This is a genomic window from Vibrio aerogenes (genome assembly GCF_024346755.1).
GTDB classification, from domain to species: Bacteria; Pseudomonadota; Gammaproteobacteria; order Enterobacterales; family Vibrionaceae; genus Vibrio; species Vibrio aerogenes.
On sequence record NZ_AP024861.1, the window covers coordinates 2,133,845 to 2,249,187 of the forward strand.

Here is a 115,343-nt window from a genome sequence, read left to right on the forward strand (position 1 = left end):
ACAGGGAAAAGAAGTGAAGGTCTCTCTCGCAGCCCCTGACACTCAAAATGGATTCACACTGATTAGCCAGTCAGCTTCATCGCCGGGATACGGCGTCTCTTATCTGGAATCAGAAAAAGGCCGGCGGGCAGAATGGTCCATCCGGCATGCCAGTGGTCCGCAGACGATCTACTACAAAACGCAATTTCTGGTTGACCCAAATGCGCAGGCTGACCCTAAGCCTCCCCAGTATTCACCCGCTCCCCCCCGGTTTACCAAGCCTGAAGAAGCCGCAGCCACCGCTCTGATTCATCATGCGACACAGCTTTCATCGGATGACACCACCTTTGCCAGAGAGCTGATTAAAGCATTAAATGATACCGAGAGTCAGAATGCCCAATTACTTTTAAATCAGCTGGCAAAATTTAAAGTCACTCAGGCGCTTCTGTCATATTCCGGAATTCCCAATAAAATTGTCGGTGTGCTCCAGTTAAAAGATGGCAGACGTCGTCAGAATATCGAACCCATGAACCAAATATGGGACGGAGAACGCTGGGTCGTTCTTAACCCTAAAACAGGTAAACAGGAAAAGCACCCGAATTTACTGGTTTGGGATGAATCCAATGTTTCATTACTGGATGTCAGTGGAGGCAAAAACAGTCAGGTCCAGTTCAGTATGATTGCTCAGGATATCTCCGCTCAGGAAGCAACGAATAATAAAGTGAATGCTGATGGTTTACTGAATCTTTCTATTCACAGCTTACCACTCGAAGAACAGGCCATGTTCAAAACAATCATGCTGATCCCAATTGGTGCGCTGATTGTCGTTTTCCTCCGGGTTATCATCGGATTGAAAACATCGGGAACATTCATGCCGGTATTGATCGCAGTCGCTTTTGTTCAAACCCAGCTTCTTCCCGGTATTGCCGGATTTCTTCTGATTGTCGGAACAGGGCTCATTATCCGGAGCTATTTGTCCCGGCTCAATTTATTACTGGTTTCACGCATTTCAGCCGTCATTATTGCTGTGATCCTGATGATAGCATTATTTACCGTCTTATCTTTCCGGCTGGGAATTTCTGAAGGGCTGACGATCACATTCTTCCCGATGATTATTTTATCCTGGACCATCGAGCGGATGTCGATTTTGTGGGAAGAAGATGGTGCAAAAGAAGTCGTTTTACAGGGTGGCGGCTCATTATTTACTGCGATTCTGGTTTATCTGGGAATGACCAACACCTATATTCAGCATCTGACCTTCAACTTCATTGGCATTCAGTTCATCATTCTGGCTGTGATTCTCCTGTTGGGGACATATACCGGTTATCGTCTGACGGAGCTGAAACGATTTAAACCAATGGCGGAAGAAATATGATACTGAGCAGGCTAGCCTCCCCTTTTCAGCTAAAAAGTAAAGGGATTCTTGGCATGAATCAACGGAATCACAGCTATATCGGACGGTATAATGATCGGTCCCGGTATCCTTTGGTTGATGACAAATTAAAGACTAAAATAATCGCTGAGGAAGCCGGATGTACCGTTCCGGAGTTAATCGGTGTGATTCGCAGCCAGCATGAAGTCAAAAAGATTCATCAGCTTGTCAGACAGTGGCCCGCCTTTGTGATTAAACCGGCATGCGGGAGTGGTGGAAAAGGAATTCTGGTGATCGCTTCTCATCAGGGCACAACCTATACAAAACCATCCGGAGCTACCATTTCCGAAGAAGACTTAGAGCGTCACATCAGTAATGCACTGGCCGGGTTATTTTCTCTCGGAGGCAAGAATGATGTGGTGATTATCGAAAATATGATTCAGTTTGATTCATGCTTCCATGGTTTCAGTTATGAAGGTGTGCCTGACGTCCGGGTTATTGTCTTTCAGGGTTACCCGGTCATGGCAATGATGCGCCTTTCAACCAAAGCTTCTGACGGAAAAGCAAATCTTCATCAGGGTGCTGTTGGCGTCGGCATTGATGTTGCCAGTGGTCAGGCCGTCCGCGCAGTTCAGTTTGGCCGGCCTTTGACTCACCATCCTGATACAAACCGCGCTTTATCAGAGCTCAAAGTACCTCACTGGGAGCGTTTATTAGTTCTGGCAGCCAGTGCCTGGGAAATGACCGGGCTTGGCTACATTGGAACAGATATGGTGCTCGATAAAGAACAGGGGCCAATGGTACTGGAGCTGAATGCCCGTCCAGGTCTGGCAATTCAGATAGCCAATGGTGCCGGACTGTTACCCCGTCTGAAACATATCGAGAATATCAAACCATCTTTTGCTCCGCCTTCTCCCCTTCAGCGGGTCAGATATTCACAACACACGTTTGGTCAGGATCAGCCAGCAGAAATTTCAATCCATGAGACAGTTTCGACTGTCTGAATGAGACTGCTCAAGCCATCCCTTTTCGTTGATAAGAAAGGCGCTTAAACAAGGGCATCCATGCCCTAATGCCCTTGTTTGCTCCACTAGACACATACAGATGATCAGTTTATGTTTCAGATTAATGGAATAATCATCTCATTTTTATTTCTGATAAAAATGTTGACATACGTCACAAAAAATAGATAATTGTGATCGAAGTCAAACAAAACAGCAGGAGTTAATTATGAGTTCAATCATCGAATCAGAAATGAGAGTCAGCGAAGAAAGACAGAACACACATCAGGCTGATAAATTAACCTTACGTGATATCGCTACTTTATTTTCTATGTTTGCTGTCACAGCAACAATTTCATTACTGACAACCTTATCGTGGGTTGCATAAAAACATAAGCCTTGCATCAATATAATTTATCTGCTGCAAGGATTATGTTTTTATTCTGCCGGAAACATTACACACCGGTAAGTAGTACACTCAATAAACTCTGTTTTATCTTAATATTTCATCTCCCGTTACAGCATATACTGGCATACATGCCGTTAACATGCTGAACAGCATCAATATATCATTCATATCAGGTATAATTCCGGAAGAAACTTACCGGAGCTATATCATATGGATATTCTATTTCTTGGTACATCCGCTGGTGTTCCGACCCGCAAAAGAAATGTCACGGCCATTGCTGTCAGTGAAAATCAAAGTCGTAACTGGTGTCTGGTCGACTGTGGGGAAGGCACACAACAGCAACTATTACGAACCCACTTATCATTACATAATCTTCAAGCTATTTTCATTACCCATATCCATGGTGATCACTGCTATGGGCTGATCGGATTACTCGCCAGTGCAGGAATGAGCGGCCGGAAAACACCACTCAGAATTGTTGCACCTCAGGGTATCCGGGAATGGATTGAAGCGACGAAACGACATACACAACTTTTTATTCCTTATGAATTGCACTTTACCGAAGTTGAATCCCTGACCGCCATAAATGTCGGCCCCTTTGAAGTTCATACGACTGAACTCTCTCACCGGGTACCATCTTATGCCTACCGTTTTACCGAAAAAATCATCAGGACAAGTCTCGATACTGACAAGCTGAAGTTACAGGGAATCCAGCCGGGTCCGGTATGGGGAAAACTCCGGCAAGGTCAGGACATCACCCATGAAGGACAACAGCTACTGTCTCAGGACTTTGTACAACAGGAAGTTCAGGTCAGAAAAATTGTTGTCTGTGGTGATAATGACCACCCTCAGTTACTTCAGTCACTTTGTCAGGATTGTGATGTACTGGTTCATGAAGCAACGTATACACAAGATATTGCAGCCAAAGCAAGCGATGCAGGGCACAGCTATGCAGGATTAATCGCAACATTTGCAGAATCCATGCAGTTACCCAACCTGATTCTGACTCACTTCAGTCCCCGTTATCAATCAGATCCTGAAGCCCCCTGCTCTGTTGAACATATCCGCCGGGAAGCATATGCCCTTTATTCAGGAAACTTGTATCTTGCAGAAGACTTTGATCACTATCAGCTGATGCAACATGGTGAAATAAAGAAAAACTAACTCATAAAAAAAGCCACCAGCTCATCTCTGGTGGCTTCATTTTAAAATATTATGTTTCTGACAATATCAAGTTTCTGGCAAGATTGAGCTTCGCCGGTCATGGTTCAGCTTCATGTTGTTTCCAAAGGAAGATCTTCAACTTCTCTGTGATCTGATTCCGCAGAAGCGAATCCCCGTAAGCCGACAACATGGACATGTTCATGATCTTTGAATACTTTCCGGACCAGCTTATAAGTTGTTCCTTTTTCCGGGCTGATATTTTCCGGCGCTGCAATCAGCAGCTGCATATCCAGCCGGTCACAAAGCTCAAATAAGGTAGAGATAGACTTCGCATCCAGCCGGGCTGCCTCATCCAGAAACAGTAACCGGCAAGGAATAATCTCTTTACTCCGTAAACGCCGTGACTCTTCTTCCCAGCTTTGTACCACCATCAACAAAATGGACTGACCGGTTCCGATTGCTTCCCCCGTCGATAATGCACCTGATTCCGCCTGTAACCAGCCATCTGCACCCCGGTTGACTTCAACATTCAGTTCAAGATAATTACGATAATCCAGCAACTCTTCGCCCAGAACCTGAGGTGATCGCTGTCCCATATCCACATGTGGATTGACACGCTGGAAGAGCTTCGCCATTGATTCAGAGAAAGTCAGCCGCGAGCTGCTGAAAAGATCCTGATGCTGGTCCTGCTGCTCCGCCAAACCCGAAAGCAACATTTCATGACTTTCCCGCACCTTCACATTCAGCCTGACACCATTGACCTGGCCAAAGTTTATATTCGACAATCCCTGATTCAGCATCCGGATACGATTCTGTTCACGCTGAATCGTTTTGCGGATAATACTGGCAACCGATTCTGAGCTGATTGCCAGATTCGCTTCCCGCTGAGTCAGTTCATCAGTCAAACGTGCCAGCTCAACCTCCATCTCTTCAATCGCTTCAACCGGATCATCCGTACGGATAATATCCTGACGAATTCTTTCTCTGAGATGCTGATAAACATCAATATAGAACAGAACTTTACGCTCCGGCTTCGCGTTATCTTCCGACAACCGCAATGAGTCTCTCAACGTATCATTATCCGCAACAGCCAGACGTAATGCGCCCAATGCTTTATCAGACATGGAGCGTAATTCACTGCCGGACAGATAAGCCAGCTCGCGCTTATGCAAACGTCGTTCAACATCATGCTTGCGGGCTAAACGAAGTACAGAACACCAGCCAGCTTTCGCATTGACGATAAATTTCCTCAGCTCCGCATAATCTTTCGTGACTTTTTTCAGCTGTTTTGTCAATGTACTCATTTCCAGTTCAGTCGATGTGACCGTTCTTTCCAGTTCATGCTGACGCTGACGTGAAACATGCAATTTTTCATACAGCTCATTTTTACGAAACTCAGCCCGTTCAAGTGCGGTTTCATCAGTATTCACACCGAATGATTGTAGTTCCTGCTCAAACTCTTGCACCGTTTCAAGCTTGGATTGATGAGCACTTTTTAAGGAAGCCATCACCTGCTGATACTGGACAGCCTGACTTTGTGCCTGTTTATAAGCGCTGCGGGCTTCTGTGCGCTGAATTTCCGCCTGTGCCAGTTTCGCTTTCAGCTGTTCACTAAACGCATCGCCCTGATTCACCAGATCAATTGCATCAGCATAATTCAGATGATGACGACGCTCAGCCAGATCAGATAACGCAAATATTTTCGCTTTCACATCCTGTAGCGCCTGATCAGCCTGTTGATAATCAGCTTCCAGCACATCAAACTGTTCAGGATCACTCTCAAGTGAACTGATACAGGATTTCAGTAACTCAACATGTTTACCATGGCGGGCTAAGAATTGTTTCGCTTCATCCAACGAGCTCAGAGACTGTTCAATCTCTTCACTTCTTTCGGCAAGCGAATCATCATCAAGCAAGTGAACATGAGGTTCAATTTTATCTATCAGCGACAATCCATCTCTGGACTGTTGGATACGACTCCTGAACTGATGTTCTTTGGTATCCATTTCACTCATTGAACGTGAAATCTGATTATTTTTATCCCGGATCTGCTGTAAGGCCTGTTCAGGGTTATCCTGAAAAGCGTTCGTCATATGTGTGGTGACAAACGCCTGATAAGCCTGATACAAACGTTGAGATTTTTGCGTATCAAACGACACTTTTGCATAAGCTTCAACAATATCATCACGCCCGGCACGTAACTGTTCCAGACGCATTTCTCTTGCCGCTCGTCCAAACAGAGGAATCTCAGGAAAACGTGAGTAACGGAGCTGATTGTCGTTCAAGCGGACACAAACAGCGCCTTCTGACTCTTCTGCATCAAATGCACTGTCATCAAACGCATCAACGTCTCCTTCGAGAATATACAAATCTTCCGGACAATCATCGAGCTCAGACAAGCGCTCTTTAACACCTGATAAGTCAGAAACGACAATGGCATGACGCGCCGGACCGTACATCGCGCTGAAATAAGGTGCATCGTCGATCGTGATGTCATCATAAATTTCTGACAGCAGAACACCACCTAAAACATCCGCGATACCTTTAATCCGGGCATCATTTGCGCCACCGGGAGACGCCAGCAGCTCGATATCTTTTTCAATATCCCGACGCTTTTGAGCCAGCTGTTCTTTTTCTGCGGACTGTACTTTTTCCTGTTCAAGTATTTGCTGCATCTGCAGCAAAACTGACTGCTGATCGGCCAGAGACTCACCACTCTGTTCTCTGAGCGCTTCCAAAGCATTATGTGAGATGATCCACTGAGGCGCCAGCTGTTCTAAACGACGAATATCATCCTGACAATTTTGTTGCTCACTGCGCAAAGCCGTCCGGTTGTCCCGGATGACTGCAACTTCTTCCTCAAGTGAATCAAGCAAATGTAAATGCTTTTCACGTTCTTCGCTCAGATCCAGCGAATCCAGGGACAGCTGAAACTGAGTACAATAAGACTCCGCAAAATCACGTGCCTGTTTTTGCTGCGTCAACTGACGTCTTATGTCAGCTTGCTGGCTCGTCAGGTGATGCTGCTGTTCAACCTGTCGTTTGGCTTGCTCTGCTTTTGCCACAACTTCTGTTGCACAATGAAATGCTGACTGCCGGTCAACATCAGTGACAATGGACTGAATCAGCGTGAATGCCTGCTCAAATTGTGAAGCTGCAGCCGAAGCCAGATCCAAACGATGTTTCATTTGTAACAGACGGGTTGTCATCTCAGATTGCGCCTGATTCAGTTCCTGAATTTTTTCAGATGCATTCTCAGCAGACAACGTCTGGTCGCCAGTAAGCGTCTGCGCCTTTTCCAGTGCATTCAATGCCTGTTGATATTGAAGTGCCCGTGTTTGCTGAATATCAAGTGCTTGCTGATAATCAGCCAGCTGGGACTTCAGGCTATCCACCTCATCTTCATAAATCGTGGCTTGTTCTTCAGTCAGGGCAACCTGTTCCTGAGATTCTTCAACCACCATCAGCTGTTCTTCAAGCCGCTCTTTTAACGCTTCCAGATCTTCCCTGTATCTTTCGATTTTCTCTCGCTGACGCAGAGCATTCTGCACCAGCTGCAAATAATCTGAGGCACTCTGGTAATCCTGTTCAAGGGCAGACTCCTGTCCTGATAATTCTTCCAGTTCTGCTGAAACCTGATTGAGCAATTCACGATGACGGCACAACGTCTGCTGTGCACCAAACAAAGTCTGCCGATGGGACAATGCCTGCTCTACCTTACTTCTCCGCTCATTGGCATGACGCATATAATCTGCTGCCACATAATTGGTCGACTCAGTAATCAGATGCTTAAATAAATCGCGATCATTTTGGGTCGTTTTAATCGCTTCCAGTGTCATCCGGTTTTCACGGAGCGCCGCTTCCATATCCTGAAATGCTTTTTTTACCCCACCGTTTTGCGGCAAAAGATAATCACGTAGTGACCGGGTAATCGCACTGGAAATCCCGCCATAGAGTGATGCTTCAATCAGCCGGTAGAATTTGGAACGATCCGCACCTGAACGCATTTTTTTAGGCACAACCCCAAACTCAAACATTTGTGCATGGTAGTCAACGACCGATTGAAATGCTTTAAACTGAACCCCTTCATGAGCCAGTGCGCACTCTTTGACTTCATTGAGCTGACGCACCCGGGCCTGCTGTTCAGAGACACCTTCGATCAAAATATCCGTTGGCCGGACATGGCTTGGCAAGCCCTGAATTAAGAAAGGTTTGATATCAACTTTTTTATCCCGGCCCGCAACCTGTTGTAGCTTGACGGCAAACAAAAGGCGCTGATGACGGGAGTTCACCACATCAAGTGCCGCATAACATACACCGGGTTGAAGTTTCCCGTGTAAACCTTTATCTCTGGATGACTGGGAACTTCCCGCTTCCGTGGTATTTCTGAAATGAAGCAAACTCTGATCCGGGATCAACGCCGTAATAAATGCGGCCATAGTGGTTGATTTACCGGCACCATTTCCGCCGGAGAGCGTCGTCACCAACCCATCGATATCAAAGGTCCGTGCGAAGAAACCATTCCAGTTGATCATAGTCAGTGATTGATATTTACCTCTTTCAATCATGCTTCACCTTCAAATTCTGTTAATTCTGTTGCTATTTGTTGTTCTGATGTTTGTTTTTCATCGAAAGACGGGACCGGCACCACCGCTTCTCCATCCCTGATTAAGCGTAACTGAGCTTCCCGCATGTCATCACCAAGACGTACATCAGCACCAAAGCGAAACACAGCTTCCGTAATCACAAACTTACCTGAATCACCAATCACCACAATCATCCCCATGCGGCGAAGTCTGCGTAGCGATGTTCTGACTTTTTCAAATAGTTTTTCACGGTCCAGATCAGAACCACTGGCCCGGTGTGTAACCAGCCGCATCAGCTTTTTCTCATCAGCCAGAGATAACAGCTCGTCATATAATTCCTGACTGGTAAATATACCTTCATGTGCCAATCGCTCGGGACTGAGATACAAGAAACACAACACTTTGCCGACCAGCATATCCAGCTCAGATAAAACACTTCTGTTAATCAAAGAAGTTGAGCGGGGTCTGAGATAAAAGAAACCTTCCGGCGCTCTGACCAGCTCTGTATTATAGCGCTGATAAAACATCGCCAGTTCCGGTTCAAAATCAGAGAGAAAGGCATGATTGTCCAAATCTTCACCGGATATATGCCGCCCTGCCCGCAGCAAGCTATCAAGCGCAGGAAAAAGAGGGTTAGAAATTGCTTTGACCAGTTTTTCTGGCATGTATTCATTCATATTGGTCGATGACATTCGCTTGTACCTTTGCACCAAATTCGTTAATTGCCTGCCACTTGGGCTGAATTGCCTGATAATCTGCACCTGAGTAACCAAGACGAACGGCTTGATCGACAACAATACGTGCTAAATCAAAATGATGGGCTCTGGGGTGAGAAGCCAGATAATCTTTCAGAACCAGAGTCAAATCAATGGGTTCTCCTTTCTCTTTGTGGGCAGTCAACATATGGCCGATCCGTTCAGAAAGTTCATCCGTGACCTGTTCATACGCTTCATATTCTACTTCTTCAGGCACATGACCGGTCACTTCATCATTTCTGAGAACAAGCGCCTCATCGCGCAGATCAGTAAAACGCTCAGCATCTGCAAACGTCAGATACCAAGGTAGCTCAAAGTACTCATTGACAGACTGGCGAAGTCTTTGACTAAAGGCCCGGAACTGATCCATATCAATCGCAGTCCGGATAAATTTATGGACATGCCGATCATAGCCAATCCAGAGATCAATGGCCTGTTGCCCCCAGCTGATAATCCGATCCAGTTTCATTTGCAGCTGAAATAAGATCTCCTCGACAAACCCCAGTTCAGTATGGCCATAAATGCATTCCTGAATATCCAGAATCTGAGTCTGAAGCTCATCACCGGCAGCCTGCAGGGTGTCTTGCAACTCTTTTAGTGTAGAGGAAGTTTCAGATAATAATGACTCACAATTCTGAATCGCATCGCGCCAGTCTTTATTCAGTAACTGGGCAATCTGGTCTTTAACTTCCTGCTGCTGTTCATCCATCACCCGCTGGTTTAAATCTATCTGATCGAATATTTCACCAACGGAATATCTCAGAACGCCATAGACATGCTTTTGCCAGTATCCCGGCGTACCACCTTTTTCTGCAGCCTCTTTTGCCTTTTCCATTTCGTCAGCCACAATGGAAAGCTGAATGGACAATTTCAGTTTAGAAAATTCACGGTGCCGGACATAATAGTCAGTAATGCCAATGGCTAACGGTGACAGGCGGTAAATACTTGCGCCATCGGTAATTTCACTGGTGAAACGCTGAATCAGCCGTTGTTGCACCAGATCATTCACTGCATTATTCGCACGAAATGCAGAAGCATCGCCGGTATCTTCAAACAACCGGGTCACAATGGCAAAAGCATCATGTAACTCACCTTCACCTAACTCGTCATCAAACCGCTCATGGCTTAACACAGCAAGAGAGATTAAAAAAGCAAGTTTTTCAGAACTCAGACTGAGTGAAAAATCATGTTGCCTCACCCAGCCAACCAGCTCATCTATTGATTGTTCACTTTTTTCCGGAATCAACTCATCCATCATAAATTTGTTATTCCTTACTCACTTTTCTGGCCAAAACATGAATGTATCGTCCCATCGATAAGTAAGGCTCCTGACGGCATAGCTGTTGCTCAAGCGCCAGCACATCCTCATAAGTATACTCTCCCATATTCTTTCGATTCCCTATGTAATCATGAAAACAACGAATACCGGATTTACATTCAATCTCAAACCCTGACATTTCAATCCACCGATAAACCTCTTCAGGCAGAAGTCCTTTTTGGGGTTGTAGCTTAAAACGCTTCCGGAAAGGCATTCCTTCCAGAACATGAGGTATATTTCCACATATAACATTTTTAAAAACTAAACCATGGTGATTGTAGAACATCACAGAAGCTACGCCACCAGGCCTGACCTTACCGAGCAGGTGTTTTAATGCCTCTTCTGGTTCAGCCAGCCACTCCATCACTGCATGAAACATAAGAAAATCGACCTGATTTTTAATATGTTTATCAATTTCCTGTACGGGTGAATGAACAAAATCATACTGTGCCTGCAATCCTTTGCGTTCGATCTCTGCCTGAGCCAGTTTTAACATCTCAACTGATAAATCACATAATGTTACATGATGTCCCGCTTCAGCTAACTTCTGAGACATCTGTGCCAGCCCGCCGCCGGCATCTAATATGTTTAAAGGTGCATGAGATGATGGAAATTTTCCCAGAATTTGCATAATATCTTCCCAAACAATTGTTTGGCGGATCAGACCTTTGTCAGAGCCGTATATATTTTTTGCGAATTTGTGGGCAATATCGTCGAAATTGCGGTCTTCAGTCACAATAGCATGAGTTATTATAATCAATCGTGCTGCTATTCTGTCACAGGAATGGCAGGAATAAAGAGGGATTAATCGTTTTTATTCTCAATTGCTGATTTTTCGGACTATTTTTATATGTTTGCACTAAAAAAAATCGTTTCTGCATTTCTGATGCCTCTTCCCTCGTTGCTATTAATTGGCTTTATCGGGTTGATGTTGATCATGTTTACAACGAAAAGAAAGACTGGTTGTCTGATCGTTCTGTTCTCTTATGTATGCCTTTTTATGGCATCATTTCAGCCTGTTTCAAGTCGTCTGCTGGCTCCTCTGGAACGTCAGTATTCTGCTTTTCTGCCCATTGAGGGGACGGTTAACTATGTGATGGTTCTCGGTGGTGGACATGTTGTTGACAGCCAAATCCCTCCAACATCGCAAATCAGCAGAACAGCCCTGATGCGACTGACAGAAGGTATCCGGATCATGCGTATGTATCCGGGCGCAAAGCTGATTCTCTCAGGATATGCAGCACAAACAAGGTTAAGTCACGCCCGTATGCTGGCAAAAGTAGCGCTGTCACTTGGTGTGGCAAAGTCTGACATTATTCTGTTAGAGAACGCACGGGATACGTGGGAAGAAGCGCAACAAGCGGCAAATTTCATTGGTAATCAAAAGCTGGTGCTTGTTACTTCAGCGAGCCATATGAAACGGGCACTGCACGAATTCAGGTCTGCAGGATTAGATCCGGTTCCGGCACCAACCAACTATCTGTCATTGAAAGATATTGCGCAGCCATGGGAAAAATATGCACCAAAATCCTTATATCTGGAACAAACAGAAAAATACTGGCACGAAACATTAGGACAACTCTGGCAACAGTTAAAGAAATGGGTTTCAAGTCAGGAAGCAGCCGTCTCAGGCTCACCGGATGATAATACATAATTCACAAAACAATCTGCCTGAGTGAAGTTATGATATAAATTCGGGGTTTTGGATTGCTATTCCCGGAGCTGAGCTTTAAAATTTCACGTTTTCAAATAATTGATGCCGCAGAAGTTGTTATTTTCATCAATGACATTACAGACCTTCAGCGAAAGAGTATATACCTATGGCTACAATAAAAGATGTTGCCCGCCTTGCGGGTGTATCAACGACAACTGTTTCGCACGTGATTAATAAAACACGTTTTGTTGCTGAGGCAACTCAGGAAAAAGTACTGGAAGCAGTAAAATCATTAAACTATGCACCCAGTGCTGTGGCTCGAAGTCTGAAATGCAATTCAACCCGGACGATAGGCATGTTAGTTACTCAGTCGACTAACCCTTTTTTCTCAGAGGTGATCGACGGTGTGGAAAGTTATTGTTATCGCCAGGGATACACGCTCATCTTATGTAATACCGGCGGGCTATATGAAAAACAACGTGATTATATTCGTATGCTTGCTGAAAAAAGAGTAGATGGCATCCTCGTCATTTGTTCTGATCTGACCGAAGTCTTGCTGGATATGCTCGATGGCTATCAGGATATTCCTAAAGTTGTTATGGACTGGGGGCCGGAAAGTTCTCAGGCAGATAAAATCATTGATAACTCCGAAGAAGGCGGTTATCTGGCAACGAAGTATCTGATTGATCATGGCCATAAAAAAATTGCCTGTTTAAGCGGACAACTCTCCAAGGCTATTTGTAAAGAACGTATTCTGGGATACCGCAGGGCAATGTCTGAAGCAAATTTACCGACCAATGATGACTGGATTTTGGAAGGTAACTTTGAATGTGATACGGCTGTTTTGGCTGCAGATAAAATTATTGCTATGGATGAAAAGCCAACCGCTATTTTCTGTTTTAATGACACCATGGCTTTAGGACTCATGAGCCGGCTTCAGCAACGGGGGATAAAAATTCCCGATGATATGTCAGTCATTGGCTATGACAACATTGAGATTTCTGAATATTTCTCCCCTCCGTTGACAACAATTCATCAACCCAAAAGACGTGTAGGCAAAAACGCTTTCGAAATTTTGCTTGAGCGTATCAAAAACAAAGAACATGAGCGTCGAATATTTGAAATGCATCCCGAAATCGTTGCTCGTGATACTGTCAAAAAATTAAATAATCGGTCATAATTGTCCGCCATATTATGTATATGAACACGCATGAATTAAAAAAAATGTTTAGTTCATACGCTATTAGTTGATCTACCGCATAATTTGGACTAAAATCACATTTGCGAATAGATGCTAGCATCTATTTATCGTTTTTCAATTGTTAATTAAACATTAGAAAAAAGTGTCACGCACAGGGCAAACCATCTGAAAAGGTGGGACGCAAAGCCTCCGGCCTAAACCAGAGAGTGGTAGGTAGCGGGGTTACCGATGGCAAAAATGCATTTCATAGTTCGTCATTTACTGACGTCTTACTAACATATTTTCTGCATTATTTTGCTAAATTCTCGGACCTGATTTTGGTGGCGTATTCATTTAAAAATACACCGAGACGAAAAGCATGGATAAACCAACCCTTAAAAATTCAATGCAGCTATTTGAGCAGCTGGGACGTGTTAAATCTCGCTCAATGTTTGGCGGATTTGGTATTTTTGTTGAAGATATCATGTTTGCACTTGTCGTTAAGGACAAGTTACATATACGAGCAGATTCCAACTCACTAGAGACATTCAAGGAGCAAGAGTTTGAGCCTTATGTCTATGCAAAGCGCGGGTTCCCCGTTGTCACTAAGTATTACGCACTTCCTGCGGAATACTGGAAGGACAAATCAAAGATACTCACTATTGCAACGCAGGCTTTTAAAACGGCTAAACTTGAAAAAGAATCACAAGAGGTCACAAAACCACAACGATTGAAAGATCTTCCTAATCTACGTTTGGCAACAGAACGCATGCTGAGAAAAGCAGGTATTAATTCTGTCGCTGATCTTCATGAGAAAGGAGCGATTCAGGCTTATAAGGCAATTCAGGAAACTCATCCAACAACTCAGCCATCTCTTGAGTTGTTGTGGGCACCTGAAGGCGCCATAGAAGGTAAACACTGGTCGGTTATTCCGAAATCACGTCGTGAGGAACTGGCTAATTTGTTATAATTGGCATATATAATTATTGGCCAAGTCTTAGTAAAAGCACCTGTTTTCAGGTGCTTTTTTTATTCAGAAAATTTACCTTGCGGATGACGTCATCAGCGCTGTCCGGTACATCCGGACATACTCTTTCGCTGAATCCTTCCAGCTAAAATCGAGCTGCATGGCTCTTTGCTGAATTTTAAGCATCTCTTCAGGTTGTTGCAGATAAAATAGTAAAGCACGTTGCATACAAACCAGCAGCGCCTTTCCATCCGGCTCTGAAAAGCTAAAACCAGTCGCTTTATCAGGATATTTATGGCAATCGAAAACGGTGTCCTTCAGTCCCCCGACTTCTCTGACAATAGGTAACGTGCCATAAGCCATACTATATATCTGGTTTAAGCCACAGGCCTCAAACTCAGAAGGCATCAAAAAGAAATCGGCACCCGCTTCAACCATATGAGCAAAGTGATTACTGTATGCATCAACAAAGGCAAATTTATCAGGTGAAGACAAAGCAACCTGATGTAATTGATTGGCAATCTCCGGCTCACCCGTCCCAACAATAACCAGCTGAACATCATTCAGAAGAAAAAGCTCCAGTATTGGTAATAAATAATGAAATCCTTTTTGCTGGGTGAGGCGGCAAACCATACCAAATACAGGCACGTCTCTCACAGGCAACTGTAATTCTTCCTGTAAAAGCCTTTTACAAGTCTGTTTTCCTTCCCGTAACGAATCCGTTTCTGAAGAGTAATTCCGGGGAATATAAGTATCAGTCTGTGGATTCCATTCGGAGTAATCACATCCGTTAATAATCCCGTACAAATCTTTTGCTTTATGGACAAAATCATCGACGAGTCCGTGGGATCCTAAAGGTGTGAGTAGCTCAGCTGCATAATTTGGACTAACTGCATTAATTTTATCAGCAAACGCAATCCCGGCCCTGAGTGTACTTACATACCCTTGACCATATTGTAAAAACTCCATTCCATTGAGATGCAGTTCCGGAATCACCTCAAGTTCATCATAGGAGAAAATTCCTTTAAACAAAGCATTATGAATTGTTAGTACACTTCTGATCGACTGATAAAATTCATCGTTTGCGTATCGGGTCTTAAGAAGAAAGGGAATCAACCCGGTGTGCCAGTCATTGGTATGTATGATATCAGGACGAATATCCAGTTTTGGTAAGATATCAAGTACTGCCGCAGAGAAAAAGCCAAATCGTTCTCCATTGTCAGCATAAGCTCGGTTATATTCAGAATAAAGCCCCGTCCGGTCAAAATAGGTGTCACAATCGATATAATAAATATTGATACTATCAAGTGATGATAGCCGGACTTTATAAGGTGTATACGGCCAGTGAGTCAGAGCAGTCTCATAAATTATTTTCATGTTATTTTTGTCTGGAACTGCATGATAACCTGGCATGACAACATTAATTTGATGACCCAGCTCCTGAAGTGCCACTGGCAATGCTTTTGCAACATCAGCCAACCCTCCACTTTTTACAATGCCCTGAACCTCCGATACAGCAAACCATATATTTATTTTTTCCATCCTAGAATCCAACTTTTGTTCCTTTTGCGATAACAACAATACCATTATCAGAAACATGAAAATGTTTTCTGTCCAGCTCAAGGTCTTCACCAATAATGGTCCCTGGAGCAATTTCTACATGTTTATCGATGATAGCGCGCTTAATCGTACAACCAGCACCGATTTTTGCATCACCAAGAATGACAGACTCACTGATGTGAGAGCCTGCAGCAATATTTGTCCGGAATCCCAGAATCGATTTAAATATAGTCGCTCCCTGGATGTAGCTTCCCCCGGAAACAAGAGAGTCTGTAATTTTCACTTTTTTGTCATCAACGTCTACAAATGTTGCTGGTGGTAATGGCGGGTAGTAGGTATGAAGTGACCAGCTGCGGTTGTACAGTGAAAATTGAGGCTCCCTGTCTAATAAATCCATATTGGCAGCCCAGTAAGAATCGATAGTTCCCACATCACGCCAATATGTATCATGGGCCTCTCCTTTGATTTTATTTGTAGAGAAGTCATAAACATAAACATTTCCCTTCGGAAACAGATCAGGAATAATGTCTTTACCAAAATCGTGACTTGATTCTGTATTTAATGCATCTTCTTTCAACTCATCACATAAGACATTAGCGTCGAAAATATAGTTTCCCATAGACACTAACGCCCAACCGGGCTCTCCGGGGATACATTTAGGATTGACAGGCTTCTCTTCAAAACCAATCATTTTCCCGGTTTTATCAACTTCAATCACACCAAACTGACAGGCTTCATTCAAAGGCATGCGTAACGCAGAAACTGTCAGGTGAGCCTCGGTCTGTTTATGAAAATCCAACATCTGCCTGACGTCCATTTTGTAGATATGATCTGAACCAAAAATACAAACATAATCCGGATTCGCAAATTCTATAAACCGGATATTCTGATAGATGGCATCAGCGGTCCCCTCATACCATCGTTTCCCATCACGCATTTGGGCCGGGATAACATCAATAAACCGATCGGTGATCCCGGATATATTCCAGCCTTTTTTTAGATGCATATATAACGACTGGGACTTAAATTGAGTCAGGACATAAATCCTCATCAAGTCTGCATTCACAAAATTATTTAAAGCGAAATCTATCAATCGATATGTTCCGCCAAAAGGGACTGCAGGCTTACTTCTGGATACGGTCAAAGGCCTCAATCTGGATCCTTCACCGCCTGCCAAAATCATACTTAATACACCAGCCATGATTGAAACTCCATCTGTTTAGTTGTAATTATCCGACTCTTCAGTCAATTTTAGCGCTATTGCTAAATTTATATGTAACTAAGCGAGTAACCATATAATTACATTATATAAATTACCGGATAATACAAAGTTAGAAGCTAAAACTAGTGAAGTGAATATCGCACGTTGTATTCAACACACAATCCAGTTCACAGAATATAAAAAATATACACAACGAGCTGAATATCGTGCTACCACACCACAATTAAACGCAAACGATATAACTATATAAAGTGCAGTGTGGTAAACAGACATAAAAAAAGGCAGCCTTCAGCTGCCTCTCATCGTTATTTCGATTTTTTTCTTTTATCTGTTACTTCCCAGTGACCGTCGACATATAAAGCTGTCCAGCCGGTCGGTTTACTGTTTTCCTCAGTCCTGACGTAGTGCTCTTTAGACTTACGGCTGAATCTCACAACAGTTTGTTTGCCATCAGGGTCCTCAACCGGTGCAGTCGCCAGATACTTAAATTTATCAGGTAGTCTGTCTTCAAATCTGACCAGCTCATGTACAAACGGAGCCCGCGTTTCCCTTGATTTGGGGAAATTACTGGCTGCCATAAATAACCCGGAAGCCCCATCACGTAAGACAAAGTAAGCATCGGATTTTTCACAGGGAATTTCAGGTAAATGTACCGGCTCTTCTTTTGGCGGAGCAACTTCTCCGTTTTTCAGAATTTTTCGGGTATTTTTACAGGATTCATTTGTACATCCCATATATTTTCCGAACCGACCATTTTTCAGTACCATGTCCGAGCCACATTTATCGCACTCAACCACAGGCCCGTCGTAACCTTTTACTTTAAACTCACCATGTTCAACGAGGTAGCCGTCACAATTCGGGTTATTACCACATACATGTAACTTTCTCTTATCATCAATCAGATAAGCATCCATTGCAGTTTCACAAATCGGGCAACGCTTCTTAGCCCGCAGAGCAGCTGTTTCAACATCCTCTTCAAGAACATTAATAACACCTTCTTCATCACCCAAATTAATTGTCGTTTTACAACGTTCTTTCGGCGGTAATGAATAACCCGAACAGCCAAGAAAAACACCTGTTGATGCTGTTCTTATACCCATAGGACGCGAGCAGGTCGGACATTCTATATCTGTCAAAACGATATGATTTGGCTTCATCCCACCAGAGTCTTCATCCTGCTCTGCAGTCTCGAGATGCACTGAAAAATCATCGAAAAAGTGGTCCAACACACCTTTCCAGCTTGTATGACCGTCAGCAATCTGATCCAGCTTTTGCTCCATACGGGCCGTAAAATCATAATTCATCAAATCATTGAAGCTGTCATCCAGGCGATCAGTGACAATTTCGCCCATTTTTTCAGCATAAAACCTGCGTTGCTCGATTTTTGCGTAGCCACGATCCTGAATGGTCGAAATAATTGAAGCATAAGTAGAAGGACGACCGATACCTTTTTTCTCTAACTCTTTGACAAGAGCCGCTTCAGTAAAGCGGGCAGGCGGTTTGGTAAAGTGCTGCTTTGGATCTAATTTGACAAGCGACAAAGTATCACCAACCTGAACGCCTGGCAGTATCTGATCTTCATTCTTACCTGAAGGTCTCTGGACACGGGTCCAGCCGTCAAACTTCAGAATTCTGCCTTTGGCCTTCAGGGTATAAGATGAAGCTTTCACACTAATAGTTGTTGAATCATAACGTGCCGGGGTCATCTGACAGGCAACAAACTGATTCCAGATCAATGCATATAACTTATGCGCATCCTTTTCCATCCCCTCAAGCGCATCAGCTAAAACATGAACATTTGAAGGACGAATCGCTTCGTGAGCTTCCTGCGCACCGGCTTTGCTGCCATATACATTCGCACTATCCGGTAAATAACTCTCACCAAACTCCGACTGAATAAATTCCCGGACTGAATCAACGGCCTCAGCACTCAGGTTTGTCGAGTCGGTTCTCATATATGTAATATAACCAGCCTCATACAAACGCTGTGCCAGCATCATTGTTTTCTTAACCCCGTACCCTAACCGGGTACTTGCTGCCTGCTGCAGGGTTGAAGTAATGTAAGGTGCCGATGGTTTGCTTGATGTTGGCCTGTCTTCACGTTTACAGACTTCATATTGTGCAGACTCAAGTTCTGATAATGCATCTTTCGCTTCACGTTCATTGACAGGCTTAAAAGCTGCGCCATCTTTCTGCGCCACAAGCAAGCGGAAATCACTGTCAGACCGGGTCTTTGTATCTGCATGAATATCCCAAAACTCTTCAGGAACAAAGGCTTTAATTTCCCGCTCTTTTTCGACCAGCAATTTAACCGCCACAGACTGAACTCTTCCGGCCGATAAACCTCTGGCAACTTTTTTCCACAGCAATGGAGAAACCATGAATCCAACCACACGATCCATAAAGCGACGTGCCTGTTGTGCATTCACACCGTCCATATTCAGTTCACCAGGCTCTTTGAAGGCCTGCTGGATCGCATTTTTGGTAATTTCATTAAAAACAACACGTTTGTAGCGTTCTTTATCGCCACCAATGATTTCCTGCAAATGCCACGCAATCGCCTCTCCCTCTCTATCCAAATCGGTTGCGAGATAGATAGAATCAGCGTCTTTAGCCAGCTTTTGCAGTTCAGAAACAACCTTCTCCTTCCCGGGGAGTACCTGATAATTTGCTTCCCAGTCATTGAACGGGTCGATACCCATCTTCTTTATCAGTGCATTACGCTCTTTTTCTTTTTTCAGACGCGCTTTCTCTTCAGGAGAAAGATTTTTCGTTGAAACCGGAGCCGCTTTTTTAGCTGAATTAGATTGACCAGAGGTTGGAAGATCCCGGACATGACCGACACTAGACTTCACAATATAGTCCCGGCCAAGATATTTATTAATCGTTTTCGCCTTGGCAGGAGACTCCACTATGACCAGTGATTTACCCATAATTGATTAACATATCCTTCATCATGGTGCGAACAAATTTCGCACTACATTCAAAAATTCTCTTTTTTTACTATTGAGCGAGATAACCAGAAGATCAACCAGTTTTTTCAAATTGATAATTAACTGGTCGACAATTGTTCTAATCATACGCTAACCCAGCGAAAAGCCCGGTCATACTAAATGGAGTGTATGAACACCGCTGAAAAAAACAACTGATTTAAGGGGTATATCACAAAATCTTCGCATGCAAAACAGAAGAAACCCATTTTTTATTGATCAGAAAATGTTGATTCATACAATGCTTTGTCAGAAATATAGAATAAAAAAGGAGTCACAGTGAACGATAAGAAAAAAATTTCATCAACTGATTTATTAATGATTGCGAATCAGCTGATACAGGAGCATGACCAGTATATAAATGGTATGCGGGCTGAGTCCGTAGAAGAAAAAGATGGCGTACTTATCTTTAAAGGAAATTACTTCCTGAATGAAAGCGGGCTGCCTACGGAAAAAACCACATCAGTATTCAATGTTTTTAAATATCTGGCACATCACCTTTCCAAAGAATTCACGCTTGATAATTAAAAAAAGCCCTTCATTCATCATAAAGGGCTTTGATCAGAGTAAATATTGACTTTCAAATCACCGGTTAACTGCTCAGCTTCTTCAGGCGCTCAAAGTAATCAGGGAAGGTTTTTGATGTACAACCCGGATCATTAATCGTCACGGGAGTATCACTCAGCGCAACTAAAGAAAAGCACATTGCCATCCGGTGATCGTTATAAGTATCAATCGCTGCATGAGTCATTTTTTCAGGAGGAGTAATGGTAATATAGTCTTCTCCTTCTTCCACAGTCGCTCCGACTTTTCTGAGTTCTGTCGCCATTGCTGCTAACCGGTCAGTCTCTTTTACCCGCCAGTTATAAACATTACGTATTGTAGTTTGACCTTTGGCAAATAAAGCAGTGGTAGCGATTGTCATTGCGGCGTCAGGAATGTGGTTGAAGTCCATATCAACAGCCTGAAGTCTGTTTCGTTTGGCACAAATAAAGTCATCACCCCAGTCTATTTCAGCCCCCATAGCTTCAAGTGCATGAGCGAACTGAACATCTCCCTGAATACTGTTTTTACCAATTCCGGATACTTTGACTTGTCCTCCTTTGATAGCGGCAGCGGCAAGGAAATAAGAAGCTGACGACGCATCGCCTTCAACTAAGAACGTTCCCGGAGATGTATATGACTGTCCACCCTGAATGATAAATTCGCGATAATCATGATTCACCACACGAATACCAAACTGTTCCATAATATGTAAGGTAATATCGATATAAGGCTTTGAAACCAACTCACCAATAATCCGAATGTGAGTATCGCCGGAAGCAAGTGGGGCGGACATCAGAAATGCTGTTAAAAACTGACTTGAAATAGAACCATCAATCGAAACCGTTCCACCTGTCAGCCCTTTTCCCTGGATTCTCAGCGGAGGAAAATTCTCATTTTCCATATACTCAATTTCTGCGCCAGCCTGACGTAAAGCATCGACCAAATGCCCTATCGGACGTTCTTTCATCCGTGGCTCACCGGTTAATACAAAATCCCCATGGCCAAGGCATAAAGCCGCTGCAAGGGGACGCATTGCTGTCCCTGCATTTCCCAGAAACAACTCAAGTGAAGCATTTGCATTAAACACGCCACCCAAACCATCGACCTCACAAACAGTATTATCATGAGAAAGACGGTATTCAACGCCAAGTGCCTTCAATGCATTCAACATATGGCGAATATCATCACTATCAAGCAAATTAGTTAAGCGGGTTGTCCCTGATGCCAATGCTGCCAGCAGCAATGCGCGGTTCGATACACTCTTTGAACCCGGCAAATTGACTTCACCCTGAATCATATTTATTGGTTGTAATGTGAGACTTTCCATCTGGATATTTTTCCCTGTATCACCCGGCTCTTCATTATTCACAGGCGATAAATATTCTTCGTAGTCTGAGACTAACGAAATTTATCCGGGAACTCCACCCCGGATTTCTGAATCCCGGCAAAAACTCCGTTTATCCATAGGATGTGTTGATCTTTCATGGCCTCCAGCAGGGACGGCGATGAATGATCAACCCCCCCTGGTCAATCAGTATTCTTTATCAACCCGGACACCATTGCTAAAGAACAGGATTCGCACTTTGTCTCCTTTACTGAACAGCATATGCGGATCAACATCCTGAATAATATCGATCAGTTTCTCTCCCTTTTTATCTGGTGCAATTAACAGTTCAACCAATGGATCATCACGATGATAAGATCTGGTATCATCATGGTTCCCTGCGATTTCAGCGCCTGCTATTGCACCGATAATCGTCGCCCAGGTATTCCCGTGACCACTGCCAAACTGATGCCCGATGACACCACCGGCAACTGCTCCGGCAAATGTTTCCCAGCCATGCTGCTTTGCATGAATCACCTGTCGTTCAGAGAAGTAACGAACAGATTCAACTTTACCAAAAACGATTTTATCAACGGGCCGGGCCACATTTCTTTCGTACGCGGCATTGGCAAGCCAGGGTAAAACACATAAGATCAACATGAAAAATCGCATAGAACATCTCCAACAGAAAGTACTGATATGACAATATATATTCCGGAACTGATAAAGGGAGAATACGACTTCCCCTCCCCTGAGCAAGCACTTGATGAACCGAATGGCTTGCTGGCCTTTGGTGGTGACCTTCATACTTCCCGGCTCATCAAAGCCTATCAGGAAGGCATTTTCCCCTGGTACGGGCCCGGTGAACCTATTTTATGGTGGAGCCCTTCTCCCAGAGCAATATTTAACCCTTTCAGCTTTAAACCTGCAAAAAGTCTTCGTAAATTTCAGAAAAAGGTCGCATATCAGTTAAGTATCAATCAAAGTACACCTCAAGTCATTGACTTATGCTCAACAACACGCTCCCCTGAGCAGACCTGGCTTAATGAAGAAATGCGAACAGCTTATAAGAATTTAGCACAAGCAGGCCACTGCCACTCTGTTGAAGTCTGGGACAATGAAACATTAGTCGGCGGCTTGTACGGTATTGCGGTTGGGCAATTGTTTTGTGGAGAGTCAATGTTCAGTCTCAGTACCAACGCTTCAAAAGTCGCATTATGGGCTTTTTGTCAGCACTTCTCACAGGCCGGAGGTCAGTTAATTGACTGCCAGATTATGAATCCTCATCTGGCATCAATGGGAGCATCTGAATTAGAAAGAGAATCATTTATTTCCCAGCTGAAAGTTCTGCGGCAACGTCAGGTTGATAGCACATGTTATCAACCCCAATGGATTTCACTCATCACTAATAATTAACGGTTTTTATGCATAAAAATATACGTATTGGTCTTACTCATTATCACGATTGCAGCTATTTACCTGAACGTCAGGAGCGGGTTGCTATCGTGATGGATGAAAAACTCCATTGCCCGGAACAATACGAGATGCTCCTGTCAAATGGCTTTCGCCGGAGTGGCTCTACAATTTATAGACCCTATTGCGGACTGTGTCAGGCTTGTCAGGCCGTGCGTATTCCCGTCAATGATTTTCAGCCATCCCGGAGTCAGAAAAGACTCAAAAATAAAGCTTCACAATTAACCTGGGAAATGAAGCCGGCACTGGATAAACAATGGTACCCGCTCTATGAACGATATATTGAGCAGCGTCATCAAAATGGTTCCATGTATCCGCCAAATCAAACAGAATTCGAAACATTTTCTTCTTGTAGCTGGCTGACAACATCATATATCCATATCTATGATAGAGGTCGCCTGGTGGCAGTCGCTGTTACGGATATGCTGCCTGACAGCGGGAGCGCTTTTTATACATTTTATGATCCTGATTCACACTTGTCTTTGGGTACTTATGCAGTTTTGTTGCAGATAAAAATTTGTCAGACAATGAATAAACAATGGCTTTATCTTGGATACCAGATTGATGAATGTCCTGCGATGAATTATAAAACTCGATTTCATCCGCATCAAAGGCTAGTAAATCAGCGTTGGCACAGGTAGAATACGCGCAACTTTTTTATTTTAAAGATGACGGCGATACATGTCCGTGATTTTTTGCCACATTTCTAAAGAGGATTAAATGGCTAAAGAAGACGTAATTGAGATGCAAGGTACGGTTCTCGACACGTTACCAAATACGATGTTCCGTGTTGAGCTTGAAAATGGCCACGTAGTCACAGCGCATATCTCAGGGAAAATGCGTAAAAATTACATTCGAATTCTGACTGGTGATAAAGTCACGGTCGAATTAACACCTTATGATTTATCTAAAGGCCGTATTGTCTTCCGTGCCCGTTAATCTGAATCTCATAAAAAAACGGAGCTTATTCAGCTCCGTTTTTTTATGTCGGTCAATCAGGGAAGAAGCTAGTGAACAGCTTCTTCCTTGGTTCCGATAAATACAAACGACAGTGAGTCTTTCTTAAGCTCCACCCTCACCGTACCGCCTTCCACAAGTGACCCAAACAACAACTCATTTGCCAACGGCTTCTTCAGTTGCTCCTGAATCACACGACTCATCGGACGGGCTCCCATTTCTTTATCGTATCCTTTCTTAGCCAGCCAGGATCTGACATCTTCTGATACTTCAAGAGAGACGCCTCTGGAGTCAAGCTGAGCCTGAAGTTCAACAATAAACTTGTCAACAACCTGATGAATGACATGCTGATCTAATGTATTGAACCAGATGATATTATCAAGACGGTTTCTGAATTCAGGACTAAACACTTTCTTAATCTCAGACAGAGCATCATGAGAATGATCCTGCTCAATCAGACCAATTGATTTCTTCACAGTTTCAGCAACACCCGCATTCGTCGTCATCACCAAAATAACATTGCGGAAATCAGCTTTACGGCCATTGTTATCTGTGAGTGTCCCGTTATCCATCACTTGCAGCAACAGGTTAAAAATATCCGGGTGTGCTTTTTCAATTTCATCAAGTAACACAACAGCATGCGGATGTTTAATCACTGCATCGGTCAGCAAGCCCCCCTGATCATATCCGACATATCCAGGAGGCGCACCGATTAAGCGGCTGACAGAGTGACGCTCACCATACTCAGACATATCAAACCGAAGCAATTCAATACCCAATAGTTTAGCCAGCTGTAAGGTCACTTCTGTCTTACCAACCCCCGTTGGTCCTGCAAATAAGAACGAACCAACAGGCCGGTTTTCAGCCCCCAAACCTGCACGGGAGAGTTTAATCGCCTCACTTAACGCTTCTATAGCCGTATCCTGTCCAAAAACCATCATCTTCATTTTGCGATCTAATGACTGGAGAACATCTTTGTCTGACGACGACAAAGATTTTTCAGGAATACGAGCCATTTTGGCAACCATCGCCTCAATGTCAGAAACACCGACGGTTTTCTTTCTGCGGCTGACAGGCATCAGACGTATGCGGGCACCGGCTTCATCAATGACATCAATCGCTTTATCCGGCAAATGTCTTTCATTGATATATTTCGCGGACAACTCAACAGCAGCCCGCAGCGCTTTGTTGGTGTAACGCACTTCATGGTGAGCCTCATACTTCGATTTCAGACCCATTAAGATTTTGGTGGTATCATCCAGAGAAGGCTCAACAATATCAATTTTCTGGAAGCGACGGGATAATGCCCGCTCTTTCTCAAAAATATTGCTGTATTCCTGATAAGTTGTCGAACCAATACAGCGCAACTTACCACTACTTAGCAATGGCTTGATGAGGTTCGCCGCATCAACCTGACCACCGGATGCAGCGCCTGCACCAATGATCGTATGAATTTCATCGATAAAAAGAATGGTGTTCTTCTCACCTTCAAGCTGTTTGAGAATGTTCTTAAAACGTTTCTCAAAATCGCCCCGATATTTCGTTCCCGCAAGCAAAGAACCAATATCAAGAGAATAAATCACGCTATCCTGAATCACTTCCGGCACTTGTCCTTCAACAATACGCCAGGCGAGTCCCTCTGCGATAGCGGTTTTCCCGACGCCGGCTTCTCCAACGAGCAACGGATTATTTTTACGCCGACGACACAAGACCTGAATGGTTCTTTCCAGTTCAGGATCCCGCCCAATCAGTGGATCAATATTTCCCTGCTTGGCAAGATTATTTAAATTCGTGGCAAAATTTTCCAGGCGTTCTTCTGAAGGCACTTCATCTGAACCCTCACTACCAAACGATTCTGATGAGTCCTCTGAGGGTCCGGTGGTCCGGGTAATACCATGTGAAATGTAATTAACAATATCAAGGCGACTGATATCATATTTTTTCAGCAAATATGCCGCCTGTGATTCCTGTTCACTGAAAATAGCGACCAGAACATTTGCACCAGTAACTTCATTTCTTCCGGAAGACTGGACATGAAATACAGCCCGCTGCAACACCCGCTGAAAACTCAACGTGGGCTGGGTTTCTCTGGTTTCATCACTTTCGGGGATTAATGGGGTCGTCTTGTCAATGAAAGCATCAAGTTCTGAACGTAATGCAGTGAGATCTGCTTTACAGGCAACTAAAGCTTCTTTCGCTGCACCATTTTCCAGCAATGCAAGTAAAAGGTGCTCGACAGTCATATACTCATGCCTTTTATCCCGGGCCCGGGCAAAAGCATTATTCAGACTCAACTCTAATTCTTTGTTAAGCATCGGGGCCTCCTTAAGGAACAACATCTCGGTTGTTCTGGCAAGTACTAAGCTCGCTCCATGATACAAAGCAATGGGTGCTCGTGTTCCCTCGAATAAACAGTAACCTGTGCTACCTTCATCTCAGCAACTTCAGCAGTAAATGTTCCACATACGGCTTTACCTTCGTAGTGGACTTTCAGCATGACTTGTGTCGCTTGATCTGCATCCATGGTAAAAAAACGTTCAAGGATCTCAATGACAAAGTCCATCGGTGTATAATCATCATTCATCAGAATAACATTGTACATAGATGGTGGCTGAACTGCTGTTTTTTCTTTCTCCAGTAATTCTGAGTCTGGAGCCACCCATTCAAAATTTTTACTCATAACGATAACGGCTGAATCTGAGAGTTTTCCAGTTAGATTAATATTTGTGAACCTCTGGCAACAAAAATGGTTTTTATAGCCAACTGATATGACATTCTTAGTCGCTGAAGCGAAAAACATCTCATACTTAGAGACTAATCTACCAATTGTATCGCTGCAAATAAAAGATTGCTATCGACTTAACAACTTTAATGCTGCTGGATAGCCAATCACAGAAATATTTCACTGATAGTTATAGAAATGTAAACACTAACGCAATTTGTTGCAAAGATATCGATGTTTATTCACTTTCATCATTGACTGTGGAAGCTGATTGACTAAATTTGCTTAAGTAGTGGCGCGTTAATTTGGCAGCAGCGCTAAATTAAAGTTCACAAACCAGCATGAAAATATTCCTGTTTTTACGGGAATTATTTTTGTCGACAACATCAGTAATAAAATGCATGAGGGATGTAAAGCATGGCTACCGGTAAAGTAAAATGGTTTAACAATGCCAAAGGATTTGGTTTTATCTGTGCAGACGGAGAAGACGGCGATATTTTCGCTCACTACTCAACGATTCAGATGGAGGGATACCGTACTTTGAAAGCAGGCCAACAAGTGTCATATGAAGTTGAACAGGGACCTAAAGGCTTCCACGCCAGCAGTGTTATTCCTATTGAAGTTCAACAAGCAAAATAATAAAACGCTGCCAAACCCATAACATAGTTTGTTTTATATGTTAAGTAACCCGCCTGAAGGCGGGTTGTTTTGTAATAAAGACCGGATGGCTCAGTCAATGATACGATTCAATGTCTGACTCGGGCGCATCAGAGCAGAAACCTGACTGACATCAGGTAAATAATACCCTCCCAGGTCTCCCTGAACACCCTGAGCATTATTCAGCTCTTCCAGAATCTGAGCTTCATTATCGGCCAGTTGCTGCGCAACAGGTGCAAATTCTTCAGCTAATTCGGCATCAGAGGTCTGTCCGGCCAACATTTCTGCCCAGTATCTGGCCAGATAATAGTGGCTTCCCCGGTTATCCAGCTCACCGACTTTTCTTGAAGGTGACTTGTTATTATCAAGGAATTTACCGGTCGCCTGATCCAATGCATCAGCCAACACTTGCGCTTTCTTATTCCCGGTCACCACACTTAAATGTTCTAAAGAAGCAGCAAGCGCTAAAAACTCACCAAGAGAATCCCAGCGTAAATGATTCTCTTTCTGAACTTGCTGAACATGTTTTGGGGCAGAACCACCCGCACCGGTTTCAAACAAACCACCGCCATTCATCAATGGTACAATTGATAACATTTTCGCAGATGTACCCAGTTCCAGAATCGGGAACAAATCAGTCAGATAATCACGTAAAACATTTCCTGTGACAGAAATGACATCCTGACCGGCTTTAATTAGTTTCAATGAATATTTTGTGGCCTCAACCGGTGACATGATCTGAATATCCAGCCCGGACGTATCATGCTCTGGTAAATATGCTCTGACTTTCTGAATCAGTTCGGCATCATGCGCACGGCTTTCATCCAGCCAGAACACAGCGGGTGTATCACTCAGACGCGCTCTGGTGACGGCCAGTTTAACCCAGTCACGAACGGGCGCATCTTTCACCTGACACATCCGGAAAATATCACCTGCCTGTACAGGCTGTTCAAGCAGTACCGTGCCGGCATCATCAACGACCTGCACTACCCCATCAGCATCAATAACAAAAGTCTTGTCATGGGAACCATATTCTTCAGCTTTTTGAGCCATTAACCCGACATTAGGCACACTGCCCATCGTTGACGGGTCAAATGCACCATTCTCTTTACAAAACTCGATCACAGCCTGATAGACCCCTGAATAACAGCGATCGGGAATCATTGCTTTGGTATCTTTCTGTTTCCCGTCCGGTCCCCACATCTGACCTGACGAGCGAATCATAGCTGGCATCGACGCATCAACAATCACATCACTGGGAACATGAAGATTTGTAATGCCGCGATCTGAGTCCACCATTGCCAGTGCCGGCTGATAAGAATAAACCTGCTCGATTGCAGCTTTAATCTCAGCTTGCTGTGCGTCACTCAGTGACTGAATTTTGGTATAGACATCACCAATGCCGTTATTGACGTCGACACCGAGCTGTTCGAATATATCACCATATTTTTCGAATATTTCTTTATAATATACTTTTACAGCGTGACCAAAAATAACCGGATCAGAGACTTTCATCATCGTCGCTTTCATATGAAGTGAGAGCAATACATCTTTCTGTTTGGCATCTGCAATTTCTTCTTCAAAGAAAGCACACAATGCATTTTTGTTCATCACTGCTGTATCAATAATTTCTTTTTCCTGCAGGGCAAAAGACGATTTAAGTTCTTTCTTCTGACCATCCTGACCAACAAATACAATTGAAACATGCGTTGCACTCTGCAGGGTGAGCGATTTTTCTGTACCGAAAAAGTCTTTATCACTCATGGTTGACACGTGAGACTGACTTGTCGCAGACCACGCTCCCATAGAATGTGGATTCTTACGGGCATAATTTTTTACGGACAATGGCGCACGGCGGTCTGAATTACCTTCACGTAAGACTGGATTTACGGCACTGCCTTTAATTTTATCGTAGGTCGCTTTGATTTTTTTCTCTTCATCTGTCGCCGGTTCTTCAGGATAATCCGGAAGCGCATATCCTCTGTACTGAAGTTCGGAGATTGCCGCTTTCAGCTGAGGAACCGAAGCTGAGATATTTGGCAGTTTTATAATATTTGCAGCAGGATCCTGAGTCAGTTTTCCAAGTTCAGCTAAAGCATCATCAATACGTTGTTCCGGCGTCAAAGCATCAGGAAAGCTTGCGATAATCCGGCCAGCTAATGAGATATCACGAGTTTCAATATTGATCCCTGACGAAGCTGTAAAAGATTGAATAACCGGAAGCAAAGAATACGTTGCCAGTGCAGGTGCTTCATCGGTAATTGTATATATTATTGTAGGTTTTCTTGTAGGCATGTAATTTCCCTATAGTTATAACAACCCGTACATAAAGCCTACGGTGTTGTGTGAATGACAGAGACGAATTCATCAGATCCGCCCGTCTGTTACTGATACATCTTTTGTATCTCACATGAAACCGGCGATGAAATCAACCTGAAAAATTCGGTTGACAGCCGTATGCATATGTCCATTATCAGAAAACAGACAATCGAACATAATTTTGCGAAACGACAATAACGCTATATAATTTTCGCTTTGTTGTCTTTTAGGGCGAGCAAATCATAGCTCAAACAAAGCAATGAGAAAATATTGAAATACATTTCATTTACATTTTTGCAAGGAAGTTAACATGTCTTTCTCATCCCGCAACAATTCTTCTTCAAATCAGCGCAGGAAAGACAATTCAGTCCAAAAGCAAAGTCGTAAAGGAAGTCAGAAGGGATACCATCATCGCACTCATTCAAAATATCGCAGCCGGGCCAGATCTCTTCCCCCTGAAAACAGGAAAGTTATTTTATTTAATAAACCTTATGACACATTAAGCCAGTTTACCGATGATGACCAACGCCGGACGCTCGCCGATTTTATACCGGTTAAAGATGTGTATGCTGCCGGAAGGCTGGATCGGGATAGTGAAGGATTGATGGTATTAACCAATGACGGTATCCTTCAGGCACGCCTGACTCAACCCCGTTCAAAATCCCCTAAAACATATTGGGTTCAGGTTGAAGGTGTCCCAGAGGAAAAGGATCTGGATAAACTACGTCAGGGCGTGATTCTGAAAGATGGTCCGACCCTGCCCGCACAGGTTGATATGATCCCGGAACCAGCCATTTGGGAGCGTCACCCGCCAGTCCGGTACCGGGCAGCCATACCAACCACATGGCTTGCTGTGACGATTATTGAGGGCCGGAACCGACAGGTTCGCCGGATGACAGCCCATATCGGCTTTCCGACGCTCAGGCTTATCCGGTTTTCAATGGGGACAATGTCACTTGACGGGTTACAGCCAGGAGAGTGGAAAGAAATCAGCCTCTGATGAGGCTGATTGAATCAAACGGTTAAAACAAGAGTCTTATTGATGTCGTTCTTTTAACTTATCAATCACATGACTCATTGATAGTTCCTGATCCTGAAGCAAGACCAGCAAATGATAGATCAAATCAGCAGATTCACAAATTAACTCCGCCTTGTCACCCGACGTCGCCGCAAGCGCGACTTCAACCCCTTCTTCACCCACTTTCTGCGAAATACGTTTGGTGCCGCGGGCATATAAACTGGCTGTATAGGAGGATTGAGGGTCTGCACTTTTTCTGCCTGCCAAAAGCTGTTCAAGTTGATGAAGCCAGACCATCTGGCTCTCTTCCTGCTGCTCTGAATCCCAACAGGTTGTAGTACCGGTATGGCAGGTTGGGCCAACCGGGTTCACTTTGACCAGTAATGTATCCTGATCACAGTCGAGAGAGACATTCTTCAGTTGCAGCACATTGCCGGAGGTTTCTCCTTTTGTCCACAATCGCTGTTTACTTCTCGAATAGAAAGTCACCTGCCCGGTTGAAAATGTTTTTTCCAACGCTTCCGGATTCATATAACCCATCATCAGAACCTGACCCGAAATAAAGTCCTGAACTATTGCCGGGATCAGGCCATCGACCTTCTCCCAGTTAATCCGGGAGACAAATGATTCCGCAGTCTGTGCAACAGTCATACTCTTACCTCGATTTTTTCTGATTTTAAATATTGTTTTAACTCACCAATATTGATGATTTGTTTATGAAAAACGGAAGCCGCTAATGCGCCATCAACATTTGCCTGCCGGAACGCATCGGCAAAATGTGCCATCTCTCCGGCACCACCGGATGCAATCAGGGGAACGTGACAAACATCCCGGACCATTTGCAGTTGTTCAAGGTCATATCCCTGCCGCACCCCATCCTGATTCATCATATTCAGCACAATTTCTCCGGCACCCCGCTTCTGAACTTCCTGAACCCAGTCCCGGGTTTGCCACTGTGTGATCTGAGTACGACTTTCATCGCCTGTATACTGATGTACCTGATACCGGCCACTTTCCTGATCAAAGTAAGAATCGATTCCGACCACAATACATTGCACACCAAACCGGTCCGCCAGAGTTGTAATCAGCTGCGGATCCGCCAGTGCAGGAGAATTGATGGACACTTTATCAGCACCAAATTCCAGAATCCGTGCCGCATCTTCTGCTGATTTAATGCCGCCGGCAACACAGAAAGGAATATCAATCACTTCAGCGACCCGCTGAACCCAGCTTTTATCAACAACCCGGCCATCACTGGACGCTGTAATATCATAAAACACCAGTTCATCTGCGCCTTCTTCGGCATATCTTCGGGCCAGCGGCACAATATCACCAATAATTTCGTGATTGCGGAATTGTACTCCTTTGACCACCTGACCATCCCGAACATCCAGACAAGGAATTATTCGCTTTGCCAACATGAGAAAGCCTCCTCTGCTGTAAATTTTCCATCTAACAGGGCGCGGCCAACAATCACACCAGCAACACCTGAACCTTTCAATGCTTCAATATCAGCCAGAGAGCCGATGCCGCCGGAAGACTGGAATTGAATCTGAGGATATAACCGGCATAAATCCTGATAAAGTGCGACATTCGAACCCTGTAAAGTGCCATCACGGGAAATATCGGTGCACAGCACATGCTGAAGGCCAGCCTGCAAATAATCATCAATCAGGGACTCAATCGTGACACCTGAATTTTCCTGCCACCCCGACACAGCCACATGGCGCTGACCGTCGCTGTCAATATTGATATCCAGCGCCAGGACAATTTTTTCCGCGCCATATTTTCTCATCCAGTCCTGCACTTCTGCCGGCTGTTTGACAGCTGTAGAACCAATCACGACACGCTGGGCACCGGCCTGAAGCAGATCCACAACATCCTGCTCACTCCGGACGCCGCCACCAATCTGAATTTTAGCCGGTGTTGCACTCAACAAACGCGCAATCAGATCCAGTTGCCGGGCACTGGTATCTTTGGCACCAGTGAGATCAACCAGATGTAACCAGCTGGCACCTGCCTGATGATATAAATTAAACTGTTCTGCCGGATTGACTTTATACTCAGTCACCTGCCCGTAATCGCCCTGAAACAGGCGGACAACCTGACCATCAATTAAATCTAATGCGGGTATAATCACGTCGTTTTATCCTTGTACCTGTGAGAGAGTCAGGAAATTTTCGATCAGCTTCGCGCCGGCCTTGCCTGAACGTTCCGGGTGAAACTGAACACCATAGTAATTGCCACTTTGAATTGCCGCACTAAATGGCGCGCCATAATCACACTGAGCGATGGTGTACTCACCAACAGACATGGCATAGCTGTGGACGAAATAAAAATACTGTCCTTCTTCTATGCCTTGAAACAGCGGGTGGCCCGGTGTTGCAGAAACCGTATTCCAGCCCATATGCGGGAGCGGTAAATCCCCGGTTTCCATCAGCCGAACTTCGCCCTGACACAATCCCAGGCAGGGAACCACATCAACTTCGCTGGCTTTACTGCCCCTTTCCTGAGAAAGTTTGCCAAGCAACTGCATTCCCAGACAAATTCCAAGCAACGGTTTCTCAACCTGACTGACCAAGTCAATCAGCCCGCGTGCTTCAAGATTTTTCATCGCTTCGGTTGCCGTTCCGACACCCGGTAAAAACAGTTTATCGGCATCAAGCACCACGGAAGGTTCACGGGAAATCACCACCTCATATCCCAGACGTTCCACCGCAAATTTGACCGAAGAGACATTGGCACAGCCCGTATCGATAATCACGATTTTCTGATCATTCATTACAGCACTCCTTTACTGCTGGGCAGCTCGTTTCCTTCCACTTTCACGGCTTGTCTCAGTGTTCTGCCAAATGCTTTAAACAGACTTTCAATAATATGATGATCATTTTTACCGGACGACGAAATGTGTAGTGTGCATGCCATCGCATCGGCAAAAGAGCGGAAGAAGTGATAAACCATTTCTGTAGAAAAGTCCCCGACCTGTTCCCGGCTGAATTGTGCATCAAACTTAAAATACGGGCGGCCTGAGATATCCAGCGCACATTGGGCCAGACATTCATCCATTGGCAGTGTAAAACCAAAACGTCCGATACCGCGTTTATCGCCAAGGGCTTCTTTCAGCGCCTGTCCCAGTGCCAGCGCCGTGTCTTCAATTGTATGGTGATCATCAATATGTAAATCACCCGTCACTTTCAGGCGCAGCTGAAAACCACCATGGGTGGCAATCTGGTCAAGCATGTGGTCAAAGAAACCAAGCCCGGTATCAATCGCTGTACCGGTACTTTCATCCAGATTGACTGCCACAAAGATATCCGTTTCTTTGGTTTTACGGGTCACTTCTGCCGTGCGCGGCTGCATCGTCAGCAACTTGACGATATCCGGCCAGCTCATTTTTTCCGGATCATACTGAATGCCACGGAGGGCCATATTTTCTGCCAATTGCATATCTGTGACACGGTCACCAATAACTGCTGATGTTTTAAAATCAACCCGCCCATCCTGCAGATAAGGTTTCACCAGTCCAAGCTTCGGCTTACGGCAGGTGCAGTTGTCATGATCAAAGTGAGGACAAATCAGAACATCGTCGAATACTACGCCCTGAGAGGTAAAAATATCCATCATCATCTGATGAGGTGCATCAAAATCAGCCTGTGGATAGCTGTCTGTTCCCAGACCATCCTGATTCGTCACCATCACTAACCGGTAACCGGCTTCCTGTAAAGCCAGTAGTGCCGGAATAACACCCGGTTCAAACTGGAGTTTATCCAGCCGGTCGACCTGAAAATCAACCGGGGGCTCAACAATTAACGTGCCGTCCCGATCGATAAAAAGAATTTTTTGCTGCTTACTCACGGAAGTATCCTTTTCATTGTTAACAACAAATTACTGATAGTAATTACGAATAAAAGTTAATGTTTTTTCACATTCTTCACGATTGCCCACACTGATCCGGACACAGTTTTCAATCGGGGAATTCCGTAAAATAATGCCGTTATCCCATGTCGCTTTAAATAAAGCATCACCATCGGGGAACTCAACCAACATAAAATTTCCCCACCCTTCATAAATTTTCACACCGGGAATCATGCCCAGCCCGGCCTGTAAATAAGCCCGGTTAGCATTTAAATCCAGCACCTGAAATTTCATTCTGGCTAAACCACTTTCCGATAATGCCTGACGGGCAATCTCTTCGACAGGCAAAGGCACCGGATAAGGTGCAATTACTTTTTGCAGTACTTCAATCAAAGCAGCGTTTGCCAGTGTAAAACCACAGCGGAGTCCGGCAAGTGCAAATGCTTTGGACAAGGTTCTTAAAATGGCCAGATGCTCAAACTCTGCCAGTAAGTCAACTACTGAAGCTTCCGGACAAAAATCAATATAAGCTTCATCAATCACGACAACCGCTTTATCACGGGTCATCTCAAGCAGAGTGATGATGTCTTCTTTGCTCACCAGATTTCCTGTCGGATTATTCGGACTACAAACAAAAACGACTTTGACATCATTGAGGTTTTGTCCGATGGCCGTTAAATCGAGCTGCCAGTCGGGCTTCAGCGGCACAATCTTTCGTTCTACACCAATCGTTTCTGCACTGATTGCATACATACCGTAGGTTGGCGGACAGAATAAAATGGCATCATCCCCCGGCTCACAAAAAGCCCGGATCAACAATTCAATCCCTTCATCCGCCCCACGGGTGGTTAATACCTGCCCAGCGGAGACGCCGGCATAAGCTGCATAAGCTTTAATCATGTCTTCCGGCTGACAACTGGTATATCGGTTCAGACGGGAAAAATTCAGCTGATATTCATTGTCAAAAGGAGATTCGTTGGCGTTCAGCCACACGTCACCACTGCCACCGATCCGTCTTGCAGACAAATATGGCGTCAGCGCCTGAACCTGTTTCCTTGCAAGTTTCATCACCATATTCATTTCTCCTGTAATTTTTCTACCCGGATGGTGACCGCACGCTTATGAGCATCCAGCCCTTCGGCTTCAGCCATTGTGACCACAGTTGGCGCTAATGCGGCCAAGCCGTCAGCAGTAAGCTCCTGAACTGTCATTCGTTTACTGAAATCAGCCAGTCCAAGGCTTGAATAGGTTCGGGTATAACCATATGTGGGTAAAACGTGATTCGTACCGGAGGCGTAATCTCCGGCTGACTCCGGTGACCATGCTCCCAAAAAGATGGAACCGGCGTTATCCAGCAATGGCAGTAATTCTCTTGGATTTCTGGTTTGAACTATCAGGTGTTCCGGCCCATAAAAATTTGAAATAGACACGGCTTGCGTCATCGATTCACAAATGACAATCAGACTGGATGCCAAAGCCTTTTCTGCAATCTCAGCACGGGACAAAAGTTGTAGCTGTTTTTTCACGGCATCAGAAACCTGATCAGCAATGACGGGAGAAGGAGTGACCAAAACTACCTGAGAATCAGGCCCATGCTCAGCCTGACTCAACAAGTCTGCAGCAATAAACTCCGGGTCTGCCGCTTCATCAGCAATCACCATCACTTCAGATGGCCCGGCAGGCATATCAATCGCAGCACCGCGGAAGTCATTACTGACCTGTCGTTTCGCTTCTGTCACATAGGCATTACCCGGCCCGAATATTTTATCTGCTTTCGCGACAGTTTCAGTACCGTAAGCCATCGCTGCAACCGCTTGTGCACCGCCAATATTATAGACTTCGTCAATACCACATAATTGTGCTACATATAAAATTTCATCCGCGATTGGCGGAGGCGAACACAAAATCACTTTCTGGCATCCGGCAATTTGTGCCGGCACGCCCAGCATTAAAACGGTTGATGGCAGAGGCGCACTCCCACCCGGAATATAGAGACCGACTGTATTGACCGGACGGGTCACCTGTTCACACACCACACCGGGCATCGTTTCAAGCTTAACCGGTTGTGGAATCTGTGCCCGGTGAAATTTTGCAATATTGTCGTAAGCCTGTTCCAGCGCCTGAATCATTTCCGCAGATAAACGCGATGCCGCAGCCTGAATTTCGTCACCGGACACACGAATAGAGCCGGGAGCGACCCCATCAAACTTCAGGGTTAATTCTTTTAGTGCCTTATCGCCATCGGCCTGTACAGCAGAAATGACCTGCTCTACCGCAGAAGTAATACTCTTGCCTTCAGTAATTGCCGGCCGTTCCAGTACCGAGACACGTTGTTCTTTACTCAGGGATTGCCAAACTACAGTTCTCATTGCAATTACTCCATCATTTTTTCAATTGGAAGGACCAGAATTGAACTTGCACCCAGTGCTTTTAACTGTTCCATTGTTTCCCAGAAGAGATTTTCAGAGCTCACAAGGTGTACGGCAACTTTGGATTGATCAGCAGAAAGTGGCAATACGGTCGGGTCTTCTGCACCAGGCAGTAATGCTTTAATTTCAGCCAGCTGACCAACCGGTGCATGCAGCATGATATATTTCGACTCTTTTGCCTGTTGTACGCCATGCATCCGGGTCAGCAATTTTTCAATCAGTGCGCTTTTTTCCGAATCAAACTCACCTGCCCGCTGGATCAGTGTGGCTTTCGACTCAAAAATGACTTCGACTTCTTTCAGACCATTTGCCTCAAGGGTCGCACCGGTTGAAACCAGATCAGCAATGGCATCAGCCAGTCCGGCCCTCGGTGCAACTTCAACGGAACCTGTCAGCATACAGGTTGAGAAAGGAATTTCCTGTCTGTCCATATACGCCTTCAACAGATGTGGATAAGTGGTTGCAATTCGCATCCCGCTCAAATCCTGAGGCCCGTTATAGGTGACATCTTTATCGACAGCGACAGAGAGACGGCATCCTCCAAAATCAAGCCGTCGCAATGTGACAAACTCATTTGGCTCATTACGGGCCTTACGATCCAGGCGAACTTCTTCCAGTTCATTTTCCCCAATGAAACCTAAATCGACCACGCCATCCATAATTAAGCCCGGAATGTCATCATCACGAACAAGCAATAAATCGATGGGCATATTCAGTGAGTGAACAACCAGGCGCTCTCCCATAATCGTAAATTTAACGCCACACTTTTTCAGCAGATTCATACACTCTTTGCTGAGTCGGCCTTTTTTCTGGATAGCGATTCGCAAGCGTTGTTGTGATTGCATGTTGTGATTCCTTTTCTGTCATTCTTTTTAGTTAAGCATTAATTTTTGTGGATAGAATAAAAAAACCCCCGGGAGCTAATCCCGAGGGTTTCTAAACTTGCTTAACCACCGGGAGAATCTTGTCTCCCGGGTATGCGCCACCGCCCCGAAAGACCTTCAAGGGTGATGATGGTGATGGATGTTCATTGCCAAATTGCGCATACAGGTTTTATCTCTTTGATTTCAGTTTATCTGAAGAACTGCATTCACAGTATACAAGCCAGAAATATTTTTCAAGTCTTAATTTGTTTTATATACCCAAACTACCTGAAGGTGCAGTGTTCAGTGAGATTTGATTGGCCATTATGCTGTTGTTCTTTTACGGATATATAAAATAAAACACATCACAGAAAAAGCCAGTGAGCTTGCCAGAAAAGAGACGCCCAGCGAATCCGTCAACCCTAAAACAACGTAACCGATTAATGAAACACCGGCAACCAGTAAAGCATAAGGTAACTGAGTCGACACATGATCAATATGGCGGCACCGCGCACCAGTCGATGATAATATCGTTGTATCTGAAATTGGTGAGCAGTGATCACCAAAGACTGAACCAGCCAGAACAGCGCCGAGCATCGGCAGCATTAAAGAAATATCAGAAGCCCCTGCAATATCACCCGCGATAGGTAACATAATACCGAATGTACCCCATGAAGTTCCGGTTGCAAATGCCATACAGCCAGACAAAACAAACAAAATTACAGGTAATAAAGTGACCGGTATATTCCCCTGAACCAGTGAGGATAAATAAGCGCCGGTTTTCATGTCTTTAATAATTGCACCAATTGTCCATGCAAAAAACAGGACTAATATGGCACCGAACATTGACTTCGCACCAATCCATAATGTTCTGGAAATATCACTCCATGGCATCCCTTTGCTCACGACACGAATAAGTGAGACCAATAATCCAAAGCTTCCGCCATACACAAGTGACATACCAACATCGGTATTTTCAAAAGCGCCCAAGACAGTAAAAGCGAGATTATCTGAAACAAGTGATTGCCATCCTGTCCACATCATCGCGAAAATAGTCGCCGCAATCAGGGCCAGAATAGGCACAATTAAATCACTGACTTTACCTTTATCACTTTCAGGAATATCCAGTTCATCTTTTAAATCTGTCATTTGCCCGTCAGATTCAGCAGAATAACCGCTGTTTTGCTCATGACGTCTCATCGGACCAATATCTAATTGCAACCAAATCATGACAAAAACCATCAGCAAAGCAAACATGGCATAGAAATTCATCGGCACCAACTGCATATATGCCCCCAACGGTGTGTATTCTGTCATGCCATGAGACACCAAAATACCACTGATGATTGTCATAATATAAGCACCCCAGCTTGAAGCCGGCATAATAATACACATCGGTGCAGCAGTTGAATCCAGAATATAAGCAAGTTTGGCTCTTGAAACACCAGCCCGATCAGTCACTGGCCGGGCAATCGAGCCAACCGCAAGGCTGTTAAAGTAATCATCCACAAAAATAAATACACCCAGAAGGGCTGCAAGTAATTGTGAACCTCTCTTCCCTTTTACTTTCCCCTGGGCCCAGACGGCAAAAGCCCGGGTTCCTCCGGAAAGAGACAACATCGCAGTCATCATTCCCAGCAAAATAAGAAAGGCAATAATACTCATATTCCACGAGTTAATTCCGCCATCTTCAATCACCAGACCAGAAACTTTATCAAACAGGTAAGTGATTGAGCTGATTACTGAATAATCGGAAAGTAATAATGTACCTAATATAATTCCGATCCCTAAAGACAACAAAACACGATGGGTAAAAATTGCAAGCCCCAAAGCCACAACGGGAGGTAAAAGGGACAATGGCGAGGAAGAGAAATCTGTTAATATCATGATCTTTAACCAATTATATATATGGTAAGAGATCTACTGCATTGAAATTAAATTACTTTACATCGTAATTTGAAATGAGCTAAGTGAAGAGTCAATTCACCCAGACCTTACAGTAGCGCTCCATAGTTATAAAATTAAACTGACTATGGCAGTGTTGTTCCTATTTGGAAACAACCCCAGCAAATGTGTTTTGATATACACACCCACTTCGGCGAAAAAACCTTTCACCACATCTCAAAGGAATCACCCTAAATGTGTTTACTCATTTTAATCGCGCCTCTACAACGGGCCAGAACAAATGACTACCAATCAGACAAGACTCAATAGTATCTGTTAATGACCGAATAATAAGGCGGCTATTGTACAAGTATAGATAGCATTTGCAATCGATTTGTCTCTATTGGGATATATCTCTATTAAACGTTAATGGTTATACTAATTAACTTGCACTATATCGTGTATTTTGAGCTACAATTCAAATTAACAAATTAGATTCATATCGAACATATACGTAAAGTTCTTTATTACTAACAAAAATAAAATTTACATTTATTTACGCATAAAATTTTTACACAGAATTGAAGAACAATTATTGTAAGAATAAATATCTGGGTTTATTATTACAGTACATATTGTGAAATTAAAATTTAATCAATAGGAATTAGTAATGTCGGAAATCACAAAAACTTTACTAAATATTCGTAGTTTACGTGCTTATGCACGTGATTTAACACTTCAACAACTTGAAGAAGCTTTAGAAAAATTCACTTCGGTTGTTGAAGAGCGAAGAGAAATTGAAGAGCAAGAACAGGCAGAAAAAGCGGCTCAGGAAGAAAAACTGGCGGCAATTGCTGAACAAATAGCGAAAGACGGTATTGATGTGAGTGCGCTAATATCTGCACTTTCATCAGAAGGCAAAACCAAAAGTAAACGTGCACCACGTCCTGCTAAATATAAATATATTGATGAAGCTGGCAACGAAAAGACCTGGACTGGTCAGGGTCGTACACCATCAGTAATTCAAAAAGCGTTGGATGAAGGTAAGTCTCTTGATGACTTTTCCATCTAATTCTTCATTTTGATAATAAAAAAGGCTCCATGATTGGAGCCTTTTTTTATTCTCTTTTTACAATTATCTTTCCCAGTAAGCCTCTTCCAGGCTATCTTCTTTTTCCGGAAGCCCTCTCGATAATCTGGGCGAATTTTGTGCTAACACTTCATAACTTACCCGGTTTGCATATTTGCAGACCTGAGAAAAAGAAGAATACGTAATGAAATCCAGCTGATGTTTACTGGAATTGGGAACGTTATTTTTATGGTATTTATTCGCTGCCATATCATGTAATAAAGCGGATAAAGCTGCATCTCCGGCACCATTTGTATTTTTAATCACTTCCGGACCACCCATATAAGGTGCAATATGTGAATAGACTTTTATAGGCTCTTCACACTGACTCTTTTTCATTGGCCTGCTAAATTCATAACGATTAAATTCAGCAATTTCACCCGGTAACAAAGGCAATGAAGTGACTCTTTTCGCTTTCTCTTCTGTATAGCCAGCCATAAATAACCCAAGCGGGCCAGCAGTACAAAGCACCAAATCAACCCATTCCAGCGCTTTATCCGCAGCAACCAGAGGGTTTTCTTCACCAGTCAGAGCATAACCTTCTTCTTCATTCATCGCCACGACTGTAATATGTTGCTTTAAAAATTCCTGCCAGAATACAGGGTCACTTTCCAGAATTTGTTTCGTTCCTAAAGTTAAAACCACCGGAACCTGATACTTTTTAGCATATTCAATCGCCCTGTTTGTTGCCTCCGGCATCGGGTCACCCGGTTTACAACGAATTAAGTATGCGGACAAAACTAATGCGGAAGCATTTTTAAATATCGCCTCGGGAATACTCTCCGGAATCAGCTGGTTCATATAACCTTCACTAATCGCAAAGGTACGCTCACCCGCTTCATTAATTAATGTAAAACACCGGCCTATCGGCCCATTTACACCTTGTAAATAATTTAAATTGACCCGGCTTGACGTATTACATAAATATCGGTAGCCATAGCTGCCTATCTCAATATTGTTGCACATAACCCCTAATAAAGTTGAACAATCATCAGCTAGAACAGAATAATTATGCAATGTATTCCCTACAGTGCCACCGGCAAATTCATTTGTAATCAATTGTTGATCGACTAATTCTTTATACAAGCATTCTGCCGACTGATCATCAAGGACGAGTGAATGACCAATACTTAACTGATGACGACGAATCAGGTCTTCATCAATTTTTGCTTCTATATCAACAAGAATTTGATCAATCCCAATGACATGGGGACGTGGGAATTTTTTTATATTCAAGGTCTGAGATATAAGCGGATCTCGATTATCAACAGGAAAATAGTGTTTTGACTTACGCTGGCCGGGAAATTTCATATATAAAAACGAAGTGAGTAAATTACAGTAAGAAAGCAATTCTAACGCTCTGCGTTATTGTCAGCAATCTATTCATATATTATCGGGGCAGAAAATTTCTAAACATATTGAATATAGATTAACTGTTTACTATAGCATATGAAACATGTATCTATTGTGCGTCATTATATATCTTTGATTCAATAACAACGCTCATCACATTTAGCCGGATTTTTATTACATGACACCGACATTAATTTATCATATGAATCAAACACTGACGTTCAAATTTTGACATCATCGTCTTAAAAACATACACCATCGTTACAAATTTATACATTTTTTATTTATTTCTATGATCACATATACAAAAATTATTCGCAACGTCTTAATTTATTATTTATTTTATCCTCTTTGATGCACAAAAAATATCACATGCAAATACATCCTGGTGTGCAGAAAAAGCGCTTACCTGAGATTTATTTGCTGGCTCTGTCACCACATAAATCTTTCTGATAGAATTGCTCGCTTATTTATGTATGTGGTGTCGGTCTCATGTCAGAAAATATGAAAACAAATGCACAAAAAAGAGTCATCGTCGGCATGTCTGGTGGCGTCGATTCATCTGTCTCAGCCTATCTTCTTCAACAACAGGGTTATCTTGTGGAAGGCTTATTTATGAAAAACTGGGAAGAAGATGACGGAGAAGAATACTGTACAGCTGCTGAAGATTTAGCAGACGCACAAGCGGTTTGTGACAAGCTCGGGATTCATTTACATACGATTAATTTTGCTGCTGAATACTGGGACAATGTCTTCGAACATTTTCTCAGTGAATATAAAGCCGGCAGAACACCAAATCCGGATATACTCTGTAATAAAGAAATTAAATTCAAAGCATTTCTTGAGTTTGCCGATGAGGTCCTTGAAGCAGATTATATTGCCATGGGACATTACGTCCGCCGTACCTTTTCAGATGACCAGACATCGCAGCCTCAGATGCTTCGCGGGCGGGATAAAAATAAAGACCAGAGTTATTTTTTATACACTCTGAGCCATGAACAAATAAAACGCAGTCTTTTTCCGGTTGGAGAACTGGAAAAACCTGAGGTTCGCAAAATTGCTGAGGAACAAGGTTTAATCACAGCGAAGAAAAAAGATTCAACCGGCATCTGTTTCATTGGCGAACGTAAGTTTACTGAATTTCTGTCGCGCTATCTTCCGGCACAACCAGGTAAAATTGAAACACCGGAAGGACAAGTCATCGGCGAACATCAGGGCCTGATGTATCATACGCTTGGACAGCGGAAAGGCTTGCACATTGGTGGACAAAAAGGTGGCGGTGGTCATGAACAGCCCTGGTATGTCGCTGAAAAAGATTTGCAACGCAATGTTTTAATTGCCGTTCAGGGCGCCGACCATCCATTGCTGAAATCTGAAGGGCTGATCGCAACACAATTGCACTGGGTAGATCGTCATCCGGTCATCGAGCCTAAACAATGCACGGTTAAAACCCGCTATCGTCAGGAAGATATTCCCTGTACTATCATTCCCGTTGGTGCAAAGACTTCGGAAGAAGGCACACCGCGTATCAAAGTTATCTTTGATGAACCCCAAATTGCCGTTACACCGGGTCAGTCTGCTGTTTTTTATGATGGAGATGTATGCCTTGGTGGTGGTATTATCGAATCAAGAATTCCATTTAAAAAATAATTACTGAGGAGTTTTACGTGGCGAACACAATTTATGATCGGACCATCGCATTTGCCGGCTTATGTCAGGCAGCTTATCTGGTACAACAGGTTGCGAAAAACGGTCACTGTGAAGAAAACGCCTTTGAAACTTCAATTCGGGCCATTTTAAATATGAATCCGTCAAGCACACTTGACGTTTTCGGCAGGGAATCGAATCTGAAAGCAGGTTTAAACTGTCTGGTCAGCGGGCTCGACAGCAGTTCATCAGGCAATGAAATCACCCGATATGTTATCGGCCTGATGGCTCTGGAAAGAAAATTAAATGCCCGTCGCGATGCCATGTCTCAACTCAGTGACCGTCTCGATATGCTTGAGCGCCAGACGGCACACTTCGACCTTTTCGATGAGCAAATGATCAGCAATATTGCCAGTATTTATCTTGATGTTATCAGCCCTATCGGCCCCAGAATTCAGGTAACTGGCACCCCATCCGTATTACAGCAAACAGCTAACCAGCATAAAGTCCGTGCTCTGCTTCTCTCAGGTATCCGCAGCACTGTACTATGGCGTCAGGTTGGCGGAAAACGTCGCCATTTAATCATTGGCCGAAAAAAAATGGTTGAACAGGCAAACATTCTATTAGCCCGTATCTGACAACGACATCAGGCGAAATTAATTCACTCAGGTATCAACTCAATTCAGGAGATATAAAATGGAACTGTCAGCACTGACTGCTGTTTCACCGGTAGATGGCCGTTATGGAAGTAAAACGATTGCGTTACGCAATATCTTTAGTGAGTATGGACTCCTTAAGTACCGTACTATCGTTGAAATCCGCTGGTTACAGAAGCTATCTGAAACATCCGGTATTCAGGAAGTCCCTGCCTTCAGTCAGGAAGCCCATGATATTTTGGACCATATCGCGGCAAACTTTAATGAATCCGATGCAGCGCGAATTAAAGAAATCGAAAAAACAACCAATCATGATGTTAAAGCGGTTGAGTATTTTCTGAAAGAGAAAGTAGCATCACATCCTGAATTAAACGCTGTGAATGAATTCATTCACTTTGCCTGCACTTCTGAAGATATCAACAATACATCCCACGCTTTAATGCTGAAAGATGCACGCGACACTGTCATTCTTCCGGAAATTCGCCGGATTATTGACGCGATTCGTTCATTAGCCGTCGAATATCGTGATATTCCACTGCTTTCCCGTACACATGGTCAGCCAGCTTCCCCAAGTACAATGGGCAAAGAAATGGCGAATGTAGCTTATCGTATGGAACGCCAATATCAGCAAATTTCGCAGGTTGAAATTCTGGCGAAAATTAACGGGGCTGTTGGCAACTACAATGCACATTTGTCTGCATATCCTGAAATTGACTGGCACCAATTTAGTGAATCTTTCATTACTGAATCTCTTGGCGTGACCTGGAATCCATATACAACTCAAATTGAACCACATGATTATATTGCCGAGTTGTTTGATGCCATTTCCCGGTTTAACACGATCCTGTTAGATTTTGACCGGGATATCTGGGGTTATATTGCTCTGGGTCACTTTAAGCAAAAAACGATTGCCGGCGAAATTGGTTCTTCAACAATGCCGCATAAAGTGAATCCCATTGATTTCGAAAACTCAGAAGGTAACCTTGGCCTTGCAAATGCCATTTTTACTCATCTTTCACAAAAACTGCCGGTTTCCCGCTGGCAACGTGATCTGACTGATTCAACGGTTTTACGCAATCTTGGTGTCGGTGTGGGTTATGCTGTAATTGCATATACTTCAACGTTGAAAGGTATCAGTAAACTTGAAGTAAACAGAGATGCATTACTGGCTGAGCTGGATCAAAACTGGGAAGTTCTGGCGGAACCGGTCCAAACGGTCATGCGTCGTTACGGTATTGAAAAGCCGTATGAGAAGCTGAAAGAACTCACCCGTGGGAAACGGGTTGACGGGAACGCAATGCGCGCATTTATTGACAACCTTGCGATTCCTGAAGCGGAGAAAACACGTTTGAAGCAAATGACTCCCGCCAGCTATATTGGTCAGGCGATTGAACTGACAGATAAGCTGTAAACTTAATCAGAACCGACTCATACCCTTCTAAGTCATTTTCTGATCTGTTTATTTTCAGATTGATATAAAAAGGCTTCCTGCGGGAAGCCTTTTCTGTTGCAGGGAAAACAGCCTGATTACAACTGACGCAGTGCCTGAATCCGCTTATCCAATGGCGGGTGACTCATCATTAATTCCGTCAGAGAACGTTTACCATTGATCCCAAAAGCCATCATAGAACCTTCCAGCTGTGGCTCATGGCTCATTTTCAAACGCTCCAGCGCTGCAATCATCTTCCCTTTACCAACCAGTTTCGCTGCACCTGCATCGGCATGAAACTCCCGGTGACGGCTATACCACATCGTAATCAGGCTCGCCAGAATCCCGAAGACAATTTCAAGAACCATGGAAACCATAAAGTAAACCATCGGATTTTGGCTTTCACCTTCATCGGAATCGCGCGAAGCCACCAATCCGGCCACAACGCGGGCAAGGAAAATCACAAATGTATTCACGACGCCCTGCAACAAAGTCATCGTCACCATGTCACCATTGGCAATATGACTCATCTCATGCGCCAGTACAGCCTCCGCTTCATCTCTTGTCATGTTATGTAACAATCCGGTTGAGACGGCAACAAGAGAATCGTTACGTTTGGCGCCTGTCGCAAAAGCATTGATATCCGGTGAATCATAAATCGCGACCGTTGGCATACCAACGTTCACCTGCTTTGCCTGGCGTCGAACGGTCTCAATCAGCCAGTGTTCAGTCTCATTTCTGGGATTATCAATGACGACCCCACCCACTGAACTTAATGCAATTTTTTTAGATAACAGCAAAGAGATAAATGAGCCACCAAAGCCAAAAACAGCGGCCAGAACCAGCAGCCCTGATAAACTGCCGGGGCGAATTCCCGTTACAGCATAGACAATATTCAGTACAACACTCAGCACCAGAATTACGGCAAGGTTGGTTGCCAGAAATAACAGAATGCGTTTCATAACCTTTCTCCTAACAGAAACGAAGATGATAATTGATATTCATCTTAACTATCTTATTCATATAGTCATTCATAAAAAAAACAAGGTGAAGAAACAAATTGCAACATTTCATGTCAGTCAGGCGCATGATACCGGGCAATATTAATCCAGAATTGAATGTGGAAAAGGGATGCTTAGCAGGTTGCAAATGTGTAATGACAATGAAAAAAGACTATTCAACTTTAGTCGTATGTCCATTGTATAGTGAAGAAAAAGCGTCTAACTTTACTGAGCAGATGTTTTGCACAGAACAGAATAAATAAGGATAAACTCATGGAATCTAACAATTATCAAATGGCTATCGACATGCTACGTTGTCATCTCGGGCTTTCCGAAGAGGAAGCCAAACAACAGCTGGGCCTGACTCAGCAACCCACAACAGAAACACCATCAGGTACAACACAATCAAAATTTCCTTATCAGGCTTCTTCATTGATGTCCTGAGAAATTTCTGATTCAGGCAACAGGCAAAGAACAACATCTGACATTGATGCTATCTTTCGGGGCAAAGAAAAAGGGGCTGATTCAGCCCCTTTATTCGTTCAATGACTATTTCAATGCAGTATAGAAACTCAGTCAGATGAATCCCGCAATAATGGCTCAAGATTGATATACCGGCCAAGCTCTTTACGCTTTGCACTGGGCACATAGGGTATTTCACCTAATTTAGGTGCGTCCAGCGTATTTTCCAGTTTAGAAATAAGTTCTGCGTAATGAACAGTACCCGGATTGATCCGGTTAGCCACCCAACCCGCAAGATTCAGACCATCGGCCCGGATACTTTCTGCGGTAAGAATCGCATGATTCAAACATCCCAATGTAATCCCGACCACCAGTATAACCGGTAGATTTTCCTGTTTGACCCAGCTGGACAGATAATCATGATCCGAGACCGGCACCCGCCAGCCGCCAGCACCCTCAACCAGAACAAAATCAGCCTGCTGCTTGTGTTGGGATAACTTCCCGCTCAGGACATTAAAATCTATCTCAGTATTTTCATAGTTTGCGGCGATATGTGGCGATGTCGGCAATTCGAGCGCATAGGGGTTAATATCAGCATAACTTGTCTCACAAGTCGCCACATTCATCAAATGCAACGCATCAGAGTTACGAAAGCCATGCTCTGTTTTCTCACAGCCGGCAGCAATCGGCTTAAACCCAATCGTTTTTATTTCCCTGGCTGCCATAGCCTGTAAAATCGCTTTTGATGCGACCGTTTTACCGACATCCGTATCAGTACCAGCGATAAATAATGCATCTATCATCGATGAATAGCTCCAAAACAAACCTGATAAGTAGCAGGAAGAAAACCTTCTTGATTCGAAAACTTTTGGTATGCAGATTCAAGTTGCATTAAAACCCGGCGACTCACACCCCCGGTACGTCTTTCATCTACATGCGTTGCCCCGATTCCTTTTAAATCTTTCATCAGTGCCAGCGCAGAGTGATACCAAAGTCTGATTGGGCGTAAGTCTATCTGATATTGATCACATTCAGCTTGCGCTAACGCAATTTTTATTTGATTCAAAGAGATAAAGTGATTGACGTGTTGCCCGGAATCAATCGCTTGCCACGCCTGGCGCAGCTCATCCAAAGACCCTTGAGCTAATGTGGAAAACACACCCTGCCCGCCTGGTTTCAATACTCTTTTTATTTCACTCAAAGGAACAGATAAGAACTGACACCACTGTAGCGCCAGATTAGAAAAAACGAAATCCACACTATTATCCGGAAGGCAAAGTGCCTCAGCATCACACAGCTGATAGCGCATATTTGTTTCACCACACCGCTCTCTGGCCATATCCAGCATCGATGACGAAAGATCGATACAAATGACTTGCGCACCACGCGCTTTCAGTTGTTCTGAAAAATAGCCGGTTCCACATCCGACGTCCAGAACCACTGCGCCATGAAGATCTGACGGCAGTTTGGCCAGTAAGATATTGCCGGTATCACGCTGGAAAGCCGCATGCTGATCATAATGATGAGCTGCACGGCTGAATGCATGGGCAATGGCCTGTTTTCGCTGAGAAGCCGCGGGTTCCGGAAATAAAAGATCACTACTATCTATCAAAACAAACCTCAATTGATTCTTTCAATGCGGATGCCAACTGATGAATCTGCATCTCTGTATGATTTGCGGTTAATGTCATTCTCAGTCTCGCGGTTCCTTCCGGCACCGTCGGCGGACGAATAGCCCCGACCCAGAAGCCTTTACTTTTCAGCATCTCAGACGTCGTTTGCAAAGACTCAATATCACCAATAATCAAAGGCTTCACAGGAGTCGGTGTGCTTACATATCCGGCAAAAGATGAAAAAGCGTCGTCATAACACTGCTGGAGATGCTGCAGTTTTTCCCTGCGCCAGTGCTGCGTCTGAATCATCTGTAGTGCATGACTCAGCGCATGTGCCTGAGACGGTGGTATCGCTGTAGAATAAACATGATGTCGGGCAAACTGCATCAGGTAATCCCCGGTCGCCTGATCACATAACAGAGCAGCGCCCGAAAGACCGAATGCTTTGCCAAACGTCACCAATAACAGCTCCGCTTTCACGCCGCTTGCTGCACAGCTTCCGGTGCCATCAGGTCCGGCGATGCCGATCCCGTGTGCATCATCAACCATCATCAGTGCCCGCTCAGCGGTCAGTCTCCGGATATCCTTCAGTGGTGCGTGGTCGCCATCCATACTGAAGACACCTTCTGTCACAACCAGACAGGCTTCATCCGGCGAAATCAGCTGTTCAAGATGCGTCATATCATTATGACGAAAGCGCTTCATTCTCGCCGGACTCAATGCGCCCGCTTCCATCAAAGAAGCATGATTCAAGCGATCTTGTAACAATAAATCATCTTTCTTCAATAAAGAGAAAATTACCGCCTGATTAGCACTAAAACCGGATGAAAACAGAATCGCCCGCTCATAGCCCAGCCACTCACAAAGCTGAGCTTCTAAAGACCGGTGCGCCTGATGAAAGCCGGTCACCAACGGCGATGCTGCACTCCCGCAGCCATAGCGGGATAAACCATCCTGCCAGGCCGAAACCAGAGACGGGTCCGTTGCCAGTCCCAGATAATCATTCGAAGAAAAATTCAGATACGACTGTCCATGATGAACCAGCATATCACCCTGTTTTCGTTCAAACGGAATCATCTTGCGGGCCAGACCATTTTCTTCCCGCTGACTCAATGCCGCCGTGATTCGCTTTTCAAGTAGGGTCATCATTGACAAGGCAGCCTAAACGCTGGCTTCGTAGAATAAATCGTCTTCAGAAGGACGTGCTGCAACCCGCTCAACCACCCGTTCCATCAGCTCATTTTCCTGAATCTCATCAGGTTTTTGCACGACAGCCTGGCTGTTGATTCCCAGTTTCCGGAATAACATCATATCGGAGTCTTCAGCAGGGTTTGGCGTGGTCAGCAGTTTACAACCATAAAAAATTGAGTTTGCTCCGGCCATAAAACATAAAGCCTGCATCTGCTCATTCATCTGCTCCCTGCCGGCAGAAAGCCGGACTGCCGATTGTGGCATCATAATCCGGGCAACAGCAATTAAACGAATAAAGTCAAATGGTTCAACATCGTCCACTTCTTCCAGTGGCGTCCCTTTTACTTTAACCAGCATATTGATTGGCACACTTTCCGGATGCACGGGCAAGTTAGCCAGCTCCACAAATAAACCGGCCCGATCATTGACACTTTCACCCATGCCAATAATTCCGCCTGAGCAGATTTTCATCCCGGCGTCACGTACATGCGACAAAGTATCCAGACGATCCTGATATGTCCGCGTCGTAATGATATTGCCGTAAAACTCAGGTGAGGTATCCAGGTTGTGGTTATAATAATCCAGCCCTGCATTCGCTAACTCTTTGGCTTGTTCAGGGGTTAACATCCCCAGTGTCATACAGGTTTCCAGCCCCATATCTTTCACACCGGAAATCATCTGTTTCAGATAGGGCATATCCCTGGCTTTCGGATTCTTCCAGGCAGCGCCCATACAAAAGCGGGTTGAACCCGATGATTTCGCTCTTTTAGCCGCATCCAGCACCTGCTCAACTTCCATCAGACGCTCTTTTTCTACATCGGTCCGGTAGTGGGCACTTTGAGGGCAATACTTACAATCTTCCGGACAGGCACCCGTCTTGATTGAGAGTAATGTGCTGACCTGAACATAGTTATGCAGTTGATGTTGACGGTGTACCTGCTGCGCTTCAAACAGCAAATCCATGAATGGCTTATCAAGTAATGCATTCACTTCTGCCACCGTCCAGTTATGACGAACTTCCACGTGTAATCCTTTTTTATTCTGATAAGACTTTGCTTGGATAGTCTAAAGAGAAACGCTAAACTGTCAACAATGAGAGCAATCAAAAGTTTACAAGAGAACAAAAATTGAGCAATATAGACTTGGAATTTGACCGAAATCATATTTGGCACCCCTACACTTCCACAATCAATCCGCTAACCTGTTACCCCGTGACCAAAGCCTTTGAGAATAAAATCTGTCTAGAGAGCGGCGAAACACTCATCGATGGCATGTCTTCCTGGTGGTCTGCAATTCACGGCTACAATCATCCGGCACTCAATGCAGCCGCCTCGGCCCAGCTGGAAAAGATGTCCCATGTCATGTTTGGCGGACTGACCCATGAACCGGCGGTCTCTTTGTGCAAACAACTCGTTGCGTTGACACCACCGTCCCTGAGCCAGGTTTTCCTCGCCGATTCCGGTTCAGTCGCTGTAGAAGTGGCCCTCAAAATGGCCATGCAATACTGGCACAGCCGGGGCGAGAAACGTCCTCATTTTCTGACACTGAGTCACGGCTATCACGGGGATACATTTGCTGCCATGTCTGTCACCGATCCGGATAACTCCATGCACAAAATCTACAAAGGTTTTCTGCCCGAGCACTTCTTTGCCAGTTCGCCACAAACCGGCTTCCGGGAGGCATGGGATCCGGATGATTTGAATGATTTCCGGGCCCGGCTGGAAAAACATCACACCACCATCGCTGCCGTCATTCTTGAGCCTATCGTTCAGGGGGCAGGTGGGATGCGGATTTATCACCCACAGTTTTTGTCTGAGGTCCGCAAGCTATGTGATGAATTCGGTATTTTGCTGATTCTGGACGAAATTGCCACCGGATTTGGCAGAACCGGAAAACTGTTTGCTTCTGAGCATGCAGGCATTGAACCTGACATTTTGTGCATCGGTAAAGCACTGACCGGGGGTTACATGACTCTTTCAGCGACACTCACCACACAGCATATCGCCCGGACAGTCTGCGAAGGTGAAGCACAATGTTTTATGCACGGTCCGACGTTCATGGGCAATCCCCTCGCCTGCGCAGTGGCATCTGCAAGTATGAATCTCATTCAACAGGGTGACTGGAAAACTCAGGTCAAAAACATTGAAGCATTTTTCTCCCGTTCACTGCCGGCACTCAAACAATATACGATGGTCAAAGAAGTCCGCTGGCTGGGGGCCATTGGCGTGGTTGAAACCGTTCGTCCGGTGAATATGGAAAAAATTCAGGCCCTGTTTGTCCGTCATGGTGTCTGGATACGTCCGTTTGGTAAACTTATTTATATGATGCCGCCATACATGACGCCTGCTGAAGACCTGTCCCGGTTGATACATGCAGTTGAGATGGCCCTGCAGCAGCCGGATTGCTTTATTCAGTAATACCATGTGGGGTTGTCATACTTTTCTGACATTCTGTTTCATTTGAGATTACAGTAAATCTCACTATTTTTGAGCAACATCAGTCTGAGCGAATGCGTAGAATATGATCCGGAATCTGTTGATATGTTTGCATGAATTTCACCTGCAAACGTTCTGCAGCTGTTATAACCGGGTCATCCACAAAACGATGAGCCGGGATACCGAGATAATCCCTGATAAAGTCTGCTACGCAACAAAGGTCTGTATGATGCCCAAAGAGATGACATATTCTGGTTATGAACTTTTAGACGCTACCTTTTCACTGAGCGATCACATTCAAAAAAACTGCTATTACCAGTTTCAGGTCCGGCCCGCTGATGAATTTAAGTTTCTGGAAATTTTTAATCGCAGCAGGGAACATACGCACAATGAAGTTTCAATATTATTTCATGCTCTGGTTCAGGGATTCAGTCAGGGCAGTAATCACCCCCTTTATACGCTGAACATCAATTATATGATTCGGTTTATGATCAGTAAAAACCGCTTTGTTGAGCGTCAGTTGGTCCGTAATCACTTTCCTTATTTTATGGGATTTGCACACCATGCTGCCCGCGCTCTTATCGAATCAGTTCTGAAATATAATGCGATTCCGGGAACCCTTCAGGCAAGCCCGGAAAACCGGGATTAAAAAAAGAGCTTCCCCGTTCAATGACAAAAAGCGGCGTAAAAACCGCTTTTTAACAGGAAGCATGTCATTTCATCAGCTGATTTCAACATGGTATGCTTCTCCGGATTTGGTTGATTCCATCTTAGGGACCACCACCACCAATACACCATCTTCAAATTCAGCATAGATATCTTTCGGATCAATATTGTCACTCAGATTAAAGGTGCGCATAATTTTACCTTCAAAACGCTCCTTATGAATGATTTTATCTTCATCGGTACGTTCTTCGCTCCTTATGGTTGATGCTTCAATGGTCAGTGTGCTGTCACGACATGTCACCGAGATGTTTTTTTTATCAACACCCGGCAAATCAGCAATGATTTCAAACGCCGTATCTTTCTCAAGAACATCGACTTTGGGTGAGAAAACTCCGGCACCGGACATGGATCGTATGGATGGAAATGCATGGTCAAAAAAACGATGAAAATCAGACCATGAGTCACGTGGGATTAAGCTCATTTTACCCTCCTGTCTATCATTTCCCGCATCACTGTAAGTGTAGAACTCTCCCTTACTGATAATTAAAAAACCTCATGAGACTTGATATAAATCAAAGTAATTTTCACCCCAAACCGATGACTCATCAGGCGGTATATATCCAGTGGGCTATTGGTATGTTCAAACCTGGACGGACTTTCAGGGCCAGATGAGTTGCTCTGAAAATCATGACCCTATTTTCCGGCATTTCATTAAAATGAACGCATCAATATTTCAAATATACCCAGACAACCTGAAGAAGCCGTACTCAGTGATATTTTACGGGACTGAAACCAGGCCGCCAGAAAACCGGCCACTTAACAATAAACACCCAAACGAAAAACAGCTCAAGATAAAATAACTAAAAAAAATAAAAAATCACAAAAACCTCATGAATTGAATTATTTGGATCAACATCAAATATCTGAAAAATAATCTGATAATTCATGATAGCAATTCTAAAAAACAGTATAAGATACGGATAACATCACCGAAATATGGCCTGTTATCATAATAATTTACCGTAAATACAGTAAGATAAATCCGATAAAGTATTACATACCCCACACAGTCAGTAGTTAAACCCACAACTATTCATTATATTATTAATTCAATAAACATATGTCGCCCGTGCCATGGTTATCTTATCAATAATAAAATAAAATCATAAAGCATATATAAATATGCAAAATAATTATTATGGCATTCCATTTGTAATTCCATTTATTGAATGAAGGAAACAGAGCAACAATCTTATTTGATTGATTGTTTTTATCAGCGAATGACAATGGTGGTGTTATTTTTATGTCAATTTCAATAAATATCCCTATATAACCTGAAGACACAGGTTTCAGGAGAAAACGAATGAAAAAAAGCAGCAACAAATTACTCATACCGGTATTCTCGGCCATCGTCGCTACGGTACCGGTATGCGCGGCTCATGCCGGCGTTTCACTGACGGGTCATGCCGGAGACAGCCAGGTCAGTCTGAGCTGGAGTGATGCCGGAACAGGCTCTGTTTATCAGGTCTATTACGACACTGACAGCAATCCCGCCGGGCGTGTACGCCTGACCAGTCTGTCCTCCTCCAAACATGCTTATACTGCATCAAATCTTCATAATGGCACACCATACTGGTTCTGGATTAAATACAAAGACAGCAATGGTCAACTTGTCAATTCAAACGCATTCTCTGCAACACCGGCCTCCACCGAAGATCAAAGCTCATCAGACACATCTTCTTCAGCTGATTCATATGCAGCCAGCTTATCTTCAGACTGGCAGGGGGCGTATGAGCAGGCAAATACTTATTCCTGTGTCAGCGGCTCCTGGCAAACACCATCAACCACCGGAGACACCGGTCAGCCACTCCGTCTGGAAAGTGATCACTTTGCTGCTTACTGGGCCGACGGCACCAATATTGATACATCCAAAGCGCGGACGGCACTCAATACACTCGAAACCATCTGGACAGCTTATTTTGGCCGGGTCAAATTTAAAGAGCCTTACTGTGAATCCAGTCAGAAATTTAAAGCAACTGTCCATTTCGGGAACGATTTCGGGCTGACCGGCGGTGGCTGGTTTAAAAACGGACATCGCCTGATGGGAATGTGGGTCGGACCGGCAACAGCTTCAGACAAGTGGGGACTGGCACATGAGTTTGCCCATGGCGCACAATTTATGACCACTGCATTTCCTGGCTGTAATGGCCGCGGATGCTGGATTTATGAAAGCCATGCAAACTGGATGGCACATCAGGTATTTCCTGATAATGTCCACTGTAGTGAAATGTTAGTCAACACACCTCACCTCCACTACGGAAACAGCCGGACCCGTTACTGTAACTGGCAGTTTATGGAGTACGTGAAAGATAAGTTTGGCATCGGCGTCATCGGAAAAATGTGGTCAGCTGCGGCAACGAATCAGGACGAATGGCAAAAACTGATGCAGAATCAGGGATGGGATATCAAGAGACTGAATGATGAGTTCGGTGACTGGGCGATGCATAATGTCACCTGGGATTATCTTGATATCAACGGCACCAACCGGGGCGCATTTTTCAGACAGGCTTACGGCGCAATTGATCAGGCTCCGGGAGCGAATACACAACGGCGTTTAAGACTGACTCAATTAGAAACGCTGAATTCAGACTGGAAAACGAATCACCGCTTTGTCTCACCTTATTATTGGGCACCGCAGCGCTGGGGATATAATATTGTCCGCCTTTATCCTGAATCCGGTGCAACAAAAGTAACGGTCAAATTCCGTGGCGTGGTTCAGCAAAATGCAAATTCCGACTGGCGATGGGGACTGGTTGCCACCGACACCCGTCTGGATTCACCCCGTTACAGTACCATTCAGCGTGGTTCAGACAACCAGGCTTCAATAATCATTAACGCTGGTGATGAAGTTTATCTGGTGGTGATGGCAACACCGTCTCAGTATCAAAAAATCCTCTGGGCAAGACACGCATCAGATGGCACGCCTTATCCTTCGATTTACCGTTATCCATACATGGTTGAGGTTCAGGGAGCATGGCCGGACGGATTTAAATCCGGCAACAGAGATGCCTGTCCTTCAGGCACAGTCCGGCACAATAACGGCGGTGGTTGCGCGACGACAAACACACCATCGTCTGTCTTCGTCGGCCCGTATGCAACGGTCCTGGGCGGTACAGTAACCGGCAACAGCCGTATTGAAGATCACGCGACCATCATCCATGGTAATGTAAGTGGTCAAAGTACTGTAGGCGCTCTGACACTCCTGGGCTCAGAAAGTAATATGCCTTATTCCTGGTATCACACGTTCACCGTAAAAGACAGCGCTACTGTGAAATCAACTTTCTATCCGATGGGATGGTTTGGTGATAAAACTGCCAGCGGTAACGTCACACTCCTGGGAGATTTGGAATATTATTCAGATAAGTCTTCCAATTTCTTCTATGGTCTGGTGAATGACAGCTGGAATGGTGACTCGTCCATCAATGATGTAACGGTGAAACCACCTTATGTCTGGCGTTAACTGATCAGACGAAACTCAGTTGTTTCTGAGATTCAGTCGTTTCTCAAATTCAGGTGTTTCTGAAATTCTAAGCAACCGGCACAGTGGTCCACCGTGCCGGTTTTTGTCTCATCCAACGCCTGACATATCTTCTCAGCCTCTGGTGACATTGCCGGTCAGAACAGGCAGTGAAAGTCATGAAAGATAAATACGCTCTAACATAAGTATCGATAAATACCAATGAACATGTTATAAAAGATTGAAATACCCTTCATATTTATAGCTTCAGCCAGGTTCACAGCGTTCTCTTACCCTATAATTCAGGTGATCAGAACCTGAGGGCTTCTTCTGCTCACCTTGCTGCAACTCCGGTTATCTTGGGTATAAGGTCAAATTGATAAGGAGTAAAAATAACCCATGGCTGCATTCGGAAAAAATATTTTACCTGAAATGGTCATTGCATCTTTTGAAAACGGACAATGGAATGAGCCGGTATTCGCACCGTCGGACCGTTTGGAATTACATCCCGGAGCACACGTGCTGCACTACTCAAGCACCTGCTTTGAAGGTTTGAAAGCTTTCCGCCATAAGGATGGCAGCGTCTTCATTTTCCGCCCGGACGCCAATGTCAAGAGAATGGCACAATCCAGCCGCTTACTGCGCCTGCCTGAAGTCAACGAAGATCAGCTGTTTAAGATGATTACTGACTTAGTCGCCCGTTTTGCTGATGATGTGCCGCTGCCTCCGGGCTCAATGTATATCCGCCCTGTACACATCGGTTCAGAGGCTGCAATTGGTGCCGCTGCATCCCCGTCAGCATCATCTTTACTGTATGTGCTGGTCTCTCCGGTTGGCGATTATTTCAGTGGTGACTCTGCCACGCTGCGCATTTTGCTGAAAGAAGACGGCATGCGTTCTGCCCCACACATGGGCATGGTGAAATCCGGCGGCAACTACGCCAGTGCGCTTGGCCCGATTCTGGATGCCAAAGCACAATATCAGGCTGATCAGATTCTGTTCTGTCCTGACGGACATGTTCAGGAAACCGGCGCTGCCAACTTTATCTTCATTCAGGGCAATGAATTGCTGACAAAATCTCTGGACACCAGCATCCTTCACGGTGTGACCCGTGACTCGATTCTGACGCTGGCGAAAGACTGCGGCCTTCAGGTGGTCGAAAAAGACCTGACAGTTGACGAGTTACTTGAGCGCTCAGCCCGGCCAGACGCCGAAGCAGCACTGTCAGGGACTGCCGCTGCCCTCGCACCGGTTGGCACCTTTATCCACAATGATAAAGAATACACCATTGGCTCAGGCCAGACCGGGGAAAAAACCCGTCAGTTAAGACAACGCCTGTGTGCTATCCAGTCTGGTGAAGTTGAAGATAAACATCACTGGCTGAAAAAAGTAAATTGATTTTCTTTTTGCTTAAAATATCTCTGAATAATCTGAATAAAAAAGGGGGGCTGGTGAAATCACCGGCCCCTTTTCTTTATAAATAACCTTTTCTTTATAAATAACCTTTTCTTTGATAAAAAGCATCGATGAAAAGCATCAACGACAAGCGGATAGCTTGAGCGGTTTGCAGAACCTGATCTTACTGGCTGCTCAGCTCATGCAACCGATCTGCCGATTGCTTTGACACATCACTGAGGGTTGTCATCTGCCTTGCCGTGCTGACGTTCTCTTCATTCACCAGCCGGATTCCCTCAGCAAGCTGATGTATTTCATGGCTGACATCTGCCTGTTGCCCTGCGGCCTGCGCTATATGCGTTGAATGTTCAGAAATATCGCTGAAAACATCGAGAATTTCATTAAATCCATCAAAGACCTGTTTCGACCGCTCCACACTCTCTTCCGATAATGTCCGGGCAGATGTCACGGTCTCCACACCATGTACCGCTGAGCTTCGCAGTTGCTCAATCACTTTTTCAATCTCAGATGCTGAACCCTGAGATCGGCCGGCAAGTGTCCGGACTTCATCAGCAACCACCGCAAAACCCCGGCCCTGCTCCCCTGCACGTGCCGCTTCAATGGCCGCATTCAGTGCCAGTAAATTCGTCTGCTCAGAAATCTCTTTGATCACATTCAGCATACTGCCCATTTGCCCGGCATCATCCGAAAGCTGTTGAATGATTTTCACGGTGTCCTGTAACTGACCTAACAACTTCTCACTGGCCTGCCGGTTATCAGCAACGGCGGCCTGACGCTCAACAATCAGCGTCCTTGTCTGATCCACCATGCCGGAGGTCCGGCGGGTATTTTGCGCCACTTCTTCAGCACTTCCGGCCATTTCAGTAATTGCACTGGCGAGCGTCGTATTGTCATTCAGTTGCTGGTTTGAACGTTCGCTCAGCACATAAGCCAGATCATGCAGTTCTCCGGCATGATGTTTAGCATGATCGGCTTCTCCGGCAATCTGAACCATCAGGCTGTGAAGATGTTGACCATAATCATTCACCGCCTCTTTCAGTAACCCAATCTCATCCCGCTGATGAATTTCCAGCGTTGCAGCACTGCCACCCTGAATCAGATGATGGATTTGCCGGCTGGTTTCATTAATCCAGTTCATCACTTTACGTGCGTAAAGTACCAGCACGATCCCAAAAATCAGTAACATCGGAATCACGGTCAGGTACAGGCTGCTGCGCATTTCCCCAACCGGCTTCATCATCACCTGAGAAGGCAAAAGCATCCCTATTTTCAGACCATAATCCGGCATCGGAATCAAAGAAAGAATCGCTTCATCTCCGCTGATCACACCTTCTGGCAGATAACTGGTGGATTGACCGGACTGAACCGCCTTCAATAAAGGATTCAAAGCAGTCTCTTTTGCGGCGACAGAAGCAAGCTTTTTCATATCAAGGCTGTCCGGGCGAAAGTCCGGAAAGCTGACAATCTGATTGTCCGGGCCCAGCACAAAAGTGAAGCCACCAGAAGACTGATTCATCTGATGCAGCATCCGGTCCAGCCCGGTCAACATCAGGTCTGTTGTTGCAACGCCCCAGAACCGGTTATCCCGGTGAATCGCAACCGTACAGGTGATCATCGCCGTACCGCTGACCGGGTCGGTATATGCTTCTGACCAGCCACACTGGCCCGGCGAAAGACGTTTTCCAACGGTATACCAGCTTTCATGATGATAGCCAGGGCCTTCCGGCACATTATAGTCATTCATCAGCTCAAGCTGATTCTGAGCATTCCTTCCCCAAAAGAAAGAATACCGCTCAACACCAGATTGAAACGCTCCCGGCTCAGGCCAGATACCGCCTCCGGCAATTTTCTGATTACCAAACTGATCAATCATATGCGGCAGGAAATTCTGAAAATCCTGACTTGTCAGCGGTAAAGTCTCAGCCAGTGCAGCACTGTTTCTCGTCAGCACAGCGCCAGCGTCAAGTTCAGCACGAATTTCATTGACGAGTCCCTGAACTCTTGTCAGTTCTTTTTCTTCGGTTTCCTGCTGAATCACCGGCAGCACAAAAGCCTGCACCACGGTATAAATCATGACACAGGCCAGTGCGACCAGAGCAACACTTAAATAAACTGCTTTGGTTCTGATCATCAATGCGTTCTTCATACATTGATACTCCTTATCAGTGTATAGGTTATAGAGAAGGGATACGTGTAGATTGCAGTGATATCCGGCACACCCCGATAATTTACCGGACACATAATCAATCTATCGCATATTTATAACAGGAAATCAACAAGTTGATATCAATTGGCAGGCAGAGTCATCCCATCATCAATCCGTTTGCACCGCCAAACATGCTGATAAATGACAAACCATAAAAAAGCCTCCGGTTGAAAAAATCCGGAAGCTTCTTTCAGTGTGCTGGACTCACCCAAATGAGTGCTGGAATGACCCAAAATGCTGACCGGGCCCGAAAGCCCCCGGTCAAAAAACTATAACGCCAAAAAACTATAACGCCAAAAACTATAACGCCAGAGGATTCTTACTCACCGGCAGATAACGCAATGAGAAGAGATAATTCAGATGACATTCACGCAGACTGACCCGATCCCTGAACTCTTTCTTGGTTAAACGACGGGCTTCAAAATTCGGATACGGCCGTACCTGCTTATAAATTTCTGTAATCATGTTATAAGAGCATTCCAGACTGTTGTAGGGATTTTCTCCATCCGGAAACTGATTAATGTTGGCCCCCTGATCATCCTGAATCAGGACCGTAAGTCCGATACTTTCAAGCTCCCGGACCCATGCCCTGAATTGCTCAAACGGAATCTGACTTGCCCAGTAAACACTGACCATAACAGGTATCGGGTAATCAGCAATAAAACGGGTCAACACATCTTTGAGCATTTGCCGCTGCTCAGGTTGTGAAAAATCATAGTCCGTGAACTCTGCCGGTAAATAAACACCGTTCACTGAGGCCCCACGGCTCTCTATCCATCCCTGCCAGCGCTGATAACTCAGGTTGACCTGCATCAGGTAACTTTCGAGATAAGTCTGCTGATCAGTCAGGTCAGACTGATGGATATGCGTGAAATAATCCGGATCGGAATAAAGGCCCAGCCAAATGGTTTTGTCAGCACTGATAGCGATATCGAGCACCTGACCAAGCCATCCGTCAGGTCCGTTAAACTGTGCTGTGCCATATTGATTCCACTGAGCCACAATTTCTTTCAGACCATAGCGATCAGTTTGACTGAAGAGTTGTTGCCACTCACGGATTGAGACGCTTTGGTCTCTGTTTTGCGGTTGATAAAAAATACCCGTGGTTTCACCGCGGGCCTGTGTTCCCCAGACTAAAAGAAAAACGAAAAGCGTAGTAAATACGATTCGCCATTTTGTCCGGACTGCGGATCGATCAGATGCTGCCATTCTACCCCCAGATCTGCAATGACACCGTAACCTTCGTAAAGGTCCCGGTTAAATTCCCAGCGCCAACTGATCCCGCTTCCGACTCTCTCGTCGGATTGTTGTTGATTGACCTTCCCCCACTGTGCAAACAGATATGGCGTCAGGCGATGCCGGTTTTTCTCCCGCAGTTTGAATGTTCTGCCAAGCGAGTAACGGCTAAATAAAGTATAGTCCGAAATATCGTCAAGGTAACTGACTGCATCAAAATAAAGCTGATGATACAGCCACGAATCCGGATCGGGCTGCCACGCTTTACTCCAGTCATTGCGGGAAAAAACATCAGCTTTCAAACGGATATAAGGATGTGTATAGGATTCAGAATTCAGTGATTGTTGCACACCTGTATCGAAATAATAACTCAGATCCGAAATCAACCTGAACTGATAACCGGCATCTAACTCTGATGACGAAAAGTCATTGGCTCCGGAATCAAAGACCTGACTGTGCTGCATGGCAATAAAGAACGCGCTGTCTGTTAAAGGCGGCGCATCCATAAAATATTTCGCTTCTTCCCGGACAAAATAATCACCGGCACGCCCGGAGAGACCCGGTGCATTGGCGCCGCGGCTGTGCCCGACCCAGCCTTCAACTGAAAACTTCCAGCCCACATCCAGATCCCGGTACGCACGCTGCTGGTAAGCCAGTAAATCTTCATTTGCAGACCCCTGCGCTGTCAGCCGGTCAATATTCTCATGGTACAACCCCTGAGCCAGACGTTTGTTGCCGTTGACTTTTGCAACATCAGCATAAGCCGAATGAAAATAGCTATCATCTATATAAGGTTTTGTATAAGCGGCCCGCTGATATAATCGCTCAGCCTGCTGCGGATCTGTCACCTTCATTGCATACGCCGCTTCTGCTGCACTGTGCACTTTGTCGTCACTGGCCAGTATCTGCTCTGTCAGCATTGACGACTGCTCAGCATCATCCCCGGCATGATGATATAGCCAGCGTGTCGCCAGCGGGGAATCATAAGCGGTAAATACCGCGTAATAACGCTGATATGCCAGTGGGTCGTCATCCCCGTGGGCAGCCAGTTCTGCCGCCAGCAATTCCCAGCGTAACCCTTGCTGATGATATTGCTGCCACAACACTTCAGCGTCATCAATCCGGTCATTTTCCAGCAGGGAGCGGATGTGCAAATACTGCTGCGCTTCCGTGGACACGGCCATATCCAGCGCATCCCAGTACGGCTGAGCCGCCTAATAACGCCCCAGCAATGAATGCCACACTGCCAGTGTGATTCCATCTTCACGGTGTGCCTGCTGCTGTGCGGCCTCCTCATACATCGCTGTCGCCTGTTCTAAATCAGAGTCCGCCAGACAAAACGCCTGAGCTTTGATCAGGAACGGCGCTTTGTAAGAGGCACCATACAGCCGCTCACACAAATGCTGACGTTCCCAGAGCGCCGGAGACAGCGCATGACCGGTCAGCCGCGCATTCAGCCGGTCGACTTCGCCGGGGCCAAACAATGTCAGATGATCTGTGATCAACCCGGCCAGCCTGTCGCTGAGTTCCGGGCTGGCAAACAAGGCATCTCCTGAGATTTGGATGCCTTGATCAAACAATGACTTGACCAATAGTTTATCTCTGAGATTTTCGGCCTGGTAAGTGGCTAAATTGAGATATGAGATTTGTCCGGTCCGCTCAAACAGTTTCATCCATGTCTGTGCAGCGCGCCGGTAACGCTTCAGGCGAGAATACGCAGTGGCAACCTGCGTCTGAGATTCAACGGATGCAGAAGAAGAATGTAAACGAATTATCTGCCGCCACCGGAGATGGCCTGCATAATAATCGGTCAGTAAGCGATGTCTGGTTTGCTCATTTTGTCCGCTGAACCGGACGTTTTCCAGCAACGGGAACATCCCCAAAATCTGCACATAATTCATCCAGCGGGCGGTTTCTTCCCCGGAATCACAGCCAGACAATTCCTTTTTAGCCTGCGCTGTATTTTCTGCCTGTAACTGCATTTCCACGCGGGCCAGGCAGGATGCCTCTAATGCTGCCTGCCTGCCCGCTTCTGTTTCTGCCTTGTAGATATAGGCCAGCTGAGATTCTTCTTCTTCGGTCAGTGATGTAATTTTTTTCAGATCGAGCAGTGCTGCTTTGGCGGCATTCTGCCGCCCGTGATAAACCAGCGCACCAATGTAGCGTCGTTTCAGCTGAGTGATCTCTTCAGCTGAAAAGCCGGAATTCACTAACATATTTCTGTAAGCCTGTTCCTGCCCGGTTTCGATATAACTCAGCGCCAGCGTCAGTTTATCTTTGCCTGTCAAATGAGCAGATGGAATTTGTCTTAAGTCGCCAATCACCAGTGCATAATGCTTCATTTTAAAATACACATGGGCCTGATAACGAAAGACTGCTTCTGTTTTCATTGTTTCCGGAAAAGATTCGCTCCAGCTTAAAGCCACCTGCTCGCCGGACTTTTTCTCCAGTGCATACAGGTTGGTTAAATAGATTTCACTCAACTGTTTTGGTGTTAAGTCTTTGGTCAGTAATGTCAGATATTCAGGGGATATCAAACGCCCATGCCTGACCGATACCATTGCCAGCAGAAATGCAGGTTGATTACGGTATGGCTGCGGAATTTTATTCAGTCGCCGGAGTAAAACTTCTTCCGGTAATTTCATCTTAATGCCCAGTTCAACGGCATATTGCAATAAGCCGACAGCCTCGGGCTCAATCTCAAGCGCCTTATCCAGTTCCGCCTGTGCTGCCCGGTATTGCTGGCGGTTCTCCAGTGCAAAGGCTTTATCAATATAAGGATAAACCCGGAATTGCCGGAACTGGGTCAAACCATGATAAATATCGTCCACAGCAAAAGCCTGCAACGACAGCATACATAGAAAACATCCCCAACCTATTTTTCTGCCTGCAATTTTCATGACTGTTTCAATTCCCGGCTGATTAATTCGGCAATACTGAGTTGCTGTTTTTTCTGAAGATAAATCCCCCGTTCGAGCTCCGCTTGTGTCAGATAACCCGAAGAGACCAGAAAATCACCGATATTGGTCTCTTTCACTTTCGCATAGGCCAGAATCGCCTGATTTAATACCGCCGTATCCAGCAGTTTAGCAGAGACCAGACAAGCCCCCAACTGACAGCGGGTGGCAAAAAACTTATCCTTTATTTTTTCTGCGGCCCATTGTGAGATTTGCTTGTTTGCGACTGCCTCTGCCAGTTCATCATCCGGATTCGCTGACTGGTCACCAAAATACCAGTACCTGATGCCCAGAGTCACCGCCCCGGTCCGGGTAATGCCCCAACGGACCGGCCGTTTCAGCCAGCGCTGAATGGATGCGACCGCGACCGGGCTCAGTGCCTGTTCCCGGCCCAGAACCAGCACTTCATTTTCATCAACAAACAGTGGCAACACAGCATACTTCACCGCCAAATCTTTAGGCACCAGAGCCAACACTGACTCACTGATTTGAAACGGGTCACAATCAATGAATTCAGCCCGGCTCTGACGGGCAACGGCCCGGCTCATCACTTCATTAGAAATCAAGCCACACTGCACCAGATAGCCACCCAGCAACTGATAATCAGGCTTGGTCAGAATCGCCTGCTCCAGCGCCAGCTCTGAAATCGCCTGTTCTTTGAGCAGGACGGCACCTAATGGCGTTTTGCGCGCAGTGGTTTCGACAAAAGGAAACTCATGGGTGGTCTTATCCCAGTTCAGCCGGTTCAGGTTACCGACATTCAATGCCTGACGGATCGCCCGTAAATTGGCAAAAAAATTAATCCCGGCGCCCCAGAAAATGCGGAAAAAAGAGAGCAATCCCTGAAAATAGCCGTAATACTGACTGACGAAATAAAACCGGTGTAAAACCCGGTTGAAGAAAAAAAATGTATTCATCCCTGCCAGAATCAACACCACAGTGCTATCCATGAACAATTCCAGAAAGTTATAGGAATCAGGCACAAGCAGATGATACATCTCTAATCCGATCAATTGTGCCAGCAGCAATACGGCAATAAAACCAATCGCATTATTAAAAAAACCCCGCCGGTCCCGCCACAGGAAATAATTTACAGCCAGGTCATCTGTCCATTTATGGGTAGAAAACCCCTGAAAGACAATGCCAATGATCCAGCGGCATTTCTGCCGGATTGCAGCAGAAACCGTGTCCGGAAAAAACTCCCGGACACAAATCACATTCCCCTCACTTTGTGAGACGCCACGGGCTTTTTCCCTGAGCGTCTCATGGTTTAAATCCACGACGGGGAAACGAACAAAAATTTCACTCATGCCCCATTGCTTCAGCCGGAAACCAATATCATAGTCTTCGGTCAGGGAACGGATATCAAACGCGACACCATCCCCTTCGACTAACAGTCTTAAAACCGCTCTGCGGCTGAAGCAGGTGCCCACACCGGCACTTGGCACCTGCCCCGCCAGTGCTTCCCGGACGACAACATCTTTACTGTGCATTTCGGCAAACTCATCGGCATAATGATTCTGGGTAAAATAGTGCCAGTGGTGGATATACGGATAAACCGGCAACTGAATCAGATCTTTTTGCGGCAGCAGATAATTAAACAGCCTCAGCTCCAGTGCCGAAATCATATCCTCTGAGTCGTGCAGGATATAACCGGAAAATTCAACTTTTGCCTTTTTCTCGAACTGAATGATGGATGCCACAATATTATTCAGGCAATCAGCTTTACTGGTCGGGCCGGGACGACTGCAAACCACTTTGTGCACGTGGGGGTACATACTGCAAACCTCATCAACGTCCTGCTGGGTTTGCGGATCATTCGGGTAAGTTCCGATAAAAATCTGATAATTTTCATAGTCAAGCCGGGATGCTGCCAGTTCCGCCATTTTGCCGATCACGCCATGTTCCTGCCATGCAGGCACCATCACCGCCAAAGGTTGTTCATCTTTCGTAAACAGCTGATTGGCGACAGTGCGCGGATTTTTTTTATACACCGTCGCATAGCGGTATATCCGCCGCCACCAGTAAACCAGATCAATAAATAAATCATCGATACTGAACACGGCAATAATTGCCATCACGACAACCAAGACATATTTCAACCCGTAAAGATAAACAACAAAAATATCAAACAGATTCATGGCATGCCCTCAGTATGTCTTCCGTAATCCGCTCAGAAGCATCACCGTGGCCAAAAGGATTATCTTTCAGAGAATAACTACCGCGCATCAGCTGTTGTGCTGCACCATCCAGAATTCGCTCAATATCAGATGCGCCTGTGAGTACGGCTCTGTCTTGATCCAGAACCTCAGGCCGTTCCGTCGTCTCCCGGAGTACAACAATTCTGACGCCATAAGTTGGTGCCTCTTCCTGAATACCACCAGAATCCGTCATCACCAGCACAGATTTCGCCAACACCTTCTGCAATTCAATATAATCAAGTGCATCCACGACCCGGACTACTTCACTTCCGGCAAAAAATTCATACACCTGATCCCTGATATCAGGATTAGGGTGGACGGAAAAAACAAACTCCAGTTCCGGACAGCGTGCGGACAATTGCCCGATGGCCTGACAAATGGTCTGAATATAAGGCCAGTTCTCCCGTCGGTGGCAAGTCACTAACACTTTATTTTCTTTAGCTGTGTCAATGAGTTGTTGTTCCATTAAATAGTGCTGGGTATCAATCACCGTATTTCCGGTAACGATGATGGATTCATCTGTGATCCCTTCATCCAACAGATGCCTGCGCGCCTGTGCTGTCGGCACATAATGCCGGTTTGCATAGCGGGAAACTGAAATCCGGTTCATTTCTTCAGGAAACGGATGATACAAATCTCCTGAACGTAATCCGGCTTCAATATGCCCGATAAGTGGTACCTGTTCATAAAATCCGGCAATCGCACCGGCCAGTGTTGAACAGGTATCTCCCTGAACCAGCAGCGCATCGTATTTTTCACCGGCAAGGACCTGACCAATGTTAAGAATCAGCCCGGCCAGTAAATCGGGCAGCCGGGTGCCGGCCGGCCGGGTGAAAACGATATCGGGCGTCACATGAAATGAGGAAAAAGTCTGTCCGGCCAACGCATCATGTTGCCCGGTGTGACACCAGGTCACGGACATCACTTGTTTCAGAGCATGGTACAAAGGCACCATTTTGATAATTTCAGGCCGGGTACCGGTAATCAGTAAAGCTTTATCACGATTTGGGTTCAAAGCGAATTCTCCAGTGAAGAAAGTGACGTCCCGCCGACAACTGTCAGCCATGTCTTGATTCACGCTTTTGTTATGCTTCCGGCTGACTACAGAAGTACATTCATTTTTTGTTTCTATCTTTATAAAAAATAGGTGGTTTTACTTAAAAAACAAATCAGGAAGCATGATTCAGATCTGATTTAGTCACAGTCACCAGCAGAGGCAGTCAATCTTCCGGATGAGATGATACCCAAACAGCCTGAAGATACTCTGTTCAGGAACCGCTATTGAAATCATTCCGATATTTTCTGCGACGTCAAAATACCCGCCACACAACAATTACCTTCAAAAGAAAATGCGAAACATCAGTCAAAAAGCAAGAAAGATAAATATAATAAAAAAAATAAATAAAAATACACCAACAATTAAATATTATTTAAATCACATAAAATCATATATTTAAAATGATACAAATAACAAAAATAAATAAAAAAAGTAAAGTTTTAAAAAATAAACATAATAATATTATTATTAATAGTGATGAGATTTTTATGAGCAGCATCGCATGAATACTATAAAACCCTGAATTTTCATCTTGAGTAAAGTTATATTTTAAAGCACGATAACCTTTGTAAATCCTGACTCTGTTTATTTTTATCTGGTGGTGAATTTTTCCTGATTCATGTCTATCCAGATATATGTGTTATCAGTCACTTAGCCGCTCATCTCCATGATCCGGCTGTTTTACTGATAATTTTATTCTACATATGAGGTCATTATGAATAACAACAAAGAAAAGCATAAGTTGCATAACATTGCATTTTGTATTGCCGCTTCACTTTTTGTCTCTTTTTCCGGCCCTTCCTTTGCTGGCCTGATGCAGTATGGGAAAGGAAATATTTCGGACACTATCAACCCAAAAGGCTATAAATGTACTCAGGATCACGGCTATTGGATCGGCAACGCCGGTGTCGTTTCTCCTGGTGTCAGCAGCTGTAATCCAATCGGCACACCGACACCCATCTATCCCCACCTTGTTGATGAGGCAGCAAAAAAACCAACAGCAACTCACCGCTGGTGGGGTTCTCTTTCCTTTTATGGTGAAATGAAAACAGGCGACAATACCAAATCGGCTTATATTACGCCTGATCCCATCACAGCCCGTATTTCAGAAAAAGGGGTCCGGATGATGGGCATTCCTGCCGGGCTGAAAACCACCAATGAAATTAGTGCAACCTATACCATTCCGGCACCTTTAGATGAAGTATTTGACGGTATTGCGATCGGTAACACAGCGTTCAATAACATGACCGCAAACCTGAAAGATTTCAGTGATGGCACAGCCACTGCGCAATGGCAACAAAATGGTCAGGTGATCATGGAAGCCACATTTGTTCATGGCTCACCTTATGTCTATTTTAATGTGTACCAGGGTCAGCTGGTTCTGCGGACACACTCCGCCAACACCAATGAAAAATCTGTTTTCTATAAGAGTGCCGATACACTGGGCGTACAAACAAACGTTGCCGGTAACCGCAATAACTTCCTTGTCACCGGAGAAGGCAATACATCATTTGCACACCCTGAAAGCAATGCAATCACCCTGATCAATACATCGGGTAAATTTGCCGTTGCATTATTACCGGTTTCCGGTGATCAAACCCCATCTGATACAATGATTGCCGACTTTGCAGCGATGGCGCATCACCGCGTCAGTAAAGTCAATATTGACTACAGTGTTGACCACAGCACCAATATGGTTTCAGTCACTCACCATTATCTGGATGCACAGGGACAGCCTGTCACCACGTATGCCGGTATGCTGCCAATGAACTGGAAGAATTCTTCCCAGCCCGTCAGCAATTATAAAATCCGCAGCGCCCGTGGTATGGTCAAGTTTGCTAAAACCAGCGACTTTACCTATACCATTCCGTTCGTTGGTGTGCTGCCTTCACTGCCATCCGGCATCGGAGATTATGACAAAGCAACACTGACAAAACTGATCGATGAATTCCTGAATAAGGGCAAAGCTGCGTGGAATACCGCAACAGATACTTACTGGTCAGGCAAAAACTACGGCAAAGTCGCTGAACTGGCAGCAATTGCCCGTAATGAAGGCCTGACTCAACGTGCGGATCGTCTGGTCGGATTCCTGAAAGGCGAACTGGAAGACTGGTTCCGCGCCAACACCAGTGGTTCTCTGGATATCAACAAGTATTTCTACTATGACAAAACCTGGAATACATTGCTGGGGCTGGATGAGTCATTCGGTGCACACCAGCAGCTGAATGACCACCACTTCCACTACGGCTATTTTGTCCGGGCTGCTGCTGAAGTCTGCCGGGTCGATGCAAACTGGTGTAGTGATTCACAGTGGGGACCGATGATCGAAATGGTGATTCGTGATTACGCAGCTGGCCGTAACGATCCAATGTTCCCGTATGCACGCAACTTTGACCCGGCCAATGGCTTCTCATGGGCTTCAGGTCACGCAAACTTTGCTTTGGGGAACAATAACGAGTCCACTTCTGAAGCTGCCAATGCTTATGGTGCTATCGTGCTATATGGTTTGGCGACACACAAACAGGATCTGGTTGACCGCGGGATGTATCTGCACGCCTCGACCACCAGCAGTTACTGGGAATACTGGAATAATATCGATCGCTTCCGGGGATATACCGGTGACCGCGATAACTTCCTGAGCGATTACAATAAGATGACAACATCTATCATCTGGGGTAACGGCTCGGTATTCTCAACCTGGTTCAGTAATAAATATGCACATATTCTGGGCATTCAGGGACTGCCACTCAGCCCGCTGGTTTTCCATGTCGGAGAATATGCAGATTACCTTGCAGACTATGTCAAACTCGGCCTGAGCCAGTCATCAAACGGCAAACCATCGGGTCTGGGCAATGATCAATGGCGTGATGTCTGGTGGAATATTCTGGCAATGACTGACGGTGATGCAGCCGTTGATGATTTCAATAGCATGAATATGAACTACACCCCTGAAGGCGGTGAAACCAAAGCACACACTTACCAATGGATTCATACCTTTAAGACACTGGGCCATCTGGCTACAGGAACGGGTGAATTAACGGCAGATAATCCTGCGGCGGTGGCATTTGATAACAATGGCGTAAAAACCTATCTGGCTTACAACTTTACCGATAAACCAGAAACCGTTCACTTCTCCGATGGTACTTCAGTGAATGTACCGGCACACAGCTTTAATTCAGATATTGCGGGTTCATCAACGACGGACAGCCAAAACAACGGTAATACATCTGATGATTCAGCCTCTTCAGGCAACGACAGTACGACGCATCAGCCACAAGCGACCAGCATTTCAAAAAATGCTCAGGGACAAGTGGTTTATCAGGTCACCTTCCCTCAGGCCATGAGTGAAGTCCGTTTGTTTGCCCGTCATAGCATGAATGAAGGCAACTTCCTGGTACAAAGTGCGCTGACTTCTGTGCAAAACGCTGATGGCTCAGTCACCTATACTTATGTTGATCCATTAAATCACTACCAGTCAGGAACAACTGTGATTGCCCGTTTTTACGGCTTTTCACAAGGCACCGGTCAGATTTTCATGCCCGGTCCGGGCGCAGAGCAATGGAGTGATACCTTCACTTACTAATCTACCAGCGCTCATAAAACGGCAAACACCTTACCGTTTTTAAGTCACCCCCACAGCCTCCTCCGGGAGGCTGTTTTTATTCATCATTGAGCTTAAAGAAAGCCAGCGATGATTTTTGTCTTTCAGCCAGATCAGACAAATGCTGTGCCGCTTCCTGTGTCTTGCCAACTGCACCGACATTCTGACTGACCAGATCAAACGTTCTGGTCGCATTTTCAGCAATATCTGCGGTCACACTAAACTGCTCATTTGATGCTGTCGCAACCAAAGTATTGACTTCCGAAATATCCTGCACTGAACCGACAATGGCATCAAACGAAGCTTTGATTTCACCGGAAAGTGCCACAGACTGCTGAATCACTTTCACATTCTCAACCATATTATTGCTCACCATTTCGGACTGAATCTGCAGTTGATTGATAATTTCCTGAATTGTCTGGGTCGAGCTGTGCGTCTTCGCTGCCAGCACCCGGACCTCATCGGCAACCACCGCAAAGCCCCGCCCCATTTCACCGGCACGGGCCGCTTCAATGGCAGCATTCAGCGCCAGCAGATTCGTTTGCTCGGAAATATCACTGATCACTCCGGTCACCTGACCGATATTCACTGCGTCTTCTCTGAGTTTTTCGATCATGTCTGCTGTTTCAGTGACCGAATGATCGATCATCTCCGTCAAGTGAATCGCACTATCCAGCCCATGATGTCCCTGCTGAACGCTGGATATTGCGGTCTGCGCCCGCTCTTCCGCCATTGAAGCATTTGAACTGACTTCCTGAGAGGTGCTGGATAACTCACTGATTGCGGTTGACACAGATTCGATTTCTCTCAGCTCCTCCTCTGCATTGACCGCAGCCCGGTTCATCACATCTGTCAAACGACCGGAAGCCACAGATACACTCTTGGAAATTTCCAGATTCTCTCTGATGATCGTAGAGATTTTACGGTGTAAAAGTACAATCGAGTCAAGAATACTGCCTGAATGACTGTCAGATACAGGGACCTGCGTTAAATCACCTTCAGCCAGACGGGAAATCATCGCAGAGATGGCTTTCGGCTCGCCACCAACCGGCAGATAAATTAACGTGTGCACACCATAGTAAGCCAGTATTAAAGCAACAATCACAATCACCAGCATGATCAGTAAGGAAGCCTGCAGCATGTCCGCACTTGGCTGAGTGACTTCATCAGCCCATTCATAGGTGACGACAGACCAGGGCTGACCTGACAACTGACTTTTCACCGCCTGCGCTTCCCGTCCTCCGACCTGATAAGACAACACCGCATTTGCCGTGCTGAAGCGGCTGTAATCCGGCCGGACCTGATGAATATTCTGACCAATCAATTTATTTGAAGGCGCAGAAACAATATAGCCGGACTGATCAAACACAAACACCTGATTTCCGGGAGTCAGCCCTGTAATAAAGTCACTGAACATTGAGACTTTCAGGGTAATCGCCACAACAGCGACCGGCTGCCCGTGCTTCATCACTGGTGTTGCCAGCGCAAAAACATCTTCTTTTTCGCCTTCACCAAAATAAGCTTTCGTAATGATGTTTTTTTCGCCGGCAAAGGCCCGGATATACCACTCTTTGCGCAGCTTTTGCGCATTAAAACCCGGATAAAAGCGTCCGTTTTCAAACGAGCGACCATCTTTGAGTGCAACAAACGCCGCCTGAATATGAGGATTAGTCGCTTTTAATGCACGCAGCGCTTGGTTTACAGCATCCGTGTCACTAAACTCATGATCCTCGTTGACTTCCACAACAAAAGTATGCAGTGCGGCAAAATAGCCTTGTAACTTTTCCTGTAGCGAAGCCGCGATCAGGGCGGCTTTCATCTGTTGGTTGTGAACTGATTCCTCACGATTAAAGGTATTAAACTGATGATATCCATTCCAGGTCAATACACCTGAAATCGTTAATATTAAACACAGGGTGGCAAGCAATACTTTATTTTTTAATGTTGAAAACATGACCGGACTTCCGTTACTCACTTAACTTCTGAACCGCCTGAATAAAGTGAATATGTATAATTCCGTTTATTCAGGCATTGTTATTTTATTTAATCATATGTATATCACTCTGGTATATCGATAAACAGAACACCGAGATTTATTTAAATTACTTATATTCAAAGAAATTACAATATAAATTACTGACTCATTAAAAATTAATAGTTTTATAACCAGAAATATTGGAATCAATATAACAAAATGATGTAACAAGCAGAAAAAAACACAATCCGGATCACACATATACATGAGATATCCCTGAATTCAGGAGTCAGTGCTTCGCCACAAGGAAAACTCAGAAAAGAGCCGGATATAAAATAAGATCCGATCATACCTGACAGCATGCTATTTAATTTGAGATAAATATGACAGGTAAAATAACTGACAATCACCACATTTAATTTATTTTACTCAAAAAATAAATTAAATGTGGTGGTCAAACAATAAAAATATCAATTATCAATTTAATATATCTTAATTATTATATTTATAAATATATTCTGACTATATCTGGTTCTTAAGAAATAAAATCATACAATGAAACCGGTTCAATCGAACATATTTTCCCGAAAATCAGATCATATAGAGACATGATTAAATATATACAAATAATCATTGAATATACTCAAGTAAGCTCAGGATGCCGGATTCAGATCACCCGGAATTATCTTGCCCTGCGATATGCCTCCAGAGAGGGCTCCGCACAATCCATCGTATCAATGTACAGGTTACGCTCCCGCCACATCACTTCCATATCATAAAGACAAAATGAATACTGCGTCGGGTCTGTGTGCCATACCCCATCCCGCTCAACAGAAACCGAAGTAAATAATTCATTATCATTGTCCCACCAGCTCAGTACCAGATAATGCAGATTTCCGGCTCCCCGGTGAAAAATGACAAAAGCGGCGGTATGTTCCCAGTCTTGATCAAGTGATTGTTTCACCACCGCTAACTGCTGGTGAAATGGTTGAAAAACAACCGGCTGCCCATCCGCTGCTATGGTATATATTTTGATACCATCAGGGTCCAGCCACTCCTCAAGACCATTCACTTTACGGGGTCTGTACATATTTTCCTCCCTGAACACTGCATCTTTCAAATGATTTACATTAACATGCATAACCGCCACCTGATGTGCTCTTCCACCAGTTTTTACCCGGTCTGGGTTGTTCATTTCATCAAAAAACTGCGAAAAATCAAACTATCACACAAAACAAAACGAACACAACCTCAGTCAAAAATGCACGCACAAATAAACCCGCCAGCGGCTGACATCTGTGCATATCATCCAAGATGAAATATCCCGTCAAAATTTCTCCCTCTGTGAAAAAACAAACTAATATTTATGGTATTGCAATAAAACCAATTGAATAACATTAAAAAGGATTATCACCATGAACAGCCCCGCTGTCACCGAAAAAAAACAAACGCTTATAATCAATAAAGATGCCACCCATTATGATCGGAAATATTATGATGTTGAGCTGCTCACCGGGGAAGAAACCTCATTTTGTCTCGACATAGGACAAATGGTCACCGAAGGCGAGATTATCGTGCTCTCACCCAATAAAGAGAAGAAAAGTGGCTCAAAGATTCACCGGTTTAAAAATGCAGGCGAACTGTTTGCTTCAGAAATGAAACAGGTTAAAGCCTTGATTGTCGCCGGTGTTGGTAGTTCTTTGCTTGGGACTGCTGCATTAGCCAGAAGCGTTGCCAATGTCTACGACATAGATGTTGCCGGTATCGTTTCAGGCCATGGCACAAAAGATTTAACCGATGAAGCGCTCGAGGGCTGGTTCTTCAACCGCACGTGGGATGTGAGTCAGCAATATCTGCGGTTAATGAACGACAATATGAATACTCTGTCCAAATTTACCCCGTTCCCCTGGTACTTTAACCCGTTAGAAGTACCGCTGGAATGGCTTGAAGCCGCCACCAAAGATGTCCGGAGTACGATTGAAGTGCTGGAAAATCCTGCATCTGAAGTTGAGCTTATTCTGGGGCACAGTAAAGGCAGTTTAGTGATTGATCGTGCTTTGGAATTCATTGCACAAAAATATGAGTCACACGCATTGTTTGAGAAACTGAATGTTGTCAGTATCGCAACTGTACTGAATTTCCCACTGAAATTTAAAAATATTTTCCAGTTTTTGGGCGAATTTGATGCATTGGGAGAAAAAAATTCACGCCATTTAGTTGAATTTGAAATGGTCACTGGTGCAGAGCATTCATTGCGTTCGGGCAGTGCGCTGTCACTGGATCGGTTACTCCCCGGACATGCTCAGTTGAAAAACATCTTTTCAACGCCCAAAACACCTATCGCCAAAAAAACTCAGCCCGAAAAAAGTGCGCCAGCAGCAAAAGCGGAACAGCCTGTCAAATCAGCTCCGGCAGCTAAAGCGGAAGAGCCAGTAAAACCAGTTCCGGCAGTAAAAGCCGAACAGCCCGTCAAAACCGCACCAGCAGCAAAAGCGGAACAGCCTGTCAAATCAGCTCCGGCAGCTAAAACTGAAGAACCAGTAAAACCAGCTCCGGCAGTAAAAGCCGACCAACCGGTCAAAACCGCACCAGCAGCAAAAGCGGAACAACCCGCCAAACCATCTCCGGCGGCGAAGAAAGCCGAACAGCCGATCAAAGCTGATGCAGAAACAAAAAGCACCCAGCCGGTGAAGAGCAGCCCGGCAGCTAAAAAAGCACCGGCAAAAAGAAGACCGGCCGCGAAAAAAACACAGCCACCGAAAAGTACACCAGCAACAAAAGGGACAAAATCATAGTCCCTGTCCTGTCCGTCCCTTTCCATCATGGAAAGGGATTGGATTGTCCGGGCATATATACTCACCTGCGGTTATATAACTGATCGTTCTAAATAAATTCCCGGACAGGGATGTTTTCTGCCAGCTTCGCCCTCATATCTATACTCACATCAGCCAACCTACACAAGGATTCAGCATGACAAATCAATATATTCCACCCAAAGTCTGGACCATGAGCGAAGAAAACGGAGGCCAGTGGGCCAGCATCAACCGTCCCGATTCGGGTGCCAGACACGAACAGGAACTCCCCGTCGGTCAGCATCCGATTCAGCTCTATTCGATGGGCACACCAAACGGCCAGAAAGTCACCATTATGCTGGAAGAATTACTGGCACTTGGCGTCAAAGAAGCGGAATACGATGCATTCCTGATCAAAATTGGTGATGGCGACCAGTTTGGCTCCGGTTTTGTTTCAGTGAATCCAAACTCAAAAATACCTGCGATGGTGGATCGTTCCGGTGAAACACCAGTCAATGTCTTCGAGTCTGGTAACATTTTGTTTTATCTGGCCGAAAAATTTGGGCACTTTTTGCCAACAGAAACAGCAGCACGCGCAGAAGTGATGAACTGGCTGTTCTGGCTGCAAGGCTCGGCGCCTTTCCTTGGCGGTGGTTTCGGACATTTCTTTGCGTACGCACCGGAAAAGTTTGAATATCCGATTAACCGTTTTGCAATGGAAACCAAACGTCAGCTGGATGTGCTGGATAAACAGCTGGCAAAACATACCTTTATTGCCGGTGAATCCCTCAGCATTGCGGATATCGCTATCTGGCCATGGTATGGCAATCTGGCACTGGATAATTCTTATGCAGATGCGGGTGAATTCCTGGATGTGCAAAGTTACAAAAACCTGCAACGCTGGGCACAAATGATGGCAGAGCGCCCTGCGGTTCAGCGCGGGAAAATCATCAACCGCACAATGGGCGATATTTCGGTAGAAGAACGCCACAGTGCGGCGGATATTGATGCGGCATTGAATCAACAATCATAACATCAGCCTGATAAAACCGGCCGGACATCCCTCCCGGCCGGATGATTATTGATATCTATAATTACCAACGAATACAGCCATTTCAGATGCATGTTTCTTTTCATATTTATAATCATAAAGAATCATAAATGACTTATATTTATCAGGTTCAAAATCAGATAAATCCATCAATAAGTCATCAATAAAATTATCTTCGTGTGATACGCCACTAAAAAGTTCTTCAAAGCTTTTCGCATCTTCTTCAAGATCAAACTCTCTGGCGTCAAGATATTTCACATCATACGGAACAGCGTGTGATTATTTAAACATCCCGATAAGTACTGAGATCTGGCCGCGTTCCGGCGGCGAATCAGAGAAAGGCTTTACCACTGTATCCGGGAATATGGCTGGCTGCTGGCAAGGCAGTGCTTTGAGGCATACTTCTGATAGATCTGATGACATATTTCAAGAAACCGGCCTTCTTCTTTCATCTGATGCAGGGCTTGCTCAATCTTCGGGATCAATGCCTGATGAGATTGATGGACATACATATAGAGTGGCACCGTCTGCACCACAGACGCCTCAACCAGCCGATCATTCATTTTTTCTTTCTCCAGATAATCTCCCCGGGTATGAATAAACAGGTCGGTTCTTCCGTACAACACTTTCAGTAATCCCTGCCGGACTGATTTGGCCTGACTCAACAGTACCGGGCTGATCTTATCGTGCAGCATCCGTTCCGAAAACAAAATGCCCCGCAGGTATCCAATCCGGTAATTTCCCTTCACCAGCGCGTCCCAGCCATCTTCAGATATCATCTGATCTGACTTCCGGGCATAAGCCACAAAAATAACCTGAGCCACAGGGAAATCAACGCGACGCATATGCGTATGAATCTTACCGTATGATGCAATTCTTGCAGCTTCACCATCAATTTTGCCACTGTTGGCCTGCATGGAAGCCCGCTTCATCGGCAGAGACTCTATTTCCACGGCAATCCCCAAACGCCGGAACAAATCCTGATACAAACGTGTCATCATGTCACTCTGACGGGTATCTGGTGCCTCAAACATGGAGAGCCGGAATTTGTGCTCCTTTTCAGGTGTGGCCTGATGAGCGGTGCCCTCCGGGCTGAACAGCAATAAAATCAGAAATGAGACAGATAACCGACAAGTATTAAACATAGCTCAATAAAAACTCATTCATAAAAATCATGTCTTAAAATATAGTCGAATCAGACAAATCTTAAAGGCGCAGCTTTACCACATTAATGAGGAAAATGTCCCTTTGATCTCACAGTGCTTTGCCGTGTTATCCGGATACACCGCCGCACATATTTCCGTTAAACGACCCCGCTTCTTCATTTTGATTAAAGCATGTTCAAGCTGAGGAATCAGTGACGCATGCTTTTTATGGACATGCAGAAACAAAGGCACCTCATCAAGAACGGAAACCACTTTGATATTGTTCATCACATCATCTTTTGCGGTCAACATATCCAGAGTATAGACAAATAGATCTGTCCGGCCATGCAACATTTTTTTAATCCCCTGAACGGCTGTTTTGGACTCATCGAGACGCTCTCCCGGAACGTGAGATTTAAGCCTTTGCTCTGAGTAAACAATCCCACGCCGGTAACCGATACGAAAATCAGACACAAAAAGACTGTCCCAGCCATCTTTCAGACCAAAATCTGTTTGTCTGTCGCCAAACGTGACAAAAGTGACCTGAACAACCGGCACATTGACTAGTCGCAGATTCGGGTGTGACTCACTATAAGAAGCAACCCGCACCGCCTCACCATCAATAATTCCTTCAGCGGATTCAGCGGAAGCACGCTTCATCGGAATGGCACGTAATTTAATTTCAATTCCCAGACCAGCAAACAATTCGCTGTATATCAGTTTTAACAACTGATTCTGTTGTTCAGTTGCCCCGGTGTATATTGAAATAATAAAAGGCTGCTGATTTTTTTCCGCAGCCTGTACGCCGGTTACAAAAACCGTCAGTAATGCTAACCACAGCAAGAGAGACCGGCCAGTATTAAGCATCGTTTCATTTCCTGAATCATGTCGCCTTTTACTTAATATAGTTCAGTTCACCTCATTTTACTGTGCAACACAGGTATATGCCCAAACCACCGAAGCTAAATACCAGTTCCTAAATATGCGCCACTTTTGGCAACGAGGCAGGTATCGATAAGCAGACCTTCCGCGCCAGGGAAGGCGCGGCAGAGCCCCAAGGATGGGTTTATGCGTGTCTGTGTTCGATATCTGCCTGAGTGACCTATAATTAGGAAGAGGTATTTAGGCTATCAACATCGCAAGCGGCGTGCTCAGGATGATTGTTAAAGCCGTTCTCTGATACCAAATCAACAGGATATGACTCAGTTTCAGCGGGATGTCGGTCGACAAAATGCAGGGAATGGAAGCCGAGAAAAAAAGAATCGATGAAATGGAAACCTGACCGACGACAAACTTCGTCACAAATGTACTTTTGGCCACAAGCAATGCAGGCAGAAACATCTCAGCCAGCCCCGTCGCAGCAGCTTTGGCAACCAACACCGGTTCTTCATGACCACTCAACCAGGTAAAAGGCCAGAACAGAACCCCAATCCAGTCAAACAGCGGGGTATATTTTGCCAGCAACAACCCCAGTAATCCAACCGACATGATCGAAGGCAAAATCCCCATCGTCATCAGAATGCTGTCTTTCAGATTCGAGAGGATACTGGTGCTCAGCGGCTGTGAATTTGCTGCCACATGTATACCTTCCTTCCAGGCGGTTCGCAGTCTCGAAGCCTGAGCAATCCTTTGCTCTTCAGCCACTTTATGATCATCCATCTGCCGCAGGGGTGGCAGACGAACACTCAGAGCGGTGACCACAAAGGTCAGAATCAGGGTACTCCAGAAAAAAAGATTCCAGATCGACATCAGCCCCAGGGTTTTTGCCACTATCACCATAAAAGTTGCCGATACTGTTGAAAAGCCGGTGGCGATAATGGCTGCTTCTTTGGCCGAATATTGTCCGTTTTGATAAACCTTGTTGGTAATCAGCAGCCCGATTGAATAACTGCCAACAAATGAAGCTACCGCATCAATCGCTGATTTTCCCGGCGTTCTGAATAATGGCTTCATCACCGGCTGAAGCAGCACGCCAGTCAGCTCAAGCAGGCCATAGCCGATCAAAAAAGCCAGAAAAAACGCCCCCAGCGGGACAATCAGTCCAACCGGAATTACCAGTTTTCCAAACAGGAACGGCAGCATATCTTTTTCAAACAATACAGCCGGTCCCACCGAAAAAAACGCCATCAGTGTGACCGGAATCCCTGTCACCTTCAATGCAGACAACACCATTTGCGTCCTGCTGCTGCGCCACTGCCCTGTGACAAACGGATAAGCCGCACCGGCGATAATTAATACCAATGTATAGATACGGACGGTATCTGAAAGCATGGTTCGCAAGCATGAAACCAAGTGATCGAGCAAGATGGTCGACTGACCAAAAAGCTCAACCGGAATAAAAAAGAAGAAAATGCCGGTCGCGCTGAACAGAATCAGTTTCAGCGCTGCAACCCATGTTGATTTTTTTGCGATCGGTACCGTGATCTCCATCTCTGCCTTCCCTTGCTGATGTTTCTGTAAGCAGAAAAGCAATCATTGTGCCGATGTGTATACCCATCTATACAACTCTTTTTTCACCGGATCACCCGCGCCTCCATCCTGTCACCGGGTCGCTGCCAGCAGGCCGCATTCCCCTCACTTCCGATCATCGTCATACCGGCTGAAACGGCCTGTTCAGGTTCACAAAAATATGAAAGATAATCATACGAGTTGCACAAAAACCGGGCACAAAGCAACAAGCGGGCACCAGAATGAAGCAAATACATCATACCAAACCAGACGCAACCGCCACGCGAATGCCTGACAGTGACCGCCCTGCCGTCCGGCGCAACGGATTTATGCCTCACTCAATGAAGACGCTTTAGTGGCTGTTTCCGCCTGACTTCAGGCCAGACATCGCGACGAACAAACCTCTGCCACAGGCAGAGGTTTGGTTATCAGGATCAGCATATTTCCCAAACCAGCGCTAATTTCCCAAACCAGCGCTATTGACAAACAGCGCTGCACATTCAGAAAAATCTGCCGGAAGGGGGTTACTGCGGGCCGGTTCCGGATGTCAGTCTGGCCGGTAAATCAGCCGCTTTATCCATCTTATAAGGGTACATGGAAATATCACGGAAAACGCTGTCACCACTATCTGCCCCTGTGGATGTACTGGTACCGGAGTAAACATTGGTTGATTTACGCGCATCAATCGCCCCACCGTTATTCCAGTGCGGACGTTTCACGTTTTTATAATAATTTCCTTCAACCAGTGCTTCGGCACCACTGTTGACGTTTGTTGCAAAGTAAGTAATCCCTTTCCAGTAATTATTATATAAATGCGCACGGGTGCCCTGCTTATCCAGTTTCGGATTCCGGCCGCCGCCCTGATCAAAAAAGTTGTGGTGATACGTCACCTGTGAATCATTGGCAAACATCACATAGCTGTGATGGTTATCGCACGAAGCGGTGTTATAACCATTGAAGTGATTCCAGCTGAATGTGACATTTTTCGACCCGTACATATCAACATAACCATCACTGATCTGGCTGAAGCCCATATGATCAATCCAGAGGTGTTTCACATTCTTCACTGAAATACCGTCAGAAGCTTCCACCAGCCCAGGGTTAATATCCGTAATGGTAAAATTGCGGAAAATCAGATTAGACTTCCCATCGACATTAAAAGATCCACCACGAACCGTCGATTTCGGCCCGAGTCCCACAATGGTCTTGTTAGAAGCGACATTCAGGCGCGTTTCGTTGCGGTATTTAGTGACGGTACTGTTATTCGATGACCCCAGATCACGACAGGACTGATTCGTCGTTGGAATCCGGTACGTATACTTGTTTTTCCCGGAACACTTGACTTTGCAAGCCTGCTGTTTGCGGTTGGCTGTGCGACAATCGAGCGTTTTATCAGGAATCTGAATAATCAGCGGTTCAGACTTATTCAGTGCCGATTTCAGCTCACCACAGCTGTTCACTGTCACCGTTTTACCGCCTTTTCCGCCAGTGGTACCGCCATTCTGACCGGCAAAACCATCAGCTTTATCGCTGCGCGGCTGACCGCCGGTGGAACCGCCCGACGAACCGCCGTCAACAGATTCAAATCGGAATAACTGATTATCTTTATTTGTCAGTGTTCCCTGACGAATCGCAGCACCGGATTTGGTGCTGCGGCCCCATACATCCATGGCCTTGCCGCTGTGTTTTGAAATGATGGTATAATAACCATTTCCCCGGTCATTCAGCTTCCATAACTGATTATCGTTCCCCCTGAACGTATACTGAATGATGTCAGCCCCGGAAGCCGTACTATGCGCCTTCACATCCAGTGCTTTCCCGCTATTGGCCGAACGGAGTGAATAATAGCCGTCGCCTTCATACATCAGGTCAAATTGTTGCCACTTGCTGCCACTGTAACCCCACTGCTGAAGCTTCGCGCCATTCTCTTTACTGCCTGCTGTAATATCAAATGCCCGTCCGCTGTGTTTGGCATAAATCACATACCGGCCTTCCGGCAGATCAGCCGCCCAGACCTGACCTATCACGCCCAGCAGTAACATACCGGGAATAATTTTTTTTAGGATCATATCGTGTACCTTTTGTTTTCATTCACCAAAAAATTTGTTTCAGTTTTTTAAAGTTCGCATTAGTTCAATAAAAATGGTCACAATATCCATTGCTCACACCAATGAACGATTGTCCCAAATTCAGGTATACACGATGATGAATATAATTATATTGAATATGTTTTACACCAGAATCATGTTCTCAATTTGACTTTTCTCTGTGGTATCAGCTTCTCAGGTTGACACAATTTAACAGTAAGACGATTGATTTCTGATTCAGACAGAATTCACATTCAGAAAAATGCGTTCAAAGCCAGTTCTGGCAACACCTCAGCCTGTTTCATGATCTGCAACGTAACGTTCGGCAAAAAGAAATTTGAAAAACAAATAGGAAGCATTATCATTTACAGTTATCTTATTGAATTCTGAAATAACCCGGAGATTATCTGGCTATGCTTTCTTTCCGTCACACCCTCATTCACAGCATGATGGCCCTGAGTGTTTGTTTTTCATCTCTCGCTCTTGCTGATGTTACGGTCAATACCAAATACGGGCAGGTCACTGTTCCGGATCATCCGCAAAAAATCGTGACCCTCTATGAGGGCGCACTGGATACCATGACAGCCGTTCAGGTGAAGGTTGCCGGAAGTATTACCACCCGCGGCGGAGAGGGAGTGGCAGACTATATTGCGGATAAAGCAGGCAATGTGGCGATTGTTGCTACCGGCAGAGAAACCAATATTGAAGCCGTGCTGGCGCAGCGTCCTGATGTGATTATGGCACCTTATTACCTGTCTGAATCACAATATAAAATCTTGTCTAAAATCGCACCGACACTGGTCCCGGATTTCGACAGAACCAGCCCGGATTTATGGGAAAAAGAAGCCCGCTTTTATGCAGGTGCTGTTGGCAAAACCCCACAAATCAATCAAGTCCTGACAGCGATACATCAGCAGGAAACTGAGCTTAAACAAGCTATTGAAGCAAAAATCCCCTCAGATCAGCGCACCACAATTGTGGCCCGCTGGATGCCACAAGGGCCCATCATTATGGCCGATTACCTGTTTGCCGGCACGCTGCTGAAAGCTGTGGGCCTGCATCCTTCCGATGCGGGACTCCTCAAAAAAGGCCGGCCACATTCCAGCCCGCTCAGCCTTGAAAATCTGTCTGCAATTGATGCAGACCGGCTGTTTCTGGTCACGCTCAACAATGATGGTAAAAGTGCGCTGGATGCCGCCAAATCATCGCCCGCATTTTCACGTCTGAATGTCGTGAAAAATAACCGGGTGACCCTTGCTGACGGCCAGGTCTGGAGCAGTGCGACCGGCCCGGTAGCGGCTCAGGTCATTCTTCGCGATATTCACGCAGCCGTGCTGGGTCAGACGCACTGATGCCACGGCATTCACGCCTGTGGTTCACCGCCCCGGCACAGCGCTCTGTCAGCCTGTGTCTGATGTTATGCAGCCTCGTCAGTTTGATATTCATTCTTTTGTCGCTGCTGATCGGGGCCGGTGACGTCACCATACAAGAAGCATGGCAGGCCATACTTGGGCATGGTACCGAAGAAGCGGAGTTTGTTCTGACACAGCTGCGCCTGCCCAGAACACTGACCGGGATTTATGTCGGTATCGCTCTGGGTGTTTCCGGTGCCCTGATGCAGGCACTGGCACGAAATCCACTTGCAGAACCTGGGTTACTGGGCGTCAGTGCCGGGGCTTCTTTCGCTATTGCGGTTGCGCTGATTTCCGGGGCCAGTGTCGCGACCATGATGATCGGCGTCGCACAGGCTGGTGCGCTGGCCGGATGTTTCTTTGTCATGGCTGCTGCCCGGATGCAGGGACAATTTAAAGACCCGGTCCGGCTGGTCCTTGCCGGTGCAGCCCTGTCTGGTTTGCTCTCCGCACTCACCTCGATCCTGCTGCTGTTTGATCAGCGGGCTGCCGATGAAATCCGTTTCTGGGTGACTGGCAGTATTGCCGGGCGATCACCGGACACACTGCTGTTGGTTCTGCCTTACGGCTTGATAGCGCTGGCACTGACCGCTTATGTCGCCAGACCACTGGCTTCCATGGCACTGGGTGAAAAAGTCGCTCTCGGCCTCGGGCACAATCCGAAACTGATCCGGTTCTGGATTATTCTGGCCGTCGCCCTGCTGGTTGGTTCGGCCACAGCGATTGCAGGCCCGCTGGTGTTTATTGGTCTGGTGGTCCCCTTTCTTGCCAGAGCGATTGTCGGTCCGGATATCCGGCGCACGTTACTGCTCTGTCTGCCTGCCGGCCCGGCTTTGCTGCTGTGCGCAGATATCCTGACCCGGCTGATCGCCCGCCCGGCTGAAATGCCTCTTGGCGTCCTGACGGCTATTGTCGGCGCGCCGGTTTTACTGATGATTGTCCGGGCAAAGCGTCTGCCCACGTTATCTTAGTGTGCTTTCCCCTGATGAAAAAAACATCCCCTATAAAAAGAGCGTCCCTCATGAAAAGAGCGTCCTTCATAAAACGAATCGTGAATGATGCCATGACTTTGTCACCTCCCGGCACGGAACCGGGTCTGCTTTGTCTGGGTACATCACATTTCAATCTGGTCACAGAGCGGTCTGCTATTGTCCGTAATCTGATTCTGATTGTGGTGCTGATGTTGTGCTGTTTGCTGTCGCTCTCTACCGGCACCTTGTATGTTTCTCCTCTGACCGTGATGAAAACCCTGCTCGGACAGGGCGATGCCATGACACAATTCCTGATTTTTGATTTACGCCTGAACCGGATTCTGGCTGGCGTTTATACGGGTGCAGCCTTTTCTCTGGCGGGATGTTTAATGCAAACTGTTGCGCGCAACCGGCTTGCAACACCGGGAATTATTGGCCTGGATAATGCAGCAATGGCTTTTGCCGTTGCCTCCGTAACCGGTGTCGGTTTTGGTCTGGCACCGTCAGCGATGGCGCTGACCGGCGCAGCAACCGCCACTGCACTGGCATTCGCTATCGGCGGGGGCAGCGGCACACGCGGCTACCGCTTTATTGTGGCCGGAATGGCCATCGGAGCCGTTTCCGGTGCGGTGTCCCAGCTCTTACTGTCGATGGTTCATATTGATACAGCCAATGCCGCTTATCCGTGGACAGTCGGCAGCCTGTCCGGCAGACCCGAAGAGCAGATTCCGCAGATCGGCCTCATCACCGTCGCCGGTCTGATTCTGAGCATCATATGGACCCGCTATTTCAGGCTGCTGAGCTTTTCCGATGCCGTCATCATCACGCTGGGCCATTCCCCTCAGCGGATTCGTCTGCTGGCCGTACTTATCGCGGTCACTCTGACTGGTTTTGCCGTTTCGCTTGCCGGGCCTGTAGGCATGGTCGCACTGGCAGGACCGGAGATGGCCCGCTCTCTGGCCAGACATAAAGGTTTACCTGTCATGTCATCGGTCCTCTGTGGCGGGATTTTGATGGTCCTCGCTGACCTTGCCGGACGAACGATTCTTTCCCCGGTCGAACTGCCCGTCGGTATCGTCACCGCGGTCACCGGCGGTCCTTACCTGATCTGGATTTTGATACGACAACCACGGCGGAGCGCCTTATGAAAACACTGCAATCCTGCGAACTTTCTACCCAAAACCTGCAACTCAGCCATGGGTCCCGCGTCATTGTTCACGGGCTGGATGTCCGCTTTCCACCGGGGAAAGTGACCGCAATTGTCGGTCCGAACGGCTGTGGTAAATCGACCCTGCTCAACGGGCTCGCCAGAGTGCATCAGCCTCAGCAAGGCACCGTCTGTATCGACGGAACAGATATTCATACCCTGCCCTCACGTCAGGTTGCGCTCAAGCTGGCTCTGTTGCCACAAGAGACCCTCGCCCCCGATGGGATTACCGTGCGCGAACTTATCCGCTTTGGCCGTCATCCGCATCAAAAGCTGCTGCGTCAATCCCATCAGAGTGACAGTCGCGCGATTCAGCAGGCGCTTCAGGCAGCAAATTTAGAAGATTTAGCCGATCGGCTGCTCGATACCCTGTCCGGCGGCCAGCGTCAGCGCGCATGGATCGCCATGTGTATCGCTCAGGAAACCCCGCTGCTACTTTTGGATGAGCCAACTTCAGCACTGGATTTAGGACATCAGATTGAAGTCTTTGAGCTGATCCGGACACTGGCAGAGCAAGGCAAGAGTGTCATCATGGTGGTACATGATATCGCTATGGCTGCCCGCTATTCCGATCACCTGGTCGCCATGAAAGATGGCCAGATTGTTGCAAAAGGCAGCCCGGCGGAGGTCATCACCGGGCCGCTGCTGCAATCACTGTATGGGATTCATTGTGAACTGGTTCAGGATCCGGGGACCGGCACGCCGGTGCTGGTGAATATTCAGCGCAATCAACCGGAGGTGGTGTAGCTCACTCCTGGTTTGAACAGACGTCGTGTCTGTTCATCCTTGGATTGTTCGTTGATTTGAGATGTTTTATACGACGACGAATTGTTCCCACGCTCCTGCGTGGGAATACATACCAGACTCGATACAATCAAAGCGATGTAAGGGATCACATCATCGGAAGCTTTTCGCTTCAGTGGCCTGTTTGGTGCGCTGTTGGATTCATCGATCCAAGCGGCTTTGGGTGCCTGCGCCCCAGACGGTTTTTGAAAGACCAAAAACCGCCGAAAAAGTCTTTCTATCTTTGGCTTAAACGCACGCGGGACAGGACCAATTTTTATCGCCATCCGTGGCGAGAAAAATTTTGAACAGACGTCATGTCTGTTCATCCTTTGATTGTTCGTTGATTTGAGATGTTTTATACAGCGATGAATTGTTCCCACGCTCCCGCGTGGGAATACATACCAGACTCGATACAATCACAATGCTGTAAGGGAATCACATTACAGGAAGCTTTCCGCTTCAGTGGCCTGTTTGGTGCGCTATTGGATTCATCGATCCAAGCGGCTTTGGGTGCCTGCGCCCCAGACGGTTTTTGAAAGACCAAAAACCGCGATCGATCACTCTCCGGAAGTGTACTGCCCGATTAACTCTCTTACTTCTGGAACAATGCCAACAAATATCTGAAGTACTTCCCGGACAGAACGAACGCCGTCCTTTTTTGCATCCGGATCAGCCCCAAAATCAAGTAGCAGTTTCACCATGTCATAGGCCAATGGATTTCCCTGCAATGCCATTTTCAGCGCATCCACTCCCTCTATATTCCAGTGTCCTATCAGCCGATCAGCCCCGTTCGTCAGTAACAAACGCATTCCGGCCAGATTTTTTTGCCGGACAGCATAAATCAGTGGCGTATTTCCATAACTGTCAATGGCATTTACATCTAAACCCTGTTCGATCAGAAACTGAACTGATGCTGGTGAGCTTCTGTCTTCAGGCTCAGCTGAAAGTGATGTAAACATTTTATGTAAATAAGTCCACTGCTCTGATTCTGTAACCCGGTGAATATCAGCTCCGCTTTGAGTTAATTCCCCAACCTGCGCCAAATCCCCCAATTTAAGAGCTTTAAAAAGCTTATATTCCGGCCGTTCTGTGTATTTCACTGTTATTGCCTCTTTTCTAAAAATTTAATCATTTGGTCAATGATATCATCTAAGTCATCAGTGCCCGGTTTCTCATCTTTATGGCTTAGATTCCGCTTTGCATCTTGAATCTGAAAATATTCCGGATGTCCATTGATGAAATCATTTAACTCAGCCTGACTCATTTCCAGTTCATCGGCAGCTTTCAATATACGCCGGTTCTCATGACCGAATTTATGGCCGTAGTGCCAGTCTGATAACACATTACCCTGTTCATCCGTAAAGTTGCCATCTTCATCTTTCAAGCCTCTATCTTCCGCCTGAGCCTGAATATCCCGTTTGGTTTTCGCCCGGAGGCCGGGCCGATCCAGCGACGGCTTTGATTCGGTACCTGGCCCAAACTGACCATTAGGCTGTCTGAGCTGCTGATACACCACATAAAGCGGCTTCAGCCCCGTCTCAGCCGGGAAGACCAGAATATAATCACTCAGTTCTGACTCTGCAATTGGAGTGATATATGTATTGTCGGATTCTCTGCCCTGCCCGGCCTGTGGATGAATCCAGATATCGTGGGTTTCCAGATCTGGAACTGGATTGACCAGAATCGGTTGACCGCCAAAATCGCCGGTGATCGGGATCCATTCAATCGTCAAACCTTCTTCAAGCGTCACTTCGAACTTGTCGCCATTTTGTGTCACTGTGCGCCTGGGAATCGCATCACCATCCACATGATAACCGTAGAGGTGGCCGGACTCGTCAACCCGTAAACGGATATTGGTTTCAACCATGTCACGCTGACGAATGTCATCTTCACTGTAAAGCGTGCCGTCGCCCATTTGAGTTGGGGCAAATGCGGCCAGTATGCCGGCCCGGCCAATGATTTTCATCGCCATACCGGGAAGCTCTGCCAGTGCCTGACCGGCGACTCTGGATAACATCAGCTCATCACTTCCCTGTGCAATGGCTGCCGCGTAAGCACCATACTGACCGAGAGAAGATAAAGATTCACACTGTGTTCCAGTCTCGCAGGTGCCAGCCGGAACCTGAGCGGATTTGGCAAAGATTTGTGGAACCGTTTTTTCTTCCGGTTGCTCTTCCGTTTGTTCTTCTTCGGCTTGTTTAGAGGCTGCTTTTTCTGCGGCTTCACGGGCCAGCACTGTCGCGAATGCCTGATCAGATTCAAGCAGGTTCTGTTTTCTCTGTTTGGCAAGCTTTTCTCTCACCGTCAGTGGCCTTGCTTCCGGTGCGGGTTATGAATTGTTCCCACGCTCCCGCGTGGGAATACATACCAAACTCAACACAATCACAGCGATGTAAGAGGTCACATCATCGGAAGTTTTCTGCTTCTGTGACCTGTTTGGTGCGCTATTGGATTCATCGATCCAAGCGGCTTTGGATGCCTGCGCCCCAGACGGTTTTTGAAAGACCAAAAACCGCCGAAAAAGTCTTTTTATCTTTGGCTTAAATGCGCGCGGGACAGGACCAATTTTTATCGCCATCCGTGGCGAGAAAAATTTTGAACAGACATCGTGTCTGTTCATCCTTTGGTTGTTCGTTGATTTGAGATGTATTATACGGCGACGAATTGTTCCCACGCTCCTGCGTGGGAATACATACCAGACTCGATACAATCACAGCGATGTAAGGAATCACATCATCGGAAGCTTTTCGCTTCTGTGACCTGTTTGGTGCGCTGTTGGATTCATCGATCCAAGCAGCTTTGGGTGTCCGCGCCCCAGACGGTTTTTGAAAGACCAAAAACCGCCGAAAAAGTCTTTTTATCTTTGGCTTAAACCCGCGCCGGACAGGACCAATTTTTATCGCCATCCGTGGCGAGAAAAATTTTGAACAGACATCGTGTCTGTTCATCCTTTGATTGTTCGTTGATTTGAGATGTTTTATACGACGACGAATTGTTCCCACGCTCCCGCGTGGGAATACATACCAACAACTACACCGCTACAGCAATGTCACCGGCGGCCTGACGCATATGCTGCAAAAAAGCCTGAATCCGTTTGGGTAACTGCCCGTAAGGATAGATCAGGTATAAAGGTAGCGGCGGCAGTGTCCACTCCGGCAGTACCCGGATTAAATCGCCCGGATGATGCTGCTCTCTCCGGCTTGCCATATAATCCGGCAGAATCCCGATACCATGACCCGATACAATCGCTTCCATCTGCATACCAATCTGATCCGATAGTATCCGGGAGCCGGGTAACTGAACAATCTGAGTCCCTTGCTGCGGATGAGACAGTTTGAGGGCACCTTCCGGATGGTATAAATGGTGCAGATTCACCCAGGGCTGACGCTCCAGTTCGGCAACACAGTCCGGGATACCCCGCTGCTGCTTAAATCGACCGGAGGCATATAAACCGCAGGAAACATATCCCGCCAGCTCGGTTTTCATTCCGAAATCACTGACTGCACCCAACCAAATCATCACATCTGACGGACTGTTCTGATCGAGAACCGATGCCGTATGCAGCCGGATACTGATCTCCGGGTGCTGCGCTGTAAAAGTCAGCATCTCGCCGGGAAACCATGAGCGGGCAAAACTGGAAAACACCGTCACATCAATTTCGCCGCAAACGGCATCCTGTAAATGTTCCAGCACTTTATGACTCTGTCTGGCGGTTTCCAGCAGCTTACGGGCGAAAGGATAAAAAGCTTTGCCGGCATCATTGGCCTGCATTTTATTGGAATGACGCAACAACAAAGGCTGACCAAGCACACCTTCCAGATGAGAGATCCGCCGGCTCAGGGTTGATTTTGAGACACCGAGCTGTCTGGCACTTTCCGTCAGGTTTTCAGTTTCCATCACCATGACAAAACTCTGAATATCATTTAAATCATACATCTTTCTTGATCAGCTCCGGGCTGCTATTGCAGAAACTGCAACGGGATGTTGCGAGAAATTTATTAAAAAATGATGATAATAATAAACGTTATCATTTGCAATCATTTAGGCCATGAATATGATGTTCAACCATCGCTTGCTATTTCCGGCCAGCAGAACCGCACTTCTGCTGGCATCATTACTGACTTTAAACGCCTGTGCACCCACGGCAGCAACCTCTGCGTCCACGCAACCCAAAACACCGGAAGCACTTGCCAGACAAGGGCTGGAAGCCGGGAAAAACTATCCGGGACTCAGTGATATCTGCGACCTGAATAAAACGCTGATCTTCGCCGGTCGCCATAACAAAAACAAGGAAAAGCGTACGCTCACCGCAGCTGAGCGCCAGCGCCGTTCTGCTGCATCCGTCGCCGAACCGACACAGGTATTTGATAACCTTTACTTTGTCGGGAACAAACGGGTCGCCAGCTGGGCCATTAAAACCTCTGAAGGGCTGATTTTGATCGATGCCATGAACAGTAACAATCAGGCAGAACATATTATTGTCGCCGGACTGAAAAAGCTCGGCCTCGATCCGAATGATATCAAATATCTGATTATTACCCATGCGCACGGTGATCATTACGGCGGCCAGGAATATCTGGTCAAACACTTTCATCCGCGGGTCGTCATGAGTGACAGAGACTGGCAGATGCTGGAAAAATCCGAAGGCCTGATTGCCAACCCTCGCTGGGGAAAAGCGCCTGTCCGTGATATCGCGGTGAACGATGGCGACATACTGACACTGGGCGACACCCGCATCGGTTTATATGTCACACCGGGCCACACCATGGGCACGCTCTCTCTGATCATCCCGCTAAAAGAGGGTCAGGACACACACATGGCGGCTTTATGGGGCGGCACCGGCCTGAACTTCGGCCCGGATGAAACCCGTCTCCGGATGTATTCTGACTCAGCCCGGCGCTTTCAGTCTGTCGCCGCCAAACAGTCTGTGGATGTTTTTCTGTCCAACCATCCACGTCGTGATAATGCGCTGGAACGGATAGCCCGGCTGAAAGCGCGTCAGCCCGGTGCGCCTCACCCGTTTACTGACCCTGATGCCCTGCAGGCATTTGAGCTGCTGCAGGATTGCAGTCTGGCACAGGCAGAGCAGGTTCATCAACGGCAGGCTGCCCGGAAAAATTCATCCGAATGATGTTTGTTTCAGTCATGTCTGTTTTAAGTATGTCTGTTTTAAGCATGTTCGTTTCAATCATATCCGTTTCAACCATATCCGTTTCAATCATAACGATTTCAACGGTTCTTTCCCGGCACCGGATACGCCGGGAAGATGATTATTTTCAACTGGAGACCCTTCAACCATGAACAAGGCTAACTGGTTCCTGATGTCTGCATCAGCGGTACTGATCACCCCAACCGGCTATGCAGAGGACCAAACCTTTGACACTGTTGTTGTCACCGCATCCGGCTATCAGCAGGAAAGCATTGACGCTCCGGCGTCTGTCAGCGTGATTTCACGCCAGGAAATTGAGAAAAGCGCTTACCGGAATATCGGTGAAATTCTTAAATCGGTGCCGGGTCTGACCCTGACCGGCAGTGCCACCGGCCAGAATATCAGCATCCGCGGTATGCCTTCTGACTATACGTTGATTTTAGTTGACGGACGGCCACAGGCATCCCGTGAATCCCAGCCCAGCGGCAGTGCCGGTTTCGATCAGGAATGGCTGCCACCGCTGTCAGAAATTGAGCGTATTGAAGTGATTCGTGGTCCGGCATCGACTTTGTATGGCTCTGAAGCCATGGGCGGCGTGATCAATGTGATTACCCGCAGGCACAGTGACTCATGGCGCGGCAATCTGCGTTTGGAAGCCATTCGTCCGCAGGACAGTGAATTTGGGACCAGCTACAAAAGTACCCTGTCTTTCTCCGGCCCGCTAATTGACAATAAACTGAGCCTGCAACTGAGCGCAAGTTATTATCAAAAGGATGAAGACGATGTTTCCCGCGGCTCACCAGATAAAGACATTGACAGTTATCTGGGAAAAATCAGCTACACACCGACCAGTGATCATCACTTTGATCTGGACTTCAGTGAAGTGAGTCAGACCCGTGAAACGACACTGGGGAAATCGGCGGCAGCCAGCGCCAGAAATAACGCCCGGACCGATAACCGTAAAAAAGTAATCGCCCTGACGCATACCGGCCAGTATCACGATGTGGAAGAAACCACTTATCTGCAATATGAAAAAACCACCAATAAAGGCCGGGATATCCGAATCCGGAATACAGTGCTGAATACCAGCTGGGTGCTCTCTGCCGATGAACATATCACCACGATTGGCGGCAACCTGACCAAAGCCCGGCTGACAGACAATACCACCAATGCCTTGTCTGATCTGAATACCATTTCAGACAATCGCTACGCGCTGTTTGCTGAAAATCAATGGTTTCTCACCGATACGCTGTCTCTGGTCACCGGCCTGCGGGGTGACAAAAGTGATCAATTTGACGAGCATTTCAGCCCGCGTGTTTATGGCATCTGGTCTGCCACGGAAAACTGGACACTGAAAGCCGGTGTATCCACGGGTTACCGCGCGCCGGAACTCCGCCAGATGACGCCGGAATGGGCGCAGGAAAGTGGCGGCAGACGCAACCCGTACTACATCTACGGCAATGCTGATCTGAAACCGGAAACCTCCGTCACTTCAGAGATCAGTACGATTTATCATCAGGATGATCTGGCGGTGGCTGTCACCGCCTTCGATAATCAGTTCAAAGACAAGATCACCCGGACAGCCTGCCCGGACAGCATCTGTGCTGAAGCAGATTCTTATTACTATATCAATATTGATAAAGCACAAACCCGCGGTGCTGAGCTGTCTGCCCGTTATGCATTCAATCCTGCGCTCTCGGCTTCCCTGAGCTATACCTACACCCGCTCAAAGCAACGTTCAGGCGAGAATCAAGGTCAGCCACTCAGCCAGATTCCGTTACACCTTGCCGTGCTTTCTGCTCAATGGTCTGTCACTGAGAATGCTTCGTTGTGGGCCAGCCATGCGTATCATGGCAAAGAGAGTGAAGCCACAGGTCTGTCATCCAATACAGAAACACGGGCGCCATCTTACCACCTGTTTGATCTCGGTATGGGCTACCGGTTCGGACAAGATGTGAATTTGAACCTCGGGGTCAATAATCTGTTTAATCAGACATTCAGCTTTGCGGAATATGGCTATGTCGATTCCGGACGGGAATACTGGGCAACTCTGGATGTCACGTTTTAATGAAACAAAACTTCATCCGATCCATACCGGTACCGGACCGTACCGGCATAAAAAAAACCCCGCCCTCCGGCGGGGAACAACACCAAGAACAAAAACAGAACTTTCAGGGTCAGTAAGACGATCAACGTTTGCACAGAATGTGATAACGCATTAACAGAATCAGGCAAACAGAGATGAACACGCCCTGAACCAACGCTTAATCCGATAAAGCAAGTTCACTTCATTGTGGGATATAAAAGTCACAATCCGTGTGACTTGTGTGGCATATTCATCGTTTTGTTGAATAAACAGGCAGGTTACTGAATATTTTCATCCAGTGTTCTCAGTTCAAGTGCGCGGGAAATATTCATTCTCATCGGGCAATAAGCGTACATCGGCGAACCCACATACAGCCCCTTCAGTTCACAGTAATTATTCCTGTACTTCAGCCAGCCTTTCTGGGCATTTTCCAGCTTATCTGCTTCTTCTTTTCCCTGTTTTTTCAACTTGGCATAAACAGAAACATATCTGCGGTTAATTTCATCTTTGGCCTGCTGTGACGCTCGTTCAGAACACATATAGACCACAGAATTATTAATGGGACCTGACTCATTGATACACGCGTCATACATCACATCAAATTCTGATTTCGCCCACAGACTTCCGGGACAGGCAATTGTCAGAACTAACCCAAGCACACTCAATCGACGCATTTATTTTACTCCGTTCGGGACATCACAACACCGAGACTTAATTGTACAATATTGAATCAAATTTGTATAATTTTCGTACAGATCTCACTTTTCTGGTCGCGCATTATCACTGTTTCAATGGTTATATACCACCCCCAGGTAAAAAGGATGTCCCACTGAGATGGCTCTTCCCGCCCATGACGCCAGCCAGACGCTCAAAGTCAGCTTCATTTTGCGGATGATATACATTCATTCGTCCGGTCGCTTCACCAAAAGCATTCGTCCAGATCTGTTTTTTAAAGACCATCTCTCCCAGCCGGGCGTGGTGAAATGAATAAAGCATCGAATCCGGACATTGCTGCACGGTATTTTTGCCCCAGGCGGCGGCGAATACCGGCTGTGTCACAAAGCGGCTGACCAGTGATTGCAGACGGTGATCATTCGGGCGGGACGCCATCGTATTACGCATAAAGCCAGCCTGCCGGGTCACATGTGTCACCAGATCATCGTCACTGGTAATACATAAAAACTGTTGCCATTGCAGATTGGTCATCGTCAGCCAGACATAATTCCGCTCATCCTGCGGCAATGCATTGATGTCCAGACCGCACATCTCACTGAAACTCTCATTGGCGCTGACAATGTCAAAGTAGTCATTAATCAGCATCACCGGCAGCGGATTCATTAACGTCAGTAGGCGCTGTGTCTCTGCTGATGTGTGCGAACAAGGCATTTTGATCTCAGTTTGCTTGCGGGATGCCAGCGTATGAAGATAATTCTGCTCAGATGAATTCAGCTGCAATGCATCAGCCAGTGCAGATAACACCATCGGTGAAATCCCTTCCGCTTTGCCCCGTTCAATCTTGCTGTACCAGACTGAACTAATCCCCGCCATAGACGCCACATCTTCCCGCCGGAGTCCGGGCGTCCGGCTGCGGGCAGGTTTCGGCAGTCCCATCATTTCCGGGGACAGACTTTCACGTTTTCGCCGCAGAAAATCACCGATTAATTGCAAGTTGTCATCCATCGATTTACCTCCAAAACTGTGAACACCATCATAGCCTGATACTGATTATACGAGTCTGACTACTTTCTTGTACGACTCTGATTTAGTCGCATAATACCAGACATTGATGGCTTTGAAATCACATCTGAGGTTATTTATGACGGCACAAAACCAATCTCTGTCCCCCTTTGCACTTTTGCTTCTGGTCGCCGGACAACTATTACCGCAAATCGATTTTTCTATTGTGAATGTTGCTCTGGATGTCATGGGCAGCGCACTCCAGACGCACGAATCCGGGCTGGTGCTGATCGTTGCCCTGTATGCACTCAGTTTTGCTACCCTGATTGCCACCGGCGCCCGGCTGGGCGATCGCTATGGCCGGAAACGAATATTCATGCTCGGCATCATTGGCTTTGGCATCACTTCAGCAATCTGCGGATTTGCCACATCCATTACAGCGATGCTGGCCGGACGGCTGTTACAAGGCGTTTTTGGTGCCCTGATGATGCCGCAGATTCTGGCGACCATTCATGCCACACTGACCGGTGAACGCCACAGCCGGGCGGTTGGTATTTATACCGCAGTCGCAGGCTTATCGGTGGCTTTTGGTCAGATGCTTGGCGGCTGGCTGGTTTCGGCCAATATCGCCGGTTTAGGCTGGCGGCTGGCCTTTTTTATTAATATTCCGGTTTGTGTCCTGATTCTTGCCTTTGGCTCAATGGTGATTCCTGAAACCAAAGCGGACCACCAGCCACACATGGATATTTCCGGCAGTGCGCTGCTTGCACTATCACTGCTCTGCCTGTTGATTCCGGTTGCCATGGGACAACACTGGCCGTATTTATGGCTGTTGTTACCCGGCCTGTTCCCGGCGATTTATTGGTTGTGGAAAACAGAAACCCGCAAAGAAGCGGCGAATGCTCAACCTTTATTACCGCCGTCCCTGTTTAAAACACCGTTACTGCTGATCGGCTTAACCGGCGAAATTGCGGTCACGCTCACCTACTCGGGTTATATTTTCATTACCGCCTTTTGCCTGCAAAGTCAGATTCATTTCACGCCGATGCAATCCGGTAATACTTTTATCGCACTGGGTCTGAGTTTTTTTGCCGGTTCGCTGCTGAGTAAGCCCATCAGTCAGCGACTGGGACATTTCATCAACTTTAATGTTGGCTGTGTGATGACTTTCGCCGGTTTTATCCTCACCATCGGCCTGTTCCGGCTGTTTGGTCAGAACCTGCAGGCATATGATTTTTTGCTGGCCACCGCATTGATCGGCTTTGGCAATGCCTTGATGATTACCGCAGCGTTCAGGATTGCGCTGACCCATGTCACCCAACGTCATGCCGGAGAAACCAGCAGTCTCATTGTGACACTTCAGCAAGGCTGTTTTGCTTTGGGAACCGCCGCTGTTGGCGCGATGTACAGCGCAACACTCAGCCAGGGTTATCAGGCTGCCATCACCTCTGCCACCGGCGGGTTGTGTGTGGTCTTGCTGCTGATTGGTGTGTACATCTTTACCCGACGTCCGCGCCAGGTAACACCGGTTTCCCCGGCTAATGCGACAGCCATGACCGATTAAAAAAATTTTCACCAGCCCTGTTCAGTCACATGCTTCATACCTGATGCCGGAATGCCAATGTTATGCAGTCCGGCACCTGAATCGGTGATTGAATTCAATCGGATAAATCATCAGTAGTCAAAACCAGATTCATAAGATAAAGTACGGTGTTCATTCATAATTTTATCCATGCCCGGTGATTTTCACTTCACATCACTCAGATAAAATTCCGCTGCCTTTTCAATCCGTTTAAAACAAGGAATGTTTGTGTTACAACAATTTTACCGTGCGGCTTCGATTTACCGCGGCTTACCCAAAGATATTTATTTCCTTGCTATCGCCCGCTTTATTGTCGGCATGGGAAGCTTTATCTTCTTATTTCTGATGCTGTTACTCACCGAAAAACTCGGTTATTCGACCACCGCTGCCGGTGCTTTGGCAACCGGGCTGACGGGCATCATTCTGGCCGGTAACTTTGTGGGCGGAAAACTGGCAGATATGTACGGCCATAAACGGGTGCTGGTTGCCGGGGAACTGACCGGCTCCATCATTTTAATTATCTGTGGTTTTTACAGCGACGCCCCGGTTCTGGTGCCGGTTTTACTGTTCATGACTTTCTTCTTATTCGGCATTGCCTTTCCGGCCAGTACCGCACTGGTTGCGGACCTGTCAACACCCAAAAACCGCGATGCTATGATGTCTCTCAGCTATCTGGCATTTAATCTGGGCTCGGCCGTCGGACCACTCATTGCAGGTTATCTGTTCTGGAATTATACCCGCTGGATTTTCTTCGCCAACGGGCTGGCGGTTCTTACCGGGATTATCATTGTGATGTTTTTTATCCATGCAACCTCAGAGACAACTCAGGAGAATCAGGATGAAGCGGATGAATCCGATTCGCTGGAAAAGCCGGTTTCCGGCTCCGTCTGGTCGGTGCTGAAAGATCGCCCGCGGATTCCGGTTTTTGCCCTGCTCACCGGGTTTCTGTGGTTTGCGCAAAACCAGATGACCGTTGCCAACCCACTCTACCTGAACTATCTGTTTGGCACAGACGGACCGGTTATTCTGGGGCAGCTGATGGCTTTCGCTTGTGTGATTGTGGTCTTTGGTACACCCGTTTTGATTAAGCTGACTCAGTCAAAAACCGGTCCCTTCAGCCTTGCTTTATCCGGGGTACTCTTTGGGCTGGGATATGCACTGATTGTCTGGCAACCGACCGTTCCGGCACATTATCTGGCCTGGCTCCTGATGGCGGCCGGGGAGATTTTACTGGTCACCAAAGAAGCGGTTTATCTTGCGAACCAGTCCCCGGCCAGTCACAGAGGGCGGATTCAAGGCACAATGGCCACAATGCAAGGTATATTGCGGATGCCGGGATTTGTACTGACCGGCTGGCTCATCGATCATTATGGCTATCACCTGATGTGGAGCGTGGTGATTTTCTGCTGCTTATCCGCCACTGCCGGATTACTGACACTGGACCGGCAACAAAACAGGCAGCGCCCGAAAACAACGCTGCTCAGTCAGTGAATCCACTGAAGTTATTGAAAAAATGACAATCCTCGTTCACTGAACTGATTGACTAAAATCATGATCAGTTCGTGAACGCTATCGTTGTCCCAAAGGCGACCAGCCCGATACCGCAGGCTTGACTCATCTTTTTCCCGGCTCGTTGAAACACTGCGAGAACTTTCTCCGAAGTCACAAGATACGCAACCAGACAGAACCAAAAGATATGTAATACCGAAATATACAGACCATAAATCAACGCAAAGGATGAACGATTATCATCGCCCGGAGAAATAAACTGACTAAATACACTGAGAAAAAACAACATTGTTTTCGGATTGAGCATGTTACAAAGAAAGCCCTGCATAAAATATCTTTGTGCTTTGTCATGCGGCTTCGGTACAGGAGCCGCCCCGGCATCAAAGGTCAGTTTCGGACAAAAAATCCCGGTCAGTCCCAGATAAATTAAGTAGGCAGAACCGGCATACTTAATCATGGTAAACAAAATCATACTCTGTGATATTAAGTGACCAATTCCAAGGATGGAATAACTGATATGTATACAGACGCCTGTCCCAATGCCAAATCCGGTCAGTAATCCGGCTTTCCTTCCATGACCCAGACTGTTCTTCAACACCAGAACAAAATCAGCACCTGGGCTTACGACAATTAAGAGCCCCAGAATGATATAGCTTGTTATCTCCATTTTTACTCTCTTGCTTTTTTATTTTGAGATTATTGTAACGATTATGGCGTCGGTTATAATCGAAAAGAACGCATAGTTAGTGTGAGGAAAATTCACAAATGAGACATCTTAAAGCCTTTCACGTTTTTCATATTGCCGCCGAATCTTCCAGTTATAGTGAAACAGCGGATAAGCTTCACATCACCCATGGCGCTGTCAGTAAACAAATCAAATTACTGGAAACGTACCTTTCCCAGTCATTGTTTTACAAACAAGGCCGGGGCATGAAGCTGACCCGTGAGGGAGAGTTACTGAAGCAATACACCAATGTGGCTTTTGATGCGTTAGATTCGGGTATGCATCAGTTAAAAAGCATAAAAGGTCATTTCCTTGAAGTCTCATGTGAGCCGACATTAACCATGCGTTGGCTGATGCCCAGACTTTCAGACTATTACAACATATCCGGAGTTGATGTAAGGCTCTCTACAGCAGGCGGTCCGGTGACCCTGGGAGAATCCGGGTTGTCGATGGCAATTCGCCGGGATGACTTTGATATCCCCTCAGATTATGGGGTGCATCAGCTAGTTGAAGAGTGGGTGGGGCCGGTTTTCTCCCCTGAGTATTGGCGTAAAGTGCAAAATAATCATTCAGAAATAACTCTGCTTCACAGCCAGACACGCCATAACGCATGGCATCATTGGTCCATCCAGTCAAACCATGACATTTACCGCAACAAGTCCAATTAATCATTTGATCATTTTTACTTCTGTATACAGGCAGCCATCGATGGACTTGGCGCGGCAATAGGTTCATACCCCCTGATTGCTGATGATTTGAACCATGGAAGGCTGGTTGCACCTTTTGGCTTTATTTTGTCCGGGCATCATTACGTACTACTGCGGCAATCCAAAGCGTTGGAAACCAAAGAGTCGCAGTTTCAGGCATGGCTTGAAGAAAAGCTCTCGAAATGTGTGCCTTCCACATAACAAACTTCCACATAACAAAGATGCAGGCTGAATTTTAAATCAGACAAAACTCAACAGATAATGCCATCAGGCTATGAAGATGTCCGGTCAGCAGTCTGACGCCCGCGGATTCTCTTTAACACGAACTCAACCGTGGCCTGTGCTTGCAGGTCCGGTTGACGTTCAGTAATCAGGTCACTGATCCATGACAATGCATCCACGCAACAGCCGGTAATCTCCGTGAGTTTCTGCTGAACTTTCACGCTCTGTGTTCCCGCATTTTCAGACCCAACCTGACTCACCATTTTTTTCAGTTTCTTTTTCTTTTCAGCCCATAATGCGGCGACTTCCAGACAATCTTCGATACCACCAATTTTAGCATCAGACAGCACCACGGGAATCACCCGCTGGACAAAGTCATCCCGCTGCCGCAGGCTACAGTGATAAATCATCGCCAGCTCATGCATACAGTCAATGGAACGAAGCGATTTTTCACTCACCAGCAAAACGATAAAATCTCCCCGCCCGATTTGCCGTTCAAAGGCTTCAATGCTGTCTCCGGCTTTCATCACGTTGCGATCACGCAGCACATTGAGGTCGTCGTGCTCACTGAGCTGTTGATAAATCTCATCACACACCGCCTGTCGCTCATCAGTTTCATCACCCCATGCATAAGAAAAATAGACATTGGGCAAGGCGTCCGGCGCCACACCGGCGGTGCCAATCGCACTAAATGATTTTTCCTGTGAGTCTTGTTGAGTCATCGCGTCTTCCTTCTGATTATCTGAACCTTTTAACCAATGTACAGTAGGCTTCTGGCCTAAATGCGTTTTTTCCATGATGGATTCAATCAAATGTTCCGCCAGTGCCTGCCCGGAAGCCCCGGCGATCTGAATATCAATATGCCCCGGTTGTGTGAAAGGGTCGACCTCATCCTGTAGCCAATGTTCATCCAGCGCGCATTCAAACTGCACTTTGACCCGGTGCTGACTGTCATAAAAACAGCAGCCATAGCGCCAGTAATAAGCCTGTGCGCCCGCTTTATCACCAATCTGGCTCAACAAATAACGCATAGTGGCATCATGCAGGAAGCGATATTCAAACCGGACATGAAAATCAGATGCTGCCTGCTGCCAGATCTGTTCAAAGCGCACCGGGGATTTCTCCAGCAATGCATCCGGCGCTAAATAGTGCTGTTCATCAATTTTGAAACAGGCACCGCACTGCGTCATCATCTCTACAAACAGCTGTTGATCGGCTTCCTCAATCTCCTGATCCCACAGCAGGTTTTTCAGTGTCTCGCGGGTAAAACAACCGCCACTTTCTTTCAGAACCGGGAGGACATTTTGCCGCTCCAGTAATAAATACACCCCTTGCAGCGCCCACGCCTGATCAAGGATCAACTGATCATCAAAGTGGCCGCGACGGTAAAACACCCGGCCAGACTGATGCAGATACCCGGCCAGCGTCTCCGGTGCAGCCACCTGATGGGTTGCACACAAGGTCACAAACGCCGTATAGCTCAGCTGTTTGACCTGTTTTTGTTGTAAAGCCTGAATCTCCGCTTCGACCGCAAACCATGAGTTCGGCAACCACACCTCCCCGTTGCGTTCAGACTGCAACTGAAGTGCCCGTTTAAAATACGGCTCAAACACCGCCAGCCCATCGGATGTTTTGGCACTGAATGCCAACTGTTTTAGGGCCTGAAACGGCTGCGGATGAGGAATCGGGGCCGTCTGTTCGCTTTCAAGCTGGTCACACTGACTCTGGCACACCAGTATATTGGCTTCGGTCCCGGCCAGGGATTTTAAATACGCCAGCCAGTAACTCAGTGGCCGGTTACGCATTTCAATCTGCTCACAACTCACCAGGTCATTATTTTCAAATCCGGGATGCCATAGCAGCACATACACCGCCCGTTGATCGATAAACAGGCTGTGAGTGCCAAGATACACATCCTGCCCACCGAAGTCCCAGCAGTTAATCTGCACATCCATATCATCCCTCTGCCATTGAAAATCATGCACATCAATACCGTGCGTGCTGGGCACGGTGTCATCATAGGCTTCCCCCCGCAAGCGTCTTGCCAGCTGGGTTTTACCAATCCGGCCATTGCCCAGCAGCATCACTTTCAGGGTATTCGGCGTTTGGTAACCATGTTGCTGAATCTCGTGATACCAGTCTTCAATTGCTTTTTGATCGAACTCAGAGGTTAATTCAGGCGGCACATGTTCGATGGGTAAAGCACCATAAATATCAAGTCTGGGGCGTTCAAGCAGTAAGATTTTTGCATCTGACCAGGACAGTTGTTCTCCGGAAACGTGACGGATTGTTAATCGGCTGAGCTGAGGAAATAAAGTCAAGTCAGACAGACGGCTTAAACCAGAACACCCAATTAAATCCAGCGAATGTAACTGCGGGCAATCCCCCAGCCCCGACAGACTGCTTAAACCAGCACACTGACTTAAATTCAGCGACTGTAACTGCGGGCAATCTCCCAGACACGACAGACGGCTTAAACCAGAACACCCACTTAAATCCAGCGACTGTAACTGCGGGCAATCTCCCAGACCCGACAGACTGCTTAAACCACGACAATAACTTAAATCCAGCGACTGTAACTGCGGATAATCGCCCAGACCCGACAGACTGCTTAAACCATCACACCCACTTAAATTCAGCGACTGTAACTGCGGATAATCGCCCAGACCCGACAGATCGCTTAAACCATCACACCCACTTAAATTCAGCGACTGTAACTGCGGATAATCGCCCAGACCCGACAGACTGCTTAAATCATCACACCAAATTAAATTCAGCGACTGTAAATGCGGACAATCCCCCAGACCCGACAGACTGCTTAAACCATCACACCTAATTAAATCCAGCGACTGTAACTGCTGACAATCTCCCAGACCTGACAGACTGCTTAAACCATCACACCCAAATAAAGACAGCGACTGTAACTGCGGATAATCGCCCAGACCTGACAGACTGGTTAAACCATCACACCCACTTAAATTCAGCGACTGTAATTGTGGATAATATCCCAAACCCGACAGACTGCTTAAACCATGACACCGACTTAAATCCAGCGACTGTAACTGCGGATAATCGCCCAGACCCGACAGACTGGTTAAACCATGACACCAACTTAAACCCAGCGACTGTAACTGCGGATAATCACCCAAACCCGACAGACTGCTTAAACCATCACAATCACTTAAATCCAGTGACTGTAAATGCGGACAATCCCCCAAACCCGACAGACTGCTTAAACCACCACACCCACTTAGATTCAGCGACTGTAACTGCGGATAATCTCCCAGACCCGACAGATTGCTTAAACCACCACACCCACTTAAATTCAGCGACTGTAACTGCGGACAAGCCCCCAAACCCGACAGACTCATTAAACGATGACACCAGTTTAAATTCAGCGACTGTAACTGCGGATAATCCCCTAACCCCGACAGACTGCTTAAACCATCACACTGACTTAAATTCAGCGACTCTAACTGTGGATAATCGCCCAGACCCGACAGACTGCTTAAACCTCTGCACCAACTTAAATCCAGCGACTCTAACTGCGGATAATCTCCCAGACCCGACAGACTACTTAAACCATCACACCAGCTTAAATCCAGCGACTGCAACTGCGGATAATCACCCAGCCCCGACAGACTGCTTAAACCATCACACCCACTTAAATTCAGCGACTCCAGCCGCTGAAAATTTTCTAATCCGGACAAAGTCTCCAAAACCCGGCACCGACTTAAATTCAGCCGGGTGAGTTGCGGTGCCAGCACATTCATATCTTCCGGCAGATGTCTGAGCCGTAACCCGCTCAGATCCAGTTCGGTCTGGGCGGTTTTTAATGCGTGATCGATTAAACGGCGGGCTTCCTGATGGGCGGCGGGGTGCTGAAATCCGGTCATAGCGTTCCTTCGGTGCGTGATGAGCTGTTCTTTTGATGCCTGTTATTCTGATGGCTTTGCAGCTTTTTGTATACATGCAGATTCACATAATATAAAGGATGGCGGGGTGAAGATGATTACACAGCTTTGTACCAGTAATTTCTCTGAACCGGATTAAAGTAGCCTAAAATACAGTTGGGATTAACAATACAGAGCTGGATATGATTTTTATCGCGAAAACCAGCGCTTTGGTAAAGCTCATTCCCTTCAGGAAACATGCCTCTGACTGAGTCAATAAACTCAGGATGATTTTGGACTTTACGCCGGTTCTGACCAGAACTATCAGACAGCCCCAGATTTTGGGCTATCAATTGATTTTTTAAATGATGAAGCCTCAAAATCACCTTACAATCCAGTTCCCGGACAAAACTAATATCATTAATACAAACTTTATTCTGTGGGAGTTCCACACCAAGTTCCTGACATTCAGCGTTTAAAATATCATAGGCGGATTTCACTTTTTGCAGGTCTTTAGAGTCAAGCAAATCAACGCAATTTCCAAGCCGGATAAATGCGCCGATGACCGAGGGTTCCCGAACCTTTTGACTTTGCTCTGCCCATTCGAATGCTCTCTGATAGCTCCCCTCCCAAAAATAAATACCATGGCCCAGCCAGTCATAGTCATTTTCACTTCCGGAAAGAGATTCGCCGTGTTTGAGCACGGCATCGAACACGCACCTGTCACACCCATGAAAACCAACCACAATACTGGGTGAAATGTGCATTTACGGTTGAACCCTTTGGATCATTTGTCCATGTTTATCCAGAATACCTGCATCGATCAAAGACTTCCGGATACTTTCTTTTGAACAATCATGCAATCTTTCACCCTGACAGGATTTGATTTTTTTCTTTTTAAGAATCGCTAAACGCTCATCAAGTGCTGCCTGAAAATCAAACATTCCATTTCCTCCAATCTAAACTGCCATAGCACTCATACTACTACAGCAAGCTCAGCCGGAAAATGAAGATTTCAGGCGAAAGATTAACGATGCGACAGATAACAAGTTGCCATGTAACAAAGATGCTGGCTGAGTTTTAAATTACACAAAACTCAACAAAAAACTAAACCAAAAAGGTGCATAAATCGCCAGATCAGCCTGACTGGTATTTCCCACTTTCCTGACCTGAATCAGCACCACCACCACGACCCAGAACACCATTTCTGCATAATCGAAATAATCTTCCAGATCACGCAAGTGTCTGCTCCGCTCAAAACCTGCCGGCAGGCCGGGCAGACTGGATAACAGCTCTTTTGACGCTTGTCTCGATTCGGCTTCGGCCTGATGCTTAAAATAACAGGAACTGCTGATCAGCATCAGCTGGACGGCTAAGGCCACGACGCAGAATATTTTCATTCCTGTATGACGGTTGCCATGCTGTTTCTTGCGTTGATTATTCACCACCCAGCTCACCCCGGACCACCATCAGCGCATAGCCGAGCAGATTTAACCCTTTCCATTTGGCCGGAATGTCTGCCAGTTCATGATCAGCGGCAAGACCGATGCCCCAGATCTTATCGACCGGGCTGGCTTCCACCAGAATCCGTTTGCCGGTGGAGAGCAGGAAGTCTTTCAATTCAGGGTTCTGGCTGAATTTCAGCCGGTTGGCGCTGACCACAATATCAAACCGTTTTTCGTGCCACACCGCTTCATCAAAGCCGGTGACTTTACGGCCCAGCTGTTTGGCTTCATTCGGATGGGAGCTGGCAATGATTTGTTCACCAATGTCCGGGCAGCCGAACAACATGGCTTTGTGATACATCATATAATGTTCGGCGGTTTTGAACCGGATACCATTTTCTTCAAACGGCGCGCTATACCACTGACTGAAACAGGATTTGGACACACCGGATTTGGCTTTTTGGTGTCCCCAGAAGAAAATGAATTTCGGGCGGCCGCCTTTAGCAATCCATTGTTTTAATTCATCGTTATTTTTTATAGTCATTGTTCTGCTCAATTTATCTTTCATACAAACTCACCCGGAAATTCACGGACCGGTGCCCTGTTCTTTTCATCCCCGGTGAGTTCCGGTAAAGTAAAGCGTTTCATCGACCAGCACAAGTGACAAAACTCAGTGACTACGGACAATCCCCCAAAACGCCGTCGCGGACGGCCACCCAAAACCGAACGGGAATTTACCGACACCAAAGCCCAACTGCTTCGCAGTGGTCTGGAACTGATCACTGAATACGGATTTATTGCCGCCGGGGTTGATCCGATTGTGAAAAATGTTCAGGTGCCGAAAGGTTCTTTTTATCATTATTTCAAGAGCAAAGAGGATTTTGGTCAGCAGGTGTTAACCGCTTACGGCAGCTATTTTGCCCATAAACTGGATAAACACTTACTTGATGAAACGCTGACGCCGTTGGCGCGGATAGATAGCTTCGTGGAAAATGCCAAACAAGGGATGACACAATATCAGTTCAAACGCGGCTGTCTTGTTGGCAATATGATGCAGGAAGTCCCACAACTGTCTGAAGCCCTCTCGGCACAGCTGCGGGAGATCATTTCAGACTGGCAGATGCGCATTGGCCAGTGTCTTGAACTGGCCAAAGCCCACGGAGAAATTGCAGCAGATGCAAACACCGACCGGCTGGCTTCGGTCTTCTGGTCCGGCTGGGAAGGCGCGGTGATGCGGGCAAAACTGTTTCAGTCCGTCGAACCACTGGATGAGTTCTGGGCATATTACCGGTTCACATCCACCACAACCCGGCCTTTGATCTGACCATCCAGCAGCTGCTGCGCGGTTTCAATCACATCATTCATGCCAATCAGCATGCCAATGCTGTCCAGCACGGTGCGATCAGCCAGCTGCGCAATCTTCTCCCACGCGGCCTGACGTACCGGCACAGGGCACATCACGCTATCCACGCCAGCCAGTGTCACACCCCGCAAAATAAACGGGGCGACGGATGCCGGTAAATCCATGCCCTGAGCCAAACCACAGGCGGCAACCACACCGCCATACATTGTGGAAGCACACACATTCGCCAGTGTATGACTGCCCGCCGTATCAATCGCTGCCGCCCATTGCTCTTTGGCCAGCGGTCGTCCCGGTTCAGACAGCGACTGCCGGTCAATAATCGCTTGTGCACCTAACTGATGCAGTCGCTCAGCGGCTTCCTTCCGGCCGGTAGAAGCGACCACGTGATAACCCAGTTTTGCCAGAAATGCGATGGCAAAACTGCCCACACCACCATTCGCACCAGTCACCAGTACCGGGCCGGACTGAGGGGTCACCCCATGTTTTTCCAGTGCCATGACGCACAACATCGCCGTATATCCTGCGGTGCCAACGACCATCACATCGTAAGCGCTCATCCCTTCAGGCACGGGCAGCAGCCAGTCGCCTGAAACCGTGGCTTTTTGCGCCAGCCCGCCCCAGTATTTTTCGCCCAGTCCCCAGCCATTGATCAACACTTTTTGTCCCGGCTGAAAATCCGGATGCTGACTGGACTCCACCACACCGGAAAAATCAATACCGGGCACCATAGGAAAACGGCGCACCACCGGTGACTGACCGGTAATGGCCAGGCCATCTTTATAGTTTAAGGTGGAATATTCCACCTTAACTGTGACGTCGCCCTCCGGCAATTCACTGTCCTGTAACCCGGTCAGTGTGCACTGGTATTGTTCTTCTGCTTTATCAATATAAATTGCCTTAAACGTCATCTTTTTCGCCTCCGGAGGGTCAGTTATGCTTGATTTAATTCAGTTTCAACATTATAGACCGATCGTTTATAAAATAATACAAAAAATTTCTGGTTGAGATAAACTGATTTTCAGTGCTGGTTAACCGGTTTCAGCCTGCACGATCTCAGAACAATATGAATGATGCCTCAACGACCTGAAGATGCTTCTTGAGATCATCCGGGTATATCTGCCTCGTGACCAAAAGTGGCGCATATTCAGGAACAGGTATTTAGATCATCAATCAATTTGAAATTATATTTTTTCATATTTTTCTCATAAATATACAAGATGATAAATCAAACACTAAACCCGACCTATCCAATATTTAATCAATTATATATATTTAAATTTAAATAATTAAACATCACTACAATAATATGTCATCAGTCTTGTCATAATTCATATTTATCATTCAATTAAATTTTGCATAATTAACCATTAAAAATAAATTTATCTGTAATTTAAAATGTCAACATAATTTTTAAAAAAATTGTCATATATATGTTGAATTTTCTTATAAAAAGACTAGTATGCACTCAACCATTAGTCTGAAACATCAATAGCTTAAGTTAAAGTTATATCAGTTATTAAATATAAATAACTGTAGATAAATTATTCAAAAAATACAGCATATTTCGTGTTGTTTATTTTTCATAAATAACACAATTAACTAAAAATATTTTACACATTACCAATAATAATATTACCGACAAAATGAATTAAAAAACCTTTCAAAATATACCGACATCAAAACCCCGGAGAAGATGAAACACTTAGGTTAACAAAAGTGTTATTTAGGCTCTGAGAATAAAATTTAATCTGCTCGTTTAACAGATTATTTAACTATGAGATTCCCGGCATGGATAATTATTTAAATATAGAAAGACAAAAGCTATTACAGCTTATCAATTTTAATAAAAATATAGTCAGAGCCAAAGGACTCTGGCTGATTTCAGATACAGGTGAAAAGTATCTGGATTTTATTTCTCAGTTCGGGGCTGTCCCCTTTGGTCATAATCCGGACTTTCTCTGGCAGATACTCACGGCACAACAAGCAGAAGATCCGGGAGTCATGATTCAGCCTTTTTTCTCCGAAGGCGCACAGCGGCTTTCTCAGGCACTGATTGAAGCAGCGCCGGGCGATATGCAGCATGTCACGCTTAGCTGTACCGGTGCAGAGGCCGTGGAGAGTGCGATCAAAATGGCCAAAGCAAAAACGGGGCGTGACATCATTGTTTCTGCCAAAAACAGTTTTCACGGTAAGACAATGGCCGCTTTGCTGGCCACCGGCAATCAGCATTATCAACAACCGTTTTATGCACCAGCCGACAATTTTCTGCACGTCCCGTTTAATGACCCGCAGGCATTAGAAGCAGTGCTCAGTCATCGCAAAGCCGCTGCATTTATTGTTGAGCCGGTTCAGGGCGAAGGCGGTATGATCACCCCTGCGCCCGGATACCTGAAAACCTGTGAACAGTTGTGTAAAAAATATGGCACCCTGCTGATCGTGGATGAAGTGCAAACCGGCCTTGGCCGGACGGGTAAGCTGTTTGCGTGTGAACATGATGATGTTCACCCGGATATCTTACTGATTGCCAAGACCCTGAGTGGTGGTCTGATTCCTCTCAGCGCCTGCATTGCCAACAAAAAAGCCTGGTCCGCAGAATTTGGTCAGTTACACACGTCAACCTTTGCCAATAATCATCTGGCCGCCACACTAGGCTGTGCGGTCATGAAAAAACTGACGCAGGAACCGGAAATCATCGCGCATGTTGCCCGTGTCGGTGCGTATCTGCACGAGCGTCTTGAGCAGTTAGTGTCGCAGTATCCGGTCGCGTTCAAAACCTGTGATGGCCTTGGTCTGATGCAGGGACTGACACTGAATCCATGGCATGACGAAGAGTCCTACCTGTGCCCGACGGTGTCCGGTCAGGGTATCATTGTGCCTCTGGTCTCAGCTTACCTGCTCAACCGCCATCATATCTGTACCCTGCCGACGATGAACAGCCATAATGTGTTGCGTATCGAACCTTGTTATCTGATCACAGAGAAAGAAATCGACCAGCTGATCGACGCACTGGAAAAAACCGGTGAATTGATTACACAAGGCCGGTTTTATGAACTGATCCGGGCCGCAGTCGGTATCGGAGAACAACATCCGGATACCCCCGCCCGACCATATAAAAATCCGGCCATCGTGCCACAGGGTGAAAAACTTGGCACCTTTTGCTTCTTTGTCCATCCGGTGACAGATATGCACACCATCGACTGTATGCCCGGTGGTCAGCCGGCTTACACCCCGGAGGAAACCGAAAAAATTCAGCATTGGCTGGGAAGAGCCAAAGCCTTCTATGGCGGTGCGTCACCCGCTTACTACATGCCATGTATCCCTTCAGCAAATGGCGGTTATGTTGATGGCTGGCTGATCAGCAGCCTGCTCACCCCGAAAGATATGATGCGCTTACCCAAAGACAAAAAAGAAGCGCTCATCAAATCCTATGTCGACATTGCTCAGGGGAAAGGCGGCGATATGATTGGCCTGGGTGCATTTACTTCGGTCATCACCCGCAGCGGCACCACCGTCGCAGACTGCGGTACGCCTGTCACAACGGGGAACGCATTCACCGCTTTAACCAGCACCGACAGCATCCGGACGATCTGCCGGGCGCGTACAACACAGATGTCACAACAAACGCTTGGTATTGTCGGCGTTTCAGGGTCAGTCGGCCGTTTGTGCCTGCTCGATATTGGCAGCGAATTTCAGCAGCTGTACCTGATAGGCAACCCGCGCAATCAGGACAACGTAACCAAACAGGAAGTGGTTGCCGGTGAGTTTCTGTACAAACTCTTTTCCGGGGTATTAAGTGAGTCCGTCACACCGCTATGGAAAACACTGGCGGATGCCGGAGCCGAAGCCATGATTGAGGCCCGTCTTTCCCGGCTGCCCGCGGAAGGCTACCCGTCAGAGATATATCAGGACATCTTCCGCGCGGTAAAACAGCAATATATTGCCACCTATGGCCGGGAAGACGGTTTCCCGCTGCTGCTGAGCAATGACATTGAACATGCCCTGCCAGCCTGTGATGTGATTATCACCGCCACCAGCAATGGCGAATCCTTTATCAGTCCGGACATGCTTGCACCGGGAACGATTGTTTGTGATGTGGCGCGTCCGTCTGACCTGCTGCAGGAAGTCAAACAAAACCGCAATGATATTACGGCCTATGACGGCGGACTGGTTCGCCTGCCGGCAGAGTTACGCTTCGGCGGCCCTAATATTGCTGAGCTGCCAACCGGCGTCACCCTCGCATGTCTGGCTGAAACCGTCATTCTCACCATGTCACAAGCCCGCAAAAACTACAGTATCGGTGGTATCTCTTCTGTTGAAGAAGCCAGGGAAGTTTTTCAGCTGGCTTTAAAACACGGGTTCAGCACGTATCTGACAGCGCAGGATATTTCCGGCCCGGACAAACATCATTCACAGCAACATACAACTGCGCCGCACACAAAGGAACAGGCGGCCTATACCTGCTGAATAAGGAAACCAGTACATGTCTCATGCAATTACAGATTTTACGATGGTCGTCAGCCGGGAAAGCACGCTTCCCGGTGTGACGGAGAATCATGCCGGGCTGCTGCGCAGAATCCTCGGCGGGAAAGGCGCTTCACTGTGGGAGCTGTCCAATCAAATGAAGATGCCGGTCCCGGCCTTCTGCTGCCTCACGGCTACCGCTTTTACAGAAACACTCCGCTATAACCACCTCAATGAACTGGTTCAGTGGATGGCACAGCCAGACCAGCCACTACCGGCCAGTGACACAGAGATCCAGTCCATGATTCAGGGCTGCAATCTGCCACAAGGTATCATCGATGACATCGCTGAATTTACCACACAGCATGCCGGTGAGCATTTTGCTGTCAGAAGCAGCGGAACCGTTGAAGATGGTGCAGAAACTTCATTTGCCGGCTTGTTTGAGTCGGTGCTGAATATACAACAGCCAGAAGATATCATTCAGGCGATTAAAACCTGCTGGTGCTCGCTGTTTAATCAGCGGGTTCAGACTTATATGACACAGCAACACACCAGCGTGCCACTTGGTATGGCCGTGGTCGTGCAGCAATTAATTCCGGCAGAAAAAAGCGGCGTACTGTTTACCGTTGATCCGGTAAGAGGCCGGGATACAGAAATGCTCATCGAAGCGACTTTTGGTCTTGGGGAAGCACTGGTATCGGGCGCTGTCACGCCCGATCAATACCGGTATGACTGGTATCAGGAAAAGGAGTCCGGCCGGACCATTGCTGAAAAGGAACATCAGTGTATCCGGCTCAATGAAGCGCCGTTTGTCCGGCTTGTTCCCCTGCCGGAAGCCGTCGCCACCCATGCGGTTTTATCACCGGAGGAAGTCAGGCAACTGGCGGATCTCGGTTTGAAAATTCAAATGCAAAGCGGTTTTCCTGTCGATATTGAGTGGGCCTGTGCAGAGAATCAGTTCTATATTCTGCAAAGCCGCCCGGTGACACAATTCGGATATAGCGCCATTGACGGGGAATGGACATCAGCAGACTACCGGGATGGTGGTGTTTCCTCCACGGTCTGTACGCCATATATGGCTTCACTGTATAAATATGCCCTTGACGGAACCATGGGCGCTTACCTTGAACGATTACGCCTCTCCCCGGCCCGCGGCAGTGTCTGGCAGAGAAGTTTCTTTGGCCGTCCGTACTGGAATTTGAGTGAAGTTAAAAAATGTCTGGTTAAAATTCCGGGTTTTAACGAACGGGTGTTTGACGAAGGCCTCGGGATTTCTCCGCGCTATCAGGGCGATGGGATCGTCAGTAAAAACACGCCGAAAACGATTCTGACCGGTCTTAAAGCCCTGATGATTATCCGGGCCAATGTGAAACGGAAATTAAAAGAAGTACCGGCATTTTCACTGAGGCAGCACCGGCGGCTGCAGGAACTGGCTGCGATGAACTTTTCAGCCATGCCGGATGATGAACTGTTCGGGTTTTATCAGTCATTTATCCGCAAAGAGTTTTTTGTCAATGAATCCACTTATTTTGACCTGATCTATGACAACACCAACCTCAACGGTTTATTTAAGGACGAAGTTGAGAAAACCCGTTTCGATATGAGTCAGTTCCCGCTGCTGATTAGTGGCCTGTCCGGTGTCTCCCACATGGCTCCGATGGAAAGACTATGGAAAATCCGCGACCTGATTATGGCCGATCAGGAAAGCCGGGATTACTGGCACAATCACAGCAGCCAGCAGATTGCTGCCGACTTACACCATGGTGAGACCGATCATCATATGAATTTAATCCGGGTTTACCTGCGCGAATTCGGCCATCACTCACAGCGGGAACTGGATATGCTGGTGCCAAGATATGCAGAAGTGCCGCAAATGGTGATTGAGCAGCTGCAGGACGTGCTGTTGCAGGGAAGCGATAAAGATCCCCGCGTGAGAAATAATGAACAACAGCTCAGAATGAATACCGTGAAAAAAGCACTGTTGCACGCGACGCCACTGCTGAAACGGCGAAAAATGGCGAAAAAGCTTGAACAGGTGCGTGAGTTTCTCTGGTGGCGGGAAGAACTGCGTGACTTGTCCATCCGTTACTATCTGTATGTCCGGAAAATTACCCTCGCCGTCGAAGAACGCCTGTTAAAAACAGGGGTGCTGGCACAAAAGGATGATGCTTTCTTCCTTGATATGCCGGATTTGGTTGCCATTGTCCGGGGAGATATCCCGCCTGATGAAGCCCGTCATCTCGTGCGTAAAAACCGGGCTTACTATCTGAGCTTTTCACATTATCAAATCGCAGATGAAGTGGGTGAACGCTACGGCATGTTTGGCGGCAATCAAACAGAAAGTACCACATCTGAAGCACTGCCGGCGGATGGCCGGGCCATGACCGGCGTATCCGGCAGTCCCGGCATGATCACCGGTGTTGCAAGAGTGGTCACCGATATTCATGATGCAGACCGTTTGCAACCGGATGACATTCTGATCACCCGCTGTACCGATCCGGGCTGGACACCCAAATTCTCTATGCTCAAAGGTGTGGTCACAGAAACCGGCGGTATTTTATCCCATGCAGCCGTCATTTGCCGGGAATACGGCATTCCCGCAGTATTGGCTGTCAAGCATGCAACCCGCCTGATTCAGGATGGAGACATCATCACGATTGATGGTAACCGGGGA

90 protein-coding genes, 1 pseudogene, 2 riboswitches and 1 other annotated feature (2 of these 94 running past the window's edge) are annotated in these 115,343 nt (G+C 46.3%); of the genes and pseudogenes, 37 read left to right on the forward strand and 54 right to left on the reverse strand.

The features are described 5' to 3' along the window. The 4 genes from OCV29_RS09480 to OCV29_RS09495 all read left to right on the forward strand — a co-directional run. On the forward strand, positions 1 to 1,354 hold the 3' portion of the coding sequence (locus tag OCV29_RS09480) for an inactive transglutaminase family protein (RefSeq protein ID WP_073603086.1). It extends 155 nt beyond the left edge of the window; only the last 1,354 of its 1,509 coding nucleotides appear in the window; its start codon lies beyond the left edge, outside the window; it ends in the stop codon at positions 1,352 to 1,354. Beyond that, positions 1,351 to 2,355 carry an alpha-L-glutamate ligase-like protein gene (locus tag OCV29_RS09485; protein ID WP_073603087.1) on the forward strand — a complete coding sequence of 335 codons (1,005 nt, stop codon included), beginning with the start codon at positions 1,351 to 1,353 and terminating at the stop codon, positions 2,353 to 2,355. Before OCV29_RS09480 ends, OCV29_RS09485 begins: the two co-directional genes overlap by 4 nt. A 226-nt stretch (positions 2,356 to 2,581) precedes the next feature. Further along, positions 2,582 to 2,740 (forward strand): hypothetical protein, encoded by a 159-nt coding sequence (locus OCV29_RS09490; protein ID WP_175561523.1) that lies wholly within the window; start codon positions 2,582 to 2,584, stop codon positions 2,738 to 2,740. 231 nt (positions 2,741 to 2,971) lie between these two features. Then, on the forward strand, positions 2,972 to 3,925 hold the full coding sequence (locus OCV29_RS09495) for a ribonuclease Z (protein ID WP_073603088.1): 954 nt from the start codon (positions 2,972 to 2,974) through the stop codon (positions 3,923 to 3,925). A gap of 110 nt (positions 3,926 to 4,035) precedes the next feature. On the opposite strand, the gene mukB is transcribed toward OCV29_RS09495, so the two are convergent. Genes mukB through cmoM form a run of 4 tightly spaced genes read right to left on the reverse strand, consistent with a single transcriptional unit; the run spans position 4,036 to position 11,320 of the window. Continuing rightward, on the reverse strand, positions 4,036 to 8,493 hold the full coding sequence (gene mukB, locus OCV29_RS09500; protein WP_073603089.1) for a chromosome partition protein MukB: 4,458 nt from the start codon (positions 8,491 to 8,493) through the stop codon (positions 4,036 to 4,038). Beyond that, positions 8,490 to 9,203 (reverse strand): chromosome partition protein MukE, encoded by a 714-nt coding sequence (gene mukE / locus OCV29_RS09505; RefSeq protein ID WP_073603090.1) that lies wholly within the window; start codon positions 9,201 to 9,203, stop codon positions 8,490 to 8,492. The genes mukB and mukE overlap by 4 nt, the downstream gene beginning before the upstream one ends. Further along, a complete protein-coding gene (mukF, locus tag OCV29_RS09510) occupies positions 9,181 to 10,521 on the reverse strand; it encodes a chromosome partition protein MukF (protein ID WP_073603111.1) in 1,341 nt (446 codons plus the stop codon). Before mukF ends, mukE begins: the two co-directional genes overlap by 23 nt. 10 nt (positions 10,522 to 10,531) lie before the next feature. Further along, complete coding sequence (gene cmoM, locus OCV29_RS09515) at positions 10,532 to 11,320, reverse strand: tRNA uridine 5-oxyacetic acid(34) methyltransferase CmoM (protein WP_073603091.1); 789 nt, start codon at positions 11,318 to 11,320, stop codon at positions 10,532 to 10,534. Positions 11,321 to 11,434: 114 nt separating this feature from the next. On the opposite strand from cmoM, the gene elyC reads away from it, so the two are divergent. The 3 genes from elyC (at position 11,435) to OCV29_RS09530 (ending at position 14,388) form a co-directional block, all read left to right on the forward strand. Continuing rightward, on the forward strand, positions 11,435 to 12,238 hold the full coding sequence (gene elyC, locus OCV29_RS09520; RefSeq protein ID WP_073603092.1) for an envelope biogenesis factor ElyC: 804 nt from the start codon (positions 11,435 to 11,437) through the stop codon (positions 12,236 to 12,238). A gap of 166 nt (positions 12,239 to 12,404) precedes the next feature. Further along, positions 12,405 to 13,418: an HTH-type transcriptional repressor PurR gene (gene purR / locus OCV29_RS09525; protein WP_073603093.1), complete on the forward strand. Its 1,014-nt coding sequence runs from the start codon at positions 12,405 to 12,407 to the stop codon at positions 13,416 to 13,418. 166 nt (positions 13,419 to 13,584) lie between these two features. After that, positions 13,585 to 13,669, forward strand: a riboswitch (cyclic di-GMP riboswitch). Positions 13,670 to 13,797: 128 nt separating this feature from the next. Beyond that, entirely contained in the window at positions 13,798 to 14,388 is a 591-nt protein-coding gene (locus tag OCV29_RS09530) for a TfoX/Sxy family DNA transformation protein (protein ID WP_073603094.1), read from the forward strand. 72 nt (positions 14,389 to 14,460) lie between these two features. On the opposite strand, the gene glgA is transcribed toward OCV29_RS09530, so the two are convergent. The 3 genes from glgA to topA form a co-directional block, all read right to left on the reverse strand. Next, a complete protein-coding gene (gene glgA / locus OCV29_RS09535) occupies positions 14,461 to 15,927 on the reverse strand; it encodes a glycogen synthase GlgA (protein ID WP_073603095.1) in 1,467 nt (488 codons plus the stop codon). Position 15,928: 1 nt separating this feature from the next. Beyond that, the gene (gene glgC / locus OCV29_RS09540) at positions 15,929 to 17,146 is read right to left on the reverse strand and encodes a glucose-1-phosphate adenylyltransferase (protein ID WP_073603096.1); all 1,218 of its coding nucleotides are present in this window, start codon (positions 17,144 to 17,146) and stop codon (positions 15,929 to 15,931) included. 326 nt (positions 17,147 to 17,472) lie between these two features. Further along, positions 17,473 to 20,100 carry a type I DNA topoisomerase gene (gene topA / locus OCV29_RS09545; protein WP_073603097.1) on the reverse strand — a complete coding sequence of 876 codons (2,628 nt, stop codon included), beginning with the start codon at positions 20,098 to 20,100 and terminating at the stop codon, positions 17,473 to 17,475. A 336-nt stretch (positions 20,101 to 20,436) separates the two neighbouring features. On the opposite strand from topA, the gene OCV29_RS09550 reads away from it, so the two are divergent. Continuing rightward, positions 20,437 to 20,685, forward strand: coding sequence for a DUF2498 family protein (locus OCV29_RS09550; RefSeq protein ID WP_073603098.1), 249 nt, complete (start codon positions 20,437 to 20,439; stop codon positions 20,683 to 20,685). Positions 20,686 to 20,749: 64 nt separating this feature from the next. Here OCV29_RS09550 and aroA read toward each other — a convergent pair whose 3' ends face one another. Beyond that, the gene (gene aroA / locus OCV29_RS09555) at positions 20,750 to 22,030 is read right to left on the reverse strand and encodes a 3-phosphoshikimate 1-carboxyvinyltransferase (protein ID WP_261887310.1); all 1,281 of its coding nucleotides are present in this window, start codon (positions 22,028 to 22,030) and stop codon (positions 20,750 to 20,752) included. Positions 22,031 to 22,234: 204 nt separating this feature from the next. Continuing rightward, on the reverse strand, positions 22,235 to 22,699 hold the full coding sequence (locus OCV29_RS09560; protein ID WP_073606048.1) for an outer membrane lipoprotein: 465 nt from the start codon (positions 22,697 to 22,699) through the stop codon (positions 22,235 to 22,237). Positions 22,700 to 22,726: 27 nt separating this feature from the next. On the opposite strand from OCV29_RS09560, the gene aat reads away from it, so the two are divergent. From aat to infA, 3 genes are all read left to right on the forward strand, one after another. Next, the gene (gene aat, locus OCV29_RS09565; RefSeq protein ID WP_073606049.1) at positions 22,727 to 23,443 is read left to right on the forward strand and encodes a leucyl/phenylalanyl-tRNA--protein transferase; all 717 of its coding nucleotides are present in this window, start codon (positions 22,727 to 22,729) and stop codon (positions 23,441 to 23,443) included. A gap of 8 nt (positions 23,444 to 23,451) precedes the next feature. Further along, on the forward strand, positions 23,452 to 24,141 hold the full coding sequence (locus OCV29_RS09570; protein ID WP_073606050.1) for an arginyltransferase: 690 nt from the start codon (positions 23,452 to 23,454) through the stop codon (positions 24,139 to 24,141). Between the two features lie 79 nt (positions 24,142 to 24,220). Then, positions 24,221 to 24,439 carry a translation initiation factor IF-1 gene (infA, locus tag OCV29_RS09575; RefSeq protein WP_005493784.1) on the forward strand — a complete coding sequence of 73 codons (219 nt, stop codon included), beginning with the start codon at positions 24,221 to 24,223 and terminating at the stop codon, positions 24,437 to 24,439. Between the two features lie 68 nt (positions 24,440 to 24,507). On the opposite strand, the gene clpA is transcribed toward infA, so the two are convergent. After that, complete coding sequence (clpA, locus tag OCV29_RS09580) at positions 24,508 to 26,772, reverse strand: ATP-dependent Clp protease ATP-binding subunit ClpA (RefSeq protein WP_073606051.1); 2,265 nt, start codon at positions 26,770 to 26,772, stop codon at positions 24,508 to 24,510. 44 nt (positions 26,773 to 26,816) lie between these two features. Continuing rightward, positions 26,817 to 27,137, reverse strand: coding sequence for an ATP-dependent Clp protease adapter ClpS (clpS, locus tag OCV29_RS09585; protein ID WP_073606052.1), 321 nt, complete (start codon positions 27,135 to 27,137; stop codon positions 26,817 to 26,819). A 459-nt stretch (positions 27,138 to 27,596) separates the two neighbouring features. Between clpS and cspD the strand changes: the two genes are divergently transcribed. Further along, positions 27,597 to 27,818, forward strand: coding sequence for a cold shock domain-containing protein CspD (gene cspD / locus OCV29_RS09590; RefSeq protein ID WP_073586627.1), 222 nt, complete (start codon positions 27,597 to 27,599; stop codon positions 27,816 to 27,818). Between the two features lie 90 nt (positions 27,819 to 27,908). Here cspD and OCV29_RS09595 read toward each other — a convergent pair whose 3' ends face one another. Continuing rightward, positions 27,909 to 30,131, reverse strand: a complete 2,223-nt coding sequence (locus tag OCV29_RS09595; protein WP_073606053.1) for an NADP-dependent isocitrate dehydrogenase — start codon at positions 30,129 to 30,131, stop codon at positions 27,909 to 27,911. Between the two features lie 334 nt (positions 30,132 to 30,465). Between OCV29_RS09595 and OCV29_RS09600 the strand changes: the two genes are divergently transcribed. Next, positions 30,466 to 31,155: a pseudouridine synthase gene (locus OCV29_RS09600; protein WP_073606054.1), complete on the forward strand. Its 690-nt coding sequence runs from the start codon at positions 30,466 to 30,468 to the stop codon at positions 31,153 to 31,155. A 36-nt stretch (positions 31,156 to 31,191) separates the two neighbouring features. Here OCV29_RS09600 and hisIE read toward each other — a convergent pair whose 3' ends face one another. The 9 genes from hisIE to OCV29_RS09645 form a co-directional block, all read right to left on the reverse strand. Continuing rightward, positions 31,192 to 31,824 (reverse strand): bifunctional phosphoribosyl-AMP cyclohydrolase/phosphoribosyl-ATP diphosphatase HisIE, encoded by a 633-nt coding sequence (gene hisIE, locus OCV29_RS09605; RefSeq protein WP_073606055.1) that lies wholly within the window; start codon positions 31,822 to 31,824, stop codon positions 31,192 to 31,194. After that, the gene (gene hisF / locus OCV29_RS09610) at positions 31,821 to 32,594 is read right to left on the reverse strand and encodes an imidazole glycerol phosphate synthase subunit HisF (RefSeq protein ID WP_073606056.1); all 774 of its coding nucleotides are present in this window, start codon (positions 32,592 to 32,594) and stop codon (positions 31,821 to 31,823) included. The genes hisIE and hisF overlap by 4 nt, the downstream gene beginning before the upstream one ends. Further along, on the reverse strand, positions 32,576 to 33,313 hold the full coding sequence (hisA, locus tag OCV29_RS09615) for a 1-(5-phosphoribosyl)-5-[(5-phosphoribosylamino)methylideneamino]imidazole-4-carboxamide isomerase (RefSeq protein WP_073606057.1): 738 nt from the start codon (positions 33,311 to 33,313) through the stop codon (positions 32,576 to 32,578). Before hisA ends, hisF begins: the two co-directional genes overlap by 19 nt. 6 nt (positions 33,314 to 33,319) lie before the next feature. Then, positions 33,320 to 33,955, reverse strand: coding sequence for an imidazole glycerol phosphate synthase subunit HisH (gene hisH, locus OCV29_RS09620; protein ID WP_073606058.1), 636 nt, complete (start codon positions 33,953 to 33,955; stop codon positions 33,320 to 33,322). After that, a complete protein-coding gene (hisB, locus tag OCV29_RS09625; protein WP_073606059.1) occupies positions 33,955 to 35,028 on the reverse strand; it encodes a bifunctional histidinol-phosphatase/imidazoleglycerol-phosphate dehydratase HisB in 1,074 nt (357 codons plus the stop codon). The genes hisH and hisB overlap by 1 nt, the downstream gene beginning before the upstream one ends. 30 nt (positions 35,029 to 35,058) lie before the next feature. Continuing rightward, positions 35,059 to 36,099 carry a histidinol-phosphate transaminase gene (gene hisC, locus OCV29_RS09630; protein WP_073606076.1) on the reverse strand — a complete coding sequence of 347 codons (1,041 nt, stop codon included), beginning with the start codon at positions 36,097 to 36,099 and terminating at the stop codon, positions 35,059 to 35,061. Positions 36,100 to 36,104: 5 nt separating this feature from the next. Next, positions 36,105 to 37,397, reverse strand: coding sequence for a histidinol dehydrogenase (gene hisD, locus OCV29_RS09635; RefSeq protein ID WP_073606060.1), 1,293 nt, complete (start codon positions 37,395 to 37,397; stop codon positions 36,105 to 36,107). A 5-nt stretch (positions 37,398 to 37,402) separates the two neighbouring features. Beyond that, positions 37,403 to 38,302, reverse strand: a complete 900-nt coding sequence (hisG, locus tag OCV29_RS09640) for an ATP phosphoribosyltransferase (protein ID WP_073606061.1) — start codon at positions 38,300 to 38,302, stop codon at positions 37,403 to 37,405. Positions 38,303 to 38,358: 56 nt separating this feature from the next. Then, positions 38,359 to 38,480 (reverse strand) — a sequence feature (His leader region). Between the two features lie 164 nt (positions 38,481 to 38,644). Beyond that, positions 38,645 to 40,207, reverse strand: coding sequence for a Na+/H+ antiporter NhaC family protein (locus OCV29_RS09645; RefSeq protein ID WP_073606062.1), 1,563 nt, complete (start codon positions 40,205 to 40,207; stop codon positions 38,645 to 38,647). Between the two features lie 105 nt (positions 40,208 to 40,312). Then, a riboswitch (Lysine riboswitch) is annotated at positions 40,313 to 40,497 on the reverse strand. A gap of 377 nt (positions 40,498 to 40,874) precedes the next feature. Between OCV29_RS09645 and OCV29_RS09650 the strand changes: the two genes are divergently transcribed. Next, positions 40,875 to 41,276, forward strand: coding sequence for an H-NS histone family protein (locus OCV29_RS09650; protein WP_073606063.1), 402 nt, complete (start codon positions 40,875 to 40,877; stop codon positions 41,274 to 41,276). Positions 41,277 to 41,339: 63 nt separating this feature from the next. Here OCV29_RS09650 and OCV29_RS09655 read toward each other — a convergent pair whose 3' ends face one another. Continuing rightward, on the reverse strand, positions 41,340 to 42,644 hold the full coding sequence (locus OCV29_RS09655) for an inosine/guanosine kinase (RefSeq protein WP_073606064.1): 1,305 nt from the start codon (positions 42,642 to 42,644) through the stop codon (positions 41,340 to 41,342). A 546-nt stretch (positions 42,645 to 43,190) separates the two neighbouring features. On the opposite strand from OCV29_RS09655, the gene mnmA reads away from it, so the two are divergent. Genes mnmA through purB form a run of 3 tightly spaced genes read left to right on the forward strand, consistent with a single transcriptional unit; the run spans position 43,191 to position 46,400 of the window. Beyond that, the gene (gene mnmA / locus OCV29_RS09660) at positions 43,191 to 44,336 is read left to right on the forward strand and encodes a tRNA 2-thiouridine(34) synthase MnmA (protein WP_139281715.1); all 1,146 of its coding nucleotides are present in this window, start codon (positions 43,191 to 43,193) and stop codon (positions 44,334 to 44,336) included. A gap of 17 nt (positions 44,337 to 44,353) precedes the next feature. Further along, positions 44,354 to 44,971: a high frequency lysogenization protein HflD gene (gene hflD, locus OCV29_RS09665; RefSeq protein WP_073606066.1), complete on the forward strand. Its 618-nt coding sequence runs from the start codon at positions 44,354 to 44,356 to the stop codon at positions 44,969 to 44,971. 58 nt (positions 44,972 to 45,029) lie between these two features. Then, complete coding sequence (gene purB, locus OCV29_RS09670; RefSeq protein ID WP_073606067.1) at positions 45,030 to 46,400, forward strand: adenylosuccinate lyase; 1,371 nt, start codon at positions 45,030 to 45,032, stop codon at positions 46,398 to 46,400. A gap of 116 nt (positions 46,401 to 46,516) precedes the next feature. On the opposite strand, the gene htpX is transcribed toward purB, so the two are convergent. Further along, complete coding sequence (gene htpX, locus OCV29_RS09675) at positions 46,517 to 47,380, reverse strand: protease HtpX (RefSeq protein ID WP_073606068.1); 864 nt, start codon at positions 47,378 to 47,380, stop codon at positions 46,517 to 46,519. A gap of 312 nt (positions 47,381 to 47,692) precedes the next feature. On the opposite strand from htpX, the gene OCV29_RS09680 reads away from it, so the two are divergent. After that, positions 47,693 to 47,863 (forward strand): hypothetical protein, encoded by a 171-nt coding sequence (locus OCV29_RS09680; protein ID WP_175561610.1) that lies wholly within the window; start codon positions 47,693 to 47,695, stop codon positions 47,861 to 47,863. A 128-nt stretch (positions 47,864 to 47,991) separates the two neighbouring features. Here the strand turns inward: OCV29_RS09680 and bioD are convergent, their stop codons facing one another. The 4 genes from bioD to bioB are packed head-to-tail and all read right to left on the reverse strand — an operon-like array spanning position 47,992 to position 51,708. Continuing rightward, the gene (gene bioD / locus OCV29_RS09685; RefSeq protein ID WP_084193516.1) at positions 47,992 to 48,684 is read right to left on the reverse strand and encodes a dethiobiotin synthase; all 693 of its coding nucleotides are present in this window, start codon (positions 48,682 to 48,684) and stop codon (positions 47,992 to 47,994) included. After that, on the reverse strand, positions 48,681 to 49,490 hold the full coding sequence (gene bioC, locus OCV29_RS09690) for a malonyl-ACP O-methyltransferase BioC (protein WP_139281716.1): 810 nt from the start codon (positions 49,488 to 49,490) through the stop codon (positions 48,681 to 48,683). Before bioC ends, bioD begins: the two co-directional genes overlap by 4 nt. Further along, entirely contained in the window at positions 49,483 to 50,640 is a 1,158-nt protein-coding gene (gene bioF, locus OCV29_RS09695; RefSeq protein WP_073606077.1) for an 8-amino-7-oxononanoate synthase, read from the reverse strand. Before bioF ends, bioC begins: the two co-directional genes overlap by 8 nt. A gap of 15 nt (positions 50,641 to 50,655) precedes the next feature. Continuing rightward, complete coding sequence (gene bioB, locus OCV29_RS09700; protein WP_073606071.1) at positions 50,656 to 51,708, reverse strand: biotin synthase BioB; 1,053 nt, start codon at positions 51,706 to 51,708, stop codon at positions 50,656 to 50,658. 113 nt (positions 51,709 to 51,821) lie between these two features. Here bioB and bioA point away from each other — a divergent pair, with 113 nt between their 5' ends. After that, positions 51,822 to 53,102: an adenosylmethionine--8-amino-7-oxononanoate transaminase gene (gene bioA / locus OCV29_RS09705; protein WP_073606078.1), complete on the forward strand. Its 1,281-nt coding sequence runs from the start codon at positions 51,822 to 51,824 to the stop codon at positions 53,100 to 53,102. Between the two features lie 244 nt (positions 53,103 to 53,346). Further along, positions 53,347 to 53,769: a hypothetical protein gene (locus tag OCV29_RS09710; RefSeq protein ID WP_139281713.1), complete on the forward strand. Its 423-nt coding sequence runs from the start codon at positions 53,347 to 53,349 to the stop codon at positions 53,767 to 53,769. A 72-nt stretch (positions 53,770 to 53,841) separates the two neighbouring features. Here OCV29_RS09710 and OCV29_RS09715 read toward each other — a convergent pair whose 3' ends face one another. Then, positions 53,842 to 54,267 (reverse strand): Hsp20/alpha crystallin family protein, encoded by a 426-nt coding sequence (locus tag OCV29_RS09715; RefSeq protein ID WP_073606073.1) that lies wholly within the window; start codon positions 54,265 to 54,267, stop codon positions 53,842 to 53,844. A gap of 882 nt (positions 54,268 to 55,149) precedes the next feature. Here OCV29_RS09715 and OCV29_RS09720 point away from each other — a divergent pair. Both OCV29_RS09720 and OCV29_RS09725 read left to right on the forward strand, forming a co-directional pair. Beyond that, a complete protein-coding gene (locus OCV29_RS09720) occupies positions 55,150 to 57,306 on the forward strand; it encodes a DUF6055 domain-containing protein (RefSeq protein WP_261887311.1) in 2,157 nt (718 codons plus the stop codon). A 396-nt stretch (positions 57,307 to 57,702) separates the two neighbouring features. Next, positions 57,703 to 58,701, forward strand: a complete 999-nt coding sequence (locus OCV29_RS09725) for a branched-chain amino acid aminotransferase (protein WP_073601905.1) — start codon at positions 57,703 to 57,705, stop codon at positions 58,699 to 58,701. A 181-nt stretch (positions 58,702 to 58,882) separates the two neighbouring features. On the opposite strand, the gene OCV29_RS09730 is transcribed toward OCV29_RS09725, so the two are convergent. The 6 genes from OCV29_RS09730 to wecB all read right to left on the reverse strand — a co-directional run bounded on the left by OCV29_RS09730 (position 58,883) and on the right by wecB (position 68,334). Then, the gene (locus OCV29_RS09730) at positions 58,883 to 60,865 is read right to left on the reverse strand and encodes a methyl-accepting chemotaxis protein (RefSeq protein ID WP_073601904.1); all 1,983 of its coding nucleotides are present in this window, start codon (positions 60,863 to 60,865) and stop codon (positions 58,883 to 58,885) included. Between the two features lie 360 nt (positions 60,866 to 61,225). Continuing rightward, positions 61,226 to 62,134 carry a DUF4434 domain-containing protein gene (locus tag OCV29_RS09735; RefSeq protein ID WP_073601903.1) on the reverse strand — a complete coding sequence of 303 codons (909 nt, stop codon included), beginning with the start codon at positions 62,132 to 62,134 and terminating at the stop codon, positions 61,226 to 61,228. Further along, a complete protein-coding gene (locus OCV29_RS09740) occupies positions 62,059 to 63,345 on the reverse strand; it encodes an NfrA family protein (protein ID WP_073601902.1) in 1,287 nt (428 codons plus the stop codon). Before OCV29_RS09740 ends, OCV29_RS09735 begins: the two co-directional genes overlap by 76 nt. 30 nt (positions 63,346 to 63,375) lie before the next feature. After that, positions 63,376 to 65,061: a hypothetical protein gene (locus tag OCV29_RS09745; protein ID WP_073601901.1), complete on the reverse strand. Its 1,686-nt coding sequence runs from the start codon at positions 65,059 to 65,061 to the stop codon at positions 63,376 to 63,378. Then, positions 65,058 to 67,259: a glycosyl transferase family protein gene (locus OCV29_RS09750; RefSeq protein ID WP_073601900.1), complete on the reverse strand. Its 2,202-nt coding sequence runs from the start codon at positions 67,257 to 67,259 to the stop codon at positions 65,058 to 65,060. The genes OCV29_RS09745 and OCV29_RS09750 overlap by 4 nt, the downstream gene beginning before the upstream one ends. Then, the gene (wecB, locus tag OCV29_RS09755; protein WP_245796757.1) at positions 67,246 to 68,334 is read right to left on the reverse strand and encodes a non-hydrolyzing UDP-N-acetylglucosamine 2-epimerase; all 1,089 of its coding nucleotides are present in this window, start codon (positions 68,332 to 68,334) and stop codon (positions 67,246 to 67,248) included. The genes OCV29_RS09750 and wecB overlap by 14 nt, the downstream gene beginning before the upstream one ends. A 757-nt stretch (positions 68,335 to 69,091) precedes the next feature. Here wecB and OCV29_RS09760 point away from each other — a divergent pair. Beyond that, positions 69,092 to 71,959, forward strand: a complete 2,868-nt coding sequence (locus OCV29_RS09760; protein ID WP_073601898.1) for a glycosyl hydrolase — start codon at positions 69,092 to 69,094, stop codon at positions 71,957 to 71,959. A gap of 76 nt (positions 71,960 to 72,035) precedes the next feature. Here OCV29_RS09760 and OCV29_RS09765 read toward each other — a convergent pair whose 3' ends face one another. Then, positions 72,036 to 73,931: a methyl-accepting chemotaxis protein gene (locus OCV29_RS09765; RefSeq protein ID WP_073601897.1), complete on the reverse strand. Its 1,896-nt coding sequence runs from the start codon at positions 73,929 to 73,931 to the stop codon at positions 72,036 to 72,038. A gap of 703 nt (positions 73,932 to 74,634) precedes the next feature. Beyond that, positions 74,635 to 75,042 (reverse strand): hypothetical protein, encoded by a 408-nt coding sequence (locus OCV29_RS09770; RefSeq protein WP_073601908.1) that lies wholly within the window; start codon positions 75,040 to 75,042, stop codon positions 74,635 to 74,637. Between the two features lie 325 nt (positions 75,043 to 75,367). Here OCV29_RS09770 and OCV29_RS09775 point away from each other — a divergent pair, with 325 nt between their 5' ends. Together OCV29_RS09775 and yghU are read left to right on the forward strand one after the other, a co-directional pair. Further along, entirely contained in the window at positions 75,368 to 76,747 is a 1,380-nt protein-coding gene (locus tag OCV29_RS09775; protein WP_073601894.1) for a hypothetical protein, read from the forward strand. A 175-nt stretch (positions 76,748 to 76,922) separates the two neighbouring features. Then, positions 76,923 to 77,777 carry a glutathione-dependent disulfide-bond oxidoreductase gene (gene yghU / locus OCV29_RS09780; RefSeq protein ID WP_073601893.1) on the forward strand — a complete coding sequence of 285 codons (855 nt, stop codon included), beginning with the start codon at positions 76,923 to 76,925 and terminating at the stop codon, positions 77,775 to 77,777. Between the two features lie 45 nt (positions 77,778 to 77,822). On the opposite strand, the gene OCV29_RS09785 is transcribed toward yghU, so the two are convergent. The 6 genes from OCV29_RS09785 to OCV29_RS09810 all read right to left on the reverse strand — a co-directional run bounded on the left by OCV29_RS09785 (position 77,823) and on the right by OCV29_RS09810 (position 83,457). Further along, positions 77,823 to 78,053: a hypothetical protein gene (locus tag OCV29_RS09785; protein WP_073601892.1), complete on the reverse strand. Its 231-nt coding sequence runs from the start codon at positions 78,051 to 78,053 to the stop codon at positions 77,823 to 77,825. 86 nt (positions 78,054 to 78,139) lie between these two features. Next, entirely contained in the window at positions 78,140 to 78,940 is an 801-nt protein-coding gene (locus OCV29_RS09790; RefSeq protein WP_073601891.1) for a substrate-binding periplasmic protein, read from the reverse strand. Positions 78,941 to 79,015: 75 nt separating this feature from the next. Beyond that, entirely contained in the window at positions 79,016 to 79,807 is a 792-nt protein-coding gene (locus OCV29_RS09795) for a hypothetical protein (protein ID WP_073601890.1), read from the reverse strand. Between the two features lie 255 nt (positions 79,808 to 80,062). Next, positions 80,063 to 81,370, reverse strand: a complete 1,308-nt coding sequence (locus OCV29_RS09800; RefSeq protein ID WP_073601889.1) for a YjiH family protein — start codon at positions 81,368 to 81,370, stop codon at positions 80,063 to 80,065. An 83-nt stretch (positions 81,371 to 81,453) separates the two neighbouring features. Further along, entirely contained in the window at positions 81,454 to 81,726 is a 273-nt protein-coding gene (locus tag OCV29_RS09805) for a hypothetical protein (RefSeq protein WP_139281474.1), read from the reverse strand. Between the two features lie 186 nt (positions 81,727 to 81,912). Then, positions 81,913 to 83,457 carry an RICIN domain-containing protein gene (locus tag OCV29_RS09810; RefSeq protein ID WP_073601887.1) on the reverse strand — a complete coding sequence of 515 codons (1,545 nt, stop codon included), beginning with the start codon at positions 83,455 to 83,457 and terminating at the stop codon, positions 81,913 to 81,915. Positions 83,458 to 83,888: 431 nt separating this feature from the next. On the opposite strand from OCV29_RS09810, the gene OCV29_RS09815 reads away from it, so the two are divergent. The 4 genes from OCV29_RS09815 to OCV29_RS09830 are packed head-to-tail and all read left to right on the forward strand — an operon-like array spanning position 83,889 to position 87,812. Next, positions 83,889 to 84,827 carry an ABC transporter substrate-binding protein gene (locus tag OCV29_RS09815; protein ID WP_073601886.1) on the forward strand — a complete coding sequence of 313 codons (939 nt, stop codon included), beginning with the start codon at positions 83,889 to 83,891 and terminating at the stop codon, positions 84,825 to 84,827. Continuing rightward, on the forward strand, positions 84,827 to 85,858 hold the full coding sequence (locus OCV29_RS09820; protein ID WP_084193149.1) for a FecCD family ABC transporter permease: 1,032 nt from the start codon (positions 84,827 to 84,829) through the stop codon (positions 85,856 to 85,858). The genes OCV29_RS09815 and OCV29_RS09820 overlap by 1 nt, the downstream gene beginning before the upstream one ends. A 50-nt stretch (positions 85,859 to 85,908) precedes the next feature. Then, positions 85,909 to 87,006, forward strand: a complete 1,098-nt coding sequence (locus OCV29_RS09825) for a FecCD family ABC transporter permease (protein ID WP_261887312.1) — start codon at positions 85,909 to 85,911, stop codon at positions 87,004 to 87,006. Next, on the forward strand, positions 87,003 to 87,812 hold the full coding sequence (locus OCV29_RS09830) for an ABC transporter ATP-binding protein (protein WP_073602710.1): 810 nt from the start codon (positions 87,003 to 87,005) through the stop codon (positions 87,810 to 87,812). The genes OCV29_RS09825 and OCV29_RS09830 overlap by 4 nt, the downstream gene beginning before the upstream one ends. Positions 87,813 to 88,408: 596 nt before the next feature. Here OCV29_RS09830 and OCV29_RS09835 read toward each other — a convergent pair. The 3 genes from OCV29_RS09835 to OCV29_RS09845 form a co-directional block, all read right to left on the reverse strand. Next, positions 88,409 to 88,951, reverse strand: a complete 543-nt coding sequence (locus tag OCV29_RS09835) for an ankyrin repeat domain-containing protein (protein WP_073602712.1) — start codon at positions 88,949 to 88,951, stop codon at positions 88,409 to 88,411. A gap of 2 nt (positions 88,952 to 88,953) precedes the next feature. Then, a complete protein-coding gene (locus tag OCV29_RS09840; RefSeq protein WP_073602713.1) occupies positions 88,954 to 90,153 on the reverse strand; it encodes an S-type pyocin domain-containing protein in 1,200 nt (399 codons plus the stop codon). 728 nt (positions 90,154 to 90,881) lie between these two features. Continuing rightward, positions 90,882 to 91,787, reverse strand: a complete 906-nt coding sequence (locus OCV29_RS09845; RefSeq protein WP_073602715.1) for a LysR family transcriptional regulator — start codon at positions 91,785 to 91,787, stop codon at positions 90,882 to 90,884. 118 nt (positions 91,788 to 91,905) lie between these two features. On the opposite strand from OCV29_RS09845, the gene OCV29_RS09850 reads away from it, so the two are divergent. Both OCV29_RS09850 and OCV29_RS09855 read left to right on the forward strand, forming a co-directional pair. After that, positions 91,906 to 92,982, forward strand: a complete 1,077-nt coding sequence (locus OCV29_RS09850; RefSeq protein WP_073602716.1) for an MBL fold metallo-hydrolase — start codon at positions 91,906 to 91,908, stop codon at positions 92,980 to 92,982. A gap of 166 nt (positions 92,983 to 93,148) precedes the next feature. Continuing rightward, positions 93,149 to 95,068, forward strand: coding sequence for a TonB-dependent receptor domain-containing protein (locus tag OCV29_RS09855; protein ID WP_073602717.1), 1,920 nt, complete (start codon positions 93,149 to 93,151; stop codon positions 95,066 to 95,068). A 296-nt stretch (positions 95,069 to 95,364) separates the two neighbouring features. On the opposite strand, the gene OCV29_RS09860 is transcribed toward OCV29_RS09855, so the two are convergent. Then, positions 95,365 to 95,760: a lysozyme inhibitor LprI family protein gene (locus tag OCV29_RS09860; protein WP_073602718.1), complete on the reverse strand. Its 396-nt coding sequence runs from the start codon at positions 95,758 to 95,760 to the stop codon at positions 95,365 to 95,367. 121 nt (positions 95,761 to 95,881) lie between these two features. Next, positions 95,882 to 96,766, reverse strand: a complete 885-nt coding sequence (locus tag OCV29_RS09865) for a helix-turn-helix domain-containing protein (protein ID WP_073602719.1) — start codon at positions 96,764 to 96,766, stop codon at positions 95,882 to 95,884. A 136-nt stretch (positions 96,767 to 96,902) separates the two neighbouring features. Here OCV29_RS09865 and OCV29_RS09870 point away from each other — a divergent pair, with 136 nt between their 5' ends. After that, positions 96,903 to 98,327 (forward strand): MFS transporter, encoded by a 1,425-nt coding sequence (locus OCV29_RS09870; RefSeq protein ID WP_073602721.1) that lies wholly within the window; start codon positions 96,903 to 96,905, stop codon positions 98,325 to 98,327. Between the two features lie 246 nt (positions 98,328 to 98,573). Further along, positions 98,574 to 99,836, forward strand: coding sequence for an MFS transporter (locus tag OCV29_RS09875; protein WP_245796778.1), 1,263 nt, complete (start codon positions 98,574 to 98,576; stop codon positions 99,834 to 99,836). A 64-nt stretch (positions 99,837 to 99,900) separates the two neighbouring features. Here OCV29_RS09875 and OCV29_RS09880 read toward each other — a convergent pair whose 3' ends face one another. Further along, positions 99,901 to 100,521, reverse strand: a complete 621-nt coding sequence (locus OCV29_RS09880) for a LysE family translocator (protein ID WP_073602720.1) — start codon at positions 100,519 to 100,521, stop codon at positions 99,901 to 99,903. A gap of 98 nt (positions 100,522 to 100,619) precedes the next feature. Between OCV29_RS09880 and OCV29_RS09885 the strand changes: the two are divergent. After that, positions 100,620 to 101,486, forward strand: a pseudogene (locus tag OCV29_RS09885) (LysR family transcriptional regulator). Between the two features lie 71 nt (positions 101,487 to 101,557). Here OCV29_RS09885 and OCV29_RS09890 read toward each other — a convergent pair. From OCV29_RS09890 to OCV29_RS09910, 5 genes are all read right to left on the reverse strand, one after another. After that, positions 101,558 to 105,403, reverse strand: coding sequence for a leucine-rich repeat domain-containing protein (locus OCV29_RS09890; RefSeq protein ID WP_261887313.1), 3,846 nt, complete (start codon positions 105,401 to 105,403; stop codon positions 101,558 to 101,560). Positions 105,404 to 105,519: 116 nt separating this feature from the next. Next, positions 105,520 to 106,167: a hypothetical protein gene (locus OCV29_RS09895; RefSeq protein ID WP_073603976.1), complete on the reverse strand. Its 648-nt coding sequence runs from the start codon at positions 106,165 to 106,167 to the stop codon at positions 105,520 to 105,522. Continuing rightward, a complete protein-coding gene (locus OCV29_RS09900; RefSeq protein ID WP_175561543.1) occupies positions 106,168 to 106,344 on the reverse strand; it encodes a hypothetical protein in 177 nt (58 codons plus the stop codon). Between the two features lie 141 nt (positions 106,345 to 106,485). After that, positions 106,486 to 106,845, reverse strand: a complete 360-nt coding sequence (locus OCV29_RS09905) for a hypothetical protein (protein ID WP_139281586.1) — start codon at positions 106,843 to 106,845, stop codon at positions 106,486 to 106,488. Beyond that, entirely contained in the window at positions 106,838 to 107,413 is a 576-nt protein-coding gene (locus OCV29_RS09910) for an NADAR family protein (protein ID WP_073603974.1), read from the reverse strand. Before OCV29_RS09910 ends, OCV29_RS09905 begins: the two co-directional genes overlap by 8 nt. A 105-nt stretch (positions 107,414 to 107,518) precedes the next feature. On the opposite strand from OCV29_RS09910, the gene acuR reads away from it, so the two are divergent. After that, on the forward strand, positions 107,519 to 108,169 hold the full coding sequence (gene acuR, locus OCV29_RS09915) for an acrylate utilization transcriptional regulator AcuR (protein WP_073603973.1): 651 nt from the start codon (positions 107,519 to 107,521) through the stop codon (positions 108,167 to 108,169). Here the strand turns inward: acuR and acuI are convergent. Continuing rightward, positions 108,130 to 109,116: an acrylyl-CoA reductase (NADPH) gene (gene acuI / locus OCV29_RS09920; RefSeq protein ID WP_073603972.1), complete on the reverse strand. Its 987-nt coding sequence runs from the start codon at positions 109,114 to 109,116 to the stop codon at positions 108,130 to 108,132. The two genes, acuR and acuI, sit on opposite strands and share 40 nt — an antisense overlap. 880 nt (positions 109,117 to 109,996) lie before the next feature. Here acuI and OCV29_RS09925 point away from each other — a divergent pair. Together OCV29_RS09925 and OCV29_RS09930 are read left to right on the forward strand one after the other, a co-directional pair. Continuing rightward, a complete protein-coding gene (locus OCV29_RS09925) occupies positions 109,997 to 112,672 on the forward strand; it encodes an aminotransferase class III-fold pyridoxal phosphate-dependent enzyme (protein WP_073603971.1) in 2,676 nt (891 codons plus the stop codon). A 16-nt stretch (positions 112,673 to 112,688) separates the two neighbouring features. Then, positions 112,689 to 115,343: the 5' portion of a PEP/pyruvate-binding domain-containing protein gene (locus OCV29_RS09930; protein ID WP_261887314.1), read on the forward strand. Its footprint extends 174 nt past the window's final position; only the first 2,655 of its 2,829 coding nucleotides appear in the window; the start codon lies at positions 112,689 to 112,691; its stop codon lies beyond the right edge, outside the window.

Excerpts from the sequence above, each read along its gene's own strand:
- OCV29_RS09810 (WP_073601887.1), bottom strand. The coding sequence starts at position 83,457 with ATGATCCTAAAAAAAATTATTCCCGGTATGTTACTGCTGGGCGTGATA.
- yghU (WP_073601893.1), top strand. The coding sequence starts at position 76,923 with ATGACAAATCAATATATTCCACCCAAAGTCTGGACCATGAGCGAAGAA.
- OCV29_RS09680 (WP_175561610.1), top strand. The coding sequence starts at position 47,693 with ATGGAATCTAACAATTATCAAATGGCTATCGACATGCTACGTTGTCAT.
- OCV29_RS09740 (WP_073601902.1), bottom strand. The coding sequence starts at position 63,345 with ATGGCCGTGTCCACGGAAGCGCAGCAGTATTTGCACATCCGCTCCCTG.
- hisF (WP_073606056.1), bottom strand. The coding sequence starts at position 32,594 with ATGTTGGCAAAGCGAATAATTCCTTGTCTGGATGTTCGGGATGGTCAG.
- topA (WP_073603097.1), bottom strand. The coding sequence starts at position 20,100 with ATGGGTAAATCACTGGTCATAGTGGAGTCTCCTGCCAAGGCGAAAACG.
- OCV29_RS09775 (WP_073601894.1), top strand. The coding sequence starts at position 75,368 with ATGAACAGCCCCGCTGTCACCGAAAAAAAACAAACGCTTATAATCAAT.
- OCV29_RS09710 (WP_139281713.1), top strand. The coding sequence starts at position 53,347 with ATGATGCCCAAAGAGATGACATATTCTGGTTATGAACTTTTAGACGCT.
- mukF (WP_073603111.1), bottom strand. The coding sequence starts at position 10,521 with ATGGATGAGTTGATTCCGGAAAAAAGTGAACAATCAATAGATGAGCTG.
- bioD (WP_084193516.1), bottom strand. The coding sequence starts at position 48,684 with ATGATAGATGCATTATTTATCGCTGGTACTGATACGGATGTCGGTAAA.
- OCV29_RS09880 (WP_073602720.1), bottom strand. The coding sequence starts at position 100,521 with ATGGAGATAACAAGCTATATCATTCTGGGGCTCTTAATTGTCGTAAGC.
- OCV29_RS09595 (WP_073606053.1), bottom strand. The coding sequence starts at position 30,131 with ATGCCTACAAGAAAACCTACAATAATATATACAATTACCGATGAAGCA.
- OCV29_RS09925 (WP_073603971.1), top strand. The coding sequence starts at position 109,997 with ATGGATAATTATTTAAATATAGAAAGACAAAAGCTATTACAGCTTATC.
- aat (WP_073606049.1), top strand. The coding sequence starts at position 22,727 with ATGACAATATATATTCCGGAACTGATAAAGGGAGAATACGACTTCCCC.
- htpX (WP_073606068.1), bottom strand. The coding sequence starts at position 47,380 with ATGAAACGCATTCTGTTATTTCTGGCAACCAACCTTGCCGTAATTCTG.
- OCV29_RS09600 (WP_073606054.1), top strand. The coding sequence starts at position 30,466 with ATGTCTTTCTCATCCCGCAACAATTCTTCTTCAAATCAGCGCAGGAAA.
- OCV29_RS09485 (WP_073603087.1), top strand. The coding sequence starts at position 1,351 with ATGATACTGAGCAGGCTAGCCTCCCCTTTTCAGCTAAAAAGTAAAGGG.
- OCV29_RS09890 (WP_261887313.1), bottom strand. The coding sequence starts at position 105,403 with ATGACCGGATTTCAGCACCCCGCCGCCCATCAGGAAGCCCGCCGTTTA.
- OCV29_RS09850 (WP_073602716.1), top strand. The coding sequence starts at position 91,906 with ATGATGTTCAACCATCGCTTGCTATTTCCGGCCAGCAGAACCGCACTT.
- OCV29_RS09815 (WP_073601886.1), top strand. The coding sequence starts at position 83,889 with ATGCTTTCTTTCCGTCACACCCTCATTCACAGCATGATGGCCCTGAGT.
- hisG (WP_073606061.1), bottom strand. The coding sequence starts at position 38,302 with ATGCAATCACAACAACGCTTGCGAATCGCTATCCAGAAAAAAGGCCGA.
- mnmA (WP_139281715.1), top strand. The coding sequence starts at position 43,191 with ATGAAAACAAATGCACAAAAAAGAGTCATCGTCGGCATGTCTGGTGGC.
- OCV29_RS09845 (WP_073602715.1), bottom strand. The coding sequence starts at position 91,787 with ATGTATGATTTAAATGATATTCAGAGTTTTGTCATGGTGATGGAAACT.
- hisIE (WP_073606055.1), bottom strand. The coding sequence starts at position 31,824 with ATGACTGTTGCACAGACTGCGGAATCATTTGTCTCCCGGATTAACTGG.
- OCV29_RS09655 (WP_073606064.1), bottom strand. The coding sequence starts at position 42,644 with ATGAAATTTCCCGGCCAGCGTAAGTCAAAACACTATTTTCCTGTTGAT.
- OCV29_RS09795 (WP_073601890.1), bottom strand. The coding sequence starts at position 79,807 with ATGCTTAATACTGGCCGGTCTCTCTTGCTGTGGTTAGCATTACTGACG.
- OCV29_RS09865 (WP_073602719.1), bottom strand. The coding sequence starts at position 96,766 with ATGGATGACAACTTGCAATTAATCGGTGATTTTCTGCGGCGAAAACGT.
- OCV29_RS09820 (WP_084193149.1), top strand. The coding sequence starts at position 84,827 with ATGCCACGGCATTCACGCCTGTGGTTCACCGCCCCGGCACAGCGCTCT.
- hisH (WP_073606058.1), bottom strand. The coding sequence starts at position 33,955 with ATGAATGATCAGAAAATCGTGATTATCGATACGGGCTGTGCCAATGTC.
- OCV29_RS09735 (WP_073601903.1), bottom strand. The coding sequence starts at position 62,134 with ATGGCAGCATCTGATCGATCCGCAGTCCGGACAAAATGGCGAATCGTA.
- glgA (WP_073603095.1), bottom strand. The coding sequence starts at position 15,927 with ATGGAAAAAATAAATATATGGTTTGCTGTATCGGAGGTTCAGGGCATT.
- OCV29_RS09895 (WP_073603976.1), bottom strand. The coding sequence starts at position 106,167 with ATGCACATTTCACCCAGTATTGTGGTTGGTTTTCATGGGTGTGACAGG.
- OCV29_RS09825 (WP_261887312.1), top strand. The coding sequence starts at position 85,909 with ATGAAAAGAGCGTCCTTCATAAAACGAATCGTGAATGATGCCATGACT.
- clpA (WP_073606051.1), bottom strand. The coding sequence starts at position 26,772 with ATGCTTAACAAAGAATTAGAGTTGAGTCTGAATAATGCTTTTGCCCGG.
- OCV29_RS09830 (WP_073602710.1), top strand. The coding sequence starts at position 87,003 with ATGAAAACACTGCAATCCTGCGAACTTTCTACCCAAAACCTGCAACTC.
- cspD (WP_073586627.1), top strand. The coding sequence starts at position 27,597 with ATGGCTACCGGTAAAGTAAAATGGTTTAACAATGCCAAAGGATTTGGT.
- OCV29_RS09725 (WP_073601905.1), top strand. The coding sequence starts at position 57,703 with ATGGCTGCATTCGGAAAAAATATTTTACCTGAAATGGTCATTGCATCT.
- OCV29_RS09650 (WP_073606063.1), top strand. The coding sequence starts at position 40,875 with ATGTCGGAAATCACAAAAACTTTACTAAATATTCGTAGTTTACGTGCT.
- OCV29_RS09720 (WP_261887311.1), top strand. The coding sequence starts at position 55,150 with ATGAAAAAAAGCAGCAACAAATTACTCATACCGGTATTCTCGGCCATC.
- mukB (WP_073603089.1), bottom strand. The coding sequence starts at position 8,493 with ATGATTGAAAGAGGTAAATATCAATCACTGACTATGATCAACTGGAAT.
- OCV29_RS09750 (WP_073601900.1), bottom strand. The coding sequence starts at position 67,259 with ATGAATCTGTTTGATATTTTTGTTGTTTATCTTTACGGGTTGAAATAT.
- OCV29_RS09490 (WP_175561523.1), top strand. The coding sequence starts at position 2,582 with ATGAGTTCAATCATCGAATCAGAAATGAGAGTCAGCGAAGAAAGACAG.
- aroA (WP_261887310.1), bottom strand. The coding sequence starts at position 22,030 with ATGGAAAGTCTCACATTACAACCAATAAATATGATTCAGGGTGAAGTC.
- purR (WP_073603093.1), top strand. The coding sequence starts at position 12,405 with ATGGCTACAATAAAAGATGTTGCCCGCCTTGCGGGTGTATCAACGACA.
- OCV29_RS09645 (WP_073606062.1), bottom strand. The coding sequence starts at position 40,207 with ATGATATTAACAGATTTCTCTTCCTCGCCATTGTCCCTTTTACCTCCC.
- bioF (WP_073606077.1), bottom strand. The coding sequence starts at position 50,640 with ATGACCCTACTTGAAAAGCGAATCACGGCGGCATTGAGTCAGCGGGAA.
- OCV29_RS09495 (WP_073603088.1), top strand. The coding sequence starts at position 2,972 with ATGGATATTCTATTTCTTGGTACATCCGCTGGTGTTCCGACCCGCAAA.
- elyC (WP_073603092.1), top strand. The coding sequence starts at position 11,435 with ATGTTTGCACTAAAAAAAATCGTTTCTGCATTTCTGATGCCTCTTCCC.
- OCV29_RS09900 (WP_175561543.1), bottom strand. The coding sequence starts at position 106,344 with ATGTTTGATTTTCAGGCAGCACTTGATGAGCGTTTAGCGATTCTTAAA.
- purB (WP_073606067.1), top strand. The coding sequence starts at position 45,030 with ATGGAACTGTCAGCACTGACTGCTGTTTCACCGGTAGATGGCCGTTAT.
- OCV29_RS09730 (WP_073601904.1), bottom strand. The coding sequence starts at position 60,865 with ATGAAGAACGCATTGATGATCAGAACCAAAGCAGTTTATTTAAGTGTT.
- OCV29_RS09745 (WP_073601901.1), bottom strand. The coding sequence starts at position 65,061 with ATGAAAATTGCAGGCAGAAAAATAGGTTGGGGATGTTTTCTATGTATG.
- OCV29_RS09790 (WP_073601891.1), bottom strand. The coding sequence starts at position 78,940 with ATGTTTAATACTTGTCGGTTATCTGTCTCATTTCTGATTTTATTGCTG.
- OCV29_RS09530 (WP_073603094.1), top strand. The coding sequence starts at position 13,798 with ATGGATAAACCAACCCTTAAAAATTCAATGCAGCTATTTGAGCAGCTG.
- OCV29_RS09855 (WP_073602717.1), top strand. The coding sequence starts at position 93,149 with ATGAACAAGGCTAACTGGTTCCTGATGTCTGCATCAGCGGTACTGATC.
- mukE (WP_073603090.1), bottom strand. The coding sequence starts at position 9,203 with ATGTCATCGACCAATATGAATGAATACATGCCAGAAAAACTGGTCAAA.
- OCV29_RS09860 (WP_073602718.1), bottom strand. The coding sequence starts at position 95,760 with ATGCGTCGATTGAGTGTGCTTGGGTTAGTTCTGACAATTGCCTGTCCC.
- OCV29_RS09870 (WP_073602721.1), top strand. The coding sequence starts at position 96,903 with ATGACGGCACAAAACCAATCTCTGTCCCCCTTTGCACTTTTGCTTCTG.
- OCV29_RS09715 (WP_073606073.1), bottom strand. The coding sequence starts at position 54,267 with ATGAGCTTAATCCCACGTGACTCATGGTCTGATTTTCATCGTTTTTTT.
- OCV29_RS09760 (WP_073601898.1), top strand. The coding sequence starts at position 69,092 with ATGAATAACAACAAAGAAAAGCATAAGTTGCATAACATTGCATTTTGT.
- glgC (WP_073603096.1), bottom strand. The coding sequence starts at position 17,146 with ATGGCTGGTGTATTAAGTATGATTTTGGCAGGCGGTGAAGGATCCAGA.
- OCV29_RS09765 (WP_073601897.1), bottom strand. The coding sequence starts at position 73,931 with ATGTTTTCAACATTAAAAAATAAAGTATTGCTTGCCACCCTGTGTTTA.
- OCV29_RS09910 (WP_073603974.1), bottom strand. The coding sequence starts at position 107,413 with ATGAAAGATAAATTGAGCAGAACAATGACTATAAAAAATAACGATGAA.
- infA (WP_005493784.1), top strand. The coding sequence starts at position 24,221 with ATGGCTAAAGAAGACGTAATTGAGATGCAAGGTACGGTTCTCGACACG.
- OCV29_RS09570 (WP_073606050.1), top strand. The coding sequence starts at position 23,452 with ATGCATAAAAATATACGTATTGGTCTTACTCATTATCACGATTGCAGC.
- clpS (WP_073606052.1), bottom strand. The coding sequence starts at position 27,137 with ATGAGTAAAAATTTTGAATGGGTGGCTCCAGACTCAGAATTACTGGAG.
- OCV29_RS09800 (WP_073601889.1), bottom strand. The coding sequence starts at position 81,370 with ATGGAGATCACGGTACCGATCGCAAAAAAATCAACATGGGTTGCAGCG.
- acuI (WP_073603972.1), bottom strand. The coding sequence starts at position 109,116 with ATGACGTTTAAGGCAATTTATATTGATAAAGCAGAAGAACAATACCAG.
- hisD (WP_073606060.1), bottom strand. The coding sequence starts at position 37,397 with ATGAGAACTGTAGTTTGGCAATCCCTGAGTAAAGAACAACGTGTCTCG.
- OCV29_RS09560 (WP_073606048.1), bottom strand. The coding sequence starts at position 22,699 with ATGCGATTTTTCATGTTGATCTTATGTGTTTTACCCTGGCTTGCCAAT.
- OCV29_RS09770 (WP_073601908.1), bottom strand. The coding sequence starts at position 75,042 with ATGTACAGACCCCGTAAAGTGAATGGTCTTGAGGAGTGGCTGGACCCT.